The following is a 91,469-nucleotide window of genomic DNA, read 5'->3' on the forward strand; positions in this document are numbered from 1 at the left end:
TTTTTCCCCCTTCCAGGAGGAAAGAACGAAGGGGGGGGGGGGTGGGGTTTTTCTTCCCCCCCCCCCCCCGCCCCGTTGCCGTCCCCGTACCGTCCACGGGCCGCGACCGCGTCACCCACCGGGCCGTCGCAGACTCACGACCGGGCCGCGACCGGGCCGCGACCGGCACCGGATCACCGCCGGACCGTCGCCGGCCCATGAGAGGGCCACGGCCGATCACGGCCGGACCGCGAGCGGGCGGCCGTCCGATCAACGACCGGACCACCCCCGGACCACCCCCGGACCACCCCCGGACCACCCCCGGGCCGCCGCCGGGCCGCCCTCCTCGCCCGTGATCCGGTGCCGGACGTCGAGGCCGCGCCCGCCGGAAGGTAGCGTTCAGGCTGCAGGACGGGGCAGCGCCCGCCCGTGACATCGCAAGGAGCCCTTCCCGTGGTGCAGGACAAGACGGCCGGCCCGGTGCCGGGGACGTCCGCGCAGGACGCCCCCCCGACCGGCCCCCCGCCCGGATTTCCGGGCCGTGGGGCCGCCGGTGCCGGTCCCCGGGCCTCCCGGTCGGCGCTGTCGGCGCTGTCGGCGCTGCCGGCCAGGATCGCCTCGGCGGTGGCCGGCGGCCTGCTGGTGTTCTGGGCCTTCCCGCCCTCCGGCCTGTGGTTCCTGGCGCCGCCCGGCATGGCCGCGATCGTCCTGGCCGTGCACGGCGTCCGCCCACGCCGCGGCGCCTGGCTGGGCCTGCTCGCGGGCCTCGCCCTGCTGCTGCCCGCCCTGGCATGGGTGAGCCCGATCGGTGCGGACGCCTGGCTGGGCCTGGTGGCCATCGAGAGCGCCTTCTACGCCGCCTGGGGGGCGACGGCCGCCCTGGTGTCCCGGTTGCGCCTGTGGCCGTTGTGGAGCGCCGCGCTCTGGGTGGCGGCCGAGTGGGCGCGGGGACAGGTCCCCTTCGGCGGCTTCCCCTGGGCCCGGGTCGCCTTCGGCCAGGGCCACTCGCCCTTCACCCCGTACGCGGCGCTCGGCGGGGCGCCGCTGGTGAGCTTCGCGGTGGCCCTGTGCGGCGGCCTGATCGCCCTGGCGGTCCTGCGGGCCATCGCCGCCCGGCGCGGCGTCCCGTCCGCGTCGTCCGTGCCGCCCTCGGACCGGTCGCCGGTCTCGTCCTCGGCGCCGGCCCCGGCCGCGCGGTCGGTGCTCCCGCTGGTGCTTCCGCTGGTGGGGGCGCTGGCCGTGCCGGTGGTGGCCCTGGCCGTGCCCCGGTACGGCGACGAGGGGCGCAGCGTGACCGTCGGCGTCATCCAGGGCAACGTCCCCGGCCGGGGCATGCACCCGCTGGGCGACGAGCCCGCCGTGGTGCTCCGCAACCACACCCGGCTGCTGCACCGGATGGCCGACGACGTGCGCCGGGGGCGGGTGCCCCGCCCCGACCTGGTGGTGCTCCCGGAGAACTCCACCGACATCGACCCGCTGCGCAACGCGTTCGCCCGCGACGAGATCGACGCGGCGGTCCGGGACGTCGGGGTGCCCGTCCTGGTCGGCGCCGTGGTCGGCGTGGGAGTGAACGAGCGCGCCACCCGCAGCCTGGTCTGGGACCCGGTGACCGGGCCCGGCGCCCACTACGACAAGCAGCGCCTGGTGCCCTTCGGGGAGTTCACCCCGCTCAAGGAGCTGGTGCTGGCCCTGTTCGAGCGGGCCTCCCTGGTCGGCAAGCAGTCGGTGGCGGGCACCCGGGACGGGGACCTGAGGATGGGCCCGGTGACGGTCGGCGCGATCAACTGCTACGAGGTGGCCTACGACGACGTCGTGAACCGCACCGTCAGGACGGGTGCCACGCCGCTGGTGGTGCAGACCAACAACGCCACCTACGCGCTCACGAACCTGCCGCCGCAGCAACTGGCCATGTCCCAGTTGCGCGCAGTGGAGCACAATCGGGCGGTGATCACTTCCGCAATTACGGGTATATCGGCATATGTGACCCCCGATGGCTCGATAGCCTGGCGCACCGAGGAACTGGTGCCCGCGACGAACGTGTTGACGGTCCCTGTCAGGACCGCGCGGACCGTCGCCACCCGCGTGGGCGCGCTGCCCGAGTGGGCCCTGATACTTGTGGGGGCCGGCGCGGTGGCCGTCGCGACGACCACCGGGCGGCGCCGGACGGGCACCGCGGCACGGGCCGTGGGACGGCAGGACGATCGTCAGGTGGGAGACGCGTGATGGAGCGGATGCTTGGCCGGGTGCTCGTCGTCGTCCCGACGTACAACGAGCGGGAGAACCTGCCGCTGATCGTCCGGCGCCTGCGCGAGGCCGTGCCCGAGGCCCACCTCCTGATCGCCGACGACGACAGCCCCGACGGCACCGGGGCGATCGCCGACAAGCTGGCCGCCGACGACGAGCTGGTCCACGTGATGCACCGTCCCGGCGGCAAGCAGGGGCTGGGCTCGGCCTACATCGCGGGCTTCCGCTGGGGCCTGGCGGAGGGGTTCGGCGTCCTGGTGGAGATGGACGCCGACGGCTCCCATCCTCCCGAGTCGCTCCCCGCCCTGCTGAAGGCGCTGGACCGCGGGGCCGACCTGGCGATCGGGTCCCGGTGGGTGCCCGGCGGGAAGGTGGTCAACTGGCCCGCCTCACGCCAGTTCCTCTCGCGCGGCGCCAACATGTACAGCCGCCTCGCCCTCGGCCTGCCGGTCCGCGACGCCACCGCGGGCTTCCGCGCCTACCGGGCCTCCACCCTGGAGAAGATCGGCCTGGACGACGTGCAGTCGCAGGGCTACTGCTTCCAGGTGGACCTGACCCTGCGCACCGCCCGCCACGGGCTGCGGATCAAGGAGGTCCCGATCACGTTCGTGGAGCGCGCCGTCGGGGCCAGCAAGATGAGCCGCGCCATCATCCTGGAGGCGCTGTGGCGGGTCACCGTGTGGGGGGTCGCGGGCCTGCCCGCCCGCGTCCGGCGCCGCCTCGGCCGTGGACGCTGATCGTCGTGCCGCCGGCGGGGACGTCCACGCTGAGCGAACGCGGAACGCGCCGCCCTCCTCGGGCGTTGTCATGTCGTACGGCTGTCGCGTGAGTTGAGGCGAAGATGCGCTTAGTGCTGTTCCTGACCTTCCTCGTGGTGCCGCTCCTCGAGATATTCGTCCTCATCCAGGTGGGGCAGGTCATCGGGGGCTGGCCGACGGTGGCCATCCTGCTCGCCGACAGCCTGCTGGGCGCCTGGGTCGTGCGCCGCGAGGGCCGCCGCGCCTGGCGCAACCTCCAGGGCGCGCTGCAGAGCGGGCGGATGCCCGACCGCGAGCTCGCCGACGGCGCGCTGATCCTGGTGGGCGGCACGCTGCTGCTGACCCCGGGGTTCCTCACCGACGTCCTCGGGTTCCTGTGCCTGCTGCCGTTCACCCGGCCGACGGTGCGCCGGGCCGCGAACTGGTTCTTCACCCGCAGGGTCCGCACCATGGTCGCCAGGAGCGCGGCCGGGGTGGGCGGGCCGCTCGGCGGGCCGCTGGGCGACCCGTTCACCGGTCAGGGCTCGCCCTTCGACGGGCTGCGGGCCGGGCACGGGCGGGTCCCCGGGGCTCCCGGCCGGGCCCAGGGAGCGGGGCCGGTCGTCCACGGCGAGGTCATCCGCGACGAGCCCGACGGAGGCGTCAGCGGTCGCTGAGCGCGGCCAGCCTGCGCAGCGAGAGCCGGAACAGCGCCGCGTTGAGCGGTCCGATCACCCGCCAGCCGAGCCGCCCGGCCGCGCCGAACGGCACGTCGAGCTCCTCCTCCCAGACGATCGTGCTGCCGCCGCCCTCGCGGGGCAGCACCCGGAAGACCCCGGTGCCGCGTATCAGCCGTCCGGTGTGCCGGACCCCCACGCTCCTCGGCGGGTCCCATCGGGTGATCTCCATGGTGTCGAGGAAGCCGACCGGCCCCACCCCGGTGAAGGCGGCGAGCCTGCTCCCCGGGCTGCGGCCGTCCCCGGCCTCGACGCGCGCCCGGGTCAGCACCATCCACTCGTGGTGCCGGGGCCAGTCGGTCAGCACGGAGAACACCTGCTCGGGCCTGGCGTGGGCGTCGACGGAGACGCTGATTCGGGAACGGGTCACCCCCGGGTCCTTCCCCGTGATCGCCGGACGACTCCTCGTCGGCCGTGACGCGGGGCACGGTCCGGTATTTTGTACCGGCCCTGGACGGTCCGGGGGAGCGGAGGTGCCAGGTCCGGTGGGAACGTTCGCGGCGAGGAGCGGCCTGATCACGGTCACGGCCGTCGACTGGGACGACGACGCGGCCGTCGCGCTGCGGCAGGCCATGACCGAGGAGATGGACGCCCGCTACGCCGACCTGCTCGCCGTCCCCGGCCTGGTCCCCGAAGGGATGCACGTCACGCCCGACACGGTCGTCTACACCGGCGTCGCCCGCTCGGCCCGGGGCGTCCCGGTCGGGCACGTGGCGCTGCGCGCGCTCGGCGGGGAGCTGGAGCTCAAGCGGATGTTCGTGGTCCCTGCCGAGCGGGGCGGCGGGGTGGCACAGGCCCTGCTGGCCGCGGCCGAGGACGCGGCCCGCGCGCTGGGAGCGTCGCGGATCGTGCTGCAGACCGGCCCCCGCCAGCCGGACGCGGTGCGGATGTACCTGCGCGAGGGTTACACGCCCGTCCCGGTCTTTCCCCCCTACGAGGGGCTCCCGGGCTCGCACTGCTTCGAGAAGCCTTTGTGACCACCCGCCCGGCGCGTACGCGCGGGGAGGCCGTCGGGTCGCGCCCGCCGGGTGCGGGACGGTGAGCACGGCTGCGGACGGGAGAGGGCGGATAGGGCGGATAGGGCGGGGAGGGCGGGAAACGGGCTCGCCGGCCCGGCCGAGTGACTCGGCCGGACCGGCGAGGTGTTCCGCGGACGTCTAGGACGCCGCGTGCTGCGGAACGTCGACGTAGAGCTCGCCGAAGGTGATCGAGGGGGTGGACCCCGCGAAGTTCCTTTCGACCGCCGCTCTCTCCGCCGCGCTCGGGTTGGCGTTGGTGCAGGAGACGGGTGCGCTGGAACCGGACATCAGGTCCGAGCACAGACCGGTGCGCCGGTCCGGCAGGCCCAGGATGTGGCCGATCTCGTGCGTGGCGATCCGCAGCGGGAAGTACCCCTGCGAGGTCGCCTGCCGTCCCATCCAGATGGTTCCGCGACCCAGTCTGGTCGGCTGGGCGCGAGGCCAGCCGTTGTCGGCGAGCACCACGAAGTCCGCGGGGCTGCCGGCCACCAGTCGTACGTTGGAGACGCGGGAGTTCCAGACCTGTGCCGCCTGGTCCACGACCGACCGGAACTCCGCGGCCCTGCTGGCGTCGTACCTGAGCACACGGACCGCCGCCGTGCCGGCCTCCGCCTGGGCGGTGGCCGCCTGGGACGGGGCCGCCGTCAGCAGGAAGGCCAGGCCCAGGATGAAGGCGATACCGGAGCGAATGATCCTTGACATTTCTGGCGAGCCTCCTCGGCCATCGGGGGGTTGCTCACGGGGAGCAGCTGGTGAGGAGGGCGGATCAGCCGGTGACGAGCGTCAGCCCGTACGCCGAGAGGATCTCGTTGACCGGCTGGTGGTAGGTGGTGCCGCCGGAGGTGCAGTTGCCCGAACCGCCGGAGGTCACGCCCTGGGCCTGGCTGCCGGAGATGAACGAGCCGCCGGAGTCGCCCGGCTGGGCGCACGCGCTGGTGCGGGTCAGGCCGCTGACCGTGCCCTGCGGGTAGGTGACGCTGGCGTTGTGCTGCTGGATGACGCCGCAGCGCCAGCCGGTGGTGGAGCCGGAGCGGCAGATCGAGGCGCCGACCGAGGCCTGCGTGGAGCCGCGCACGGTGACGTTGGCGCCGCCGGAGCCGCGGACGTAGGGGGTCACGGTGTGGCCGGGGGTGGAGACCCAGGCGTAGTCGTTACCGGGGAACGACGAGCCCTGGAAGGTGCCGGACGGGTTGGTGGTGGTCGCGCCCCTCCTGCCGCAGTGACCGGCGGTCACGAAGCCGGGGGTGGTGCCCCGGCGCACCGAGAAGCCGATGCTGCAGCGGCTGCCGCCGATGTAGTAGGCGTTGCCACCGATGATGTTGATGTAGGCCTGGGGCTGCTCGGTGGTGTGCGCCACCTTGACGACGTTCTTGTCCACGCCCGCGGCGGCGACGAGGGCCTCGCCGGCCGCCTGGTCGTTCGCGAGGACCGAGACGCTGTTGGTCGTGACGTCCACGTACCACAGGGCGGCGCCGGCCTTGGCCTCCGCGGGCGCCTGGTCGAGCTTGTCCTTGACGGCGTTGAGGTCGGCGATGGACCGGCTGACGATCACGGGCTGGGCGCCCTTGGCCCTGATGGCGGCGGCCTCGGCCGCGTCGGTGGTGGCCACCGAGAGCTGGGAGGCGTCGCCGTTGAGCCAGGCGCCGGCGTAGCTGGCACCGAGCTGCTGGGTCAGCGCGGACTCGGAGGCCGCCGCACGCTGCTCGTTGGCGAGGCGCTGGACGGCCTGCTCGGCGGTGAGGCCGAGGTCGCGCTGGAGTGCCTCCAGCATCGCGTCCGGGGGCTTGGGGGCGGAGACGGCGGGTGCTGCGAAGGCGGGGGCCACGGTGGCGGCCAGGTACAGGGCCACGGTGGTGGCGCCGGCCAGGAAGGTACCTCGACGTAACATGCACACTCCTTGTGAGGGGTGATGTCAAGGTATTGGCCGGAGGCCCCCGGAGGGATCTCCCAAAGAATCCCTATCGCGATGTTATGGGGGGCATTGATCGGTTTATCGGTCTCGCAGGAGGCGCGGTGACAGGCTCGGCGGGGCTCGTGAGCAGGGCCTGCGGCCGGGCGCGGGTGACGGGGGTCAGCGGCCGGGGTCGTGGTCGTCGAAGAGGGAGGGGCCGCGGCCGTGCGCGGGGCGGGTGCGGTGCTCGGCCGGGCCGGCGGGGGAGGGGTCCGCGCCGGCGCGGTTGCGCCGCAGCTGGGCCTGGAGCTCCGCGTCCTCGCGCATCTCCTGCTCCGAGGGGGACAGGAAGATCGTCAGCAGCATGCCGAGGGTGAGCAGGCTGATCCCCACGAGCAGCGGCAGCATGAAGTCCATCCCCTCGGCGCCGCTCGTCGGCGCGGAGGTGCCGTGCACGCTGACGTCCAGGGCGAACATGCCGGTGTAGTGCATCCCGTTCACCGCGACGCCCATCAGCAGGGCGGCGCCCGTCGTGGCGGCGGCCCCGCGTACCCGCAGGCTGAACCACAGGGCCGTCGTCGCCGCGGCCACCGCGATGACCAGGGACAACGCGACCAGCAGGGGGTCGTAGGTCACGTGGGCGGACATGTTCATGGCCGCCATGCCCAGGTAGTGCATGCCCGCCACGCCGAGGCCGGTCAGCGTCCCGCCGGCGAGGAGCGCGCCGGTGCCGCTGTCGGGCCGGGAGACCAGGAAGAGGCCGGCGCCGACGACGACGACGGCGAGGAGCGCGGAGGCGACGGTCAGCGGGACGTCGTAGCGGATCGACGTCCCCTGGACGTCGAAGCCCATCATCGCTATGAAGTGCATCACCCAGATACCGGTGCCGCCGATGGACAGGGCCGCGCCGATGAGCCAGAGTGCGCGTGAGCCGCCCTGCGTCCCGCGGGCCCGTGCGGCGAGCAGCAGTCCCAGCAGCGAGCCGATGCTCGACATGATGTAGGAGGCGACCGGAGTGACGAGCCCGTAGGCGAAATGGTCGATGGGGGACATGACGGGCTCCTGGCGGAAGCGGAGTAATGGAACGTGCCAATACGGATCGGAGCCGACCGGCGCGTGTGGCGTCGATGGAGGTCTCCACATGTGATCGGCCGACCGGCCGGGGCAGTACGAGGAGTGCTCACCTTACAGTTGTCGCGTTCCGAAAGGCCATAATGGACTTATTAACAATGTCTTAACCGATCACTGTACGTATGTTCCGTTCACCCCATGTGAGACTCAGGAAGGAGGCGGGTCGATGGCCCCGCCCGCCGATCGAGGCCTGGAGGCACTGCCTCCGATATGGCCGGAAGATCGATATGAGGTCGTCTGCGAACGCGACGACCCGCCCGGCGCCACCCGTGACCGCTACCGCTTCCCGCAGTACGCGGTGCGTTCGGCCCGCGAGCTGGAGACGGCGGGACTCGCCAGGCGGGTGCGCGTGGTGAGGCTGACGGACGGGGTGGTGATCTACGACCGGGTCGAGGGCGTCGAGCTGTCCGCCGACCGCTGGTGACCCCCCGGTGCCCGTCCGGTGATCACTCGGTGTGCGCGCGGTGCCCGGCCGCCCGTCGCGGCCGGGGAAGGGGCTGCCCGGCGGCGAGCGGCGGCGAGTACTGTCGGACGGTGATGAGTCGCGACACGCGACGGATGAGCGCTGGGAGTTGCCGTGGGCGGATCCGTGCCGCGACCGAAGTCTGAGGGGTCCGGCGGACCGTTCGAAGGGCGGGCGAGGATGCTCGCGGGGCTGGCCGAGGCCAGCCACCTGAGCGCGCTGGAGCAGCTCCCCGGCCTCATCGCGGAACACGCCGCCTACGCCGGCCTGCGGGACGTGCTGATCTACCTGGCCGACCTCCAGCAGGAGGTGCTCCGGCTGGTGACCGGCAAGGGACTCGCCGCCGACGCCGACGCGGAGCCGGAGGCGGCCGAGCTGCGGATCGACGGGACGCTGGCCGGGCGCGCCTTCCAGGAGGTGCGCATGCTGGCCGGGCCGGGCTCCGGGAGCGAGGAGAACCGGTGGTGGGTGCCGCTGCTGGACGGCACCGAACGCCTCGGGGTGCTGCGGATCAGCGCCCCCCTGGGTGACGAGTGCGCCCAGGAGGACATGCGGCACCTGGCGTCGATGGCCGCGCTGCTGCTGGCCAGCAAACGCCAGCAGAGCGACTCCTACGCCCGGATGGTACGGACCCGGCCGATGAACGTCGCGGCCGAGATGCAGTGGAACCTGCTGCCGGCGCCGATCTTCGCCAACGACCAGGTGGTGATCGGGGCCGCGCTCGAACCGGCGTACGAGCTCGGCGGGGACGCCTTCGACTACGCGCTGGCCGGTGAGACCGTGCACCTGGCGGTCTTCGACGCGATGGGCCACGACGCCTCCGCCGGGCTGACCGCCAACCTCGCGGTCGCGGCCTGCCGCAACCACCGCCGCCAGGGGGCCGACCTGGTCGAGGTCAGCAAGGGCATCGAGAAGGTCCTGGTGGACGAGTTCGGGGCGGCCAACCGGTTCGCCACGGCCATCCTGGCCAGCCTGAACGTGCGGACCGGCGTGTTCACCTGGGTCAACCGCGGGCACCACCCGCCGGTGGTGATCAGGAACGGGCGCTGGGTCACCACCCTGCACTGCCCGCCCGCCCACCCGGTGGGCCTGGACCTCGACCTGCCCGTGACCCAGTGCAAGGAGCAGCTGGAGCCCGGCGACCGCGTGCTCATCTACACCGACGGCATGACCGAGGCCCGCAACCGGGACGGCGAGGAGTTCGGCCTGGAGCGTTTCATCGACTTCATCATCCGCTACAACGCCGACGGCCTGCCTGTGCCCGAGACCCTGCGCCGCCTGGTGCGCAACATCCTGAAATATCATGACGGGATGCTCCAGGACGACGCCACCGTGCTGCTGGTGGAGTGGCGCGGAGGGTCCCAGGACAGGCTGCACCTCTAGCGGGGGACGCGGGCCCGGCCGGGGGGCGGGCCGGTCAGGGGGGCGGGCCGGTCAGGGGGTGGCGGGCGCCGTGTAGGGGCTCTCGCCGTTCCTGATGGCCGCGAGCATCCGGTCCGTGTGCCCGCTCACGGACCGGTGCAGGCCGTGACCGAAACTCACCCGCGCCACCCCGAGATCCGCCAGCCCGGCCAGGGACGGCGTGCCGGGACGGAACAGGACGTTGACCGGCCCGTCGATCCGGCGGACCAGCTCGCGGATGATCCCCGCGTCGGCCGCGAAGATCGGGTAGACGCAGTCGGCGCCGGCCTCCAGGTAGAGGTTGCCCCGCCGCACCGCCTCCTCCAGCCGCTCCTCGTCGCCGCCGGTGCCGTTCAGGAAGACGTCGACCCGCGCGTTGATCACCAGGTCCGTCCCGGCGTCCACGGCCGCGGCCCGGACGGCCCGCAGGAGACCGGCCTGCTCGTCCGCGCCGACCGGGGCTCCGGTACGGGGGTCGGAGTCCTCCAGGTTGCAGCCGCAGGCCCCGGCGGCGGCGAGCCGCCCGGCCAGCTCGGCGGGCTCCAGCCGGTAGCCGCGTTCCATGTCGGCGGTGACGGGCAGGCTCACCGACCGGCTGATCCTGGCCACCGCGGCCAGCATCTCCCCGGCCGGCGTCTCCTCCCCGTCCTCGTACCCGAGCACCGAGGCGACCGCGGCGCTGCCGGTGGCGATCACCGGGAAGCCCGCGGCCTCGACGGCGCGGGCCGAGGCCGCGTCCCAGACGTTGGGCACCACCAGCGGGCGGCCCGGCACGTGCAGCGCGCGCAGCCGCGCGGCCTTTTCTCCGGCCGCCGGGGCGCCGCCGGTCTCGTCGTCGATCGAAACGGTCATGGAGAAGACCCTAGGCCAGGGGGACGGGCCGTTCTGAGAGCCAATTCCGCCCAAGTCGACCGGACCACTTCGCCCCGAGGCCCCGAGACCCCGAGGCCCCGAGGCCCCAGGCCCCAGGCCCGAGGACGCTGAGGGCCCAGACGGCGGGCGGTCCGGTCCGCGGGGCCGGTCACCCTTCGGGCGCCCTTACGGCGGACCGGTCAGCCTCGCGGGCGCCCGTACGGCGGACACGAAGAACCCCCCGCCCCGGGCAGGGGCGAGGGGTTCTTCGAGGCTCTCCGGGGCTCTCCGGGCGCGGTCAGGCGCTCTTGCGGCGCTGGGCGCGCAGGATCGCCAGGCGCTCGTTGAGCACCTCCTCCAGGTCCTCTATCGAGCGGCGCTCCAGCAACATGTCCCAGTGCGTCCGCGGGGGCTTGGCCTTCTTGGCCTCCGGCAGCTCGCCGTCCACCCGCAGGGCGGTCGCACCGCACATGCGGCACTCCCAGGTCGCCGGAATCTCGGCCTCGGCGGCGAGCGGAACGTCGAATCGATGGCCCTTCGGGCAGGTGTAGGACACCTCCTGGCGCGGGGCCAGATCGGTGTTGCGGTCGTTCTCGTAGCTGGTCGCCCCGAGCCGGGTACCGCGTAGCGCACGCTCGCCCATGTCTGAATGCCTCCTGAGGGCCCCGTCGTAGGGGTTCGTCTCCCACGGCGTACAACGCTTGATACCGTGTGTGGATTCCCACAGACGGGGTGATCCAATCGCACGTTCTTGACCCGGTCTGCGGAGAGCCCCCTCGGGGAGGCGTTCTCAGATGCGTTCCGGCACCTGGTTCCCGGCCGCCCTGATGGCCTTGGGCAGGTCGATCAGGGCGAGCAGCACCAGGCCGAGCACGAAGAAGATCACCAAAGAGATGATTCCCAGGCGGTAGCTGTCGGTCAGCTGGAGCGCCAGGCCGAGGGTGAACGAGCCGAGGAACGTCGCGCCCTTGTCGCTGATCTCGTACAGGCTGTAGTACTCCGCCTCCTTGCCCCGCGGGATCACGTGGGAGAACAGCGACCGCGACAGGGCCTGCGTGCCGCCCATCACGATCGCGATGGCGAAGCCCAGCCCGAAGAACGCCGCCGCCGATCCGCGGGGCAGGAAGTAGGCCACGGCCACCACGACGATCCAGGCCACCAGCGCCACCATCACGACCCGCTTGGCCCCGTAGGAGGCGGCGAGGCGGCCCAGCAGCAGCGCCCCGAAGAAGGCCACGAACTGCACCATCAGGATCGCCGCGATCCGCACCGTCTGGTCCAGCCCGAGCTCCTTGTCGGCGTAGGTGGCCGAGAAGGAGATGACGGTCTGCACGCCGTCGTTGTAGATCAGGTAGGCGACCAGGAAGCCCAGCGTCAGCGGGTAGCGCCGCAGCTCCCTGATCGTGCGGCCGAGCTGGCGGAGGCTGCCGGTCACGGCCCGGCCGGCCGTCTCGGTGCCGGGAGAGGCCACGTGCCGGTTGCGCAGCCGCAGCAGCGGGATGATCGTGAACCCGCCCCACCACAGGCCCGCGGACGCCAGGGCGATGCGCACGGCGTCGCCCTCGGTGACGCCGAAGGACTCGTGGTAGAGGAAGAGCCCCAGGTGGACGGCGAGCAGCAGGCCGCCGCCGAGGTAGCCGAACCCCCACCCCCGGGCGGAGACCCTGTCGCGCTCGTTCGCCGTGGCGATCTCCGGCAGGAACGAGTTGTAGATCACGAACGCGGCCGCGAAGGCGACGCTGGAGATCAGGAACAGCGCGCCGCCCAGCAGGTAGCGGTCGCCGGAGAGGAACCAGAAGCACAGGGTGGCGCCGGCGCCGAGGTAGGCGAACAGGCCCAGCAGTTCCTTCTTGCGGCCGGTGTGGTCGGCCAGCGCGCCCACGACGGGCATCAGGAGGATCTGCAGGATCGCCGCGACCCCCACCACGAAGGAGTAGTAGGCGCTGGGCCGCACGTCGAACCCGAGCACGTCCACGTACGGGCGCCCCTGGGCGGCGGTCTCGGCGATCGTCGTCAGGTACGGGCCCAGGAAGACCGTCAGGACGGTGGTCGGGAAGGCGGAGTTCGCCCAGTCGTAGAAGTACCAGCCGCGCTGCTCCCGGAGGCGGGAGGCCGGGGTCTCCTCGACGGCCTGTGCTGAGGTCATGGGGGGTCCTCGGTTCGCTGGGGGAGGGGGATCACGGAAGGAACGGGGACGGGCCGGTCACGCGGCCATGCGGCCGGGATGCCACTGGCCCCGGGAGCTCAGCACGTCGCGCAGCCCGGAGATGTTGTCGGTCATCAGGCCGTCCACGCCCAGGTCGAGCAGGCGCCGCATCACCGCGGTGTCGTTGACGGTCCACACGTGGACCTGCATGCCGAGCGCGTGCGCCGTGCGGATCAGGGCGGGCGTGGTGATCCGCAGGCCGCGGAACCCCACCGGGACCTGCGCGCACGGCATCCCGGCGCGGGCCAGGCGGGCGAGCAGGCGGCCGTACCCCGAGGTGGTGGCGGCGGCGCGCAGGGTCGCCACGCCGCGCGGTCCCAGTGAGGAGCACACGTCGCGGCCGACCGCGGCGCGGGCCCGCTGGAGCCGCTCCTCGGAGAAGGAGGTCAGGCAGATCCGGTCGTGGGAGGACGTCCTGCGGATCGCCTCGGCGAGCGGGGCGATGGCCGCCGCCTCCTTGACGTCGATGTTGAAGCGCGCCTCGGGCCACGAGCCCAGCAGGTCCTCCATCAGGGGGATCTCGTCCACGCCGCCGATCCGCGCCTGGCGCACCAGCCGGTACGGCAGCTCCGCGATCCGGCCCCTGCGGTCGGTCACCCGGTCCAGGGTGTGGTCGTGGAAGGCCAGGAGCACCCCGTCGGCGGTGGCGTGCGCGTCGGTCTCCAGGTACGTGTAACCGAGCCTGACGGCACGCTCGAAGGCGGCGAGGGTGTTCTCCCTGCCCTCGGCGGCCCCGCCCCGGTGGGCGAAGGCCAGCGGGCCGGGGTGTTCGAGGAAGGCGTAACGGCGTTGCACGTGCAGGAGTATGCCCCCTGCGGGCTGGGCGCGTCATCGCGCGCGGGTGAACGTTTGGGTCACGGGCTCCGGAACCGGACCCTGAAACCCCCTTTGCCCGGTCCTGACCGGAGCCGGGAATGAAGAGAGGATCTGGGCGTCCACGGCGGGCTCCGCCGTGGGCCCGTTGCGGTTTTCCGGGGGCGCGGCGACGCCGGAGCCGGGATCCGTGGGAACGGAGACCACGCATGAGCAGAGCACACGACCGGACGAGGATGGCGGGCACGGCGGGCTACTTCGACGACCGCCTCGGGGCCGGCAACTTCGTCAAGCGGAACATCCGGAAGGTCTTCCCCGACCACTGGTCGTTCCTGCTGGGCGAGATCCCGCTCTACTCGTTCATCATCCTGCTGCTGACCGGCACGTTCCTGACGTTCTTCTTCAAGGCCAGCATGCTGGAGATCCCCTACCAGGGGGCCTACGCCCCGCTGCGGGGCGTCATGATGTCCGAGGCGTACGCCTCGTCGCTGGAGATCAGCTTCAACGTGCGCGGCGGCCTGCTCATGCGCCAGATGCATCACTGGGCGGCCCTGCTGTTCATCGGCGGCATGATGATCCACATGCTCCGGGTCTACTTCACCGGGGCCTACCGCAAGCCGCGCGAGATCAACTGGCTGATCGGGGTGGCGCTGCTGGCGCTGTCGCTGTTCGAGGGCCTGACCGGCTACTCGCTGCTGGACGACCTGCTGTCCGGAGCGGGCCTGCGGATCACCACGGGCGTGGCGCAGTCGCTGCCGATCGTCGGCACCTGGCTCACGTTCCTCCTCACCGGCGGCGAGTTTCCCGGGGACGACATCATCGGCCGGTTCTACACGATCCACATCCTGCTGCTGCCAGGCGTCCTGCTGGCACTGATCACCGCGCACCTGATCCTGACGTGGGTGCTCAAGCACACCCAGATGCACGGCAAGGGCCGCACCAACGACAACGTGGTGGGCGGGCCGTTCCACCCGTCCTTCCTCGCCAAGTCGGGCGCGTACTTCATGTTCACCTTCGGGATCATCGCGCTGCTGGGGGCCTTCGCCCAGATCAACCCGGTCTGGCTGTTCGGGCCCTACCGCCCGTCCGACATCGGCGCCGGGTCCCAGCCCGACTTCTACCTGGCGTTCCTCGACGGGTCGCTCCGCCTGACACCCGGCTGGGAGATCAACTTCCTGGGCTACACACTGCCGATGAGCGTGATCCTGCCGGCGCTCGCCCCGATAGGCCTCATCCTGGCGGGCCTGGCCCTCTACCCCTTCGCCGAACGCTGGATCACCGGTGACGACCGCGAGCACCACATCGCCGAGCGTCCCCGCGACAACCCGCACCGCACCGCGATCGGCATGGCCGCGATCACCTTCTACGGCGTCCTGTGGCTGATGGCCTCCAACGACGTGATCTCCGCCTACTTCCGCCTCTCGCTGAACGTGATGATCGTCATCGGCCGGGGCCTGGTCTTCGTCGGCCCCGCCCTGGCGTACTACATCACCTACCGGATCTGCCTGGGCTTGCAGCGCAGGGACGCGGCGAGCCTGGGGCACGGCGTGGAGACGGGCGTGATCCAGCGCCTGCCCACGGGCGAGTACGTCGAGGTGCACGTCCCGCCCAACGAGGCCATCGAGGCCCGCATCCGGGGCAAGGAACCGATCCCGGTGATCAGCCCGGCCTCCGGGGTCACCGGGGAACGTCACGACGGCGCCTTGGGCGACGACGGCCAGGGGGTGCCGTCCGGTGAGGGACACGGCCGCATCGCCCGGCTCCGCGCCCTGATGAGCAGGACCTACGGCGGTGAGAAGGTCCCGCTGGACGGCGAGCGGGACGGCCACGACGGGAACGGCCACGGCACGCGGAAGGCCGGTACGCGGGAGATCGGCATGGGGAAGGACGGGGGCGGCGGGAACGCGGCCGTCGGCTCGGGCTCCGGGGAGGACCGGCCCCCGCCCGGCTGACCCTTCACGGCCGGGGCCCGGCGCCTCGACCGGGAACCGGGTCCCCGCAGAGGGGGGCGCGGCGGGGGCCGTTCGTGGCCGCGATCTCCCACCGGGAGCGGGTCTCACTCCTGCGGCGCCGCCCTGCCCGCCCACTCCTGGCGCCGGACCTCCGCCACCGCGATCGCCGCCGCGACCGCGACGTTGAACGAGCCGACCCGGCCGACCTGCGGGATGTAGCAGACGCCGTCGGCGGCCTCCAGCAGCGCGGGGGAGCAGCCGTGGTCCTCGCTGCCGACCACCAGGCAGACGTCGCCGCCGAGCTTCGCCTCGGACAGCGGGACCGCGTCACCGGTCAGCTCCACCGCGACCACGGTGAACCCGTCCTCCTTCGCGGCCCGTACGGCCTCCAGCACCGGGACCGGCTCCTCCCAGGCCACCAGGCGGTCGGTGCCCAGCGCGGTCTTCTGCGCCTTGGGGTTGGTCGGCGGGGTGGCGTTGCCCGCCAGCCAGATCCGCTCCACCCCGAAGGCCGCCGACGTGCGGAAGATGGAGCCGATGTTGAACGGGCCGGTCACCGACTCCACGATCAGCGCGAGCCGCCCCTCGGTGTTCCTCCGCCAGCCCCGGTTGAGGCGCTTGACATCGGTCGGGCGCAGCTGCCTGCGCGGGTTCGCCGTCATCGGTCGTCCACCGTTCCTCGTCGTTCCTCGTCGTCGCGCGGACGCCCCGCGCCCCGCCCATGATCGTCCCGCTCGCCGCCACCGGGCCCCGTCACGGCCGCGCTCCGGCCTCCACCCGGGCGTGCACCCGCAGGATCCGGTACGACGACCGGGAGGCCGCCCGCTCGGTGGGCCAGCCCCGCTCGTTCAGCCAGCGCTGCAGCGAGTCCGAGCCCAGGTGCTTCTGGACCACCAGGTGGGCGACACCGTCCGGGGTGAGGCGCGACAGCCAGTGGGTCAGCATCTCGTGCATGGCGGCCTTGCCGATCCGGATCGCCGGATTCGACCAGATGGCGGAGAACCGGACCTCGGGCGGGACCTCGTCGGCGTGCATGGACCTTACTTTGTCAAGGCCCACGGCCCGCGCGTTGCGCGCGCACAGGTCCACCGACCTGCGGTTGACGTCCACCGCCCAGACGGTCGCGCCGGGGGCACGCGAGGCCATGGTCAGCGCGATCGGCCCGTACCCGCAGCCCAGGTCGAGCAGGTCGCCCTCGGCGGGCGGCGCCGGGACGCTCTCCAGCAGGATCCGGGTGCCCTGGTCGACGCGCTCGGCCGAGAACACCCCGCTGTCGGTCTCCAGCCTCAGGTGAAGGTCGGGGAGCACGAGTGTGACCGAGCCGGGACGACCGGCGGTCTCGGGACGCTCCTCGAAGTAATGTTGTGCCACGGCGTAGAACGTTACCAACGGCCGGGAGCGGCTCAGGGCAGCCGCGACCCCAGCAGCAGGGCCGCCGCCGCGGTCACCAGCCCGGCCAGGATCGCCGCCACCACGAACCACTGGGTGATCTCCTGGCTGACCGTCCGGTACCCCAGCGAGGAGCCGATCTGCTCGTAGACCTCCTGCAGCTGGCTGCCCGACTCCGCCTCGTAGGCCCGGCCGCCCGTCCCGTCCGACAGGGTCTGCAGCGTGACCTTGTTCACCGGCACCTGCACGTCGCGGCCGTCGATCGAGACGGTCCCCTCCTGGGTGCCGTACGCGATCGTGGAGACCGGGACCCGCACGTTCTTCGCCGACTCGATGGCCTCGGCCACCGAGCGGCCCGAGGTGTTGTCCCCGTCGGAGAGCAGCACGATAGCGGCGGGCGGCGGGTCGGTCACCGCCTGCTGGTCGAAGGAGCGCAGCGACTCCAGGGAGCTGAACACCGCCTCGCCGATCGCGGTGCCCGCCCGGGTGCCCAGGTTGCCGATGGAGGTCACCACCGCCTGGTGGTCGGTGGTGGGGGAGACCACGACCGAGGAGGAACGGGCGAACGCGACCAGCCCGACGTTGAAGCGCTCCGGCAGGTCGGAGACGAACTTCTGCGCCGCCTCCTTGGCGGCGGTGATCCGGTTCGGCCGGACGTCGTCGGCCTCCATGGACAGCGAGACGTCCAGCGCGATGATGATCGTCGCGCGGTCGCGGGGGACCCGCACCGAGTCGGCGGGACGGGCCGCGCCCACGATCAGCAGGGTCATCATGACCAGGAACAGCGCGGGCGCCACGTGCCGCCGCCGGCCCGGCCCCGACGGGGCCACCAGGTCCAGCAGCGGCAGGTTGGTGAAGCGCAGCGCGTAGCGGCGCCGGGCGAACTGGGCCGCCACGTACCCGGCCACGAGCAGGGCCAGCGCGGCGAACAGCCAGAGCCATACCGGAGAGAGAAAGGTCACCGTGTCGCTCCCGACCTCGGAGGCCGATGGGTCACGTGCGCCATGCGCCGCTGCCGCAGGACGAACTGGGCGATGTCGAAGACCCAGTCGCGGTCGGTGCGCAGCACCAGGTGGGCCACCCCGCAGCGGCGCAGCGCCACCTGGTTGGCCATGCGCTGCGTGGCGGCGGCCTCCGCGTACGCCCTGCGGATCCTGGGGGTGAGCCGCACCTGGCGGCTCCGCCCGGACTCCGGGTCGGTCAGGGTGACCAGGCCCACCGCGGGCAGTTCCAGCTCGCGCGGGTCGATCACCTCGACGGCCAGCACCTGGTGGTGGGCGGCCAGCCGGCGGATCGGCCGTTCCCAGGGCATCTCCAGGGTCGGATCCAGGGTGGGCTCGGCGTCGAGGAAGTCGGAGACGATCACCCGCAGGCCGCGCCGGCGCCGCGCCGAGGCCAGCACCTCGATCCCCTCGGCCAGGTCGGGGGCACCCGCCACGGCCCGGCCCCTGGGAGCCTCCATCAGCGAGTGCAGCAGGCCGTACAGGGCCGGGCGCCCGCCCCTGGCGGGCATGCGGTGGATGTACTCGTCGTGCAGGACGTAGGCGCCGAAGCGGTTGCCGATCCGGCCCGCCAGGAAGCCGATCGCCCCGACCGCGGCCACCGCCAGGTCGCGCTTCTCCATGCCCGAGGTGCCGAAGTCCATGCTGGGCGACAGGTCGGCCAGCGCCCAGGTCTCCAGCTCCCGGTCGGCGATCAGGTCCCGCACGTGCGGGACGGTCGTCCGGGCGGTCACCGCCCAGTCCATCCGCCGGATGTCGTCCTCCCCGGGCACGTACCCCCGGCTGTCGCCGAACTCGCTCCCCGGGCCCGGCAGGAGCCCCTGGTGGGAGCCCTGCAGCAGGCCGTCCAGACGGCGGACGATGGTGAGCTCCAGGCGCCTCAGGGCGTGTTCTGTGCCTATTGCGCCGCTTCGCGGCGCGGTGAGGCCGCTTGGATCCGGCTCCTTCCCTCGTCGGGAGGGATCGCTCGTTCCTCGCGACCCCTCCCTCCTCGGTCCAGTCGCCGGCGCGGCCTCACGGGAGTTCCCGGGCAGGGAAGTGTGGGGCGCGTCCATGTTTGTGGCGGCGCTTTGCGGCGCGGCCTCACGGGGGGGCTCGTTCTCCTGGGGGGAGGGCTCGGGGGCGGAGAAGTGCGGGGTGCCCTGGGGGTGATGCTCGGGGCGGGTCACCGGGGGCCCTGGTTCCAGACGACCAGGGGCGGGGGCACGGCGGTCAGGATCTGGCGGACCACGTCCTCGGGGTCGATCCCGTCGGCCAGGGCGTCGAAGGTGAGCATCAGCCGGTGGGACATCACGTCCACCGCCACGTCCCGGATGTCGTCGGGCAGGAGGTAGTCGCGGCCGCGCAGCAGGGCCAGGCCGCGTCCCGCGGCGACCAGGCCGAGGGTGGCGCGGGGGCTGACGCCGATCTCGATGTTCTCCTCCAGCTCGGCCAGGCCGTACTCGGCGGGGGAGCGGGTCGCCATCACGAGCCGTACCACGTAGTCCGCGACGAGCTGGTGGACCGAGACCTGGTCGGCCATCGTCTGCAGCGCGGACAGCCGTTCGGGGTCGAGCACGGCCCTGGGGGTGGGCGGGGTCACGCTCATCCGGTGCAGGATCTCCAGCTCCTCGTGGGCGCTGGGGTGGGTGACGCTCACCTTGAACAGGAACCGGTCGCGCTGCACCTCCGGCAGGGGGTAGACGCCCTCGGACTCGATCGGGTTCTGGGTGGCCAGCACGATGAACGGCCTGGGCAGCGGATGGGTCCGACCGGCCAGGGTCACCTGGCGCTCCGCCATGACCTCCAGCAGTGCCGACTGCACCTTGGCCGGGGCCCGGTTGATCTCGTCGGCGAGCAGGAAGTTCACGAACACCGGGCCGAGCTCGACGTCGAAGGCCTCGCGGGAGGGGTGGTACACCCGGGTCCCCACGATGTCGCTGGGGACCAGGTCGGGGGTGAACTGGATACGGGCGAACTCCCCGCCGACCACGGTGGCCAGCGTCGAGGCGGCCAGGGTCTTGGCGACCCCGGGCACGCCCTCCAGCAGGCAGTGCCCCCGGGCCAGGAGTGCGACGAGCAATCGCTCCACCATGTGGTCCTGCCCCACGATGACCCGCCGGACCTCGGTCAGGGCGTCGCGCAGCAGTCCGGTGTCGGTCTCGCTCGGCAGTTCTTCGGCGACGGTCATGCCGGTATTCCATCAAATGAAATGACCGTTCGCACGGCGGGCCTGCCGGGTGTCCGGCGCGGCGTGCCCGGCGGGCCCCCGGCGGGCGCGCCGGGACGGGCTCCGCGCCGGTCCGGGACCGTCGCGCCGGTGTGCTTTCATGTCAGACGTGGCCACTCCGCTGCAGTACGGCGACCCGCCCCGGCTGGGGCCCTTTGTCCTGCAGGCCCGCCTGCGCGTGGGACCCGCCGGGCTGGTCTACCTGGGGCTGGCGCCCGACGGCCGGGCGGTCTCGGTCGCGGTGCTGACCAAGGGGGCCGCGCTCGACCCGGCGGCCAGGGACCGCTTCGTCACCGGGGTCCGCGACGCGATGGCCAGCCGTTCCGGCGTACGAGGGTGGATGTCCCGGGCCTCGCGCGGGCGCACCGCGGTGGCCGACACGCTCCCGCAGGTGCTGGCCATGGACGGCGGGAACGCCCCCTGGGTGGTCACCCCCTACGAGCCGGAGCGGGCGGGGGCGGAGAGGTTCCTGGAGCCGGTGCTGGTCAGCGGCACGCTGATCGGTGAGCGGCACGGCCCGGACTTCGCCCCGCACTGGGTGGGCGACCGCTCGCCCGCGCTGCCCCCGCCGCCCGAGGCCGCGCCGCCCCTGACCGAGACGCGCCGGTCGGTGGTCCTGGCCGGGGTGGTGCTGACCGTGCTGCTGGCGCTGCTGGCCGTGATGGTCTGGCTCCTGCTGCGCGGGGACGAGGAGGTCGACGAGCCGCGCAGGCCGCTGCCGTCCACCGTGTTCGTGCCGACCCCGCCGCCGGTCCCGACGACCACCGCGCCCGGCCGGCCCACCCCGTCGCCGTCCCCCAGCCAGAGCGGGACCGGCACCCCGGGGCCGCAGGAGGGGGAGGGCGGCGACGACGAGCCCATCTGAGGTCGCCGCCGGGGGGTAGGGGACGGGGGATGAAGGCCGTCCCGTCCGGGGCGGGGATCAGGGGACGAGGACGACCTTGCCCGTGGTGCGGCGCCCCTCCAGGTCGGCGTGCGCGTCGCGGGCGAGGGCCAGGGGGTAGCGGGTGACCGCCGGCCGGAGCACGCCCTCGGCGGCGGCCCGGAGCGCGCGGGCCTGCAGTTCGCGGGCGGTACCGGCGCGTCGCAGCATCCGCGGGCCGATCGCCCACGTGACGGTGACGGCGCGCTCGATCACGTCGTCGGTGGTGACGCGGGTGGCGGTCCCCGACGACCAGCCGTGCAGCAGGAGCGTCCCTGCGGGGCCGAGCAGGTCGAAGGCCCGGCGGCCTTCGGGGCCCCCGACGCCGTCGAAGACGAGGCCGGGCCGCCTGTCGCCGAGGGCGTCGCGCACCGTGTCCGGCCAGGCCGGGTCGCGGTAGTCGACGGCGAGGTCGGCGCCCAGCGACGAGACCAGCCGGACCTTCTCCGGGCCGCCGGCCAGGCCGACGACGGTGACGCCCCGGTGACGCAGGGCCTGCAGGAGCAGGGCCCCGACGCCACCGGCCGCGGAGGTGACCAGCGCGACGTCCCCGGGTTCGGTGTCGGCGGCGTCGAGGATGCCGAGCGCGGTCGCGCCCGTGGTGACCATCGCCACCGCGACGTCGTCGGCGACGTGCCCGGGGACGTGGTGCAGGGCGTCGGCCGCGACCACCGCCTGCTCGGCGTAGCCGCCGTACGTGTCGAGCCCCGCGACGACCCGGCGGCCGAGCAGGTCCTCCTCGACGCCCGGGCCCAGCGCGCTCACCACGCCGGCGACCTCGCCTCCCAGGACGACGGGCAGTGCGGGGGCGGGGTGGGGGCCCACGCCGTGGCCGGAGCGCAGCGTCGTCTCGATGAGGTGGACGCCGCTCGCCCGCACGTCGACGCGGACCTGTCCCGCCGCGGGGACCGGGGCGTCGACCCGTTCGTACCGGAGGTTCCCGGCGGGGCCGTACTCGTGGAGTCTGACCGCGTACATGACGGTGTCCTTTCCGCGGGGGGACCGGTTCACGGGGCGACCGGGGTGGCCGGGGTGGGCGGGGGCGGGGGCGGGGTGGGGAGGTGGCCGGGGCGCCGGGAGGGCAGGAGCAGCGCGGGCAGCGCCGCGAGGGCCAGCAGCGCCACCGCCCACCAGTAGGTGTTCTGGAACGCGCCGGCCCGTCCGGCGGCGTCCACCATGCCCACCATGCCCGCCATGCCCGTCGTGCCCGCGGTGCCGGTCGTGCTCGCCGCGTTCTTGACGGCCGACGCCAGCACCACCGGCAGCAGCGCCGTGCCGAGCGAGGTCCCGACCTGGGAGACGATGTTCAGCAGGGTGCTGCCGGAGGGCACGTCGTCGGCGGGCAGGTTCCGGGTCGCGGCCGTGCTGACCGGCATCATCACCATGCCGACGCCGGTCCCCATGAGCATCATCGCCGCGCACAGCCACCAGTAGGACGTGTCCGGCCCGAGCAGGGCGGTGAAGGACGACAGGCCGAGGACGGCCAGCGCGATGCCGGAGACGACCACCAGCCGGGGGGAGACCCGGTCGATGCGCCTGGTGGCGACCTGCATCGAGACGCCGACGGCGACGGCCAGCGGGGCGCCCAGCAGGCCGGCCTGGGCGGCCCCGAGGTCGCGGACCGTCTGGTAGTACATCGGCGTCAGCAGCATCGAGCCGAAGTAGCCGCAGGGGAACAGGGTCATCGTGGCCAGGCCCGCGGCGAAGGTGCGTTCGCGGAACAGGCGCAGCCGCAGCAGCGGGTCACGGGCGGTCAGGCCGCGGGCGACGAACGCCGCGCAGAGCAGCAGCCCCGCGACGGCGGGCAGCAGTACCCCGGGCGCGGCCAGGTCGCCGCGCTCACCACCGGTGGACAGGCCGTAGATGAGCAGGGCCAGACCGGGTGAGAGCATCAGCAGCCCCGGCACGTCCAGCCGCCGGGCCGGCCGCGGCTCGCCGGGCGGCAGCAGGCGCGCGGCCAGTAGCAGCGCCACCGCGCCGACGGGCAGGTTGACCAGGAAGATCCAGTGCCAGGAGGCGGCGTCGATGAGCCAGCCGCCCAGCACCGGCCCGCTCACCGGCCCGACCAGGACCGGGATGCCGAGCATGGCCATCGCCCTGCCCATCCGTTCCCGTTCCGCGGCGCGGATGACCATCGCCATGCCGACCGGCATCAGCAGGCCGCCGCCGAGTCCCTGCAGCACCCGGAACAGCACCAGCGTCTCGATGCTCCACGCGAGCGAGGCCAGGACGGAGCCGAGGGTGAACAGGACCAGCGCGGTGAGGTAGGCGCGCCTTGCGCCGAAGCGGTCCATGACCCAGGCCGCGGCCGGGACGACGGCGACGAGGGCGAGGGTGTAGCCGGTGGCCACCCACTGGACGGTGGCGAGCGGCGCGCCGAACGCCACCGCCAGCGGGTGCACGGCGACGTTGACGATGGTGATGTCCAGCACGGACATGATCGAGCCGATGACGACGACCAGCAGGGTCCCGGCCAGACCGGGGGCGGCGGCGCCCCGGGCCCGGCCGGTGGAGGTGCTCATCCCGCCGTCACTCGCCGTACGGGTGCTGGGCGCGGGCGGCGCGCAGGGCGCGGCCCCACCACAGCAGCTGGTCGATCATGTTCTTGGCGGCGCTCTCGCACACGGCCGCGTCCAGCGGTCTGCCGTCCTCGTCCAGCCCGGACCAGGGCCCGTGCATGCTGACCGTCTCCCGTACGGTCATGGCGTGCAGTTCGGCGAAGACCTGCCGGAGCTGCTCGACGGCGCGCAGCCCGCCGCCCACCCCGCCGTAGGAGACGAAGCCGATCGGCTTGGCCTGCCACTGGGTGAAGTGCCAGTCGACGAGGTTCTTCAGCGAGGCGGGGAAGCTGTGGTTGTACTCCGGGGTGACGATCACGAAGGCCTCGGCGTCGGCGAGCCGGGGGGTGACCTCGGCGAGGGCGGCCTGGGTCGAGGGGGCGGGGACGGGCAGGCCGTCCCAGTCGGGCATGGACACCGGAAGGTCCAGGTCGGCGACGTCGATGACGTCGAGTTCGAGATCGGTGCGTTGCCCGGCCTGGCGGACGAACCACTCGGCGACCGACGGGCCGACGCGGCCCCCGCGGGCGCTTCCGACGATGACGGCGACCCGCAGGGGGGCCTGGTGGCCGGTCGCGGGCCCGGTGACGTGGACGGTTGCGGACATGGATGTCTCCTGGATCGTTCTCGTGGTGACGCGGCCGATCGCGGCTCGCTCCGCTAAGATACAACGGTGGTTGCACTAATAACAACGAGCGTTGTAAAAAGCTGTGCCGTACGGGAGGGGGAGCGATGACCGACACGGAGCCCGCGGGCCGGGAGACGGCCCGGCCCCGGCGTGGCCGGGCGGACAAGGCGGCGGCGATCGTACGGGCGGGATGCGAGGTCTTCGGGCGGGACGGGTACTCCCGGGCCACCGTCGACCTCATCGCCGCCCAGGCCGGCGCCTCGACCCGGACCCTCTACAACCACTTCCCCGGGGGGAAGGAGGAGCTGTTCCGCTCCGTCATGCAGTGGAGCGCGGGCCGGGTCAGGGACGAGCAGCTGGCCCGGCTGCGCAGGTACCTGGACCTGGAGCGACCGCCCCGCCCCGAGGACCTGGAGCGCGACCTGCTCGCCCTGGCCCGCTCCTGGGTCAGCCTGATGGCGGACTTCCGCGACCACTTCTCGCTGGTGCGGCACATCTACGCCGAGGCCGGGCACGTCCCGGCCGAGGCGCTGGAGGCCTGGCAGGAGGCCGGGCCGCGCGCGGTCATGCGCGGGATGACTGAGGCCATGACCGTGCTGGCCGGGCACGGCCTGATCGACGCGCACGGCGACCCGGCCCAGGCCGGGGAGCACTTCATGGCGCTGGTCACGACCGACGTCGCGCCCCGGTCCTACTGGGGTCTCAGTCCGCTCCCGCGCGAGGAGACCGACCGGCTGACCGCCTCGGGGGTGCGGGCCTTCCTGCGGGCGTACGGCGCGGCCCGCTGAGGTGCCGCCCCCGGGCCGAGCCGGGGTGAACCGGGCTGTCTCGGGCCGACCCGGATCGAACCAGGCCAACTCAGATCGAACCGGGCCGAACCGGGCCGGGGCGGGTGAACGGTGCCGAGGCCGGCCGGGACGGGCCGGATCATGGTGCGCGGCCCGCTCCCGCGAGGGCGGAGGGGAGGACTGTACCTACTGGTATGTACACTCCCCGTATGAGCGCGTCGGAAGATCTCATCGCCAGCACCCGCGAACTGCTGTGGGAGCGCGGCTACGTGGGCACCAGCCCCCGGGCCATCCAGCAGCGGGCCAGGGTCGGCCAGGGCAGTATGTACCACCACTTCTCCGGCAAGCCGGACCTGGCGCTGGCCGCGATCGGCCGTACCGCCGAGGAGATGCGGGCCGCGGCCGAGGCCCGGCTCTCCGGTCCCGGTACGGCGGTCGAGCGGATCACCGCCTACCTGCGGCGCGAGCGCGACGTCCTGAAGGGCTGCCCGATCGGCCGCCTCACCCAGGACCCGGACGTGATCGCCGATGCGGCGCTGCGCCGTCCCGTCGAGGAGACCTTCGCCTGGTTGCGCGACCGGCTCGCCGGGGTGCTGGCCGAGGGCCGCGACCGCGGCGAGCTGGCGGCCGGGCTCGATCCGGTCGCCACGGCCTGCGCCGTCGTGGCGGTGCTTCAGGGCGGCTACGTGCTGGCCCGTGCCGCGGGCTCCGCCGAACCGTTCGGCCAGGCCGTCGACGGCGTGCTGGGGCTGCTCGCCGCCCACGCCCGTCCCGGCGCCTGACCCGCGCGTCCCCTCCACCCCCTGCACCCCGCCACCCCGGCGACGAGACGAAGGCAGGCACACCCCGTGTACGCCGAGCAGTACGAGATCACCCTGCCCGCCGACTACGACATGCGGATCATCCGCGAGCGGGTCGCCCGCGCCGGTCACCTGCTGGACGACCGGGCCGGGCTGGGGCTGAAGGCCTACCTGATCCGCGAACGCGGCGCCGACGGCTCTCCGGTCAACCAGTACGCCCCGTTCTACCTGTGGAACGACGCCGGCGCGATGGCCCACTTCCTGGTCGGCGGGGGCGGTTTCCAGGGCATCGTCCGCGACTTCGGCCGCCCGCCCGTCCACCACTGGACGGGCCTGGCCGCCGTGGCCGGGCCCGCCCGCGCCACGGCCCCGGCGGCCGCCTCGCGCCACCTGGCCGCGCTCCCCGCCGACCCGGACCCGGACGCCACCGGCCTGGGCCTGGCCGGCCGGATCGCGCGGGAGACCGAACGGCTGCGGGTCCTGGCGCGGCGCGAGGGCGTGCACACCGCGGCCCTCGCCCTCGACCCCCGGGACTGGCGGCTGCTGAGGTTCGTGCTGTGGCAGGACGCGGTCCCCGGGGACGAGGACGCCACCGAGCGGTACGAGGTGCTGCACCTGTCGGCGCCCGGCCTGGAGGATCTGACCGGTATGACCGAAATCACCGTCCCTCGGTAGGTCCTGCACCGATGGGCGGCGGGACCGGGCTTCCGCGAGGACCGGCCCCGCCGACGGCGGCCCCGCGAGGGTGACGCGGCGGCGGTTCCGGCCCGGGAGCCGGTAAGGAGCCTCTGACGGGGTAGAGGCGCGCCCGTGAGCGAACTGACGCAGAGTGACCCGGCCGAGCCCGGCATCACGCGCAGGCGGCGCGGCAGGGGTTTCAGCTACCACCACCCCAACGGGACCGCGGTGCGCGACCGCCGGACCCTCGCCCGGATCAGGGCGCTGGCCCTGCCGCCGGCCTGGACCGACGTGTGGATCTGCCGGTCGCCCGGCGGCCACATCCAGGCACTCGGCACCGACGCGGCGGGACGCAGGCAGTACCGCTACCACGACCGGTGGCGCCAGGAGCAGGACCGGGCCAAGTTCGACCGGGTACGGCGGATGGCCGAGCGGCTGCCGAAGTTCAGGGAGCGGGTGGCCGAGCACCTGGAGCAGGAGGGGCCGACCCGCGAGCGGGTGCTCGCCGCCGCCGCGCGGATGCTCGACATCGGGTTCTTCCGGGTGGGCGGGGAGGCGTACGAGTCGTTCGGGCTGGCCACGCTCAGGATGGAGCACGTCACCTGTTCGGCGGGCCGGGTCTCGTGCGCATACCCGGCCAAGAGCGGCAAATTCCGCGAGCTGGAGATCATCGACGCGGACGTGTGCAAGGTGATCACCGAGCTGCACGACGCCGCGGACGAGGGGGAGCTGCTGCGCTACCGGGACGGCTCCCGCTGGGTCGACGTGCGCAGCGACGACATCAACGCCTACCTGCGCGAGACGCTCGACTTCGAGACCTCCGCCAAGGACTTCAGGACCTGGCACGCCACGGTGCTGGCCGCCGTGGGCCTGGCAGTGTCGGTCCGGGCCCGCTCCAGGACCGGCAGGATACGGGCGGTCAACCGGGTGATCGCCGAGGTGGCCGAGTACCTGGGCAACACCCCGGCGGTGGCGCGCGCCTCCTACGTGGACCCGCGCGTGATCGACGCCTACCACCGGGGCCGGACCGTCGCCCGGGCGCTCGGACGGCTGGGCGCCGAGAGCGACTTCGGCCAGCTGGCCACGCACGGCGCCATGGAGCGGGCCGTGCTGGCCCTGCTGCGCGGGCGGTGAGGGCGCCCCCGGCGCCACGCGGACGCCGAGGGCATGATCGGCGATCGTGCGGGCATGGGGGCCGGAGAGATCGTGACCCGACACAGGAGAGGTGATCGAGCGATGCCGGCACGTGAGGAGCTTCCGACCACTCTGCAGCGGTCGCCGAAGAAGGCGCAGGAGACGTGGATCAAGGCCCATGACTCCGCGGTGGAGAGCTACGGCGAGGGGGAGCGGGCGCATCGCACGGCGTTCGCGGCGCTCAAGCACTCCTTCGAGAAGGTCGGCGACCACTGGGAGGCCAAGGAGAGCAAGGGCCCTTCGGACGCCCGCGCCGCCAAGACCAGGCCCACCTCGGGAAAGACCGCCGAGGGAGTGGACGCCAACGCCTCCAAGCGTCACCTGTACGAGGTGGCCAAGCGGCTCGGGGTCGAGGGGCGCTCCACCATGACGAAGGAGGAGCTGGTCTCGGCCATCCAGAAGGCCAACCGGCGGGCCACGGCGAAGGCCCGCTGAGAAGGTTCGCTGAGAAGGTCCGCCGAGACCGCACCGGCCCGTCCGTCCGGCAGGGACCGCGCCGGTCCGTCCGTTCGGCACAAACCGCGCCGGACGGGTACCCGGCGCGGGCAAAGTCTCTCCAACGCCAGGGAGATTCCTTCCTACATGGCTATAAAGCGGCCTATGCCGGTTACAGAGCAGCATGTACTGATGTGTGTTGGTACGTCGGAAAAGACTGCGGTAGGGAAGGAATCACGCCATGACGGATGTGTCGAGCAAGGGGCCTCAGCCGGGCGATGACCGCCCGATCCTGACCAATCGGCAGGGGCACCCGGTCTACGACAACCAGAACCAGCGCACGGTCGGCGCGAGGGGCCCGGCCACCCTGGAGAACTACCAGTTCCTGGAGAAGATCAGCCACTTCGACCGGGAGCGCATCCCCGAGCGCGTGGTCCACGCCAGGGGGACGACCGCCTACGGCTACTTCGAGGCCTACGGCAGGCTCGGCGACGAGCCGATCGGCCGCTACACCAGGGCCAAGCTGTTCCAGGAGGCCGGCAAGCGCACCGACCTGGCGGTCCGGTTCTCCACGGTCATCGGCGGCAGGGACTCCTCGGAGGCCGCCCGGGACCCGCGCGGGTTCGCGGTGAAGTTCTACACCGAGGACGGCAACTGGGACCTGGTCGGCAACAACCTGGCGGTGTTCTTCATCAGGGACGCCATCAAGTTCCCGGACGTGATCCACTCCCTCAAGCCCGACCCGGTGACGTTCCGGCAGGAGCCCGCCCGGATCTTCGACTTCATGTCGCAGACGCCGGAGAGCATGCACATGCTCGTCAACCTCTTCAGCCCGCGGGGCATCCCGTCGGACTACCGCCACATGCAGGGCTTCGGCGTCAACACCTACAAGTGGGTGAACGCCGAGGGCGAGACCCACCTGGTGAAGTACCACTGGATGCCCGCCCAGGGCGTGCGCAGCATGACCGCCGGGGACGCCGCCGCCGTACAGGCGAACGAGCTCGGGCACGCCACCAAGGACCTGCGCGACGCGATCGACCGCGGCGACTTCCCCGAGTGGGAGCTGGTCGTCCAGATCATGAGCGACGACGACCACCCCGAACTGGGCTTCGACCCGCTGGACGACACCAAGGTCTGGCCGGAGAACGAGTTCCCGGCGCTGCCCGTCGGCAAGATGGTGCTGAACCGGAACGTGCGCGACAACTTCGCCGAGAACGAGCAGATCTCCTTCGGTACCGGCGTCCTGGTCGACGGCCTCGACTTCTCCGACGACAAGATGCTGGTGGGCCGGACCTTCTCCTACAGCGACACCCAGCGCTACCGGGTGGGCCCGAACTACCTCCAGCTCCCGGTCAACCAGGCCAAGAACGCCGAGGTGCGCACCAACCAGCGCGACGGCCAGATGACCTACCACGTCGACGGGCAGGGCGAGAACCCGCACGTCAACTACGAGCCGTCGATCACCGGCGGGCTGCGCGAGGCCCAGTACCCCGGCCACGACGAGCAGGGCCCGGTCATCTCCGGCCGGCTGACCCGCAAGCGCATCCCCCGTACCGACGACTACACCCAGGCGGGCCAGCGCTACCTGCTCATGGAGCAGTGGGAGCGCGACGACCTCGTCGCCAACATGATCGACATGCTCTCCCAGACCCCGCGTCCCGTCCAGGAGCGCATGGTCTGGCACTTCCTGCTGGTCGAGGACGACCTCGGCCTCCGGGTCGGCGAGGGGCTCGGGATCGGTCCCGACGACGTCTCCCACCTGGAGCCGCTGGCCAGCCAGGACCTGTCCGACGAGGACCGCGAGCGGCTGTCCAGGCTCGGCAAGAACGGGCCGCGGGACGTGACCGGCCTGAAGATGACCCACTGCGTGCCCAACGAGCGGGCGCACGTGGAGCGGTAGCGGGCCCGGCCTCGCGAGGGGCCGGTGATCGAGGACCGGGAACCGCCGACGGAGGACGAGGGACGTCGGCGGGCGAGGGGCCGGGGCGGGATCTCTCCGTCCCGGCCCCTCGTTCTCATGTCCCCCCACGGCCTTCTCGACGGCGGGAGGGCCTTCCGGCCTGAGAGAAACCATCGGTCAAGGCCGCCCGATTTTTCTCCTCAAAAGGTATGAATACCAATACAGCGGGCACGCGATCCTCACTTGAGCTATCGGTATTGAGCCTTTCTCACCCACCTGGATCGCCATGCCTCTTAAGAGCAACGTCATCCCGATCATCCACTGGTCCCGCCGCTCGTCCTGTCTGAACGAGGATCCCGAGCTGTTCTTCCCGGTCTCCTACGAGGGGCCGGGCCGGGAGCAGTACGAGCAGGCCAGGGCCGTGTGCCGCCGCTGCCCGGTGCGGGGACGCTGCCTTGAGTACGCGATGAACACCCAGCAGATGGACGGCGTCTGGGGCGGCACCACCCCCGAGGAGCGCAGGGCCGCCCTGGCAGGTTCGAGGCGCCGCCAGGCCAGCAGGTAGCGTCCCGGGCCGGCGCCGAGGGCGACGTCCCAGGTCGCCGACGGGTGTCCGTGAGCCGCTGGTGGTGTCCGTGAGCCGGTGGCGGCCGTCCCCGGCCGGTGCCGATCACGCCGGACGGTCGCCCGTACGGTGCCGGCCGGTGCAGGCCGGTGCAGGCCGGTGTCAGCCGGTCTCCAGCATCGTCTGCTCGCCCGCTCCCGGCCCGCCCGCCGCCCCCGGCCCGTCCGGCCGGTCCCACTCGGCCGGCCCGGCGGGACCGCCGACGAGCTCGCGGAACCGGGAGGCGTTGCGCTGGGAGTTGTCCTCGCAGCAGTTGTTGAACAGGACGTGGGTGACCTCCACCTTCTCGGAGAACTCCCCGATCCTGGCCGCCCACCCTTCGAGCTCGGCCTCGGAGTACAGGTAGGCGAAACGCTCGTCGATGTTCTTGCTGGTCCACTTGTCGGAGTGCCCGTGCAGCCGCACCACGGCGAGGTCGGAGGTCGCGGCGAGGATCGGCGGGATCGACGAGGGGTGCCCCTGCGGCATGTCCACGCCCACGTAGGGGAGATCGTGCTCGGCCAGGAACGCCAGGGTCTCCTCGCGGTTCTCCTCGTCCATCCAGGTGTGGTTGCGGAACTCCACGCTGATCCGCATCGGCGCGCAGCGCCTGGCGCACTCCAGGACGTAGCGCCTGGCGCCCTCGCCGATCGGGAACCACGGCGGGAACTGGAAGAGCACCGCCCCCAGCCGTCCCGACGCGTGCAGCGGCTCCAGGGTGTCCAGGAAGCGCCGCCACACCTCCTCGGTGATCTCCGGTGGCACGTCCCTGAGGTAGAGGTTGCGCTGCGGGGGCGCGCCCAGCGCGTCCCGCAGGTCCTTGTACAGCGAGGCCGGGCGGGTGGGATGTCCGGTGAGCAGGGAGAACGCCTTGATGTCGAAGGTGAACCCGGGCGGGGTGCGGTCCCGCCAGCCCTGCACGGTGCTCAGCGACGGCGGGTGGTAGTAGGTGGCGTCCACCTCAACCACCGGGAACCGGGACGCGTAGTAGGCCAGGCGTTTCGCCGGGGTCGAGGCGCCGTCGGGGTACCAGCCCGACTCCACCAGCGACCGGTGCGTCCACGAGGCCGTGCCCACGAGGATCCTGCCCATTCCTGCCCTCCCTGAGAAGCTGGCCGGTCCGTGCCCGGCACGGCCTCCCACGGACGGGACCGCCGCGCCGGACACCTCCTGCCCGTCCGGACGGGACGATCACCTAGGGACGGCCACCGATGCCGGTGCGCAGCTCGCCCAGGCGGACGGGGCCGCCGGTGTGCGGCGCCAGCGGCGGGGTGTTCATCCCCTCGGGGTGACGCAGCCCCTCGAAGAGGTCCAGCATGGCCTCGACCGAGGTGTGGCGCGGCTCCCAGCCCAGCTCGGAGCGGGCCCGGCCGACGTCCATGATCGGCATCCTGAGCACCAGGTCCACCAGGCCCGGCGAGGCGGGCACCAGCCGCAGGTGCCAGGCCGCCGCGACCGTGCTCCGGAGCGCCCACCCCGAGACGGGCACCAGCTTGGCGCCGAGCATCTCGGCCAGGACCGAGGGCTCGATCACCGGGTCCGCGGCGATGTTGAAGGCGCCGGAGACCGGGCGGGTCACCGCCAGCCGGAAGGCCTCGCCGATGTCGGCGCTGTGCACCACCTGGAAGCGCAGCCCCGGGGTGTCCGGCACGATCGGGATCAGGTTCGGCCGTACCAGCCGCTGCGGGATGAACGGCCCCCCGAACAGCCGGCGCTGCTCGACCGACGCCTCCCGCTTGAAGATGAAGCCCGGCCGCATCCGTACCACCCTGATGCCCGGGTGATCGCGTTCGAGCACGTCGAGCACCCGCTCCAGGTACGCCTTCTCCCGGCCGTAGGAGGCTCCCGGCCAGCCGTGCGTCGGCCAGTCCTCGGTGACGGGCCGGTCCTTGGGCGCCGAGGAGTAGGCGCCGACCGAGGAGGCGTACACCAGCGACGGCACCCCGGCGCGCGCGACGGCCTCGAAGACCCGGATGGCGCCCAGGACGTTGTTCCGCCAGGTGGTGATCGGGTCACGGGTGGGCTGGAACAGCCACGCCAGGTGGACGACCGCGTCCGCGCCCTCCAGGTGCGCGGTCAGGTCACCGGTGGTGATGTCCACGGCTTGCCAGGTGGTCTTGGGCGGGTGCCAGTCCGGCGGTCTCCGGGCCAGGCCCACGATGGATGTGACGCTCTGATCGGCGGCGAGGGCCGAGACCACGCTCGTGCCCACGTTTCCCGTCGCGCCGACGACTACTACTCGCATGCCTACCGGGTGCCCCGGTGAGGGGCGGCGAATCCCCTCCGGCCACGGCTTTGCCCTACGGTGAAACCGGCACGTACCGTGCATACCTCTTACGAGGCACGGGAAGAGCGCGCGCCGGGGAACGGCCAGGGGTTGGGGCGGCAGCCGGAGAGGGACTTGGTCTGCTGGAGCATCAGCGGCGCCCGCCTGCCGGGTCCCGGGCAGGGCACGTGCCCGTGCCCGAGGGCGTGGCCGACCTCGTGGTTGACGACGTACTCGCGGTAGGAGGCCACGTCCCGGCCGTAGCCCCACGCGCCGGTGTTCCACCGGTCGGCGTTGATGACGGCGCGCTCGCCGTTCCAGCAGGACAGCACGGAGACGACCCGCAGCGGCAGGCAGCGCCGGTCGGCGGTCCGGGGGCTGGTCAGCGAGACCTTGAACGTGACCGGGCCGCGCGCCACCCGCCGGAACCGGAACCCCCACCCGCGCGGGTCGTTGAGGATGCGGTGCACCTCGGAGGCGAACTCCTCCACGTCGAAGGGCAGGCCGCGCTCGACCTCCACCGCGTACCGGATCACCTTGCCCTTGCGGCCGGGGGGCCGGGCCCCGCCGGGGGCGACGGCGTAGCGGCCCTTGGCCCTGCGGGGGACCTTCACCCGCAGCGGCTGCTGCCTGCCGTTGGCGAGCAGGAGCGGTTCGTCGGCCGGGGACAGGGCGGGGTCGCCCGCGTCGGCGTTCGTGCCGGCGTTCGTGTCGCCGGGGCCGGGTGTCCGGGGCGGTCGCGGCGGCGGGGTCGGGGTCACCGGGGCCGGCGGGAGGGCGACGGCGGGCACGGGCCCGGCCGGGACCGGGTCGAGGCGGCCGCTCAGCAGCGTGACGAAGCCGACCGCGATGGTGGACACGATGCCGACGGCGATGAGCCGCACGAGGGTGGCAGGCCCCCGTCGACCTTCGTTCCTGGACATAGACCGTAAACCTTATTGCCCCACGACAGTAACCGATCAATCGGGGAAAACCATCGTATGCCCGCCTTCGATGGGATCGCCGGTCGGGGACGGCGGGGACGCGCGGGAGGGCCGGACGCGCGGACGGCGGCCGCCGGGTGCGGCCGCCGTCCGGGGTCGAAGACGGGTTCACCGGGCGCCGGGGGACGGCGCCGGGCCTGCTATGAGTGCGGGCAGGTGCCCAGGTAGACGGAGATGGTCGTGCTGGTCGACGGCACCGGGCAGAGGAACTGGTCGTAGCGGACGTCGTCGTCGATGAAGCGCTTCATCCACGCGACGCTGTACTTGGCGATCGTGGTGTTAGAGGTGTTCGGCGCGGTGTGGCCGGCGTTGTTCAGCTCCAGGTAGGCCTTCTCCGAGGAGGCCGGGATGCTGTTGTAGAACGGGCGGGCGTGCGAGCTCACCGAGGCGATCGCGTCGTTCTCCGCGCCGATCACCATCGTCGGGACCCGGATGCCCGTCCAGCTCTTGGTGGTGTGCCAGGGGGTCAGCGGGATGGCCGCCTGCAGGTCCGGCCGGCTGTTCGCGGCCGACAGGGTGCCGCCGCCGCCCATGGAGTGCCCGGCCACGCCGAGCCGGTTGGGGTCGACCCGGGAGGCGGCCGAGCTGCGCTGGGTCAGGTAGTCCAGCGCGGCCAGCAGCTGCCGGCCGCGGCTGGCGGGCTGGTCGGAGCGGGTGAGGGTGTCGATGTTGAAGACCACGAAGCCGTGGGAGGCCAGGCGCGAGGCGAACGAGGCCATGGTCGACCTGCTCGCGGTGTAGCCGGGGGAGACGGCGACCCCGCCGAACGTCCCCTCGCTCGTGCTGGTCGGGTAGTAGATCGTCCCCCCGCCGAAGCCGGTCACCTGCAGGGAGGAGACGGTGGTCTCGGCGATCGTGAACGGTCCCCTGGCGGCCTCGAGGATGGCGTTGGTCGGGTTGGGACCCCGGTCGTAGGGGCCCAGGGCGGCGGTCTGGGCGGCGGGAGCCGCGACGGCCTGTGCGGCGGGGGCGAGGGTCCCGCCGGTGCCGAGCAGAGCGAGTGCGAGGGTCAGCGCGGCGGTCACGGTCGCCCGGCGCGAACGCCTGGGCGCGGAGACCTGGGGGGTGGTGCTGTACGACTGCACGTTGCTGTACTCCGTTTCCTGTGGGGGAGACCACGGCGATACGGCGATCGGAGCGACGGCCGTTCGTCGCGCTTCGGCCCGCCGGTGACGGTGATCACGGCCTGGCGCCACCGGGTGACCCCTCGGGTTTCTGACAGATGTCACTTTCTCCGTGTCAGGCCCGGAGTGCATCGGTGAAATCACCCGTCCTCGCGCACACTGGCGAACTCGGGGTAGATCACGACATGAGACGGACCAGCTCCACCCGCGAGCGGATGTCGAGCTTGGCGAAGATGTTCCTCAGGTGGTGCTCGACCGTCCGCGGGCTCAGGTAGAGCAGGGCCGCCACCTCCCGGTTGGTGGCGCCGTCGGCGACGATCCGCGCGATCTGGTACTGCTGCACGGTCAGCTTCTCCACCCCGCCCGGACGGTGCGTCCGCACGGCCTCGCCCGCCCCGCGCAGCTCGGCCCGCGCCTGCTCGGCCCAGCGCCGGGCACCGGACCGCTCGAACGTCTCCAGCGCGCTGTGCAGGTGCTCCCTGGCCGCGCCGGGACGGCGGTTCCTGCGCAGCGCGCTGCCGAAGAGCAGCTGGGTGCGTGCCGTCTCGAACTCGGAGAAGCCCTGGCGGTGCAGTTCGAGGGCGGCGCGGTAGCGCTCCTCGGCGTCACCGGGGGCGGCCAGCAGCGCGTGGCAGCGGGTCACCACCGCGAGCCGGTCGGGACTGCGGGTGCTGCCCGCCCACCGGTCCAGCACCCGCAGCGCCTGCCGGGCCTCCTCCCGGTCACCGGTGCGCACGGCGGCCTCGACGAACTGGGGCGTGGACAGCACCTGCATCACGAGGTGACCCCTGGTGCCCTGCCCCCGGGGCGTGGTGGCCCGCAGCCGCTTGGCCGCGTCGGCGTACCGCCCGGCCGCGAGGTCGGCGTGGGCCAGCGCCCAGTTGCCCAGCGCCTCCGTCGCCCCCAGACCGTGCGCGCCCGCCAGCTCGATGGCGCCCGCGGCCCTGATCGCGCACGTCTCCTCGTCACCCTCCACGGCCGCGGTCAGGGCCAGCCACCCCAGGTGCTGACCGGCGCTGTTGGGCCGGCCGCACTCCTGGGCCAGCCGCAACCCCTCGACCGCGTTGGCGGTGATGGAGGCGTGGCGGCCCGTCCAGATCTCGGCCTGGATCATGAAGTCCAGCACCTGCGGGACCGTGGAGAGCGCCCCGCGGGCGCGGGCCGTCTCCACCGCCCGGTTGCACAGCCGCACCGCCCGCACGTCGTCACCGAGCAGCATGCTGGCCACCCCCGCCCACACCAGCACCGACGGGGTACGCGCCAGGGGCGCCAGCTCCAGCACCCGGCGGAGCGGGGCCGCCGCCTCCCGGTGCCGGCCGCAGAAGGTCGCCGCCGTACCGGCCAGGTACTCGAACATCAGCTGCACGGCCGCGGGGTCGTCCGGGCGGCGCATGGCCTCGGCGCGGCGCGCGATGTCCAGGTAGCGCGTGTTGTCACCGGCCAGGTAGCTCGCCTCGCCCGCCCGGATCAGCACCCGGACGGCCTGCTCGCGGTCCCTGTCCGCCAGCGACTCGGCCACCGCCATGAAGTCGTCCCCGGCGCTGCCGGTCTTCCCGCCGCGCAGCTCCAGGTTGCCGCGGATCAGCTCGGCCTGGCCGCGTACCTCGTCGGAGATCGTCAGCGAGTTCAGGCGGGTGAGCAGCGAGCGGGCGCGACCGGGCAGCCCGGCGTGCCAGGCGCGGCGGGCCGCGGCGGCCAGGCGCGCGGCCCTGACGTCGCCGTGCGCGGTCAGCTCGGCCGCCCGCTCGAACGCCAGGAAGGGGGGCGGGTGACCGCCCTGGGAGCCCGCCGCCGCCGCCGCGGCCGCGGCCAGCTCGTCGGCCAGCGGCCCGGCGGGGCCGTCCAGGGCCGCGGCCCGGTGCCAGGCGCGCCGCAGCCGCTGGTCGTCCCGGCCGAGCACGTCCGCGAGCAGCCGGTGCGCGGCGCGGCGCCGGGCCGGGGAGGCGTGGGCGTAGACCACCGCCCGCATCGCGGGCTCGCGGAAGTCGTAGCGGTCACCGGCGGGCCCGGGCACGCGCACGACCACACCGGCGCACTCGGCGGGCTCCAGCGCGGTCAGCGCGCACTCCGGCTCGGCCGCCGCGGCCAGCGCGGCCGTCTCCAGGTCCGGGTCGGCCGCGAGCAGCAGGAGCACGTCCGCGGTTCCGGCGGGCAGCCGCGCCAGCCGGTCGGCGTACGCGCGCCAGAGCCTGCCGTTCCTGGGCAGCGTCTCGGGAGGTGCGGCGGCACCGGAGATCTGGTCGGGGCCGAGCGAGCGGGCCAGCTCCCGCAGGGCGAGCGGGTTGCCGCGGGCGGTCCGCAGCAGGGACGCCCGCACGTCCTCGGGCAGACCCGGCACCAGGTCGTCCACCACCCGCCCGGCCGCGCCGGCGTCCAGGGCGCCGAGCTCGAACACCGGAATGTCGTCGGGGACGGTGACGTCGTCGTCGGCCCCGAACAGCAGCACGACCGGTTCCCCCGCCAGCCGCCGGGCCGCGAAGAACAGCGCCTCGCGGCTGGGCGCGTCGAGATGGTGGACGTCGTCGATGCAGGCCAGCACCGGTCCGCCGGCGGACGCCAGCAGGTTGAGCACCGCCGCGGGCAGCACCAGCCCGCCGTCGGCCGTGCCCAGCTCCAGCGCCCGCGCCAGCTCCTCCGCCTGGGACGCGGGCAGCTTCGGCAGCCGGTCCGCTATCGGGCGGAGCAGGCCGTGCAGCCCGGCGTACGGCAGGCGCGCCTCGGCCTCGGTGCCGCGCACCCTGAGCACGACGAACCCGTTCCCGCCCCCGCCCGCGTGGCCGCTCGCGCGGTCCGCCGCGACGTCGAGCAGCGTGCTCTTCCCCGTTCCCCGCGCCCCCCGCAGAATCACGGATCCCCCGGATCCGTCGCGGGCGGCGTCGAGTAATCGCAGCAGCGCGTCCTGCTCGGCGTCACGGCCGTGCAACGCCCCTGACGGGGAGGCCGGAGAGGGTGAGGGCATGCCCCAGTGTTACGCCCGCATGTCGGGACTGGAAAGAGTGTGTGACGGAGTTCTGTGCCGTTCTGTATAGATCTGTGCCGGTGCACTCCGTGGCCCGGGGAGGCCGGTGATTTCACCGATGCACGCTGGGTCCCGCGCCCACCGGCATGGGCCTTCGGGGGTGCCGGGGGGTTCCCGAGGGTTCCGTGTTCACTGTGCCGGTCCGGCTCGCCACGTTCGCCGTGTTCGCCGCGCTCGTCGTGTTCGCCGTGTCGGCCGGGCTCGCCGCACTCGCCGTGCCGGTCGCGTTCGCCGTGCCGGTAGCGCTCGCCGTGTCCGCCGCCGGCGGGGGCGCGTCCCGTCCCCGAAGGGGCCCGGCACGGTGGTCCGGTCGTGCCGGGCGCTCCCGTTGACATGATCATGCCAGCGCCCGGCAACTTGCTGACGGCACGCTTTATGGATCGCGCGCCGGGTAATGCACAGAATCAATTGTGCGGGAAAGAGGAGCACAGATCAAGAACTGGAGCTGGAAATGGAGAACGTGACCATTCCGCCGGCGGTGCCGGGCGGTGACGGCACCACGTGGGACTGACCACGACCGGACGGTGAGCTCACCGCCGAACGGATCAGGGCCGAGGTGTCCGCGATTCTCGAAGACCCCTCGGCCGGGCATCCGGAAATCGTGTCATGCGACATCCTGTATTCCGATCACCTGGCTTGGGAAACGAAATGAGCATTCCGGTTCTGCGGCGTTCCGAATGTCATGTCTGGTGGGCGGATCCCCGGCCGCAGCCGGTCGGGGAACTCGCCGCCGTGCTCAGCGAGACCGAGGCGGACAGGGCCGCGCGGCTGCACCGCGAGGAGGACCGGCGCCGCTTCGTCACGGCCTGCTGGCTGCTGAGGACCGTGGTGGCCGCCCAGCTCGGCGTCACCCCCGGCGCCGTCCCCGTCCATCGCCGCTGCCCGGACTGCGGCGGACCGCACGGCCGGCCCCGGATCCTCGGCGCGGAGGGGGCGGCCGACCCGCTGCACGTCTCGGTCACCCACGCCGGGGACCGCGTCGCCGTCGCCGTCTGCCCCTCCGCCCCCGTCGGGGTCGACGTGGAGCCGGTCGAGTCGGCCCCGGTCACGGGGGCGTCCATGTCGCCGGCCGAGCGGGCCGCGCTGCGGGTGCTCCCGCCGTACGGCCGCAGAGCGGGGTTCGCGCGGCTGTGGGTGCGCAAGGAGGCGGCGCTCAAGGCGACCGGGCACGGGCTGCGGGTCCCCCCGGGACGGATCACCGTCAGCGGGCCGCTGGAGCCGCCCGCACTGATCACCTGGCCGCTCGAGATCTCGCCAGCCGAGGTGAAACTCCATACGCTTGACCCCGGCGACGGGTACGTCGGCGCCCTGGCGCTCCTGCCGGGTGATCACGTGATCACGGTGTCGGAGTCCGACGCCACCGACCTGCACCGGACCGCCGTCCCGGCCCCGGTGGGAGCGGGGGCCCGATGACCGATGCCGTTCGCTGACAGGAGGTGATCACCACCGTGAAGAGAGACTTCGTGCTGATTCCCGGCCTGTGGGCGGGCGCCTGGATCTGGGAGCGGGTCACCGGCCTGCTGAGGGATCTCGGCCACCGGGTCCACCCCGTCACCCTGTCCGGGCTGGCCTCCGGGCAGGGCGACCCCGCCGGCGTCGGCCCGGCGACCCACGTCGACGACGTGGTACGCGTCCTGAAGGGCGAGGGGCTGCGTGACGCCGTCCTGGTGGCCCACTGCTACGGCGGCGTCGTCGCCGGCCAGGTCGCCGAGCGTGAGCCCGACCTGGTGGCCCACACCGTGTTCGTGGAGGCGTTCCTGCCGCACGACGGCCGGTCGGTCCTGCACACCTTCCCCGAGAGCATCCGTGCCGGGGAGCTGCGCCTGATCGAGGAGGGCGGGGGCCGCTGGCCGCCTCCCGACGTCTCCGAGGTCGCGGAGGGGCAGGACCTGTCCGAACAGGACGCCCTGCGGCTGGCCGGGCGCCTCGTCGGGCATCCCGGGCGTACGGTGTCCGAGCCCGTGACCCTGCGGCGTCCGCTGTCCGAGCGGCGGGCCACCTACGTCGTGTGCCTGCAGGACCACTTCGGCGAGGACCTCTCCCCGGAGGTCGAGGCCATGCGGGAGGAGCCCGCGTGGACCTTCCGGACGCTCGACACCGGGCACTGGCCCATGGTCTCGGCGCCCGACGAGCTGGTCGTGATCCTGGACGAGGTCGCCGGGCAGACGCCCGGGGAGCACCCGGGCGCCGGTCCCGGGCCTAGATCCAGTTCTGCTCCTTGGCCCGCAGTGCCGCCTGGAAGCGGTTGGTCGCGCCGAGGCGGGCCATGAGGTCGGCGACGTAGCGGCGGTAGGTGCGGACGGACACGTCCATCTGGCGGGCCGCGACCTCGTCCTTGTCGGCGGTGGCGAGCGCGGACAGCACGCGTCTCTCCAGGTCCGACAGGGCGGGGAGCTCCCGGCGCGGCCCGGCGAGGTCGCGGGGAGGCTCGCTGGCCTGCCAGAGGCCGTCGAAGTGGGTGGCCAGCCGGGAGACCAGCCCGGGCTCGCGCACCAGCAGCGCGCCCCGGGAGCTCTCCCGGGGGTCCATGGGGACGACCGCCACGCTCCGGTCGAAGATCACCATGCGGTCCATGGGCTCCTGGGTGACGTGCACCCGTCCTCCCAGGTCGATGACGTCCCGCACGTACGCGGCCATCGCCGGGTGGCGGAGCGCCCGGGGGTGGTAGATCGACTTCACCGTCACGCCGCGCCGCAGCGACCGGGTGTCCAGCGTCCGCGCCGTCTCGATGGCCGCGTCCGACAGCGGTCCGCCCGGGTGCAGGCAGAGGGTCTCCTCGTGGGTGAAGAAGGACAGGTCGTCCAGCTTGCGGCGGACCCGTTCCAGCCCCTCGACCCGCTCGATGAGCGCGGTCGCCGGGGCCTCGCCCCACCGGTGGTCCTCGAAGAAGGAGGCGATGGAGTCGCGCGTCGCCAGGACGCGGCGGATCTCCGCGTTGAGCTCGTCGAGGCGTGCCTCGATCAGCCGTTCGATCCCGATCTGCGGCTCGGTGGCCACCACCCGGTGCCGGTCGGACACGTCGAGCAGCGAGAGCGCGCGCAGGGTCGCGACCGCGGCCTCGACCGTCTCCGGGCCGAGGGGCAGCGCCCGTCCGGCCGCGTCGACGCCCTCGCCGGGGTGCCGCAGGAAGTAGCGGTAGACCTCCTCGGCCTCGGCGGTCATGCCGAGGGCGGAGAAGGCGGACGTCCACCTGGCGGTCCTGGCCTCCTCCGACGCCCGTCCGGCGGTCCGGGCCCCGTCCGGCGTCCACGGGACGGTGCCGCTCTCGTCCGGCGTCCGCGCGGCGGTCCCGTCCAGGTCGGGCCGCGCGGCGCTCCTGTCCGGGGCGGGTCGCGCGGCGCTTCCGTCCCGGCCGGATCGCGCGGCGCTCCTGTCGGGGGCGGGTCGCGCGGCGGAGGGCACGGGGCCGGGCCGCTCACGCGGGCCGCCCGGGGGCGTCTCGCCCGGCACGGTCCGCGGACCGCTCCGGCGATGCTCGCGGATCACCGGCCGGTGCCGTACGGGTTCGGTCACGGATCCGGCGTGGTCACGGTCTTCACGGGTGAGGGGGCTCATGGCGTGGTCCCGAACTCCGGCCGGCGACTCACGAGAGGCCCGCGCGGTGCGCGCGGCGCGTGCGGTGCGCGGGAGACCGGTGCCACGGCCGTGCCGCCCGATTCCGTGCCGCCCGATTCCGTGCGGAGCCGTTCCGGACGGGCCCGGAGGGACCGGGCCGACGCTCGCTCATGGAGGTTCCTCCTTCCACGGATGGGCGTCTCACGGCGGGAACGCCTGTGAGCGCCCTTCGGCGGGCCGGTGCGCCGCTCGCGCCCCGCCGGTTCCCCAGGCCGATTCCCCGCAACGGGCGGGGAATCGGCCGCGGGAATCGTGGCGCCTGATGTCGCGGGTACGATCCCCGCCGTCACGATGATGATTGCGCCAGTTGCCGCGGAACCATTACAGCACGTCCCCCGGACCGGACGTCAACGCGGGAAACCGTTCCGGCAATCCAGAAGAAACGCGCGCCCGGCGCCTCCGGCTCGGCAACCCAGGAGATGCCGGGGAAATGCACCTCCATGACGATGAAGCGGCAACCCGAGAACCGAACGGACGTTTCTTCGGACACTCTCGTAACGAAGACCAAAGAATGACCGGAAGACGGCCCGGCCCTGGGGGAAGGGCACCGCCCGGTCGGTTCCACGCATCACCGAGTCAAACGTGCGGAAATGTGCATCGGTGCGAGAACGGAAGGTTGGAGGGCGGGAAATGAACGAGGCCAGATGGAGGATGGTCGTCGACCGCGAGGGCGTGACGATCGCGGGAGACCGCTTCCGGCTCACGGCGACGCGGCCGTCCCGGGAGCGGGCGGACGCCGTCTCGGACGCCGTCTCGGACGCCGTCTCGGGTACCGCCCCGGGTACCGTCCCGGACGACGCGGACGCGCTGCTCGCGGAGATCGGGCCGCTCGGTGTCGACATGGAGGGCGTCCTGTCCGAGCTACAGACCGTGACCCGGGGTTCCTACGGGCAGTTCTGCGGGCTCTCCCGCGCGCTGGAGATGGTCGGCGAGCGCTGGGGGCTGCTGATCGTCCGTGACCTCTTCACCGGTCCCAAGAGCCTGCCGGAGCTGCGCCGGGGTCTGCCGCGGATGCCGGCCGAGACCCTGACCGTCCGCCTGCGGGAGCTCGAGCACGTCGGGGTCGTCCGGCGCCGGCCCTCGGAGCCGGTGGACGGCCACGCCGCGGACGCGCCCGTCTACGAGCTCACCGAGTACGGCGGACAGCTGGAGCGGGCCGTCGCCGAGCTCAGCCGGTGGGGCGCCCGTTCGCTCGGCGAGCCCCGGCCGGAGGACGTCGTGACGGTGAACTCGATGATCATGGCGTTGCGGACGACGTTCCACCCCGAGGCGGCCCGCGGCCTCACGGCCGGGTACGAGCTGCGCCTCGGTGAGATGGTGCTGCACGCGCGCGTCGAGGACGGCGTCCTCAGCGTCGGCGAGGGTGCCCTTCCCGGTGCCGACCTCGTCGTCGAGCCGGGCCCGCTGCTCCGGGCGCTCATGGCCGGTGAGATCGACCCGGCCGAGGCGATCGAGAACGGAACCCTCCGGATCACCGGCGACCCCGCCCTGATGACCCGCTTCGTGGAGATCTTCACCTTCCGTCCCGAGCCCTCTCTCGTCGGCTCCTGACCCGCGCCGGATCCGCCCTTCCTCGGCGCACCACACCCGCACGCCTCCAGGTCCGAGGACACCGCACCACACCCGCACGCTTCCAGGGCACCGCCGGAGATCCTCCGGCGGTGCCCTCGTCCGTGCCCGGGGAATTCGTCCGTGTCCGGGGAATTCGTGCGCGTCCTCGGTCGTGCGAGCGGGGGAGATGCGTGCGCGTCCTCGTTCGCACGTGTCCTCGTTCGTGCACGTCCTCGTTCGTGCGGGGCGGGGAGAGCGGCACACGGACGGCGGGTCCGCCCGGCCGGATCTCCCCGGCCGGGCGGACCCGTGTGCCCGCGGGCGGGGCGGGTCACCCGGTGGCGCCGCCCGAGGAGGCCATCCGGTCCGCTGTCGTGCGGTCCACGGTCGTCCGGTCTTCGGCGGTGCGGTCCACGGTCGTCCGGTCTTGGGCGCTGCTGCCCACCGCCGTCCGCTCTTCCGCGGTGCGGCCCCCGGAGTTGCGCAGCACCCGGAGCACCAGCCCGGGGCGGAAGAGCCTCTGCGGGGGGTCGACCAGGCCGGCCACCCGGAAGAACGCCTCCGTGACGCCGCCGTCGCGGGCGGCCGCGGCGTGCAGGCGGCTCATGTAGACGTTGCCCAGCCGGGTCTTGAGGCTGCGCGGGCCCTCCACCCCGGGGAAGGCGAGGTCCCCGCCCGCCGAGATCTCCCAGGGCACGTCGATGACGGGGGAGATGTCGCGGAAGAACCGCTGCGGACGCGGCGGCACGCCGAGCCGCAGGTGTTCGCGCAGGACCATCGCCTCCAGTGCCGCCACGGTCATGCCCTGGCCGTACACCGGGTTGAAGCTGCACACCCCGTCGCCCATCACCAGCAGGCCCTCGGGGAAGCGGCGCAGCCGCTCGTAGCGGCGGCGCACGCTCGCCGGGAAACGGAAGGTCACCGGGTCGTCGAGCGGTTCGGCGTCCCGGACCGCCTCGTAGATCTCGGGCGCCGACAGCGACCGGACGAAGGCCAGGAAGCCGTCCGGGTCGGTCGGCGGGTGGTCGCCCAGGATGCCGGTGAGGGAGAGCTGGGAGCTGCCGTCGTGGAGCTTGGGGAAGAACGCGCCGCGCGGGTTCGCCGGTGAGGCGACGGGGTTGATGGACAGGTCGTCGCCGTACGGGTCGGACGAGAGCCGGTAGTGGCGGGTCGTGTAGGCCAGGCCGACCTTGACGCGCTCCTCGCCGGGGCGGTCGTAGCCGAGCTCCTCCAGCCAGACCGGGGTCCGCGAGCCCCGTCCGGTGGCGTCCACCACCAGGTCGGCCTCCAGCACCCGCCCGGGACCGGTCTCGTCCTCCGCGGCCACGCGCACGCCGGTGATCCGCTCCCCGCCCGCGGTGCTGCTCAGGGAGAGCACGGCGTGCCGCTCCAGGAAGGCGACGTTGGGCAGGGCGGCCACGCGGGCGCGGACGCGGGCCTCCAGCACGGGGCGGGTGGCCGAGACGCTCATCAGGCCGCTGCGGGCCGGGCGGAGCCGACGGCCGTTGAAGTACCAGCGCAGGTCGCCCGCGAGGTCGCCGGCGGGCACCCCGGCCGCCGCGAACTCGTCGCCCAGCCCGGGGAAGAGCTCCTCCAGGATCTGCTGGCCGCGGGCGAGCAACGCGTGGGCGTGCCGCCCCTGGGGGACGCCGCGGCGCGGGCCCGTGACCCCCGTCAGGGTGTCGCGGTCCACCACGAGCACGTCGGTGTACGCCTCGGAGAGCACGCGCGCGGCCAGTAGCCCCGCCATTCCTCCGCCGAGCACCACCGCGCGGTTTCCGACATGATCGCTCATCGCTGTCGCCTCCGATGACGCAGGGATAAAGGGCACACAGAGGTGAACGCCGATGACAGGGGATGGCGAGACCTCGGCGAAGGCATCGTCACACCGGGCGCGGGCGTGCCGCATCTCCTGACGTGCCGGTGGCCGGGCGGCGCGGCGGCACGGCAACGGGGAAGTTGAACGACGGCGCGCGCCGGTGTGGCCTGGATCGGCGGGGCCCGGCACCACCGACGGCCCGGGCCCGCGCGTGACCGCGACCGTTCGAATGGAGGACCCATGCCCGAGTCCCGCGCATCGGCGGACACAATCGAGATCAACGTCTGGCTCGCCGACTACCCGTTCCCCACCTACGACGGTGAGGACTTCCTGGCACCCGTGCGCAGGAGGGCGGAGGAGTTCGGCGTGGCGCACCCGGGGTACCGCGTCGTCATCCGCGAGGTGCCGTTCCCGGCGATGGCCCAGGAGGTCGCCAGGGCCGTCGAGGACGGCACCCCGCCGGACGTCGCAGGCTACTACGCGAGCGCGGGCCGCACGGTCCTGGACACGCTCGGCCCGGACGGCCGGCCGCTGTTCACCCCCGTGGGCCGGGCCATCGGCGGGCGCACCGAGATCCTCGGCGAGCCGGTCGTGGTCGACGACCTGATCCCCGCCGTCCGCGCCCACCACTCGCGGGGCGGCGAGCTGCTGTCCATGCCGGTGAGCGCCACGACGTTCCTGCTCTACGCCAACCGCACGCTGCTGGCAGAGGCCGGCGTGACCGGGATCCCGCGGACCTGGGAGGAGGTCGAGGACGCGTGCGAGGCGGTCGCCCGGCTGCGCGGGGGCCCGGCCATCACCTGGGCCGACCACGGCTGGCTGTTCCAGCAGGCGCTCGCGGCGCAGGGCGGCCCGCTGGCCGACAACGACAACGGCCGCTCCGGCCGGGCGCGGACCGTCGACCTGGCCTCCAAGGAGATGCTGGCCTGGGTGGAGTGGTGGCGGAGCATGCACGCGCGGGGGTACTACCTGCACACCGGGGCCGTCGCCGACTGGATGGGCACCTTCCAGGCGTTCGCCGGCGGGCGGGTCGCGTTCCTCCTCGACTCCTCCAAGTCCGCCCAGGAGATCGTCGGAGCGGGCGCGGCGGCCGGGTTCGAGGTGGCGGTGGGCCGCATGCCGTACAACGGGGACGTCCCGTACGTGGGCAGCGCGGTATCGGGGGACTCCCTGTGGCTGGCCGACGGCCTCGACGAGGCCACGCGGGACGGGGCTCTCGCGTTCATGCAGTACCTCGCCTCTCCCGCCAACGCCGCGGCCTGGCACCGGGCCACCGGCTTCGTCCCGGTCACCGGCGCCTCGGCCGACCTGCTGGAGAAGGAGGGCTGGTTCGACGAGCACCCGCACCAGCGCGTGGCGGTCGAGCAGCTGCGGGCGTCGGACTGCTCGCCGGCGGCGCTGGGCCCGCTGGTCGGTGACGTCGCCGCGATCCACGCCGCCCTGACCGGGGCCATGGAGGACGTGCTCACCGGCGGCGCGGACCCGGCCGCCCGCTTCGCCCGCGCCACCGAGGAGGCGCAGCGGGCGCTCGACGACTACAACGCCGACTGCGCCGGGCCCGCCCCCCGCACGCCCCGGCGCCTGGTCATCGACTGACCCTCCCGGGAGCGTCACGCGGCTCCGCCCGGCCCTCGGTGAGGGGCCGGGCGGAGCCGCGGGCCGTACGGGACCGAAGGACGGGCGGAGCGGGCGGGGCCGCCCGTCACGCCCAGGGGGCCATCGGGTACCAGGGGATGATCTCCCGGCGGGCGAGGATCCGCACGTCCCAGTACAGCAGGGTGAAGACGCCGGCCACGATGAACGCCGCCCCGGTGACGACCGCGATCCGGCCGGGCCTGGCGGTCAGCCAGCGGTGCACGCGCCCGCCCGTGCCGAGCGCCAGGATCAGGAAGAGCACCGCCACGACCACGATGTTGCCGATCGACTGGAGCATGAAGGCCAGCGCCCCGTACAGCGGGTCGTGTCTCTCGGCGGTGTCGCGGAACAGCTGCCGGAACAGGCCGAACGGCCGGCCGACGAGGAACGCCCCGATCAGCGCGCCCATGACGACCATGCGGGCGTGGGGGAAGCGGCGCGAGATCCGCTCCAGCGGGTCGGGGACGATGCCCAGCGCGGCCAGACCCTGGTAGAGCAGGATCAGCCCGATCACGCCGAAGACCACCATCGCCTGGACCAGCCGGGGGGACATCCCCGGGCCGGAGGGGGTGGTGAGGAACTGCGGCATGCCGGTACCGGCCAGGGCGGCCACGACCCCGTAGATCCCCGAGACGGTCAGCATGCCGGCCGCCATCCAGCCCAGCGGGCGGAGCGTCCCGAGCAGCCGGGCCTTCAGCGGGCGCCCGGCGCCCAGCAGCGGCGCGACGGCTCCCAGGGCGGCGATGTTGCAGGCGGTGAACGTACCGGCCAGGCCGGTGGCGAACGCGAACGCGATCCCGGACAGCAGGCCCGTGATCGGGGTGGCGTCGGCGTCGCGGCCGAGGACGGCGTCGGCGACGGTCCCGCCGATCGCGTGGTCGACGAACTCGGCCGACCAGACGACGGTGAGCAGGAACCCGGCCAGCGCGCTGAGCAGGACCACCTTCCACGGGCGCCGGACGGCGGGCCCGGCGGGCAGCGGGGCGGACGGCTCCGGTGCGGCGGGCGGCCCGGAAGGCCCGGACAGCCCGGAAGGTCCGGACGGTCTGGACGTGGTGGACGCGGGGGACGTGGTCGACACGGTCGTGCTCCCTTCGAAGCGGTTCTCGGACGGGGCGGGACGGGACCGGTCGTGGGGGACCCGGCCCGGGTGCGGGGCCGCGGGGCACCCGGGCCGGGCGCGGGCAGGTCGCGGGCAGGTCGCGGGCAGGGGCACCGGTGGTCCGGTGGGGATCAGAGGGGGATGTTGCCGTGCTTGCGCTGCGGCTGGGCGGCGCGCTTGTCCTCCAGGGCGGCCAGCCACCGGGCGACCGCGGCCCGGGTCTCCACGGGGTCGATGACGTCGTCGACCAGCCCTCGCTCGGCGGCGTAGTGCGGGTGGACGAGCCGCTCGGTGTACTCGCGCACCAGCTCGGCGCGCAGCGCCACCGGGTCCTCGGCGGCGGCCAGCTCCCTGCGGTGGATCACGTTCACCGCGCCCTCGGCGCCCATCACCGCTATCTCGTTGGTCGGCCAGGCCAGGGAGACGTCGGTGCCGATGGAACGCGAGTCCATCACGATGTAGGCGCCGCCGTACGCCTTGCGCACGATCACCTGGATGCGCGGCACGGTGGCCTCGCAGTAGGCGTACAGCAGCTTGGCGCCGTGACGGATGATCCCGGAGTGCTCCTGGTCGACGCCGGGCAGGAAGCCGGGCACGTCGACGAGGGTCACCAGCGGGATCCCGAAGGCATCGCAGAACCGGACGAAGCGAGCGGCCTTCTGCGAGGCGGCGGAGTCGAGCGCGCCGGCGAGCGTCAGGGGCTGGTTGCCGACCAGGCCGACCACCCGGCCGTCGAGGCGCGCCAGGGCGCAGACGACGTTCTTCGCCCAGCCCTCGCCGATCTCCAGGAACTCGCCGTCGTCCACCAGCTCCGCGATGACCTCCCCCATGTCGTACGGCCTGTTCGGCTCCACCGGGACGATCTCGGCCAGGCGGGGCCGCAGGTCCTCGGTGGCGCCGCGGGGCGGACCGGCCGGCGGGAGGTCCAGGTTGTTGGAGGGCAGCAGCGACAGCAGGTACCGCAGGTCCTCGAAGCAGCTCTCCTCGTCGTCGTGGACGAACGTGGCGACTCCCGAGCTGCCGCCGTGCACCTCGGCGCCGCCGAGCTCGGCGTGGGTGACGCGCTGGCCGCTGACCGCGGCGACGACGTCCGGGCCGGTCAGGTACATCTGCGCGGTGTCGCGCACCATGAAGGTGAAGTCGGTCAGCGCGGGGGAGTAGGCGGCACCGCCCGCGCACGGGCCCAGCACGACGCTGATCTGGGGGATCACGCCGGAGGCTGCGACGTTGCGGCGGAAGATGCCCCCGTAGCCGTCGAGGGCCATCACGCCCTCCTGGATGCGGGCGCCGCCGCTGTCGTTCAGCGCGACGATCGGTGACCCGGTGGCCAGCGCCAGGTCCATCACCTTGTGGATCTTCGCGGCGTGCGCCTCGCCGAGCGATCCGCCGAAGACCGTGAAGTCCTGGGCGTAGACGAACACCCGGCGGCCGTCCACCGTGCCGGACCCCGCCACCACCCCGTCGGTGTACGGCCGGTCGTCACGCCCGGCCAGCTCCTGTCCCCGGTGGCGGCGGTACATCTCGATCTCGGTGAAGGAGCCCTCGTCCAGCAGCAGGCCGAGCCGCTCGCGGGCGGTCCGCTTGCCGAGGCGGTGCTGCCGCGCGACGGCCTCGCTCCGGCCGGCGACGATGCCGTCGCGCAGTTCGCGGTGCCGCCTGCGGAGCATCGGCATCGGCATCGGCATCGAGCGGGGGAGCGGGTCCGTGGCCGCGCCGTCCGCGTCCACCCGGCCGGAGCGGTGCCCGTTCGCCGGTCTGCCGGGGGGCCGCGCGGCGGGTTCGGCCGGCCGTACGCCGGGTTCGGCCGGCCGGGCGGCAGGTGCGAGATCGACCTCGGAGACGGTCATCGGGGGTACTCCTTCCTCGGTTGCCTGCGGCGTCCCGGGCGTCCCCCAGCATCGGCCGTCCCGCGCGGGCCGGGCATCTCGGCGCATGCTCAGCCGCGGGAGGCGGCCCTGGTTCGGCACGCGGGAAGTTGTCGGCCGGTACGGGGCGGCCCACAATCCCAGGCGATGGATCGGCGAGGCGCCGCGGCCCGCGGATCGGACGGGCCGCCCGGCGCGACACGGACGGAGGTCGACGCATGACGTCTCACTCGGTTCTCGCGAACCGTCCCGCAGGACGGCTCGCGAGTCTCAACGCCGAGTACCACAGGGTGGCGCTGGGCGCGTTCATGGTGGTGGTCGTGGCCCACTGGGCCGAGCACCTCGCCCAGGCGGCCCAGGTGTACGTGCTGGGCTGGCCGCTCCCCGAGGCCCGCGGGGTGCTCGGGGTGCCGTTCCCCTGGCTGGTCACCTCGGAGTGGATGCACTACGGCTACGCGCTGCTGATGCTGGCCGGGTTCCTCCTGCTGCGGACGGGCTTCACCGGCAGGGCCCGGACGTGGTGGAACGTGGCGCTGGGCATCCAGGTCTGGCACCACTTCGAGCACCTGCTGCTGCTCCTGCAGGCACTGACCGGCACCCACCTGCTGGGCCGTCCCACCCCGGTCAGCATCCTCCAGCTCGCCTTCCCCCGCATGGAGCTCCACCTGTTCTACAACGCGGTGGTCTTCGCGCCCATGGTGGTCGCGATGATCATGCACCGCAGGCCCCGTCCCGCCGAGCGCTCCCTGATGCGGTGCGCCTGCGCGGCACAGGCCGGGTGATGAGCACCGCGACCCGCGGGCGTCCCCCCGCGCCGGTCCCGGGGCGCCCGCCGGCGTCCGGGAGCAGGCGCCCCTCGGCCTTCGGCGTGCTCACGGCGCTGGTCGGGGTGTTCCTGCTCTACCTGACGGTGCCCGGCGTCGGCCCGGCCGTCCGGGCCGCGCGGGCCGACGGCGTCCCGGGCCACTTCACGGCCCGGGAGGTGACCTGCGTGCGGCACCCCGGGCACGAGTCGTGCACGTGGACGGGGGAATTCCGCTCCGGCGACGGCACGATCCACCGGCGGGGGGTCGCGCTGTACGGCAGCGACCGGGAGTCGCTGCGTCCCGGGCAGGTGACCGCGGCCGTCGACGTCGGGCGGCCGTACCGGGTGTACGGCCCCGGCGGCTCGCGCGAGTGGGTGTTCACCGCGCTGCTGCTGGCGGCCGGTCTCGGCCTGCTCGCCCACCCCTTCGTGCGGGCCCGGCGCGGGGCGTGACCCGCGCAGTCTGCGAGATGCGCGCCGGCGGCCCGGCGGACGACGATCGCTGGGTCGCCATCGGCGATCCGTCCGGTGGCGGGCCGTCCGGTTGTGAAGGAGGCATGATGCCGACCGTTCTCGGATCCCTGCGCAGGCTCCTGCTGACCCCCTCGCTGCGCGACGTGACCTTCGAAAGGCGCGGTTTCCCCGTCACCCCCTCGGAGACCACGCGACGGCTGGAGATGATCCCGCAGAGCGTCGTCTGCGGATTCGAGTGGGGCATCGACTGCCGCGAACCGTGGGAGGTCGAGCGCCGGGTGGACCTCGTCGCCCCGGAACTGCGCGGTTTCGCGTACGAGGGGGTGACGATGGCCTTCACCGTCCTGGACGCCATGGGGCCCGGGCGCGGGACCCGCACCCGGGACCTGCTGCTCGGGGCGGGAGCGCCGCACCTCTTCCTGGCCTACATCGGGATCGGCTTCGCCATGGCCAGGCTCCCCCGGCCGCTGTGGAAGAAGGTGGTCCCCGACATCGACGGCTCGCCGTACCACCCGACGATGACCTGGCTGGCGGTCGACGGCTACGGGTTCGACCGGGCCTACTTCGACACGCGGCGCTGGATCGGCGAGCAGCGGGTGCCCGAGCCGTACCCGTGGGCCGGGGCGCCGGAGTACTTCCCCCGCGCCGTCGACCAGGGGATCGGCCGCGCGCTGTGGTTCGTGCACGGGGCACGGCCGGACGCCGTCGCCTCGGCGGTGGAGCGGTTCGCCTCCCACCGCCGGGCCGACCTGTGGAGCGGCGCCGGTCTGGCGGCGGCCTTCGCCGGGGGCTGCGACGCCGAGGGGCTGGCGGCGCTGCGCCACGCGGCCGGGGAGCACCGGCCGGAGCTCGCCCAGGGCGCGGTGTTCGCGGTCAAGGCCCGCCACCACGCCGGGCCGGTGCCCGCGCACACCGAGACGGCCGCGGCGGTGCTGGCGGACCTGTCGGTCGAGTCGGCCGCCGCGCTCGCCGACGCGGGGGTGGCCGAGTACGGGACGGCGGCCACGGCGGGCCGGGAGGTCCCCTACGAGCTGTGGCGCCGTCGCGTGCACGCCCACTTCCGGGATACCGCCCGCACCCCGCGCTGAGCCCTGTCCCGCACCGGGTTCCGTCCCGTACCCGCGCCGGGTCCGCGCCGGGTCCGCGTCCGATGTGCGCCGGATCCGTCCCGCACCGGGTTCCGTCCCGTACTCGCGCCGGGTCCGCGCCGAAGCGTGTGCCGGCGTACGCGCCGAGGCGCGCGAGCGTGCTGACGCTGTAGGCCATTCATGGACATCGTGGTTCGTGCGCCTTTTATGTGGTTTCTCCGGTCAGCACATTCGAAGTAGACGGAATATCCCCATAAACACGTACATTCCCGTTGGATCACCCAATGCGACATGAAGGGTCGGGGAGAACATTGGCCGGTTCATGGCGCGCGTTGAGGCGAAAGTTAATCACCCCGAACGCCTCCGCCGCATCACTCGAAGTCCGGGGATTTCACCGGAAGAACGCCGACGCCCAGGAATTGCTGGAGACGATCGGCCGTACTTTCCTGGCCGGTTACGCGTACGCGGCCGAGGCCCGCACGCCGGCCGAGGCGGAGAGGGACCTGGAGGGGGTGCCGGTCCGCTTCCGCGGCTTCGCCTACGAGGGCGCCGCGATGGCCATGGCCGTCATGGACGGCCTGTCGGTCGGTCGCGGCGGCCGCTTCGCCCGGTTCGTGGAGGGCCCTGGCCGTGACCACGTCTACATGGCCTACGTCGGGGCCGGATGGGCCATGGCCCGGCTGCCCCGGTTCCGCTGGTCCAGGATCGGCACGTTCGACCCCCTGCTGCAGTGGCTCGTCCTGGACGGCTACGGCTTCCACCAGGCCTACTTCCACACCCGCAGGTACGTGCACGAGCAGTACCGGCCCGACCGCTTCCCCTGGCCGTCCGGCGGCCCCGGGTGGTACGTGCCCCGTGCCATCGACCAGGGCATCGGGCGGGCCATGTGGTTCGTCGGCGGCGCCGACGCGAAGGTCGTCGCCGACATGATCGACCGGTTCCCCGAGGCCCGCCACGCCGACCTGTACAGCGGCGCCGGGCTGGCCGCCACCTACGCCGGCGGCGCCGGCGAGGAGGAGCTCGCCGAGTTCCTGCGGCGCTCCGGGACCCACCGTCCCCAGGTCGCGCAGGCCTGCGTGTTCGCGGCCGAGGCCCGCGTCCGCGCCGGCCTCGTCGTACCGCACACCGGGGTCGCGACCGAGGTCTTCTGCGGCATGACGCCGGAACAGGCCGCGCAGGTCAGCCGCGACGTCCGGCCCGACGGGCCCGCCCCCGAGGGGGAGACGCCCGCCTACGAAGTCTGGCGGCAGCGCGTCGCCGCCCAGTTCCTGTCCGCAGGGAGGTGCTAACACGTGTCCGCGACAACCGGCCTGCTCCGCAGGTACGCGGCCAGCGTCGTCGCCGTCGTGCTCGCGGCGACCATGTTCGTCCTGGCCCGCCAGCCCGAGCCGTCCTCGGCCGAGACCTCGGCCATGAGCGGCAGGTACGGGTTCACGCCCATGTCGATCTCCATGCCCGGGGGTTTCCCGCAGAAGACGATCCGCAAGGTCAACAAGGCCTACAAGGACATCGACGCCTGGATCTCCTCGGTGGGCGCCGGGATCGCCATGAACGACCTCGACGGTGACGGCCTGTCCAACGACCTGTGCGTCACCGACCCGCGCATCGACCAGGTCGTGGTGACGCCGACCCCCGGCCGGGGAGCCGCGCGGTACGCGCCCTTCGCGCTGGACGCCGCCCCGCTGCCGATGAACGACGTCATCGCCCCGATGGGCTGCGCCCCCGGCGACTTCAACGAGGACGGCCGCACCGACCTGTTCGTCTACTACTGGGGCCGCACCCCGGTGATCTTCCTGGCCAAGGCCGCGCAGGACGAGCGGATCACGCTCGCCAGGGACGCCTACCAGCCGGTCGAGGCCGTGCCCGGCGCCAACTCCACCGCAGGCCGCTACACCGGGCCGCAGTGGAACTCCAACGCCGTCGCGATCGCCGACTTCGACGGCGACGGCCACGAGGACGTCTACGTCGGCAACTACTTCCCGCACGGCCCGGTCCTGGACGAGACCAAGGACGGCGGGGTGATGAACCGCTCGCTGTCCAACGCCTCCAACGGCGGCAAGGACTACATCCTGCGCTGGTCGGCCGCGGGCCCCGGCGGCGCGCCCACCTACCAGGTGCTCGACGACGTCCTGCCGAGCGACATCTCCGGCGGCTGGGTGCTGGCCTCCACCGCGGGCGACCTCGACGGCGACATGCGCCCCGAGCTGTACATCGCCCAGGACCACGGGCCCGACGCGCTGCTGCACAACCGCTCCGCTGCCGGAAAGATCGTCTTCGCCCCGGTGCGCACCCCCCGCGACGGCACGGTGCCCAAGTCCAAGCGGGTCGGCGCCGACTCCTTCAAGGGCATGGGCATCGACTTCGGCGACCTGAACGGCGACGGCGTGTACGACATGTTCGTCAGCAACATCACCACGCCGTTCGGCATCCAGGAGAGCAACTTCCACTTCCTGTCCACGGCCCGCAACACCGACGAGCTGCGCAAGGCGCTGACCCGCGGCGAGGCGCCCTGGAAGGACCACAGCACCGAGGCCGGCACCGCCTGGTCCGGCTGGGCCTGGGACGTCAAGACGGCCGACTTCGACAACGACGGCACGCTGGAGATCGCCCAGACGAACGGGTTCGTCAAGGGCGAGGTCAACCGCTGGCCGCAGCTGCAGGAGCTCGCCGCGGCCAACGACGGCGTCGTGGAGAACCCGCGCTCGTGGCCCAACGTCCGCGAGGGCGACGACATCGCCGGCAGCCAGCGGCTGGCCTTCTTCGCCAAGGGCGAGAACGGCCGGTACGCCAACCTGTCCGAGAGCCTGGGCCTCGCCGTCCCGGTGCCCACCCGCGGCATCGCCGTGGGCGACGCCGACGGTGACGGCCGGCTCGACCTCGCCGTCGCCCGGCAGTGGGACGCGCCCGTCTTCTACCACAACCAGAGCCCGTCCTCCGGCGCCTTCCTGGGCCTCCGGCTGACCCACGACGGGCCCGAGCAGGCACCGGGCTCCCCGGTGGTCGGCGCGCAGGTGACCGTGACCACGCAGGACGGCCGCAAGCTCCTCGGCCGGGTCGACGGCGGCAGCGGTCACTCCGGGAAGCGCAGCCACGACGTCCACATCGGCCTGGGCGAGAACGTCACCGGGCCCGTCCAGGTGCACCTGTGCTGGCGCGACCGGAGCGGCCAGGTGCGTGAGCAGGTTCTCCGGCTGAGCCCCGGGTGGCACTCCCTGCGGCTCGGCGAGCAGGCAAGGGAGAGGTGAACATGTCCCCGACGAGTCCCAGCGCGCCGCCGCGGCACGACCCCAAGGTCACGACCGCGCTGCGCAGGTTCGCGATCTCGATCACGATCTTCAACATCTTCGGCTACACGCTGCTCGGCTTCGAGCAGCCCTGGACCTGGCCCTTCGTCGCCCTCGCCACCGGGTACGCCGTGGAGATCGGCCTGGAGTACATCGGCGCGCGCGGCGAGGGGCGGGCGCCGCGTTACCGGGGCGGCGGGTTCAAGGGCCTGATGGAGTTCCTCTACCCGGCCCACATCACCTCCATCGCCATGAACATGCTGATCTACGTCAACGACCAGATCCTCACGATGATGTTCGGCGTGGTCGTGGCGGTCGGCGCCAAGTGGGTGCTGCGCGCCCCGGTCAGGGGCCGGCTCCGGCACTTCATGAACCCGTCCAACTTCGGCATCGCCGTGCTGCTGATCCTGTTCCCCTGGGTCAGCATCGCCCCGCCGTACCACTTCACCGAGAACGTCTCCGGCCCGATCGACTGGCTGGTCCCGGCGATCATCATCACCACCGGCACCCTGCTCAACGCCAAGCTCACCGGCCGGATGTGGCTGATCGCCGGATGGCTGGGCGGCTTCGTGCTGCAGGCGGTCGTGCGCGGCGTCGTCCTCGACAACTCCATCACCGGGACGCTGGCCACCATGACCGGCGTGGCGTTCATCCTCTTCACCAACTACATGATCACCGACCCGGGCACGACGCCGTCCAGGCCGCACTCCCAGGTCGCCTTCGGCCTCGGCGTCGCGGTGCTGTACGGGGCCATCACCGGCGCGGGCATCGCCTACGGCCTGTTCTTCGCCACCGCGGCCGTCTGCCTGATCCGCGGTCTGTTCCTGTGGTCGCTGCACTTCGTCGAGCGGGCCGGTGAGCGGCGCGCGATGGAGGGCCTCGGCCTGGGCGACCGCCTGCCCGCCCCCGGGACCGCGGCACCCGCGGCCGCGGCCGGCGGCGCCGACGGACGGGGCTCGGTGAACGGTCATCGGGAGGTCGTGTCAGCATGACGCGGATAGCGGTCGTTGGAATGGCGTGCCGGTACCCGGACGCCACCTCGCCCAGGCAGCTGTGGGAGAACGCGCTGGCGGGCCGGCGCGCCTTCCGCCGGTTGCCCGACGAGCGCATGCGGCTCGACGACTACTGGGACGCCGCCCCCTCCACCCCCGACCGGACCTACGCCCGCCACGCCGCGGTCATCGAGGGCTACGAGTTCGACCGGGTCGCGTACAAGATCCCGGGGAGCACGTACCGTTCGACCGACCTGACGCACTGGCTGGCGCTGGACATGGCCGCGCAGGCCCTTACCGACGCCGGGTTCACCGGCGGGGAGGGCCTGCCCAGGGAGCGGACCGGCGTGGTCGTGGGCAACACCCTCACCGGCGAGTTCACCCGGGCCAACCTCATGCGGCTGCGCTGGCCGTACGTGCGGCGCGTCGTCGGCGCCGCCCTGCGGGAGGCCGGCTGGGAGGACGAGCGCACGGCGGCCTTCCTCGCGGACGTGGAGGAGGCCTACAAGCGGCCGTTCCCGCCGGTGGACGAGGACACCCTCGCCGGCGGGCTGGCCAACACCATCGCCGGGCGCATCTGCAACCACTTCGACCTGGGCGGCGGCGGGTTCATCGTCGACGGGGCGTGCTCGTCGTCGCTGCTGTCGGTGTCCACCGCGTGCCGGATGCTGGCCGACGGCGAGCTGGACGTCGCCGTCGCCGGAGGGGTCGACCTGTCCATCGACCCCTTCGAGATCATCGGGTTCGCCAAGACCGGCGCCCTGGCCAAGGGGGAGATGCGCGTCTACGACCGCGGCTCCAACGGCTTCTGGCCGGGCGAGGGCTGCGGGATGCTCGTGCTGATGCGCGAGGCCGACGCCGCCGACCGGCGGGTCTACGCCTCCATCGCCGGCTGGGGCATCTCCTCCGACGGCAAGGGCGGCATCACCCGGCCCGAGGCCGAGGGGTACCGGCGCGCGCTGCGCCGGGCCTACGACAAGGCCGGCTTCGACATCGGCACCGTGGAGCTGTTCGAGGGCCACGGCACCGGCACCCCGGTCGGCGACGCCAACGAGCTCACCGCGCTGTCGGAGGCGGTACGGGAGAGCCGGTCCGGCGACGGCTCCGCCCGCCCCCCGGTGATCGGCTCCATCAAGGGGATGATCGGGCACACCAAGGCCGCGGCCGGGGTGGCGGGCCTGATCAAGGCCGTGATGGCCGTGCACGAGGAGGTGCTGCCCCCCGCCACCGGCTGCGTCGAGCCCCACCCCCTGCTGACCGAGGAACCGGCGCTGCGCGTGCTGCGCAAGGCCGAGCCGTGGCCCGAGGGCGCCCCGGTGCGGGCCGGTGTCACCGCGATGGGCTTCGGCGGCATCAACACCCACATCGTCCTGGACAAGGCCGGTCCGCGGCGCCGCGCCGTCCTGTCCGCCCGCACCAGGGAGCTGGCGGCGTCGGTGCAGGACACCGAGCTGCTGCTGGTCGACGCGGCCTCCCCCGGGGAGCTGCGCGACCGGCTGACGCGGCTGGCCGGTTTCGTGCCGAAGCTGTCCTACGCCGAGCTGGCCGACCTGGCCGTCGGCCTCCAGCGGGACCTGCGCGACCTGCCCTGGCGGGCGGCCGTGGTCGCCTCCTCCCCCGAGGACGCCGAGGCCCAGCTGGCGAAGGTGCTCACGGCGCTGGAGGCGGGCGAGACCACCCTGTTCGCGCCGGACGGCCGGGCCTTCCTCGGCAGGACCTCCGGCGTGGGCCGGGTCGGCTACCTCTTCCCCGGCCAGGGGTCGGGCCGCGGCACCAGCGGCGGGGCCCTGCGGCGCCGTTTCGCCGAGGTCGAGGAGGTCTACGCCAAGGCGGCCCTGCCCTGTGGCGGCGACACCGTGGCGACCGCGGTCGCCCAGCCCCGGATCGTCACCGGCTCGATGGCCGGGCTGCGGGCCCTGTCGCTGCTGGGCATCGACGCCGCCGTCGGCGTCGGGCACAGCCTCGGGGAGATCTCCGCCCTGCACTGGGCCGGGGCCATGGACGAGGACGCCCTGCTGCGCACGGCCGCCCTGCGCGGCCGGCTGATGACCGAGCACAGCACCCCGGGCGCGATGGCCGGCATCGCCGCGGCACCGGACACGGTGACGGCCCTGGCCGCGGACCTGCCCGTCGTGGTCGCCGGGTACAACGGCCCCGCCCAGACGGTGGTGGCCGGGCCGGTCGACGCGATCGAGGCCATGGGCCGCCGGGCCGGGAACGCGGGCCTGCGGTGGACCCGGCTGGCGGTCTCGCACGCCTTCCACTCGCCGCTGGTGGCCCCCGCGGCCGACGCCCTGGGCGCCGCCCTGGCCCAGGAGACCTTCCGCCCGGTCGAGCGGCGCGTCGTCTCGACCGTGACCGAGCGGGAGCTGCCGGCCGACACCGACGTCGCGGCGCTGCTGCGGCGGCAGATCACCGAACCGGTCCGGTTCGTCCAGGCGGTGGAGATCGCCGCCAAGGACGTGGACCTGTTCGTCGAGGTCGGCCCGGGGCGGGTGCTCACCGGGCTGGCGTCCGCGGCGACCGGCGTGCCGTCGGTGGCGCTGGACACCGACGACGAGTCGATCCGCGGGCTGCTGAGGGTGGCCGCCGCCGCCTACGTCACCGGCGTCCCCCTCGACCACGGGGCCCTGTTCCACGGCCGGCCGAACCGGCCGCTGGAGGTCGGTGCCGAGCTGACGTTCTTCGCCAGCCCGTGCGAGCAGGCGCCGCAGGTCCTCGTCGGCGCCGCCGGGCCGGTCGTCCCGGCGGACGCGCCGGCCCTGACGTCCCCCCGGACCCCGGCGGACCCGGCGTCCCCTGCGATCCCGGCGTCCCCGCCGGAGCCGGCGGGGGACGACGAGGGCCTCTCACCGCTCGAACTGCTGCGGCGCCTGGCGGCCGAGCGGGCCGAGCTGCCGCCGGAGATGGTCCGCGACGACAGCCGCCTCCTGGACGACCTGCACCTGAGCTCGATCACCGTCGGGAAGGTCGTGGAGGAGGTCGTCCAGCGGCTCGGCGGCGCGGCCGGGGTGATGCCCGGCAACTACGCCACCGCCACCGTCGGGGAGCTGGCCGAGGCCATCGAGGAGCTGGCCGAGAACGAGCCGGGCGCCGGGAGCGGCCAGGCACCCCAGGTGGAGGGGGCCGCGCCGTGGGCCCGCGCCTTCGCCGTGGAGCTCGACGAGGCACCGCCGCCGGCGCGCACCGAGTACCGGGAGCCGGGCGGATGGCGGGTGCACGCACCCGACGGCCACCCGTTCGCCGAGGAGCTGCGCCGCGCCCTGCAGGAGGCGGGCGTCGGCCGGGGCACCCTCGTCTGCCTGCCCCCCGGCTGCGCCGAGCACGACCTGCGCCTGGCGCTCCAGGGGGCCAAGGCGGCGCTCGGCGACGAGCCGGGCAGCCGGTTCGTCCTGGTCCAGCACGGCCGTGGAGCGGCCGGCCTGGCCAAGACGCTCCGCCAGGAGGCCCCCCACCTGGCGGTGACCGTCGTGCACCTGCCCGAGGCGGGCCTGCCCGCGCGCACGGCCGTCGAGCGGGTGGTCGCGGAGGTGGCCGCCACCTCGTCCTACGCCGAGGCGCACCACGACGCCGACGGCGCGCGACGGGTGCCGAGGCTGCGGACCCTGCCGGTCAGGGCGGCCGACCCGCGCCCGCCGCTCGACGGCACGGACGTGCTGCTGGTCACCGGGGGAGGCAAGGGCATCACCGCCGAGTGCGCGCTGGCCACCGCCTCCGCCTACGGCGCCAGGCTGGCCGTGCTGGGCCGCTCCGACCCCGGCCGGGACGAGGAGCTGGCCGCCAACCTGCGCCGGATGACCGACGCCGGTGTGACCGTACGGTACGTGCGGGCCGACGTGACCGACCCCGCCCAGGTGCGCCGGGCGGTCGCCGAGGTGGTCGGGGAGCTGGGGCCGGTCACCGCCGTGCTGCACGGCTCCGGCCGCAACGAGCCCGGCGCGCTCGCCGGCCTCGACACCGAGGCGTTCCGGCGTACCTTCGCCCCCAAGGTCGACGGCCTGCGGGCCGTGCTGGACGCGGTCGACCCGCAGGCCCTGCGGCTGCTCGTCACGTTCGGCAGCATCATCGGCCGGGCCGGGCTGCGCGGCGAGGCGCACTACGCGACCGCGAACGAGTGGCTGGCCCACCTCACCGAGGAGTGGGGCCGCACCCACCCGCACTGCCGCACCCTGTGCATGGAGTGGTCGGTCTGGTCGGACGTCGGGATGGGCGAGCGGCTGTCGGTCATCGAACCGCTGCTCCGCGAGGGCATCACCCCGATCTCCCCCGAGCAGGGGGTGCGGATCATGCGCCGGCTGCTGGAGGACCCCGGGACACCCGCCACGGTGGTGATCAGCGGCCGTACCGGGACGATCGACACGATCGGCCACGCCCGGCAGGACCTGCCCCTGCTGCGCTTCACCGAGCGCCCGCTGGTCCACTACCCCGGTGCCGAGCTGGTCACCGAGGCCGAGCTCAACCCCGGCACCGACCTCTACCTCGCCGACCACGGCCTCGACGGGAACCTGCTGTTCCCCGCGGTGTTCGGCATGGAGGCCATGGCGCAGGCCGCGGCGGCGGTGACCGGCCGCGACACGCTCCCGGTGATCGAGGAGGCCGAGTTCCTGCGGCCCATCGTCGTCTCACCGGACGCGACCACCACGATCAGGATCGCGGTGACCGTCACCGACGACGACACCGTCCAGGCGACGATCCGCAGCGCGGAGAGCGTGTTCGCCACCGACCACTTCCGGGCCCGGCTGCGCTTCGGCGACACCGCCGTGCCGCAGGGACCGCCCGAGCAGGCCGGCGACGACCTGCCGGACGTGCCGCTGGACCCGGCGAGCGAGCTGTACGACGGCCTGCTGTTCCAGGGGCGTCGCTTCCAGCGCCTGCGGCGCTACCACCGGGCCGCGGCGCGTCACGTCGACGCCGACGTCGAGGCGACCGACGCCACCGACTGGTTCGCCGGCTTCCTGTCCGGGGAACTGCTCCTGGGCGACCCGGGTGCCCGTGACGTCTTCATGCACGGCAACCAGGTCTGCGTGCCGGACGCGACGCTCCTGCCCACCGGCATCGAGCGGCTCTACCCCGGTGGCGCCGCGCTGGCCGAGGCCGGGACGGTGCGCTACTGCGCCACCGAGCGGTGGCACGAGGGCGACGTCTACGTCTACGACGTCGCGGTGCGCACCCCCGACGGCCGGGTCGTGGAACGCTGGGAGGGCCTGCGCCTGCAGGCCGTGCGCAAGCAGGACGGCCGCGGCCCCTGGCCCGCGCCGCTGCTCGGCCCCTACCTGGAGCGGACGGCGGAGAGCCTGCTCGGCACCCGGGTGGCGGTCGCCGTCGAACCCGGCGGTCAGGCCGGCCCGGACGCCGCGGCGGCGCTGGCCGTACGGCGCGCGCTCGGCCGCGACGTACCGCACGTGCCGGGTGGTGCCGGCGGGCCCGGACCGGCTGGCGGCGTGCCGGCCGCGGTGTCCCACGGGGCCGGTCTCACGCTGGCGGCCGTCGTGGACGGCGGGGACGGCGAGGTCGGCGGCGACGGCGGGGCCGGCGCGAGGGTCGCCTGCCACGTGGAGGCGGTGACCGAACGGCCCGAGCAGGAGTGGGCCGGGCTGCTCGGACCGCACGCGGCGGTGCTCGCGCGGCTGGCCGACGAGACCGGGGAGGCGGCCGGTTCGGCCGGGACCCGGCTGCTGGCGGCCCTGCGCTGCCTGCGGGACGCCGGCGTCCACCCGCGGGACCCGCTCGCCGTGGTCCCGGGGCGGCACGGCCCGTGGGTGGTCCTCACCTGTGGCTCCCTGCGGGTCGCGACGCTCGTCACGACGCTGCGGGACCTGCCGGAACCGGTCGCGTTCGCGGTCCTCACCGACGTCGTCACCGAAGGAGGAGGGGTGTAGCCCGTGTCGAAATACTTCGAGTACCTGCACACGGTCGGCTTCGAGGAGACCAACCTCGTCGGCAACGTCTACTACGTCAACTACCTGCGCTGGCAGGGACGGTGCCGGGAGATGTTCCTCAAGACGCACGCCCCGGACGTGCTGGCCGAGCTGCAGGAGGACCTGAAGCTGTTCACGCTCCACGTGGACTGCGAGTTCTTCGCCGAGCTGACCGCGTTCGACGAGCTGTCGATCCGGATGCGCCTGACGGAGATGACGCAGACCCAGCTGGAGTTCGGCTTCGACTACGTCCGGCTCGGCGCGGACGGCGGGGAGACGCTGGTCGGCCGCGGGCGGCAGCGGGTGGCGTGCATGCGCGGGCCCAACAACCGCACGGTGCCGACCCGGGTCCCCGAGGCGCTCGTCCGCGCCCTTGGGCCCTACATGCCGCAGACCGTGCCCGGCCGATGACGCGGGAGGTCAGAGATGAACGTCGAAGTGACATCCCCGCCGGTGATGGACCGCCCGTCCGCACCGGCGGTGCCCCACCCGTCCCCGCCGGTGGGCCACCGCCCGTTCCCGGCGGGAACGGTGGACCGCGACGCGATGCGCCGGGCCTGCGGGGCGTTCGCCACCGGCGTCACGGTCGTGACGACCGGCGGCCAGGCGGTGCACGGCATGACCGCCAACTCCTTCACCTCGGTCTCCCTGGATCCGCCACTGGTGCTGGTGTGCATCGGCCGGGACGCGGTCATGCACACCAGGCTCTCCGAGACCGCCCACTTCGGGGTGTCGGTGCTCGCCGACGACCAGGAGGGCGTGGCGCGCTACTTCGCGCACCGGTCGCGGAGGCTGGGGGCGGCCCAGTTCGAGACCGTCGCCTGGACGCCCGGGCGGCTGACCGGGGTGCCCCTCATCGAGGGGGCCCTGGCCCACTTCGAGTGTGAGATCCGCTACGCCTACGGCGGCGGAGACCACACGATCTTCGTCGGTGGCGTCCTGTCGCTGGACCGCCACGCGGGCGGGGACGGGCTGGTCTTCGCCGACGGGAGGTTCCGCAGACTGGGGGAGAGGACGGTGACGGCATGAGCCTCACGACGTCGCCCCCGGCGGCCCCGGTACGCCGGAGGCCGCCGGGGTCACCGGGACGGTCCCGGGAGAGGATGCCGGGACCGCCCCGGCGGGAGACACCGGGGTTGTTCGTGAAGCTGGTCCGCGACCGGCTGGGGATGCTGACCGAGGCCGCGCGGCGCTACGGCGACGAGGTCCGCATCTCCGTCGGGCCGCAGACGCTGTACTACTTCAACCACCCCGACCACGCCAAGCACGTGCTGGCCGACAACGCCGAGAACTACAACAAGGGGATCGGTCTCGTCCAGGCCAGGCGTGCCCTCGGCGAGGGGCTGCTGACCAGCGACGGAGAGCTGTGGCGGGCCCAGCGCAAGGTGATCCAGCCGGTGTTCCAGCACCGGCGGATCGCCGGCTACGCCGGGGTGGTCGCCGAGGAGGCCGAAAGACTGGTGGCCCGGCTGCGCGAGCGGGCCGGCGGCGAACCCGTCGACGTGCTGGGCGAGATGACCGGCCTGACCCTCGGCGTGCTCGGCCGCACGCTGCTGGACGCCGACCTGACCGCGTTCGCCTCGATCGGCCACTCGTTCGAGGCCGTGCAGGACCAGGCGATGTTCGAGATGGTGACCCTGAGCAAGGTCCCGCTCTGGTTGCCGCTGCCCAAGCAGCTCCGCTTCCGGCGCGCCCGCCGGGACCTGCAGCGCGTCGTCGACGCGCTGGTCGCCGAGCGCGCCGAGCGCGTCGAGCGTGCCGGCCGGGCCGGTGAGAACGGCGAGAACGGCGGGGCCGGCGAGGACGCGGTGTCCCGGCTGATCGCCGCGAACCGGGGGGCGGCCGACATGGGGGGCAGGCTCCGTGACGAGCTGGTCACCCTGCTGCTCGCCGGGCACGAGACGACGGCCAGCACGCTGTCGTGGACCTTCCACCTCCTGGACCGTCATCCCGAGGTGTTCGAGCGGCTGCACGCCGAGGCGGTCGAGGTGCTCGGCGACCGGTCGCCGGCCTTCGAGGACCTGCGCCGCCTGAGGTACACGACCATGGTCGTGAGCGAGGCGATGCGGCTGTACCCGCCGGTGTGGATCCTGACCCGCCAGGCCAGGGCGGACGACGAGGTCGCCGGGTACCGCGTGCCGGCCGGGGCCGACGTCCTGATCTGCCCCTACACCCTGCACCGGCATCCGGCCTTCTGGGACCGGCCCGAGCGGTTCGACCCCGAGCGGTTCGCCCCGGACCGCTCGTCGGGCCGGCCGCGCTACGCCTACATCCCGTTCGGCGCCGGGCCGCGGGTCTGCGTCGGCAGCAACCTCGGGATGATGGAGGCGGTCTTCGTGACCGCGGTGGTCGCCCGGGAACTGCGACTGACCGGCGTGCCGGGCCGCAGGGTGGTCCCCGAGCCCATGCTCTCGCTGCGCGTACGGGGCGGGCTGCCGATGACGGTGCACCGGCTCGGCTGAGCGCCACCGTTCACGGCGCGAGACGACGGTCCGCCGCCGAGGTCGAGATCCTCGGCGGCGGACCGTCGTCTCCCGGGGGGCGTCTCCCGCGTCGTCCCGCGTCGTCGTTCCCCGTCGTCTCCCGCGGTCGTCCCCTGTCGTCTCCCGGAACCGCGGACACCCGCGGACACCCGGCGGCACCCGGTGGCGGTGCCGCCGGGTGCCGGGGCGGTTCGTTCCCGGGACCGGCGCGCGGCCGGGCCCGGGGTCAGCTCGCGACCAGGTCCCTGGTGCCGGCCCGCGACCAGTCCATGACCGCGTCGGCGGCGACGACCGGGTCCACGGCCTCGTCGGGCCGGGCGTCGAACACGGCGGGCAGCACGGGCGGGTCGAACACCCGCCTCGTCCGCAGCGGCAGGTCCACCGTCCGGGTGGCGCCGGACCGTACGGTGATCGGCCCGCGTACGCACAGCAGGGCGGACTCGGACTCGCCGCGGCTCCCCGGCGCCGTGTCGTGACGGACCAGGGAGTGCGCCACGAGGTACCACGAGCCCGGGGGCACGCGGTCCAGCGTGTACGAGCCGGTGGAGCGGACGATGGTGGAGCGCACCGGCCAGCCCTCCGGGACGGGGTCGGGGAACAGGCCGACGCAGACGAGGTCGGAGCCCCCGTCCGGCGGTGCCAGCAGGTCGCCGCGGACGACCGCGTCCGCCGCCGTGGCGGCGCCCTCGTGCGCCGGGGACCGCATCCCGGCACCGCGGTCCTTGCGGTACTGGGTGGGGGCGACGCCGACGCTGTACTTGAACCGCGTGCTGAAGGTGCCGACCGCGGAGTAGCCGACCTGCGTGCAGACGTCGGCGACGCACAACGGGGTCGACAGCAGCAGCGTCTTCGCCTCCTGCAGGCGTATCGCCGACAGGAAACGGCCCGGCGGTACTCCGGTGAGCCGCCGGAAGATACGGGAGAAATGGAACTTACTGAACATGGCGACACGCGCCAGGTCATCGATGGTGAGTTGCTCGCCGGGGCTGTCGCACATCGTCTCGATGACTCGTCTCACAGCCCGCTCGATCTCGTCTTCCATCTCTTTTCCGTTTCGCGAAGAGGTGGCCAGCCGATTCCGACGGTGGGGGTGATCGGCTCGCCGAGGTTTCCTTTCGTATCGGGTGCCGGACCGGGAAGGCCGCTGTCCTGGCGGCCGGCCCGGCCCGCGGTTCGCGTCCCCTGCGGGCCGGACGGCATTCCCGAAGTGCCGTACAGACCGATGGGATTGAACGTACGCTTTCTCCTCGTATTCCAAGGCCGTTGACGGCAGGGGAATACGATTCGAATGAGCATTTTATGGTGTCACCATAGGTCGGCCTCCCAGAACGGGCTACTCGCGGCATCACATTCCCTATGTGAATAATTCACATCGAGAACGTGATCCGTTGACTACCGGCGCGGGGAGGTCTGGTGCATCCTCTGCGTGGACCTGACGGGACGGACCCGGCGGGATCGGCCCGCGGGTCCGCCGCGTGGGAGCAGGAGGAGCCATGAGCGCCGTGGACACCGTCGAGGCGCCCCGCCCGGACGCCGCCGGCCGCTGATGTCCGCTTCCGGTGACGACGGCGCGCGGGCGCCCGGGAGGGTCGACCTGTGGTCGCTGCGGGAGGACGTCCACGTCGAGACCGACGACGACGGGAACGTCGTGCTGCGCGGCCGCTGGGGCGACACGACCGTCCCGGCCCCGGGCAGGGCCGTCCTCGAGGCGCTCCGGCGCATGGGCTTCGGCCCGGTGTCCCTGGGGAACATCGCCTACGGCGACGGCGAGCGGCGGGAGCTGGACCGGCTGCTCGACAGGATCCAGCCGATGGTCATCCGGTCGTTCGCGGTCGATCCGGAGCGGCCGCTCATCTCCGTCGTCCCGATGGCGCAGCAGGCGCGCTTCACGCCCGTCGCGCTGTCCGCCGGGACGCCCATCCGCCTGTCGCGGTTCGCGGTCCTGCGCACCGACGGCGAGCGCTACTTCCTGGAGTCCCCCCTCAGCCTGCACCGCGTGGACCTGCACCACGCCGACGCCGTACGGCTGATCGGGGCGCTGGGCCGGGCCGTCCTGCCCGCGGAGGCCGCGGCGGCGCTGCCCCACCCCGGCGACCTCGTCCTCGACCTGCTCGGCCACCTGGCCGGGGCGGGGATGGTGGTGACGGCCGAGGCGGGCGACCGTCCCCGCGGCGCGGTGTTCGCCGAGGACACCGCGCCTGCGCTGGCCGCGTGGACCCCCCTCGACCTGATGTTCCACACGCGCTCCACCCTGGGGCGGCACGACAACGACTTCGGGGCGACCTACCCCCTGGGGGACCGCTGGGACGTCGAGCCCGCGGTCAAGCGGTCGCCGGACCTGCCGGGCGTCGCCCTTCCCCGGCCGCGCTGGGGGGAGCTGGTGGCGGCCGACCCCCCGCTGACCGTGGCGGTCGAGGCGGGCGGCCCGGCGACGCGCTTCGCCGACGCCCCGCTGACCGGACGGGAGATCGGGCAGCTGCTCTACCGGGCGGCGCGGGTGCGTGCCCTCGTCCCGCCGGACAGGGACGGCTCGACGGTCGCGACCAGCGACCGGCCCTACCTGAACCTGGGGGGCTGCTACGAGTTCGAGTTCTACCTGGCGATCGGCGACTGCACCGGGATCCCCCGGGGGGTGTACCACTACGACCCCCTCGGCCACCGGCTGGAACAGGTCAACCCCGACCCCGAGGCCGTGGCCGAGCTGCTGGAGGGCGGCCGGCTGGCCGCGAACCTCGCCGAGGCGCCGCCCGTCCTCATCGCCGTCACGGCGCGGTTCCGCAGGCTGTCGCGCAAGTACAACGGGCTGAGCTACGCGCTGGTGCTCAAGAACGTCGGGGCGGTGCTGCAGACCCTGCACCTGGTCGGCACGGCCATGGGCCTGGCCGCGTGCTGGACGGAGATCATCGACATCGACGTCTCCGCGCGCGTGCTCGGGCTCGACTGGCGCGTCGAGTCGGGGGTGGGCGGCTTCCTGGTGGGCCGTCCCGCCGGCCCCTCGCCCGCCCGGCCGGACATGCGCCCGGCCAACGACGCGCGGTGGGGTGACCGGGCCCGGACACGCCTCTCCCAGGGGGGCGACAGGAAGCCGTTCATGTCTGGATCCGCCTGATATACAGTGCACTGAGCTTCGAGCGTCACCGAGTCGATACGGTCCGCACCGGGGAGGCAGGGTTCGATGGCGGGGAGCGCGCCGGATCGGCGTCGGCCGTCGTCCCCGCGCAGGCTCACCGGTCTGCTGCCCTGGCACCGCGGCATGTTCGAGGGCGCCGCCGCCGACGTGTGGGCCCCGCCGATGGGCCTGTCGCTCTCCGTCGCGGTCCTGTGCGGGTACGTCCTGATGACGCTGATCAACCTGCTGAGCGGGCTGTGGACGTTCCCCGAAGGCTTCGAGCCGCTGGGGTTCGCCCTGTTCGGCGGTGTTTTCGCCCTGCAGCTCGCGCACTCCTCGCGGCAGCCGAGACGGTGGCCGGTCCGCCGCCGCGCGCTGACCCTCTCGGCGCAGGCGCTCGCGACCTACCTGCCGTACGCGTGGTTCGGGCCGCCCTGGTCGGTGCTGGGCGGCTTCCTGGCCGCGGCGGTGCTGCAGACGCTGGGGACGGTCGCGTCGCGCTGGGCGCTGTACCTCCTGGTCGGGGTGACGTTCCCGCTGGTCGCCCTGGCGGACGGGGTGCCGCTGCCCGACGCGGCGCAGCTGGCCGGGGTGACGCTGCAGACCGGCCTGGTGATCTACGGGGTGAGCGCGCTGTCCGGGGTGGTGGCGGAGGTGCACGCGGCGCGCAGGGACGTGGCGCGCATGGCGGTGGTGCGGGAGCGGCTGCGGGTGGCGCGCGACCTGCACGACCTGTTCGGCTACCACCTGTCGGCGATGGCGCTCAAGGGCGAGCTGGCCTGCCGGCTGCTGCCGCGGTTCGCCGACCGCGCGCGGACCGAGCTGGAGGAGGTGCTGGGCATCGCCCGGCGCGCGCTGGCCGACGTGCGGGTGGTGGCGGGCGGGTACCGCGACATCTCCCTGCGGGAGGAGGTGAGGACGGCGGTCTCGACGCTGTCGTCCGCCGGGATCGACGTCCGGGTGAGCGTCCCCCCTCGCGCTCCGGCCGGGGAGACCGGCGCGGTGATGGCGATCGTGCTGCGCGAGGCGGTCACCAACACGCTGCGGCACAGCAGGGCGCGGCGGTGCGTCATCGAGGTCGCCCACGACGACGGTACCGGTCAGATGCGGGGCACCGAGGACGCCGAGAGCGCGGGGAGCGCGGGGAAGGGCGGGGAGGCCGACGGTGCCGGCGCGGGGGGCACGGTCCGGCTGCGGGTGACCAACGACGGGGTGGTGGCCGTCCCCGAGGCCGCCTCCCAGGGCAGCGGCCTGGGGAACCTGGCCTGCCGGCTGGAGGACGTCGGCGGCGGGCTGACGGTGACGACGAGCGGGGAGTGGTTCGAGCTGGTGGCAGAGGCCCCGGCGGCCCCGGCGGCCCCGGCGGCCCCGGCGGGGAGCGCCGGCACGACGGGGACCTCGGGGACCGCGGGGACCTCGGGGACCGTGGGGACCGCGGGGACCCGGCGCGGTCCCCGCGGCCCGGTGTGGCCGCTGCACAGGTACGGGACGCGGGAGAACCGGTCCGAGACGCAGGCGCTGCGGATGGCGATGCTGCTCACCTTCGGGATGCTCGGCGGTTACACGCTGCTGACCGTGGTCAACGTCCTGAGGCTGGCACCGGACCGGGGCGCGTCGCTGGCGTCCGTGCCGTGCCTGCTCGCCGTGCTGGCCCTGCAGGTCGCGCACTCCGTCTACCGGCCGCGACGCTGGCCGCGGCGCGTCCGGGCGCTGACGCTGTCGGCCCTGACGCTGGCGACGTTCCTGCCCCTGCTGTGGCTCGGCGCCGCGTGGGAGTCGATGGCGGGTTTCCTGGCGGGTTCGGTCCTGCTGGTCGTGACCGGGTGGGCGCGCTGGGTCCTGTACGCCGCGGTGGGCGCGGCCGTCCTGGCGGTCTCCGCGCTCTGGGGACACGAGCCCGCCCTGATCGGGTACGTGACCGTCTCCAGCCTGCTGACCGGCCTGGTGGTCTTCGGGGTGAGCTCGCTGTCGGGGCTGGTGGACCAGGTGCACGCGGCGCGGGGGCAGGTGACGCGCATGGCGGTGGAGCGGGAGCGGCTGCGGGTGGCGCGCGACCTGCACGAGGTGCTCGGCCGCAACCTGTCCGAGGTGACGATGAGGAGCGAGCTGGCCCGCCGCTTCCTCCCGGAGAGCCCGGAGCGGGCGCGGGAGGAGGCGCGCGAGATCGCGAGCATCGCCCGCCGGGCGCTCTCCGACGTGCGGGTGGCGGCCAGCGGCTACCGCGACATGTCCCTGGCCGCCGAGGCGGAGACGGCGGCGGCGTCGCTGTCGTCGGCGGGCATCGACGTGAGCCTGGACGTCCGCTGCGGGACACCGCCCAGGGAGCTGGACACGATGATGGCGATCGTGCTCCACGAGACGGTCACCAACGTGCTGCGCCACAGCAGGGCACGGCGGTGCGCCATCGAGGCCTCCGCGGACCGGGACGCGCTGCGGCTGCGCGTCAGCAACGACAGGGCGCGGGACGGCGAACCGCCCGACCTCGCCGGTGCCGACGCCGAGGACGACAGCGGGCTGGGGGACCTGCGGGCACGGCTGGAGGGGGTCGGCGGCCGCCTGACGGCCCTGGTGCGCGACGGCAGGTTCGAGGTGACGGCGGAGGTCCCGCTCTCCGCGGAGCGTGCGGGGGACGCTGGGGGCGCCGGGGGCGCCGGGGGCGCCGGGGGCGCTGACGCAGGACTGCGGACGGCGTCGGCGTCGCAGGCACCTCGGGCGGTGCCGCCCGCCACGGTCCGGACGCTCCGCGCGTCCGTTGATGAGGAACCCTGACTGATTCGACCCTTGCCTGTCAGGTATTGCGCCTTGTCATGCGATAAGTAACCTTCGTACCAGGCGCACCCCAGATTCAGCGTATCCACCGCGGACGGCTGTTCTGCGGGCCCGGGGAACCGGCCGCACCGTGCCACGGCGGCGACCGGAACGGGACCGCCGGGCCGTACGCGCCGACGGGCGCCGCAGGCCGGGCCGGAGGCGACGCTCACGGAAAGAGGCTGGGACGGGCGGTTTGCGGAATCTGAAGGTTCTCCTGGCGGAGGACGTGCGCATGGTGCGCGGGGCGCTGGCCGCCCTGCTCGACCTCGAGGACGACCTGACCGTCGTGGCCCAGGTCGAGCGCGGCGACACGATCGTGCCGACCGCGCTCGAATGCCGGCCCGACGTCGCGGTCATCGACATCGACCTGCCCGGACTCGACGGCCTGGCGGCGGCGGAGATCCTGCACGGCAAGCTGCCCTCGTGCCGCACGCTCATCCTGACAGGCCTGGGCCGGCCGGGGACCCTGCGCCGCGCGCTGTCGGTCTCGGTCTCCGGCTTCATCCTCAAGGACGCCCCCTTCGAGGACCTGGCCGCGGCGATCCGCGGGGTGGCCGCGGGACGGCGGGTCATCGATCCGCAGCTCGCCCTGACCGCCTGGGACGTCGGGGAGAACCCCCTCTCCGAACGGGAGGTCCAGATCCTGAAGCTGGCCGCCGGAGGGGCCGAGGCCCCGGAGATCGCCGCCACCCTGCACCTGTCGGTCGGCACCGTGCGCAACTACCTGACCAGGATCCTGACCAAGCTGAACGCGCGCAACCGGGTCGACGCCATCCGGATCGCCACCGAGGCCGGCTGGGTGTCGTAGGGGCCGCCTGCCGGGAACGGGCACGCGGCGTGCGGCGTGCGGCGTGCGGCGGAAAGGTGCCGGGCCGCACGCGGCGGAAACGGTGCCCGGCACGACACCGGATCGGTGCCGCGCCGGACCGGTGCCGCGCCGGACCGGTGCCGCGCCGATCGCATGCGAGAAGATGCCCCGGTGTCCGGGCCGTCCCATGATGGGGGAGTCGGCAGGCCGTCGTCCTGCCCCCCCACCTGCGCATCTCCCGGGAGGCGACACCGTGCGACCCGGTACCCAGTCCCCAGAGCGGACCGCGACGCTGGAGGCGTTCGCGGACACGTTGATCCCAGGGGAGAAGAGATCCCCCGACGACCGCGCGATCGCCGGCGCCGCCGCCGGCGGCGGCGCGGTCGCGGCCGGCGCCATCGAACTGCTGGAGTGGCCGGCGACCGGGGTGAGCGACGCCCTGGACGACTTCACCCGCGACCTGAACGCGCACGCCCGAGCGTACGCGGCCGAACACGACCTGGAGCTCGACGCGGCGGTGCCGCCGTTCGTCGCGCTCTCCTTCGACCACCGGACCGCCCTGGTGGAGCGGCTGACCGCGGCCGACCACCCGGAGCGGGAACTGTGGGTCCTGCTCGCGATCTTCAGTTACATGGCCTTCGACTCGGCCGCCCACCTGCACACCCGCGACGCGCTCGCCGCGGGCCACCCCGGCCTGACCGCGATGGGGCTCCTCCCGCCGGACCCCGACGGCCTGTGGCGGTTCCCGGAGAACTCCTACGGCCGCGCGCTGGCGTCGCCCCACCCGGCCACGACCGCCTCAGGGAGCCCGGCATGAACAGCATCGAACGCACCGACGTCCTCGTGGTGGGAAGCGGCTTCGGCGGCGCGATCACCGCGTACCACCTGGCCGCGGGCGGCGCGAAGGTGGTGATCCTGGAGCGCGGGCCGTGGCTGCGGCCCGAGGAGGTCGAGCACGACTACAAGCTCGGCTCCTCCTGCACCCGGATCTTCGACTTCGTCGTGGGCGACGGCATGAACGTGCTGGGCGGCAACTGCGTCGGCGGCGGCAGCATGGTGTACTTCGCCGCGCTGCCCCGGGCACCGCGCTTCGTGTTCGAGCGGCACGGCTCCATCGGCAGGCGCATGTGGCCGGCCGCCATCAGCCGCGACACCCTCGACCCCTGGTACGACCGCGTCGCCGAGTCGATCCCGGTCAGCACGCAGGACTGGAAGGACGTCACGTACGCGGGCGGCCTGTGGGCCGCGGCCTGCGACCACGCCGGCCGTACGGCCAACCCGGTCCCGGTCGGCGTCGACAACGCCACCTGCGTCCGGTGCAACTGGATGATGGCCGGATGCCGTTTCGGCGCCAAGCGGTCACTGCAGACCAACTACCTGCCGGCCGCCCTGGCCCACGGCGCGCAGATCCGCCCGCTGCACGAGGTGCAGCGCATCTCCCGCACCGACGACGGCGGCTACCGCGTGCACTACGACCTCATCGACGGCGAGGACTACCGGGTGCGGACCGGGAGCGGGCGGATCGACGCGAAGATCGTGGTGCTGGCGGCGGGCGCCGGGGCCACCCCGGTCATCCTGCAGCGCAGCGAGGCCGCCCTGGGCCGGATGCCGCACGCGGTGGGCCGCTACTTCTCCGGCAACGGCGAGCGGCTCAGCACCGCCGTGATGAACGAGGACCGGGTCCGCGAGGTGCTCGGCCTCAGCCGCGGCGACGGCGCCGCCTACGAGGCGTTCCACATCGGCAAGGGGCCGTGCGTCGCCAACTGGGACCGGCTCGACGCCTCCCTGCCGGAGTTCACCCGCTACTCGCTGGAGCAGCTCTACTTCCCGCCCGGCCTCGGCACCATCCTCGCCCAGGCCCCGGGCGTGGACGGGCCGGGCGCCTGGTTCGGCCCGCACAAGAAGGAGATGCTCAAGCGCTGGCGCTCCTGGCTGATCATCTTCGAGATGGTCGAGGACGACAACGAGGGCGTGTTCGGGCCGCCGCCCCCCACCGGCAACGCCGTGCGCATCTCCCAGCAGCTCCTGGGACGCGGCACGCTGCGCTACCGGCCGTCGCCGACCACCCTGCGCGCCTGGGAGATGGCCGACGCCGACGTCAAGGACATCCTGGAGCGCGACGGGCTGGCCGAGGTGGCGCCGTGGACGGGCGACCTGGTCGGCGCCTACACCGTCCACCCGCTGGCCTCGTGCCGCATCGGCGACGACCCGGCCACCTCGGCGCTCGACGACCGCCACGAGCTGCGCGGCCACCCCGGCATCTTCGTCACCGACGGCTCGGCCGTCCCCGGCGCGCTGACCGTCAACCCCGCCATGACCATCGCCGCGCTCGCCGAACGCGCCGTCCCCGGCATCGTGCGGGCCGCGCGCGAACGGGGCGTGGAGGTGACCTACGGCGCGTCCGCGCCGGACGGGGCGACCGCGGGGCGGCGCGGCGTGGCGGCGCAGATCCCGCTGCTCGTGAACGGCTGAGCACGATGCCGGCACCGCTCGACCGCCTCGTCCGCCACGGCGCGCGCAGGCACGTCCGCCACCTCGCCCCGGTCGCGCCGGGCGGGGCCCCGCCCCTGGTGGCCGGGGTCTACGCGCAGCTGGAACGGGACTTCGGCATGCTCGCGCCGCCGGTGGCCCTGCACGCGCCCGCACCGGAGACGCTGGCGGCCTGCTGGACGATGCTCCGCGAGACCCTCGTCGTCCCCGGCCTGCTCGGCCGGGCGGCCAAGGAGGTCGTCGCCACCGTGGTGTCGCTCGGCAACGCCTGTCCCTACTGCGTGGACGTCCACGGGGCGATGCTGCACGGCCTGGTCGGCTCCGCCGACGCGCTCGCCGTCACCGGCGGGCGGGACGGGGCGGTCGCCGACCCCGGGCACCGCGCGCTCGCCGCCTGGGCGCGGGCCGCCGGGACGGCGGAGGACGCGGCCCGGCACGGCCTCCCGTTCCCGCCGGAGTGGTTCCCCGAGCAGGCCGGGGTGCTGGTGACGTTCGAGTACCTCAACCGCATGGTGAACGTGTTCCTGACCGGGGAGCTGATGCCGCGAGCGCTGCCGGCGCCGCTCCGCGGCGGCCTGGCACGCCTGGCCGGCCGGGTCATGCGGCCGGTCGCGCTCAGGCAGGCGGCGCCGGGCGACTCCCTGGCCCTGCTGCCCGCGGCCCCGTTGCCCGCGGACCTGTCGTGGGCCGCGCCGTCCCCGGCGATCGCCGGTGCCCTCGCGCGCGCCTCGGCCGCGATCGAGGAGGCCGGACGCCGCTCGGTGCCCGTGGGGGCCCGCAGGCTGGTCCTGGCCGAACTGGAGACCTGGACCGGGGAACGGCGCGGCCCGAGCCGCGCCTGGGTGAACGAGGCGCTGTCCGGGCTACCGGCCGCCGAACGGCCCGCCGGGCGGCTGGCGCTGCTGACCGCGTTCGCCTCCTACCAGGTCGACGCGGCCGTGATCGGGGAGCTGCGCCGACACGGCGCCGGGGACCGGGCGCTCGTGGAGACCGCCGCCTGGGCGAGCCTGGCGGCGGCGCGGCGGGTGGCCCGCTGGACATGGCGGCCCGGCCCGCCGGCCGGACCCGGCCGCGACCCAGGTCGCGAGCCAGGTCGCGAGCCAGGCAGCACCTGTCGTCAACCGCACCTGTCGTCAACGTGAAGGACGGAGAGATGATCGGACTGAAGGAAGTGATCGCGGACCTGACCGCGGAGTGCGACGAGCTCGACGCCCTGGTGGCCGATCTCGACGACTCCCGGTGGGACGAGGAGACCCCGGCCCCGGGCTGGACGATCAAGCACCAGATCGGCCACCTGTCGTTCGTGTTCCGCATCGCCGGCCTGGCGGCCTCGGAACCGGAGACGTTCAAGGCGGTGACGTCGGGCGCCGGAGCGGACTTCAACGGCGCCGTCAACGCCGCGCTCGCCGAGTACCTGCGCCTCACGCCGACCGAGCTGCTCGACCGGTGGCGCAAGGAGCGCGGCGCCTGCATCGAGGCGCTGGCGGCGGCGCCGCCGGAGAGGCCGGTGCCGTGGCTGGTGCGCCCGCTGCCGCCCGCGGTGCTGGCGTGCGCGGGGCTCATGGAGACGTTCGCGCACGGCCAGGACGTCCGCGACGCCCTGGGCGTGACCCGCACGGCGCACGAGCGGCTCCGCCACGTGTGCGGCTTCGCGGCGCTGACCTGGGAGTTCGGCTACCAGGCCCGGGGGCTGACCCCTCCGGCGACGGCGTTCCGGTACGAGCTCACCGGCCCCTCGGGCGAGACGTGGGCCTTCGGCCCCGAGGACGCCGAGCAGCGGATCACCGGGCCCGCGCTGGACTTCTGCCTGCTCGTGACCAGGCGGCGGCACCGTGACGACCTCGCGGTCACCGCGACCGGCGCCGACGCCGACCAGTGGCTGGACATCGCCCAGGCCTACCGCGGTCCGGCCGGTCCGGGACGCCGTCCCGGCCAGTTCGCGTCCCGGACGGCCTGACGGCTCACCGCCGCGCGGGACGGGCCGGGTGGCCCGTCCCGCGCAGGAGTGGAAACGCAGAGGGAGGACCACGCACGATGATGGTCGTCATGTCCGGTGACGCCACCCACCAGGACGCCCGGGAGGTCGCCGCCCTGGTGCGGTCGGCCGGGGGAGAGGCGTTCGTCAGCCGCGGCGGGAACCGGACCGTCGTCGGCCTGGCCGGCGACGCGGAGCTCCTCGGCTCGATCGGCCTGCACCGGATGCCCGGGGTGGAGCGCGTCGCCCGTACCTCGGACGGGTACCGGCTGGTCAGCCGGGTGCCCGGGATGGAGCGGTCCGTGGTGGAGGTCGCCGGGGTGCCCATCGGCCCGGGGACGATGACGCTGATCGCCGGCCCGTGCGCGGTCGAGACCCCCGAGCAGACGCTCCAGGCGGCCAGGCTGGCCCTGGCGGCCGGTGCCGTGCTGCTGCGGGGCGGCGCCTTCAAGCCGCGCACCTCGCCGTACTCGTTCCAGGGACTGGGGGAGCGGGGCCTGCGGATCCTCGCCGACGTGCGGGAGGAGACCGGACTGCCGGTCGTCACCGAGGTGCTGTCGGCGGGCGACGTCGAGCTGGTCGCCGGGTACGCCGACATGCTGCAGATCGGGACCCGCAACATGCAGAACTTCCCGCTGCTGCAGGCGGTGGGGGAGGCGGGCCGGCCGGTGCTGCTCAAGCGGGGCATGAACGCGACGGTCGAGGAGTGGCTGATGGCGGCCGAGTACATCGCCCAGCGCGGCACCCTCGACATCGTGCTGTGCGAACGCGGGATCCGCACCTTCGAGACCTCGACCCGCAACACCCTGGACATCTCCGCGGTGCCGGTGGCCCAGGGCCTGTCCCACCTTCCGGTCGTCGTCGACCCGTCGCACTCGGCCGGCCGGCGCGACCTCGTGGTGCCGCTGAGCCGGGCGGCCGTCGCCGCGGGCGCCGACGGCGTCATCGTGGACCTGCACCCCCGGCCCGAGACCTCCCTCTGCGACGGCCCGCAGGCACTGGGCGGCCAGGACGTCCCCGAGCTGGCCCGCGCGGTCGAGGACGCGGCCCGCCTGATGGGCCGCCGCCCGGCCCGGGAGCTCACCGGCCGCCGCGAGTCCGGGGACCTCACGGGCCGCCGCGAGTCCGGGGACCTCACGGGCCGCAGGGGGGCCGGGGAGCTCACCGGCGACGAGGCGTCGGAGGACCGGGGGCTGGTGACCGTCTGACGACCGGGTTCGGACCCGGATCCGGGAAGGCGAGGAGGCCGGGCCGCCGACGGCGGCCCGGCCTCCTCGCGTCCGTCGTTCACACCCGCGATCGCACCCGGCCGTGATCGGGACGAGGATCTGCGGATGGACGCTCATCGTGATCTCGCCGTGAAGGTCGCCGGGGAACTCGGCGCGCGTGACGACGTACTGGCCGTTCTGATCGGCGGCTCGGTGGCGCGCGGTGAGCACCTGGCGGCCTCCGACGTCGACCTGCTGGTGGTCACCGACGAGCGGACGTCCCTCCCCGTCTCGCGGCGCACCGTCCGCGACGGTCTGCTGGTCGAGTGGATCGCCCGCACCGAGGACGCCTGGCTCGCCCGGTTCGACCGGCCGCGCACGTCGTGGCTCTTCGCGTTCCTGGAAGGCGAGGCGGTGCACGACTCGGGACCGGCGAGACGACTGGCCGCGCAGGCGCGGGCGGTACTGGAGACCTACCGGACCTCGGCCGGGCTCCGCCAGGAGCTGGCCTCGTCCCTGTGGCACGGGCGGCCAAGCTCGACCGGGCGGCCTCCGCGGACGACGCGCGGGAGCAGGGTTTCTGGGCCTCGGCGTTCACCGAGACGGTCGTCGACGCGCTGTTCGCGATCCACGACGTTCCCCGGCCGGCGGGCTCACGGCGCATGGCCTACCTGCACAGGGTCCCGCTCTCGGCGAGCGAGGGGCGACTGCTGGACGTCCTCCTGACCGCCCGCGCCCCGGAACGCTTCCGCGCCCTGCGCACCCTGGTGGCCCACGTACGGGCGGAACTCGGCGAACCCGACCTGGAACTGCCGTAGACGACATCGCCCCGGGCAGAGGCCGGCCCGCTCCGGAGGTCTCGCGCGGGAGCCGGGCCGGGCGACCGGCGTGCCGCCGGGGCACGGGCGCGGCCGGTCCCGGCGTGCCCGGAGGCGGTGACGGGGCGGGTCCCGCCCGCGCCGTCACCGCGTCCGCGTGAACCCGGCCGGAGCGTGCCTCCGGCCGGGTCGTGTCACGCGGGCGGGGTCACGCGGCGCCGGCGTGCTCGGTGGCGTACTCGACGGTGTACCCGCCGGTCGCGGTGCCGTCGGTCCGTCCGGCCGCGACGGGCTCGCCGGGCTCGGCCGGTCGCGGGTCGTCCGCCTCCTCCTGCGGGGAGAAGAACGGGAAGTCCACCGCCTGGGAGTCGAGGGCGGCGCGCAGCTCCGCCAGCGCGGCCCGCACCGCCGCCCGTACGGCGGGCACCTCGCAGGACTCCTCCAGGCGCCGGAGCATGGCGTGGCACTCCAGCAGCCGCCGCTCCAGCGCGGCCGACGACCCCGCGCCGGACACTCCCGTACCGGACGACCCGGTACCGGACGACCCCGTACCGGGCAGGGCCGTGCCGGACGGCTCACTTCGAACGTTCATCGTGGAACCTCGCAGCCTTGATCTCGAAGCGGGGGAGGGTGCCGGGAGCGACGAGCTCCACGTCGGGCCGTATGCCGATCTGGCGCTTCACCTCGTCGGCGACACGCTCGCACAGCCCGGAGGGGTCGGCCACGGAACCGGCCCGCGGCTCCAGCCGCAGGACGATCGTGTCGAGCCCGCGGACCGTCCGCAGCACCGTCTGGAACTCGTTCACCTCGCCGAAGCCGCGCATCACGTCCTCGATCATCACGGGGGTGACCGAGACGCCGCGGATCTTCCTCATGTCGTCGGCCCGGCGCAGGATGCCGCCGTCGTACCAGTCCCACGTCCGGCCGCAGTCGCACTCGTGCCACGGACGCCGCACGACCAGGTCCTCGGTCCAGTGCCGGAACAGCTGCATGCCCTCGCGTCCCAGGCCCGTGCTGACGCGGATCCCCGGCTCGCCGTAGCCCACCGGCCGTCCGGTGTCCGGGTCGAGGACCTCGTCGATCACGCCCCGTTCGATGATGTGGCAGCTTCCCGACCGGCACTCGAACATGTTGACGATGCCGGTCTCGGTGGTCCCGGCCGCGTTGAACACCCGGGCGCCGAACCCGGCCGCGATCGCCCGGGTCGTCGACTCCGGCCGCGGCTCGGCCCCGGCCAGGATGATCTGGACGTTGCCCTCCTTCGCCAGGTCCACCCCCATCTCACGGGCCGTCTCCAGCAGCCGCATCGCGTAGCTCGGCGTGCAGCCCAGGACCTCGATCCGGTGCTCCAGGAGGAAGCGGATACGGGTCCTGGAGTCCAGCCCGCCCGAGGGCACCACCAGGCATCCCATCCGCTCCAGCGCGTAGTGCATCGCCCAGAAGCCCATGAACAGGCTGTATCCGAAGGCGACCATGCCGCGGTGCCCGGGGCGGACCCCCATGCCGTGGAGCGCGGTGCAGAACAGGTCGACCGACCACGCCCAGTCGCGCGCGGTGTCGAAGGTCCGCAGCGGCGGGTTGCCGCTCGTGCCGCTGGTCTGGTGGTACCGGACGCCCAGCCCGGGGTCCGCCGACGGCCAGGTGCCGTACGGCGGCGCCTGCAGCTGCGCGGCCATCAGGTCCGCCTTGCGCACCAGCGGGACGCGTTCGGTGTACTCCCGCAGGGACCGGATGCCCTCGGGGAGCCGTTCGCGCCAGAACGGCGAGTTCCTCCGGGCGTGCTCCATGGCATGCCGCAACCGTCGCCACTGCCAGTCGGCCAGTTCCTCCCGCGGCATGGTCTCGATTCGCGGGCTCCAGTACTCCGTCTGGCCGGCACGGATTCGTTCGAGCGTTCTCATCTCGTCTCCTGCATCGTGGCGCGCCACCCGCCGGCGGGCAGCGCGCTCACTGGCCATGGCATGTGCTGCCACATGCGTTTCCCCGCCATCGTTCCAGCTGGGCGGATGCCCTTCTTCTTCGTGAATGCTGCTTTTCACGTTTACCGCTGACAGTGGAATTTCGTCGGCATTTCAGAAGATGCCGGTAAAGGGGGCCGAAGTCAGGATTCTGTGCTGATGGTCGGCGAGGGGTGCGCCGGGGTGACGTCCCGGCGCGAGCCGGCCGGACGGATCGATTACCGAGGGAGCACCCAATGGTGGCTACAGACGGCCTCAATGGTGTGGGCACCGGCAGCGGCAAGCGCATTCCCCGGCTGGAAGGACTGCGAGGACTTCTGGCGGCGGGCGTGCTCGTCTATCACGTCGCTTTCATGGCCGGGATCACCAGCTTCATCCAGCAGCCGGGCGACGGCGTCTGGGGAGTGCTGACCGACGGCCTGGGGGTCATGCTGCCCCCGTTCTTCGTGCTGTCGGGAATGTTCCTCTACCGCCCGTTCGCCCGCGCGACCCTCGCGGGGGGCGACCGGCCGGCGGTGGGGCACTTCCTGCTCCGGCGCGCGCTGCGGATCCTGCCGCTGTACTGGCTGGTCGCGGTCGTGGGACTGCTGACGATCAACCTCTTCAACATCGACTCGGTCGGTGACGTCCTCCGCCCGCTCCTGCTGGTCCACTTCTTCTGGGCCGCCGGCCAGCCGATGTTCGGCCTGGAGCACACCTGGACGGTGCCCGCCGAGATCTCCTTCTACCTCGTCCTGCCGATCCTGGCCTGGCTGGGACACCGGTACGCGCGGCGGACCGGCGACGTGGCCCGGCGCGCCCGCAGGATGCTGCTCCCGGTCGCGGGCTTCGCGCTCATCGGGCTCGCCTGGGTCGTCTACAGCCGGATCCCGTCCCTGGTCGCGTCCAGGGTCTTCTCCTTCGAGCAGTACTTCTGGCCGCTGCACTTCCTGCACTACTTCGCCGGCGGCATGGCGCTGGCGGTGGCGTCCGCCTACGCGGAGGCGACCTCCCGGCAGCCGTCGCTCTACCGGCTGACGACCCGGTGGCCGAGCCTGCTGTGGCTGGTGGCCCTGGTGACCTACGTCGTGTACGGCCTCAAGCCCTTCGGCGCCCCCGTCCCCGGCGCCTGGTCGGGCTTCGTCTACGAGATGAGCGGGATCGTCGCGGCCTCGATCTTCTCGATGGCGATCGTCCTGCTGGTCACCGTGGCGAACTCCGGGACCCGGGCCCTGGACGCGGTGCTGGGCAACCGGCCGCTGCGCTACCTCGGGCGCGTCTCCTACGGCATCTACCTGTGGCACGTGCTCGTCATCGAGTACTGGTTCTCCAACGGCGCCCTGTTCGGCGTCCCGGCCGTCGCGAGCGTGCAGTGGCGCGGGACCGTGAACTTCTGGGTGCTGCTGGCCTTCACCGCGGCGCTCACGCTCCTGGCCGCGACGGCCTCCTACTACCTGGTGGAGCGCCCGCTGGCACGGCTGGCGAGCCGCCGCTCCTCCGGCACGGAGTCCATCGCCCCCAGCGCGACCGTCCCCACCGCGGACGCGCCCGGCACGGCCCCCGCCGCGCCCGGCACCGCCCCGGCCACCGCCCCGGCCACCGGCACGGACACCGGCGCGGACGCCCCGGCGCTCGCGGACAGCGGCTCCGGCGCCCGCCGCTGAACCCCCTATCCGAGGAGAGGTCACCGAAATGTCGACCAGAGCGAGGATCGTCGCGATCAACGGCTCCGAGCGTGACGGGAACACCGCGGACGTCCTGCGGCACGCCGCCCGCGTGGCCGCCGAACGGCAGGCCGACCTGGAGGTCGTCGACCTCAGGAACATCCGGATGACCCGGTGCGGCCCCTGCGGGGACTGCAACGACCGGCCCGTGCCCTGCGCCGTGCAGGACGACGTCCCCGCGGTGGTGGAGAAGATGATCGCCGCCGACGGCATCATCTACGCCGCGCCGGTGCACGGCTTCGGCACCGCGGGCCTGATGCAGACGTTCATCGAGCGCTCGGGCGTCGGCTACCTGCGCTTCGACCGCCCGCTCAGCAACAAGGTGGCCGGTGTCATCGCGGTCGCCCGGCGCTACAGCGCCGGGGAGGTCTGGGCCCAGCTGACGGTCAACGCCCTGCTCAACCGGATGATCCTCGTCGGCAGCGGGTTCCCCGCCCAGGTGCACGCCCTGCACAAGGGCGACGCCTGGAAGGACGAGGAGGGCCTGACCAACGTGGCCCGGATGGTCGAGCGCATGATCGACATGATTCACATGATCAAGGAGTACCGGGCGATCACCGGGCGGCAGGAGATCCTCGCCGTCAGCGAGCGCAACGAGCGCGTCGGCCTGGCCCTCGACGAGATGCGGGAGCGCGTGTGAACGCGCCGGCCGACCTCCGGCGCGAGCAGGACTTCCGGCGCGAGTACGAGGAGGTCCTGCGCGCCTTCCACGCCGGCACGATGACCCCCGCGGACCGGGACCGCTGGTACGGCCGTCGCCTGACGGCCGTGCTGCGGCACGTCACCGCGCGCTCGCCGTTCTACCGGCGCCACCTCGCCGGGGTGGACGTCGAGGGCGTCACCCCGGGCACGCTGCACACGCTGCCCTTCACCACCAAGGAGGACCTGCGCCGGGAGAAGTACGACGTGCTGTCGGGCACCCCGGCCGAGGCGTCGGTCTTCTACGAGACGACGGGCACGACCGGCCCGCCCACGCCCTGCCCGCGCGGTCCCAGGGACGTCCTCACCAGCAACGCCGCGGTCGAGGAGTCCTGGCGCCGGCTGTTCCGCGCCCGGTTCGGCGACCGCATGCCCGTCGTCGGGCTGATGGGCCCCTCCGAGCTGTACGCCTTCGGAGACGTGTTCGGCTCGGTCTCCGCGGCGCTGGGCGCCTGCCACGTCAAGATCTGGCCCGAGTCGCCCCGGGTGGGGTTCCGCACGGCGCTGCGGCTCATCGGCGAGCTGGGCGTCGAGGTCGTGGTCTGCGCCCCGGCCATGTGCCTGAGCCTGGCCAAGGCCGCCCTGCACCACGGCCACGACCCGGCACGGCTGCCGATCTCGGCGTTCCTGGTCCTCGGCGAGGTCTGCACTCCGCAGTTCGCCGCCAACGTGGCGTCGGTGTGGCCGGGCGCGACCGTCTACCCGGCGCTGTACGGCTCCCAGGAGGCGTTGTGCATCGCCACCGGCGCGGTCACCGGACAGCTGCACCTGTCGGCGCTGAACTACCTGGTCGAACTCGTCGACCCCGACACCGGCCGCGTGCTCGGCGACACCGGGACCGGTGAACTGGTCCTGACCATGCTCGTCGACGGCATCAAGCCGCTCATCCGCTACCGCACCGGGGACCTCGTCCGGATCACCCCCGCACCCGCGGGCGCCGCGCTGCCGGGACCGGTGGTGGAGGTGCTCGGCCGGGTGGGCGACCGGATCCCGCTGGGCTCGGCCACGCTGCTGCCGGCCGAGCTGGAGGCGACGGTCCTGGACGGGGTCCGCGGCTGCCTGGGGTACCAGATCGTCATCGACGAGCGTGACGGCGCCGACGAGGTGACGGTCCGCATGGACCTGCTCCCCGAGGCCGGCGACCCGGACGCGCTCGGCGCGGGGGTGGCCGCCCGGCTGCGCGAGCGCGCCGGCGTCCGCGCCCGCGTCGTCGCCGACCCCGGCCTGGACCCGGTGACCGCGACGGGCTCGTACGTGAGCTGGAAGGCGGCGCGCATCCTCGACAACCGCGTCGAGGCGGACGGCGCGTCGCTGGTCGCCCGCCGGGTCGCCCACCGCTACGCGGTCACCACCTGAGGCACGGAGATGGGCGCCATGACCGATCCGAACGGGACGCCGCAGAGCGGGACGGGCCGCGTGCGGGTGCGCACCGTGCGGCGCACCCTGCCGCCGACCGAGGCGCTCCCGGCCTACCTCGCGCTGGCCGGGAGGTTCGGACGCGACCAGGTCTACCTCCTGGAGTCCGGGGAGGGACCGGAGAACGACTGCCGCTACCACGTCACCGGGTTCGGGGCGCTGCTCACGTTCTCGGTGACGCGGAGCCGGGTGCGGGTCGACGGGGTGCCCGCCCTGCGCGAGGCGGTGCTGCGCCGGGTCGGTCCCCTGCTGGCGGGCACCGGGGACCGGCTCGCCCTGCGCCGGCCCCGCGACCTGTGGCCGGTCCTGCGCGCGCTGCAGGAGACGTTCCAGGCCGAGGGGTCGGCGTCGCGGTTCCGGTTCGGCTTCCTGGCCTACTTCGGCTACGACACCGCCCGCTACATCGAGGAGCTGCCCTACCTGATCGAGCGGGGCCCGGACGTGCCCGACGTCCAGCTGGTGCTGCACCGGGGCTGCCTGGTGACCGACCGGGCGACCGGGAGCTCCGAGTTGCTGCTCCACGAGAGCGACGCCTGGCCCGCCCTGGACCCCGGCCCGCTGCTCGGCCTGCTGGCCGGGGCCGTACGGCCGCTGCCGGTGCGCTCCGACGCCGACCTGCCGCCCGCCTCCGCCCGGGGCGACACCGGCCGCGAGCACTACCTGCGCAACGTCCGCCGGTGCCTGGAGCACATCGCCGCGGGCGACATCTACCAGGTGCAGATCGGTCACGAGCTGACGATCCGCAGCCAGGCCGACCCGGTCGACGTCTACGGCAGACTGCGGGCCCGCAACCCGTCGCCCTACATGTACCTGACGACGCTCGGCCCGCACACCGTGATCGGGGCCAGCCCCGAGGTGTTCGTACGGATCGAGGACGGCCACGTGCTCATGCGGCCGATCGCCGGGACGGCCCCCCGGGGCGGGGGGGACGGAGGAGGTGACGAGGCGGTCGCCGGGCGGCTCCGCTCGGACCCCAAGGAGATCGCCGAGCACACGATGCTGGTCGACCTGTGCCGCAACGACATCGGCCGGATCTGCCGGGCCGGCACCCTGGAGGTGCCCGACCGGATGGCGGTCGAGCGCTACTCGCACGTCCTGCACCTGGTCTCCACCGTGGCCGGGCGGGCCGAGGAGGGCGAGGACGCCTTCACGGTCATCCCCGCGCTCTTCCCCGCCGGCACCGTGACCGGCGCGCCGAAGATCCGCGCGATGGAGATCATCGAGGAGGTCGAGACCAGCCGCAGGGGACTGTACGCCGGGGCGCTGGGCCTGATCGACGTCGGCGGCTACGTCAACCTGGCCCTGTGCATCCGCACCCTGCTGCACCGCGACGGCGTCTACCGCACCCGGGCCTCGGCGGGCATCGTCGCCGACTCGGCCCCCGAACGGGAGTGGACCGAGACGCTCGCCAAGTCCACCGCCGCCTACTGGGCGGTGACCGGCGAGGAGCCGCCGCGGGCCGGGCCCTCCGGCGTCCGGGGACGCGGGCGCGGCCACCGGCGCGGCGTACGGTCCCCGCAGCGCCCCTGAGACCGGCCCCGGGACCGCCACCGCCCCTGAGACCGACACCGATCCCGAGACCGCCAGACCCATGAGGACCATCGAGCCCATCGGGGGACCGTTCAAGGACCTTTCGGACCTGTGAGGGACTCCCGGGGGAGACCCCTGACGAGAGCGAGGGCGCCGTGAGTGATCCGACGCGCATCCTGGTCGTCGACGCGTTCGACAGTTTCGTCTACATCATCCGCCAGTACCTGATGTCGGCCGGGGCCGACCCCATGGTGGTACGCGCCAACGAGCTGCGCCCCGACGACGTGCGGCGGATGCGGCCCGGCGGGATCCTGCTGGGACCCGGCCCCGGCCACCCGGCCGAGTCCGGCCACGTGGAGCTGGTACGGGCCTTCGCCGGCCGGGTGCCGATGCTCGGCGTCTGCCTCGGGCACCAGGCGATCGGCCTGGCCTACGGCGCGGACGTGGTGCGGGCGCGGAACCTGATGCACGGCAAGACCAGCCGCGTCGTGCACGACGGCAGGGGGCTGTTCGCCGGGATGCGCGACGGCTTCCACGCGACCCGCTACCACTCGCTGATCGTGGCCGAGGAGACCGTCCCGGACTGCCTGGAGGTCAGCGCCCGCTCCCGCGACGACGGCTACGTCATGGGGCTGCGCCACCGCGACCTGCCGATCGAGTCCGTGCAGTTCCATCCCGAGAGCGTCCACACCGAGGACGGCATGCGGATGATCGGCTCCTTCACCGCCGCCTGCGCGGACTACCCGGCCTGGGACCGGCGCGCGACCGCCTCCGAGGCCGCGTGACGACGGGCCCGCCCGTGCCTCTGCGCCGCACGGGCGGGCCCGGACCGCCCGTGCGGTTCGAACCAGCCCGTACCGCCAGGAACCGCGCAATCGCGGAGATGCGTCGCATCGTCCCGGGTGGGACCGTCCCAGTGATCGGCCGATCTCACCGCCCGACCCGAACGGTCACCGCCACGGCCGCGGTGCAGAAAGACAGGTAACCATGCGTCCCTTCCGTATCGACATCCCGCAAGCCGACCTCGACGACCTGCACCGCAGGCTGGACGCGGCCCGCTGGCCGGGCGAGGTGCCCGGCGTCGGCTGGGAGCGCGGCGTGCCCCTGGACTACCTCAGGGAACTGGCCGAGTACTGGCGGACGAGCTACGACTGGCGCGCGGCCGAGGCCCGCCTCAACCGGTACCCGCAGTTCGTCACCGAGATCGACGGCGCGAACGTGCACTTCCTGCACGTGCGGTCACCGCACCCCGGGGCCGTGCCGCTGATCCTCACCCACGGCTGGCCCGGCTCCTTCGCCGAGTTCGTCGACGTGATCGAGCCGCTGACCACCGGTGACCCCGACAACGCCTTCCACGTGGTCGTCCCGTCCATCCCCGGGTTCGGGTTCTCCGGGCCGGCCCCGGAGGCCGGCTGGGACGTGCCCCGCGTCGCGCGGGCGTGGGCCGAGCTCATGCACCGCCTCGGGTACGACCGCTACATCGCCCAGGGCGGCGACTGGGGCAAGGTGATCTCCCTCAACCTCGGCCTGGCCGACCCCGAGCACGTCATCGGCGTGCACCTGAACATGCTGGTGACGTTCCCGCCCGACGACCCCGCCGCGCTCGCCGACCTCGACGAGGCCGACCTGGCCAAGCTGGGGCACGCCCAGTGGTTCGCCGACGACGGGCTCGGCTGGCAGAAGATCCAGTCGACCCGGCCGCAGACCCTGGCCTACGGCCTGACCGACTCCCCGATCGGCCAGCTCGCCTGGATCGTGGAGAAGTTCAAGGAGTGGACCGACTCGGACAAGTCCCCCGAGGACGCGATCGACCGGGACCGGCTCCTGACCAACGTCATGATCTACTGGCTCACCGCCACCGCGGGGTCCAGCGCGCAGATCTACTACGAGACCACCCACCTGGCGGCCGACTTCGTCCGCACCTGGGGAGGCCCCTGGCCGCTGACCATGCCGGTCGGGGTGGCGGTCTTCCCGGCCGACGCCTCGCGGCCGGTCCGGCGCTTCGCCGAGCGGATCCTGCCGACGCTCTCGCACTGGACCGAGTTCGACCGCGGCGGCCACTTCGCCGCCATGGAACAGCCCGGGCTGTTCGTCGGTGACGTGCGCGCGTTCGCCCGTTCCCTGAGGTGAGGTACTACCACCTGCCCGAGTTCGGCGGCGTGGACGCGCTCCGGCTCGGCGAGCGCGACGAACCCCGGCCCGGCCCGCGCCAGGTGCTGGTCCGCATGCGCGCCTGGTCGCTGAACCACCGCGACCTGCTGATCGCGCGCGCCGCGTACGGCCGCGACGTCCGGCCCGGGGTGGTCCCGCTCTCCGACGGCGCGGGCGAGGTCGCCGTGACCGGTGAGGGGGTGACGCGCTGGCGGACCGGCGACCGGGTGGTCTGCACCGTCATACCGCGCTGGATCGCGGGCCCGCCGACCGCGGAGAAGGTCGCCGGGATGCTCGGCGGGTCGCTCGACGGGGTGCTGGCCGAGTACGTGGTCTTCGACGAGGAGGCCCTGGTCGCCGTCCCCGCGCACCTGAGCCTGGCCGAGGCCGCGACGCTGCCGTGCGCCGCCGTGACCGCCTGGCACGCGCTGGTCGAAGTGGGCGGCCTGCGGCCGGGACAGCGGCTGCTGACGCTGGGCACCGGCGGGGTCTCGCTCTTCGCGCTGCAGCTGGCCGTGGCCGGCGGCGCACGCGTGACCGCCACCTCCGGCAGCGCGGGCAAGCTCGACCGGCTCCGCGACCTCGGCGCCGCCGACGCGATCGACCACGCCGCCGACCCCGGGTGGGGGGCGACGGTGCACGAGCGGTCCGGGGGCGGCGTGGACCACGTCATCGAGGTCGGCGGGTCCGGCACGCTGCGCCAGTCGATCGAGGCCGTCCGGACCGGGGGCCGGATCAGCGTCATCGGGGTGCTGAGCCGGGGGGAGGGCATCGGCCCGGTCCCCCTGCTGCGCAAGGCCCTGTCCGTCCAGGGGGTGCTGGTGGGCAGCCGGGAGATGTTCGAGGAGATGAACCGGGCGCTGGAACGGCACCGGATCCACCCGGTCGTCGACGGGGTGTTCCCCTTCTGCGACGCCGCCGACGCCTACCGCCGCCTCGCCTCCGGCCGGCACGTCGGCAAGGTCGTGATCGCCGCCGACTGACCGGCCGGCGGATCCCGGCAATCGAGAAGTAGTCCGGCGGACACGGCCGGTGTGATCCTGGGAAAAAGGCGCCACGAGAGGCAGAACAAAAAAGGCGCCTCGATAAATCACCATTTTTATGGAAAAGGACGTATGAAGCATGACGGGTTCCGCCACGCCGGAGCCACGGCTTCGCCGTTCCGTGGCGGCGACCGTGGTCGGCAACTTCGTCGAGTACTTTGACTGGCTGGCCTACGGTCTCTTCGCCCCCCTGTTCGCCGCGCAGTTCTTCCCGGCCGCCGACCCCGTCACGTCGCTGCTCGGCGCGTTCGCGGTGTTCGCCGCCGGCATGCTGTTCCGGCCGCTCGGGGGCGTGCTGTTCGGCAGGCTCGCCGACCGGCGCGGGCGCCGCCCCGCCCTGCTGCTCTCGATCGCCCTGATGGCCGCCGGGTCCACGCTCATCGGGATCGCCCCGACGTACGAGCAGATCGGCGTGTTCGCGGCGCTGCTGCTGCTGCTGGCCAGGGCGGCCCAGGGGCTGTCCTCCGGAGGGGAGTGGCCCGCCGCGGTCACGTACCTGATGGAGATGGCCGCGGAGAACCGCAAGTGCTTCTACGGCGGCCTGTTCTCGATGACCGCCTCGGCGGGCGCGTTCCTGGCCGCGCTGCTCGGCGGAGGGCTGTCGGACCTGCTGGGCCCGGCGGCCATGACCGAGTGGGGCTGGCGGGTGCCGTTCCTGCTCGGCGGGGTGTTCGGCGTCGTCCTGCTGCTGGCGCGCAACCGCCTGGCCGAGACCGCCGTCTTCGAGCGCGAGGTGCGCCCCCGCCCGGCCCGCGGCTCCTTCCGCAAGGTCCTGGGCGAGTACCGGCGCCAGGTCCTGCTGACGGTGCTGTTCGTGGCCGGGCTCACCACGGTCATCGGGACCTGGTCGACCGTGGTGCCGGCCATCGGGCACCGTATCGCCCCGCCGGGGACGATGTTCTGGGCCGTGGTCGTCGTCAACCTGATCTCGATGGCGACGATGCCGTTCCTCGGCCGCCTGGCCGACCGGATCGGCGAGCGGCGCTTCCTGACCGCCGTCACCCTCGTCTTCCTGGTCGCCGGGCCGTTCGCCTACCTCGGCATGACGCCCGACCTCGCCGTCCTGACGGCCGCCTACGGCAGCGGCGTCCTGTACATGGGGTGCGTGACGGCCGTCATGCCCAAGATGCTCGCCGCGGTCTTCCCGCCCGAGGTGCGCGGCCTGGGCATCGGCCTGCCGCACGGGCTCACCACGGCGATCCTCGGCGGCCTCACCCCGTCGGTGGCCACCTACCTCGACGGGCGCGGTCTGTCCGGCTGGTACATCGCCGGGGTGATGGCGACGGTGCTGCTGGGATGGCTCGCCGCCGTCGTCGCGACCCGCCGGCCCGCGACCGCGCCCCCCGCGCCGGCCCCGAGGCGGCGTGAACCCGCCGGACTGGCCGGGTGACCGGCTCACCGGCCACCGGGCACTTCCCGACCGATCCCGCTCTGGAGGAGAAATTGCTGACCATCGATGTCCCGACGAGGGACGAGCTCGTACGGCGCGTGGCCGAATCGGTGCCGGCGCTGCGGTCGAAGGCCGCCTGGTCGGAGGAGAACCGGCGGCTGCACGAGGAGACGATCACCACGCTGGCCGAGGCCGGGGTCTTCCGGCTCAGGACGCCGAAGCGCTACGGCGGCTACGAGTGCGACACCCGCACCCTGGTCGACGTGGCCGCCGAGCTGGCCCGCGCCGACGGCTCCACCGCGTGGACCGCCTCGGTCTACTGGATCCCCACCTGGATGGCGTGCCAGTTCCCCGACGAGGTGCAGGACGAGGTGTTCTCCACCCCTGACGTGCGGGTGTGCGGCACGCTGAGCCCGACCGCGATGGCCACCCCGGTGGACGGCGGCGTCGTGGTCAACGGCAGGTGGGGGTTCGTCAGCGGCGCGCTGCACAGCCACTGGCAGGAGATCGTGGCCGTCCAGGTCGGCCCCGGCGCCGAACCCATGCCGATCATCGCGCTGGTCCCCGTCTCCGACCTGCAGATCGTCGACGACTGGCACACGGCCGGGCTGAAGGGCACCGGGAGCGTCACCACGGTGGCGCAGGAGGTGTTCGTGCCCGCCGCCCGGGTGCTCCCGCTGGGCGCCGTCCTGTCCGGGCAGCCCGCCTCCGCCGCGAGCGCCGCCTCCGCGATCTACCGGGCACCCCTGCTCCCGGTCGCCTCCGCCTCCTCCGTCGGCACCGCGATCGGGCTGGCCAGGGCCGCGCGCGAGGCGTTCTTCGAGCGGCTCCCGGAACGGAAGATCACCTACACCGACTACGAGAGCCAGCGGGTCGCGCCGCTGACCCACCTGCAGGTCGCCGACGCCACCATGAAGATCGACGAGGCCGAGTTCCACGCCCACCGCCTGGCCGCGACCGTGGACGCCAAGGCCGCCGCGGGCGAGCCGTGGACGATCGAGGAACGCGCCAGGGCCCGCGCGGACATGGGCGCGGCCTGCCGCCTGGCCAAGGAGGCGGTGGACATCCTCAACAACGCCAGCGGCGGCGGGTCGATCTACAGCCACGTGCCCATCCAGCGGATCGAGCGCGACGTGCAGGCGCTGAACCTGCACGCCCTGATGCACCCCGACACCAACGCCGAGCTCTACGGCCGGGTCCTGTGCGGCCTGGAGCCCAACACCCACTACATCTGACCGTCGGAGACCGCGGTGCCCAGGCCGGGCACCGCGGGGAGAGGGACCACCATGACCGCGACCACCGTGACCACCACGACCGCCGTCGAGCAGGCGGCCGCGGTTCCCCAGCGCATCATCAAGGCCTGGGCCGACCACGACGCCGCCGCCTTCGCCGACGTGTTCACCGAGGACGGGACCATGATCCTGCCCGGCGTCTACCGCAAGGGACGCGAGGAGATCCGCGCGTTCATGACCGGGGCGTTCGCCGGCCCGTACAAGGGGACGCAGGTCACCGGCGCCCCGGTGGACGTCAGGCTGATCGGCGACCGCACCGCGGTGCTGATCACCCAGGGCGGGGTGCTGGCGCCCGGCGAGACCGAGGTCTCCGCCGAGCGGGCCGTACGGGCGAGCTGGGTGCTGGTCGAGCAGGACGGGCAGTGGCGCCTGGCGGCCTACCAGAACAGCCCGCGCGACGCGGCCGGGGCCTGACCCGGGACGCGCCCGCCGGGGGGGCGGGGGGGGGGGGGGGGGGGGGGGGGGGGGGGGGGGGGGGGGGGGGAGAGAGGGAGAAAAGGCCGGAGAAAGAAGG

Annotated in this window: 76 protein-coding genes and 2 pseudogenes; 50 read left to right on the top strand and 28 right to left on the bottom strand. The window is 73.6% G+C overall.

Going from position 1 to position 91,469, the window contains the following annotated elements; genetic code table 11:
* The first annotated feature begins 432 nt into the window (after positions 1–432).
* The 3 genes from lnt (at position 433) to ACZ6RT_RS03005 (ending at position 3,637) form a co-directional block, all read left to right on the top strand.
* A complete protein-coding gene (gene lnt, locus ACZ6RT_RS02995) occupies positions 433–2,202 on the top strand; it encodes an apolipoprotein N-acyltransferase (RefSeq protein WP_470152059.1) in 1,770 nt (589 codons plus the stop codon).
* Positions 2,202–2,960 carry a polyprenol monophosphomannose synthase gene (locus ACZ6RT_RS03000; RefSeq protein ID WP_399188723.1) on the top strand — a complete coding sequence of 253 codons (759 nt, stop codon included), beginning with the start codon at positions 2,202–2,204 and terminating at the stop codon, positions 2,958–2,960. The genes lnt and ACZ6RT_RS03000 overlap by 1 nt, the downstream gene beginning before the upstream one ends.
* Positions 2,961–3,064: 104 nt before the next feature.
* Positions 3,065–3,637 carry an FxsA family protein gene (locus tag ACZ6RT_RS03005; RefSeq protein ID WP_399188725.1) on the top strand — a complete coding sequence of 191 codons (573 nt, stop codon included), beginning with the start codon at positions 3,065–3,067 and terminating at the stop codon, positions 3,635–3,637.
* Here the strand turns inward: ACZ6RT_RS03005 and ACZ6RT_RS03010 are convergent.
* A complete protein-coding gene (locus tag ACZ6RT_RS03010; protein ID WP_399188727.1) occupies positions 3,624–4,067 on the bottom strand; it encodes an SRPBCC family protein in 444 nt (147 codons plus the stop codon). The genes ACZ6RT_RS03005 and ACZ6RT_RS03010 overlap by 14 nt on opposite strands.
* Positions 4,068–4,182: 115 nt before the next feature.
* Here ACZ6RT_RS03010 and ACZ6RT_RS03015 point away from each other — a divergent pair, with 115 nt between their 5' ends.
* Positions 4,183–4,674, top strand: coding sequence for a GNAT family N-acetyltransferase (locus tag ACZ6RT_RS03015; protein ID WP_399188729.1), 492 nt, complete (start codon positions 4,183–4,185; stop codon positions 4,672–4,674).
* 180 nt (positions 4,675–4,854) lie between these two features.
* On the opposite strand, the gene ACZ6RT_RS03020 is transcribed toward ACZ6RT_RS03015, so the two are convergent.
* From ACZ6RT_RS03020 to ACZ6RT_RS03030, 3 genes are all read right to left on the bottom strand, one after another.
* The gene (locus ACZ6RT_RS03020) at positions 4,855–5,418 is read right to left on the bottom strand and encodes a snapalysin family zinc-dependent metalloprotease (RefSeq protein WP_470152060.1); all 564 of its coding nucleotides are present in this window, start codon (positions 5,416–5,418) and stop codon (positions 4,855–4,857) included.
* 64 nt (positions 5,419–5,482) lie between these two features.
* On the bottom strand, positions 5,483–6,604 hold the full coding sequence (locus ACZ6RT_RS03025; protein WP_470152061.1) for a S1 family peptidase: 1,122 nt from the start codon (positions 6,602–6,604) through the stop codon (positions 5,483–5,485).
* A 183-nt stretch (positions 6,605–6,787) separates the two neighbouring features.
* On the bottom strand, positions 6,788–7,660 hold the full coding sequence (locus tag ACZ6RT_RS03030) for an MHYT domain-containing protein (protein WP_399188734.1): 873 nt from the start codon (positions 7,658–7,660) through the stop codon (positions 6,788–6,790).
* A 244-nt stretch (positions 7,661–7,904) separates the two neighbouring features.
* Between ACZ6RT_RS03030 and ACZ6RT_RS03035 the strand changes: the two genes are divergently transcribed.
* Complete coding sequence (locus ACZ6RT_RS03035; RefSeq protein WP_362806557.1) at positions 7,905–8,162, top strand: hypothetical protein; 258 nt, start codon at positions 7,905–7,907, stop codon at positions 8,160–8,162.
* Between the two features lie 219 nt (positions 8,163–8,381).
* Complete coding sequence (locus ACZ6RT_RS03040; protein WP_399188737.1) at positions 8,382–9,584, top strand: PP2C family protein-serine/threonine phosphatase; 1,203 nt, start codon at positions 8,382–8,384, stop codon at positions 9,582–9,584.
* A 51-nt stretch (positions 9,585–9,635) separates the two neighbouring features.
* Here the strand turns inward: ACZ6RT_RS03040 and ACZ6RT_RS03045 are convergent, their stop codons facing one another.
* The 4 genes and pseudogenes from ACZ6RT_RS03045 to ACZ6RT_RS03060 form a co-directional block, all read right to left on the bottom strand.
* The gene (locus ACZ6RT_RS03045) at positions 9,636–10,454 is read right to left on the bottom strand and encodes an isocitrate lyase/phosphoenolpyruvate mutase family protein (RefSeq protein ID WP_399188740.1); all 819 of its coding nucleotides are present in this window, start codon (positions 10,452–10,454) and stop codon (positions 9,636–9,638) included.
* A 298-nt stretch (positions 10,455–10,752) separates the two neighbouring features.
* Positions 10,753–11,097 carry an RNA polymerase-binding protein RbpA gene (locus tag ACZ6RT_RS03050; protein ID WP_344902851.1) on the bottom strand — a complete coding sequence of 115 codons (345 nt, stop codon included), beginning with the start codon at positions 11,095–11,097 and terminating at the stop codon, positions 10,753–10,755.
* A 147-nt stretch (positions 11,098–11,244) separates the two neighbouring features.
* Positions 11,245–12,615, bottom strand: a pseudogene (locus ACZ6RT_RS03055) (MFS transporter); the annotation flags it as partial.
* Between the two features lie 42 nt (positions 12,616–12,657).
* Entirely contained in the window at positions 12,658–13,455 is a 798-nt protein-coding gene (locus tag ACZ6RT_RS03060) for a glycerophosphodiester phosphodiesterase family protein (RefSeq protein ID WP_399188742.1), read from the bottom strand.
* 227 nt (positions 13,456–13,682) lie between these two features.
* Here ACZ6RT_RS03060 and qcrB point away from each other — a divergent pair, with 227 nt between their 5' ends.
* Positions 13,683–15,425 carry a cytochrome bc1 complex cytochrome b subunit gene (gene qcrB, locus ACZ6RT_RS03065; protein WP_470152062.1) on the top strand — a complete coding sequence of 581 codons (1,743 nt, stop codon included), beginning with the start codon at positions 13,683–13,685 and terminating at the stop codon, positions 15,423–15,425.
* A gap of 104 nt (positions 15,426–15,529) precedes the next feature.
* Here the strand turns inward: qcrB and ACZ6RT_RS03070 are convergent, their stop codons facing one another.
* The 5 genes from ACZ6RT_RS03070 to ACZ6RT_RS03090 form a co-directional block, all read right to left on the bottom strand.
* Positions 15,530–16,087 carry a TrmH family RNA methyltransferase gene (locus ACZ6RT_RS03070; RefSeq protein WP_399188746.1) on the bottom strand — a complete coding sequence of 186 codons (558 nt, stop codon included), beginning with the start codon at positions 16,085–16,087 and terminating at the stop codon, positions 15,530–15,532.
* Positions 16,088–16,178: 91 nt separating this feature from the next.
* Positions 16,179–16,796 (bottom strand): class I SAM-dependent methyltransferase, encoded by a 618-nt coding sequence (locus ACZ6RT_RS03075; RefSeq protein WP_470152063.1) that lies wholly within the window; start codon positions 16,794–16,796, stop codon positions 16,179–16,181.
* A 32-nt stretch (positions 16,797–16,828) separates the two neighbouring features.
* The gene (locus ACZ6RT_RS03080; RefSeq protein ID WP_399188750.1) at positions 16,829–17,776 is read right to left on the bottom strand and encodes a VWA domain-containing protein; all 948 of its coding nucleotides are present in this window, start codon (positions 17,774–17,776) and stop codon (positions 16,829–16,831) included.
* Positions 17,773–18,717 (bottom strand): DUF58 domain-containing protein, encoded by a 945-nt coding sequence (locus ACZ6RT_RS03085; protein WP_470152126.1) that lies wholly within the window; start codon positions 18,715–18,717, stop codon positions 17,773–17,775. The genes ACZ6RT_RS03080 and ACZ6RT_RS03085 overlap by 4 nt, the downstream gene beginning before the upstream one ends.
* Before the next feature lie 263 nt (positions 18,718–18,980).
* Positions 18,981–19,985, bottom strand: coding sequence for an AAA family ATPase (locus tag ACZ6RT_RS03090; RefSeq protein WP_399188752.1), 1,005 nt, complete (start codon positions 19,983–19,985; stop codon positions 18,981–18,983).
* A 139-nt stretch (positions 19,986–20,124) separates the two neighbouring features.
* Here ACZ6RT_RS03090 and ACZ6RT_RS03095 point away from each other — a divergent pair, with 139 nt between their 5' ends.
* A complete protein-coding gene (locus tag ACZ6RT_RS03095; RefSeq protein WP_399188754.1) occupies positions 20,125–20,889 on the top strand; it encodes a hypothetical protein in 765 nt (254 codons plus the stop codon).
* A 57-nt stretch (positions 20,890–20,946) separates the two neighbouring features.
* Here ACZ6RT_RS03095 and ACZ6RT_RS03100 read toward each other — a convergent pair whose 3' ends face one another.
* The 3 genes from ACZ6RT_RS03100 to ACZ6RT_RS03110 are packed head-to-tail and all read right to left on the bottom strand — an operon-like array spanning position 20,947 to position 24,111.
* Positions 20,947–21,924 carry a zinc-binding dehydrogenase gene (locus ACZ6RT_RS03100; protein WP_399188756.1) on the bottom strand — a complete coding sequence of 326 codons (978 nt, stop codon included), beginning with the start codon at positions 21,922–21,924 and terminating at the stop codon, positions 20,947–20,949.
* Between the two features lie 29 nt (positions 21,925–21,953).
* Positions 21,954–23,468, bottom strand: a complete 1,515-nt coding sequence (locus ACZ6RT_RS03105; RefSeq protein WP_470152064.1) for a DHA2 family efflux MFS transporter permease subunit — start codon at positions 23,466–23,468, stop codon at positions 21,954–21,956.
* Between the two features lie 7 nt (positions 23,469–23,475).
* On the bottom strand, positions 23,476–24,111 hold the full coding sequence (locus tag ACZ6RT_RS03110) for an NADPH-dependent FMN reductase (protein ID WP_399188761.1): 636 nt from the start codon (positions 24,109–24,111) through the stop codon (positions 23,476–23,478).
* A 125-nt stretch (positions 24,112–24,236) separates the two neighbouring features.
* Between ACZ6RT_RS03110 and ACZ6RT_RS03115 the strand changes: the two genes are divergently transcribed.
* The 7 genes from ACZ6RT_RS03115 (at position 24,237) to ACZ6RT_RS03145 (ending at position 30,492) form a co-directional block, all read left to right on the top strand.
* Complete coding sequence (locus ACZ6RT_RS03115; RefSeq protein ID WP_399188763.1) at positions 24,237–24,920, top strand: TetR/AcrR family transcriptional regulator; 684 nt, start codon at positions 24,237–24,239, stop codon at positions 24,918–24,920.
* 209 nt (positions 24,921–25,129) lie between these two features.
* Positions 25,130–25,702 (top strand): TetR/AcrR family transcriptional regulator, encoded by a 573-nt coding sequence (locus tag ACZ6RT_RS03120; RefSeq protein WP_470152065.1) that lies wholly within the window; start codon positions 25,130–25,132, stop codon positions 25,700–25,702.
* A gap of 66 nt (positions 25,703–25,768) precedes the next feature.
* Entirely contained in the window at positions 25,769–26,395 is a 627-nt protein-coding gene (locus ACZ6RT_RS03125) for a DUF4865 family protein (RefSeq protein ID WP_470152066.1), read from the top strand.
* A 135-nt stretch (positions 26,396–26,530) separates the two neighbouring features.
* Positions 26,531–27,532, top strand: coding sequence for a DNA topoisomerase IB (locus ACZ6RT_RS03130; RefSeq protein ID WP_399188769.1), 1,002 nt, complete (start codon positions 26,531–26,533; stop codon positions 27,530–27,532).
* Between the two features lie 102 nt (positions 27,533–27,634).
* Entirely contained in the window at positions 27,635–28,027 is a 393-nt protein-coding gene (locus ACZ6RT_RS03135; protein ID WP_344906043.1) for a ChaB family protein, read from the top strand.
* 241 nt (positions 28,028–28,268) lie between these two features.
* Positions 28,269–29,927, top strand: a complete 1,659-nt coding sequence (locus ACZ6RT_RS03140; protein ID WP_470152067.1) for a catalase — start codon at positions 28,269–28,271, stop codon at positions 29,925–29,927.
* Positions 29,928–30,213: 286 nt separating this feature from the next.
* Entirely contained in the window at positions 30,214–30,492 is a 279-nt protein-coding gene (locus tag ACZ6RT_RS03145) for a WhiB family transcriptional regulator (protein ID WP_344906040.1), read from the top strand.
* A gap of 162 nt (positions 30,493–30,654) precedes the next feature.
* Here ACZ6RT_RS03145 and ACZ6RT_RS03150 read toward each other — a convergent pair whose 3' ends face one another.
* The 5 genes from ACZ6RT_RS03150 to ACZ6RT_RS03170 all read right to left on the bottom strand — a co-directional run bounded on the left by ACZ6RT_RS03150 (position 30,655) and on the right by ACZ6RT_RS03170 (position 37,863).
* Complete coding sequence (locus tag ACZ6RT_RS03150) at positions 30,655–31,623, bottom strand: DUF72 domain-containing protein (protein ID WP_470152068.1); 969 nt, start codon at positions 31,621–31,623, stop codon at positions 30,655–30,657.
* Between the two features lie 103 nt (positions 31,624–31,726).
* Positions 31,727–32,776, bottom strand: a complete 1,050-nt coding sequence (locus ACZ6RT_RS03155) for an NAD-dependent epimerase/dehydratase family protein (protein ID WP_470152069.1) — start codon at positions 32,774–32,776, stop codon at positions 31,727–31,729.
* 89 nt (positions 32,777–32,865) lie between these two features.
* A complete protein-coding gene (locus ACZ6RT_RS03160; protein WP_399188777.1) occupies positions 32,866–33,720 on the bottom strand; it encodes a DUF3152 domain-containing protein in 855 nt (284 codons plus the stop codon).
* Between the two features lie 200 nt (positions 33,721–33,920).
* Complete coding sequence (locus ACZ6RT_RS03165) at positions 33,921–34,865, bottom strand: alpha/beta hydrolase family protein (RefSeq protein ID WP_399188779.1); 945 nt, start codon at positions 34,863–34,865, stop codon at positions 33,921–33,923.
* Between the two features lie 217 nt (positions 34,866–35,082).
* Positions 35,083–37,863, bottom strand: coding sequence for an AAA family ATPase (locus ACZ6RT_RS03170; protein WP_470152070.1), 2,781 nt, complete (start codon positions 37,861–37,863; stop codon positions 35,083–35,085).
* A gap of 185 nt (positions 37,864–38,048) precedes the next feature.
* Between ACZ6RT_RS03170 and ACZ6RT_RS03175 the strand changes: the two genes are divergently transcribed.
* The 3 genes from ACZ6RT_RS03175 (at position 38,049) to ACZ6RT_RS03185 (ending at position 40,193) form a co-directional block, all read left to right on the top strand.
* Positions 38,049–38,255 (top strand): hypothetical protein, encoded by a 207-nt coding sequence (locus ACZ6RT_RS03175; protein WP_470152071.1) that lies wholly within the window; start codon positions 38,049–38,051, stop codon positions 38,253–38,255.
* A gap of 316 nt (positions 38,256–38,571) precedes the next feature.
* The gene (locus ACZ6RT_RS03180) at positions 38,572–39,336 is read left to right on the top strand and encodes a 4'-phosphopantetheinyl transferase family protein (protein WP_470152072.1); all 765 of its coding nucleotides are present in this window, start codon (positions 38,572–38,574) and stop codon (positions 39,334–39,336) included.
* A gap of 35 nt (positions 39,337–39,371) precedes the next feature.
* Positions 39,372–40,193: an alpha/beta fold hydrolase gene (locus ACZ6RT_RS03185; protein WP_399188785.1), complete on the top strand. Its 822-nt coding sequence runs from the start codon at positions 39,372–39,374 to the stop codon at positions 40,191–40,193.
* Here the strand turns inward: ACZ6RT_RS03185 and ACZ6RT_RS03190 are convergent.
* Positions 40,123–41,436 (bottom strand): helix-turn-helix transcriptional regulator, encoded by a 1,314-nt coding sequence (locus tag ACZ6RT_RS03190; protein WP_470152073.1) that lies wholly within the window; start codon positions 41,434–41,436, stop codon positions 40,123–40,125. The two genes, ACZ6RT_RS03185 and ACZ6RT_RS03190, sit on opposite strands and share 71 nt — an antisense overlap.
* A gap of 732 nt (positions 41,437–42,168) precedes the next feature.
* Here ACZ6RT_RS03190 and ACZ6RT_RS03195 point away from each other — a divergent pair.
* Positions 42,169–43,089 carry a winged helix-turn-helix transcriptional regulator gene (locus tag ACZ6RT_RS03195; protein ID WP_470152074.1) on the top strand — a complete coding sequence of 307 codons (921 nt, stop codon included), beginning with the start codon at positions 42,169–42,171 and terminating at the stop codon, positions 43,087–43,089.
* A gap of 331 nt (positions 43,090–43,420) precedes the next feature.
* Here ACZ6RT_RS03195 and ACZ6RT_RS03200 read toward each other — a convergent pair whose 3' ends face one another.
* Positions 43,421–44,884 (bottom strand): FAD-dependent oxidoreductase, encoded by a 1,464-nt coding sequence (locus ACZ6RT_RS03200; protein ID WP_470152075.1) that lies wholly within the window; start codon positions 44,882–44,884, stop codon positions 43,421–43,423.
* Between the two features lie 264 nt (positions 44,885–45,148).
* On the opposite strand from ACZ6RT_RS03200, the gene ACZ6RT_RS03205 reads away from it, so the two are divergent.
* Complete coding sequence (locus ACZ6RT_RS03205) at positions 45,149–46,504, top strand: extracellular solute-binding protein (protein ID WP_470152076.1); 1,356 nt, start codon at positions 45,149–45,151, stop codon at positions 46,502–46,504.
* A 106-nt stretch (positions 46,505–46,610) separates the two neighbouring features.
* Here the strand turns inward: ACZ6RT_RS03205 and ACZ6RT_RS03210 are convergent, their stop codons facing one another.
* A complete protein-coding gene (locus ACZ6RT_RS03210) occupies positions 46,611–47,624 on the bottom strand; it encodes a hypothetical protein (RefSeq protein ID WP_470152077.1) in 1,014 nt (337 codons plus the stop codon).
* A gap of 152 nt (positions 47,625–47,776) precedes the next feature.
* Positions 47,777–49,492, bottom strand: coding sequence for an acyl-CoA carboxylase subunit beta (locus ACZ6RT_RS03215; protein WP_470152078.1), 1,716 nt, complete (start codon positions 49,490–49,492; stop codon positions 47,777–47,779).
* A gap of 236 nt (positions 49,493–49,728) precedes the next feature.
* Here ACZ6RT_RS03215 and ACZ6RT_RS03220 point away from each other — a divergent pair, with 236 nt between their 5' ends.
* The 10 genes from ACZ6RT_RS03220 (at position 49,729) to ACZ6RT_RS03265 (ending at position 64,533) form a co-directional block, all read left to right on the top strand.
* Positions 49,729–50,292, top strand: a complete 564-nt coding sequence (locus ACZ6RT_RS03220; RefSeq protein ID WP_470152079.1) for a hypothetical protein — start codon at positions 49,729–49,731, stop codon at positions 50,290–50,292.
* The gene (locus tag ACZ6RT_RS03225) at positions 50,292–50,768 is read left to right on the top strand and encodes a hypothetical protein (RefSeq protein ID WP_470152080.1); all 477 of its coding nucleotides are present in this window, start codon (positions 50,292–50,294) and stop codon (positions 50,766–50,768) included. Before ACZ6RT_RS03220 ends, ACZ6RT_RS03225 begins: the two co-directional genes overlap by 1 nt.
* Before the next feature lie 104 nt (positions 50,769–50,872).
* Positions 50,873–51,877 carry a DUF1702 family protein gene (locus tag ACZ6RT_RS03230; RefSeq protein WP_470152081.1) on the top strand — a complete coding sequence of 335 codons (1,005 nt, stop codon included), beginning with the start codon at positions 50,873–50,875 and terminating at the stop codon, positions 51,875–51,877.
* Between the two features lie 284 nt (positions 51,878–52,161).
* Positions 52,162–53,166, top strand: coding sequence for a DUF1702 family protein (locus ACZ6RT_RS03235; RefSeq protein WP_470152082.1), 1,005 nt, complete (start codon positions 52,162–52,164; stop codon positions 53,164–53,166).
* Positions 53,167–53,169: 3 nt separating this feature from the next.
* Positions 53,170–55,122: a CRTAC1 family protein gene (locus ACZ6RT_RS03240; protein ID WP_470152083.1), complete on the top strand. Its 1,953-nt coding sequence runs from the start codon at positions 53,170–53,172 to the stop codon at positions 55,120–55,122.
* 2 nt (positions 55,123–55,124) lie between these two features.
* Positions 55,125–56,153 carry an enediyne biosynthesis protein gene (locus ACZ6RT_RS03245; RefSeq protein ID WP_399188809.1) on the top strand — a complete coding sequence of 343 codons (1,029 nt, stop codon included), beginning with the start codon at positions 55,125–55,127 and terminating at the stop codon, positions 56,151–56,153.
* Complete coding sequence (locus ACZ6RT_RS03250; protein WP_470152084.1) at positions 56,150–62,032, top strand: type I polyketide synthase; 5,883 nt, start codon at positions 56,150–56,152, stop codon at positions 62,030–62,032. Before ACZ6RT_RS03245 ends, ACZ6RT_RS03250 begins: the two co-directional genes overlap by 4 nt.
* 3 nt (positions 62,033–62,035) lie before the next feature.
* Positions 62,036–62,482, top strand: a complete 447-nt coding sequence (locus tag ACZ6RT_RS03255; RefSeq protein WP_399188813.1) for an acyl-CoA thioesterase — start codon at positions 62,036–62,038, stop codon at positions 62,480–62,482.
* A 15-nt stretch (positions 62,483–62,497) separates the two neighbouring features.
* Entirely contained in the window at positions 62,498–63,100 is a 603-nt protein-coding gene (locus ACZ6RT_RS03260) for a flavin reductase family protein (protein ID WP_399188815.1), read from the top strand.
* Positions 63,101–63,174: 74 nt separating this feature from the next.
* On the top strand, positions 63,175–64,533 hold the full coding sequence (locus ACZ6RT_RS03265) for a cytochrome P450 (RefSeq protein ID WP_470152085.1): 1,359 nt from the start codon (positions 63,175–63,177) through the stop codon (positions 64,531–64,533).
* A gap of 247 nt (positions 64,534–64,780) precedes the next feature.
* On the opposite strand, the gene ACZ6RT_RS03270 is transcribed toward ACZ6RT_RS03265, so the two are convergent.
* Complete coding sequence (locus tag ACZ6RT_RS03270) at positions 64,781–65,596, bottom strand: helix-turn-helix domain-containing protein (RefSeq protein WP_399188819.1); 816 nt, start codon at positions 65,594–65,596, stop codon at positions 64,781–64,783.
* 504 nt (positions 65,597–66,100) lie between these two features.
* On the opposite strand from ACZ6RT_RS03270, the gene ACZ6RT_RS03275 reads away from it, so the two are divergent.
* The 10 genes and pseudogenes from ACZ6RT_RS03275 to ACZ6RT_RS03320 all read left to right on the top strand — a co-directional run bounded on the left by ACZ6RT_RS03275 (position 66,101) and on the right by ACZ6RT_RS03320 (position 77,773).
* Positions 66,101–67,663, top strand: a complete 1,563-nt coding sequence (locus tag ACZ6RT_RS03275) for a SagB family peptide dehydrogenase (RefSeq protein WP_399188821.1) — start codon at positions 66,101–66,103, stop codon at positions 67,661–67,663.
* Positions 67,664–67,729: 66 nt separating this feature from the next.
* A complete protein-coding gene (locus tag ACZ6RT_RS03280) occupies positions 67,730–70,432 on the top strand; it encodes a sensor histidine kinase (protein WP_470152086.1) in 2,703 nt (900 codons plus the stop codon).
* 235 nt (positions 70,433–70,667) lie between these two features.
* Positions 70,668–71,282 carry a response regulator transcription factor gene (locus ACZ6RT_RS03285; RefSeq protein WP_344905966.1) on the top strand — a complete coding sequence of 205 codons (615 nt, stop codon included), beginning with the start codon at positions 70,668–70,670 and terminating at the stop codon, positions 71,280–71,282.
* 253 nt (positions 71,283–71,535) lie between these two features.
* A complete protein-coding gene (locus tag ACZ6RT_RS03290) occupies positions 71,536–72,099 on the top strand; it encodes a DUF5987 family protein (protein WP_399188825.1) in 564 nt (187 codons plus the stop codon).
* Complete coding sequence (locus ACZ6RT_RS03295; protein ID WP_470152087.1) at positions 72,096–73,754, top strand: FAD-dependent oxidoreductase; 1,659 nt, start codon at positions 72,096–72,098, stop codon at positions 73,752–73,754. Before ACZ6RT_RS03290 ends, ACZ6RT_RS03295 begins: the two co-directional genes overlap by 4 nt.
* Positions 73,755–73,759: 5 nt before the next feature.
* The gene (locus ACZ6RT_RS03300; RefSeq protein WP_470152088.1) at positions 73,760–74,914 is read left to right on the top strand and encodes a carboxymuconolactone decarboxylase family protein; all 1,155 of its coding nucleotides are present in this window, start codon (positions 73,760–73,762) and stop codon (positions 74,912–74,914) included.
* Between the two features lie 11 nt (positions 74,915–74,925).
* Positions 74,926–75,729, top strand: a complete 804-nt coding sequence (locus ACZ6RT_RS03305; RefSeq protein WP_399188831.1) for a TIGR03084 family metal-binding protein — start codon at positions 74,926–74,928, stop codon at positions 75,727–75,729.
* Between the two features lie 77 nt (positions 75,730–75,806).
* A complete protein-coding gene (gene aroF / locus ACZ6RT_RS03310) occupies positions 75,807–76,955 on the top strand; it encodes a 3-deoxy-7-phosphoheptulonate synthase (protein WP_470152089.1) in 1,149 nt (382 codons plus the stop codon).
* Between the two features lie 126 nt (positions 76,956–77,081).
* Positions 77,082–77,270, top strand: a pseudogene (locus tag ACZ6RT_RS03315) (nucleotidyltransferase domain-containing protein); the annotation flags it as partial.
* Between the two features lie 203 nt (positions 77,271–77,473).
* Complete coding sequence (locus ACZ6RT_RS03320) at positions 77,474–77,773, top strand: hypothetical protein (RefSeq protein WP_470152127.1); 300 nt, start codon at positions 77,474–77,476, stop codon at positions 77,771–77,773.
* Between the two features lie 208 nt (positions 77,774–77,981).
* Here the strand turns inward: ACZ6RT_RS03320 and ACZ6RT_RS03325 are convergent, their stop codons facing one another.
* Both ACZ6RT_RS03325 and ACZ6RT_RS03330 read right to left on the bottom strand, forming a co-directional pair.
* The gene (locus ACZ6RT_RS03325; RefSeq protein ID WP_470152090.1) at positions 77,982–78,365 is read right to left on the bottom strand and encodes a DUF6052 family protein; all 384 of its coding nucleotides are present in this window, start codon (positions 78,363–78,365) and stop codon (positions 77,982–77,984) included.
* On the bottom strand, positions 78,349–79,674 hold the full coding sequence (locus tag ACZ6RT_RS03330; protein WP_470152091.1) for a phenylacetate--CoA ligase family protein: 1,326 nt from the start codon (positions 79,672–79,674) through the stop codon (positions 78,349–78,351). The genes ACZ6RT_RS03325 and ACZ6RT_RS03330 overlap by 17 nt, the downstream gene beginning before the upstream one ends.
* Positions 79,675–79,967: 293 nt before the next feature.
* Between ACZ6RT_RS03330 and ACZ6RT_RS03335 the strand changes: the two genes are divergently transcribed.
* From ACZ6RT_RS03335 to ACZ6RT_RS03380, 10 genes are all read left to right on the top strand, one after another.
* Complete coding sequence (locus ACZ6RT_RS03335) at positions 79,968–81,374, top strand: acyltransferase family protein (protein WP_470152092.1); 1,407 nt, start codon at positions 79,968–79,970, stop codon at positions 81,372–81,374.
* A 28-nt stretch (positions 81,375–81,402) separates the two neighbouring features.
* Positions 81,403–82,074, top strand: coding sequence for a flavodoxin family protein (locus tag ACZ6RT_RS03340; protein ID WP_399188843.1), 672 nt, complete (start codon positions 81,403–81,405; stop codon positions 82,072–82,074).
* A complete protein-coding gene (locus ACZ6RT_RS03345) occupies positions 82,071–83,489 on the top strand; it encodes a phenylacetate--CoA ligase family protein (protein WP_470152093.1) in 1,419 nt (472 codons plus the stop codon). The genes ACZ6RT_RS03340 and ACZ6RT_RS03345 overlap by 4 nt, the downstream gene beginning before the upstream one ends.
* An 18-nt stretch (positions 83,490–83,507) precedes the next feature.
* The gene (locus tag ACZ6RT_RS03350; RefSeq protein ID WP_470152094.1) at positions 83,508–85,079 is read left to right on the top strand and encodes an anthranilate synthase component I family protein; all 1,572 of its coding nucleotides are present in this window, start codon (positions 83,508–83,510) and stop codon (positions 85,077–85,079) included.
* A gap of 155 nt (positions 85,080–85,234) precedes the next feature.
* Entirely contained in the window at positions 85,235–85,864 is a 630-nt protein-coding gene (locus ACZ6RT_RS03355; RefSeq protein WP_470152095.1) for an anthranilate synthase component II, read from the top strand.
* A 202-nt stretch (positions 85,865–86,066) separates the two neighbouring features.
* A complete protein-coding gene (locus ACZ6RT_RS03360) occupies positions 86,067–87,209 on the top strand; it encodes an epoxide hydrolase family protein (RefSeq protein ID WP_470152096.1) in 1,143 nt (380 codons plus the stop codon).
* Positions 87,206–88,213, top strand: coding sequence for a zinc-dependent alcohol dehydrogenase family protein (locus tag ACZ6RT_RS03365; RefSeq protein WP_470152097.1), 1,008 nt, complete (start codon positions 87,206–87,208; stop codon positions 88,211–88,213). Before ACZ6RT_RS03360 ends, ACZ6RT_RS03365 begins: the two co-directional genes overlap by 4 nt.
* A 139-nt stretch (positions 88,214–88,352) precedes the next feature.
* Positions 88,353–89,663: an MFS transporter gene (locus ACZ6RT_RS03370; RefSeq protein ID WP_470152098.1), complete on the top strand. Its 1,311-nt coding sequence runs from the start codon at positions 88,353–88,355 to the stop codon at positions 89,661–89,663.
* A gap of 53 nt (positions 89,664–89,716) precedes the next feature.
* Positions 89,717–90,898 (top strand): acyl-CoA dehydrogenase family protein, encoded by a 1,182-nt coding sequence (locus ACZ6RT_RS03375; protein WP_470152099.1) that lies wholly within the window; start codon positions 89,717–89,719, stop codon positions 90,896–90,898.
* A 51-nt stretch (positions 90,899–90,949) separates the two neighbouring features.
* Entirely contained in the window at positions 90,950–91,369 is a 420-nt protein-coding gene (locus tag ACZ6RT_RS03380; protein WP_470152100.1) for an SgcJ/EcaC family oxidoreductase, read from the top strand.
* Positions 91,370–91,469 lie beyond the last annotated feature (100 nt).

It is taken from the genome of Streptosporangium sp. NPDC050148 (assembly GCF_055586505.1).

Coding starts and splice junctions, on each gene's coding strand:
- ACZ6RT_RS03100 (WP_399188756.1), bottom strand. CDS start 21,924: ATGTACGCGGTCAGACTCCACGAGTACGGCCCCGCCGGGAACCTCCGG.
- ACZ6RT_RS03140 (WP_470152067.1), top strand. CDS start 28,269: ATGACGGATGTGTCGAGCAAGGGGCCTCAGCCGGGCGATGACCGCCCG.
- ACZ6RT_RS03300 (WP_470152088.1), top strand. CDS start 73,760: ATGCCGGCACCGCTCGACCGCCTCGTCCGCCACGGCGCGCGCAGGCAC.
- ACZ6RT_RS03280 (WP_470152086.1), top strand. CDS start 67,730: ATGGCGGGGAGCGCGCCGGATCGGCGTCGGCCGTCGTCCCCGCGCAGG.
- ACZ6RT_RS03225 (WP_470152080.1), top strand. CDS start 50,292: ATGAGCACCGCGACCCGCGGGCGTCCCCCCGCGCCGGTCCCGGGGCGC.
- ACZ6RT_RS03025 (WP_470152061.1), bottom strand. CDS start 6,604: ATGTTACGTCGAGGTACCTTCCTGGCCGGCGCCACCACCGTGGCCCTG.
- ACZ6RT_RS03270 (WP_399188819.1), bottom strand. CDS start 65,596: ATGGAAGACGAGATCGAGCGGGCTGTGAGACGAGTCATCGAGACGATG.
- ACZ6RT_RS03250 (WP_470152084.1), top strand. CDS start 56,150: ATGACGCGGATAGCGGTCGTTGGAATGGCGTGCCGGTACCCGGACGCC.
- ACZ6RT_RS03340 (WP_399188843.1), top strand. CDS start 81,403: ATGTCGACCAGAGCGAGGATCGTCGCGATCAACGGCTCCGAGCGTGAC.
- ACZ6RT_RS03135 (WP_344906043.1), top strand. CDS start 27,635: ATGCCGGCACGTGAGGAGCTTCCGACCACTCTGCAGCGGTCGCCGAAG.
- ACZ6RT_RS03070 (WP_399188746.1), bottom strand. CDS start 16,087: ATGACGGCGAACCCGCGCAGGCAGCTGCGCCCGACCGATGTCAAGCGC.
- ACZ6RT_RS03170 (WP_470152070.1), bottom strand. CDS start 37,863: ATGCCCTCACCCTCTCCGGCCTCCCCGTCAGGGGCGTTGCACGGCCGT.
- ACZ6RT_RS03030 (WP_399188734.1), bottom strand. CDS start 7,660: ATGTCCCCCATCGACCATTTCGCCTACGGGCTCGTCACTCCGGTCGCC.
- ACZ6RT_RS03370 (WP_470152098.1), top strand. CDS start 88,353: ATGACGGGTTCCGCCACGCCGGAGCCACGGCTTCGCCGTTCCGTGGCG.
- ACZ6RT_RS03215 (WP_470152078.1), bottom strand. CDS start 49,492: ATGACCGTCTCCGAGGTCGATCTCGCACCTGCCGCCCGGCCGGCCGAA.
- ACZ6RT_RS03245 (WP_399188809.1), top strand. CDS start 55,125: ATGTCCCCGACGAGTCCCAGCGCGCCGCCGCGGCACGACCCCAAGGTC.
- ACZ6RT_RS03035 (WP_362806557.1), top strand. CDS start 7,905: ATGGCCCCGCCCGCCGATCGAGGCCTGGAGGCACTGCCTCCGATATGG.
- ACZ6RT_RS03380 (WP_470152100.1), top strand. CDS start 90,950: ATGACCGCGACCACCGTGACCACCACGACCGCCGTCGAGCAGGCGGCC.
- ACZ6RT_RS03335 (WP_470152092.1), top strand. CDS start 79,968: ATGGTGGCTACAGACGGCCTCAATGGTGTGGGCACCGGCAGCGGCAAG.
- ACZ6RT_RS03105 (WP_470152064.1), bottom strand. CDS start 23,468: ATGAGCACCTCCACCGGCCGGGCCCGGGGCGCCGCCGCCCCCGGTCTG.
- ACZ6RT_RS03295 (WP_470152087.1), top strand. CDS start 72,096: ATGAACAGCATCGAACGCACCGACGTCCTCGTGGTGGGAAGCGGCTTC.
- ACZ6RT_RS03095 (WP_399188754.1), top strand. CDS start 20,125: ATGTCAGACGTGGCCACTCCGCTGCAGTACGGCGACCCGCCCCGGCTG.
- ACZ6RT_RS03000 (WP_399188723.1), top strand. CDS start 2,202: ATGGAGCGGATGCTTGGCCGGGTGCTCGTCGTCGTCCCGACGTACAAC.
- ACZ6RT_RS03230 (WP_470152081.1), top strand. CDS start 50,873: ATGATGCCGACCGTTCTCGGATCCCTGCGCAGGCTCCTGCTGACCCCC.
- ACZ6RT_RS03195 (WP_470152074.1), top strand. CDS start 42,169: ATGAACGAGGCCAGATGGAGGATGGTCGTCGACCGCGAGGGCGTGACG.
- ACZ6RT_RS03220 (WP_470152079.1), top strand. CDS start 49,729: ATGACGTCTCACTCGGTTCTCGCGAACCGTCCCGCAGGACGGCTCGCG.
- ACZ6RT_RS03020 (WP_470152060.1), bottom strand. CDS start 5,418: ATGTCAAGGATCATTCGCTCCGGTATCGCCTTCATCCTGGGCCTGGCC.
- ACZ6RT_RS03150 (WP_470152068.1), bottom strand. CDS start 31,623: ATGGGCAGGATCCTCGTGGGCACGGCCTCGTGGACGCACCGGTCGCTG.
- ACZ6RT_RS03235 (WP_470152082.1), top strand. CDS start 52,162: ATGCGACATGAAGGGTCGGGGAGAACATTGGCCGGTTCATGGCGCGCG.
- ACZ6RT_RS03110 (WP_399188761.1), bottom strand. CDS start 24,111: ATGTCCGCAACCGTCCACGTCACCGGGCCCGCGACCGGCCACCAGGCC.
- ACZ6RT_RS03120 (WP_470152065.1), top strand. CDS start 25,130: ATGAGCGCGTCGGAAGATCTCATCGCCAGCACCCGCGAACTGCTGTGG.
- ACZ6RT_RS03045 (WP_399188740.1), bottom strand. CDS start 10,454: ATGACCGTTTCGATCGACGACGAGACCGGCGGCGCCCCGGCGGCCGGA.
- ACZ6RT_RS03330 (WP_470152091.1), bottom strand. CDS start 79,674: ATGAGAACGCTCGAACGAATCCGTGCCGGCCAGACGGAGTACTGGAGC.
- ACZ6RT_RS03275 (WP_399188821.1), top strand. CDS start 66,101: ATGTCCGCTTCCGGTGACGACGGCGCGCGGGCGCCCGGGAGGGTCGAC.
- ACZ6RT_RS03005 (WP_399188725.1), top strand. CDS start 3,065: ATGCGCTTAGTGCTGTTCCTGACCTTCCTCGTGGTGCCGCTCCTCGAG.
- ACZ6RT_RS03180 (WP_470152072.1), top strand. CDS start 38,572: ATGAGCATTCCGGTTCTGCGGCGTTCCGAATGTCATGTCTGGTGGGCG.
- aroF (WP_470152089.1), top strand. CDS start 75,807: ATGATGGTCGTCATGTCCGGTGACGCCACCCACCAGGACGCCCGGGAG.
- ACZ6RT_RS03200 (WP_470152075.1), bottom strand. CDS start 44,884: ATGAGCGATCATGTCGGAAACCGCGCGGTGGTGCTCGGCGGAGGAATG.
- ACZ6RT_RS03325 (WP_470152090.1), bottom strand. CDS start 78,365: ATGAACGTTCGAAGTGAGCCGTCCGGCACGGCCCTGCCCGGTACGGGG.
- ACZ6RT_RS03115 (WP_399188763.1), top strand. CDS start 24,237: ATGACCGACACGGAGCCCGCGGGCCGGGAGACGGCCCGGCCCCGGCGT.
- ACZ6RT_RS03040 (WP_399188737.1), top strand. CDS start 8,382: ATGCTCGCGGGGCTGGCCGAGGCCAGCCACCTGAGCGCGCTGGAGCAG.
- ACZ6RT_RS03305 (WP_399188831.1), top strand. CDS start 74,926: ATGATCGGACTGAAGGAAGTGATCGCGGACCTGACCGCGGAGTGCGAC.
- ACZ6RT_RS03145 (WP_344906040.1), top strand. CDS start 30,214: ATGCCTCTTAAGAGCAACGTCATCCCGATCATCCACTGGTCCCGCCGC.
- ACZ6RT_RS03090 (WP_399188752.1), bottom strand. CDS start 19,985: ATGACCGTCGCCGAAGAACTGCCGAGCGAGACCGACACCGGACTGCTG.
- ACZ6RT_RS03155 (WP_470152069.1), bottom strand. CDS start 32,776: ATGCGAGTAGTAGTCGTCGGCGCGACGGGAAACGTGGGCACGAGCGTG.
- ACZ6RT_RS03050 (WP_344902851.1), bottom strand. CDS start 11,097: ATGGGCGAGCGTGCGCTACGCGGTACCCGGCTCGGGGCGACCAGCTAC.
- qcrB (WP_470152062.1), top strand. CDS start 13,683: ATGAGCAGAGCACACGACCGGACGAGGATGGCGGGCACGGCGGGCTAC.
- ACZ6RT_RS03160 (WP_399188777.1), bottom strand. CDS start 33,720: ATGTCCAGGAACGAAGGTCGACGGGGGCCTGCCACCCTCGTGCGGCTC.
- ACZ6RT_RS03360 (WP_470152096.1), top strand. CDS start 86,067: ATGCGTCCCTTCCGTATCGACATCCCGCAAGCCGACCTCGACGACCTG.
- ACZ6RT_RS03350 (WP_470152094.1), top strand. CDS start 83,508: ATGACCGATCCGAACGGGACGCCGCAGAGCGGGACGGGCCGCGTGCGG.
- ACZ6RT_RS03205 (WP_470152076.1), top strand. CDS start 45,149: ATGCCCGAGTCCCGCGCATCGGCGGACACAATCGAGATCAACGTCTGG.
- ACZ6RT_RS03260 (WP_399188815.1), top strand. CDS start 62,498: ATGAACGTCGAAGTGACATCCCCGCCGGTGATGGACCGCCCGTCCGCA.
- ACZ6RT_RS03265 (WP_470152085.1), top strand. CDS start 63,175: ATGCCGGGACCGCCCCGGCGGGAGACACCGGGGTTGTTCGTGAAGCTG.